We start from the raw sequence: 107,060 nt of genomic DNA on the forward strand, positions 1-107,060 counted from the left end.
GTCAACTCCTCGCGGGGTATCATCTTCGCGGACGAGGACGCTGGCGAGCACTTCGACAAGGCGGCGGGGCGGGCGGCGAAGCGACTCAAAAAGCAGTTGAACCGGTATCGGTAGGCCGAGCTCTCGAACGACGGGCCGGCGTTCTCAGAGTCGGTGCGTCTCGTCGTCGGTGTCCGGCGGGGTGATGTCCTCCGCCCCCGGTTCTCCGGGTTGCCGCTCCCGTCCTCCGCCGACCTCCGCCACGCACTCGACGCAGAGACCGCTCTCGCGGTTCCAGTGTTCGGTACAGACGAGGGCGCCGCAGCGGTCGCAGTCGTGGGTCGCCTCGGCGGCCTCACAGATCTGGCACAGGCCACTGACGCTCATGCTCGACGGTACGGCGGCGAGCGGTATCAGTGTGGGGGCGGCGAGAGGCTTAACACCCGCCCGCACGTAGCGAAATCGTGCACAGGTCGCGCCTCCTGCTCGGAATCGCCGCCGTCTTCGCCGGAATCACGGTTTCGATGGCGACTCTGGGCTTCGTGTACAATCCGTTTCTCGTCGTCTTCGCGGTCCCGTTCGGCATCACGGCGGCCATCCTCTGGTACCACGCGACGGGGCGCCTCGCCGAGAAGATAGAGCGGGAGGCGGCGTACCGAGACGCGAACGGCGAATTCGGCCCGAATCCCGGCGCGGCGCGCGAGCGCGCGCGCCGCCGGACGCGCCAGCGAACGCGACGACGAGCGGACGCCCGCGCCCGCACGCAAGCCACGGTCGGCGGCCCGTCCGGTCCGAGTACGGCGGAGGCGTACCGAATCCTCGAACTCTCTCCCGACGCGGACGCCGACGCGGTTCGGCGGGCGTACCGCAAGAAGGTTAAGAGCGTCCACCCCGACCGGGAAGACGGAAACGAAGAGGCGTTCAAGCGGGTCAACCGGGCGTACGAGCGACTGCAGAACGACCGCTGACGGGGGTCAGCGGTCTGATTATCACGCGCGGTATTTACGGGCGAATTTATAACAGTCGGATCACAACAAACATCTTACTTCACCATGCCGACGTTATCGACGCCGGTCACCGACGCCCGAGTGAACCGAAACACCGAATTTCGGAACCCCTTCGAACAGTCCTACCGAAAAGGTGTTTATAGTTGAAATCTGACACCGACGCGCCGACGTGGTTGGTCGCCGTCCTCCTCTGCTCGCTCGCCGTCGCGCCGCTCGCCTCCGTCGGCGTCGTCGACGCGAAGCGAGCCAACTTCGAAGACGCGACCGTCGGCGACGAGCGCGGCGACGTTATCGAGGTCACCGTCCGCGCGAACGAACGGGCGACCGTGAACCTCGGCTCTCCGAACGACGGGTTCTGGGCGCAGGTGACCGTGCCGAAAGGGAAAACGACGCTCGCCATCAACACCTATCGGGCGGACGATCCGAACGAGTCCGTCACGCTGGTCGAGGGCGGTATGAAGGGGAAACCCGAGGTCAGGATTCCGTCGGAATCCGGTCCGCTCGAACCCGGAACGTACGACATGAACGTCACGGTCGAAATCGGCGGCGAGAGCGTCACGCAGGACATCGGGTCGTTCGCGGTGAAAGAGCGCGAAACGGGCGACGCGGAGACGTTAGTCCTCCCGGCCGGCACCGACGTTTCGGCGTTCGAGTCCCCCGCCGACCTGCGGAAGGCGGCGTCGGAGACGGAGAACGGGACGATAGCGAAGGGCGACAAGTTCGTGCTCGCGCTGAACGCCTCCGGCCTCGGCGGATTCATCGAGCGGGCGAATCTCGGCGGCGGTGCGGAGAACGTCACCGTCACCTTCCACGAGTCGAACTACGAGCGAAATACCCGGCCGAACGAGTTCGACGGCGACGATGCGACGCGGTTTTGGGACGAAGAAAACGACGAGCTCTATCTCGTTCTGAACACTTCGGACCCGGAGTACGGCGTCGAAGTCGGAGACGAGTACGAGGTCACGTTCGAAATCGGGGAGGACAATCCGATGGTCGCCGAATCCGAGACGGCGACGACGAGGTTCACCGTCGTCGAACGTCGGGTCGAACTCGACTACACGGGCGACGTGCTGGTCGTGGAGAACGAGACGACCGTCGGCGGGACCACGACCCTCGCGCCGGGGACGACGATAAACGTCACCGCGTTCGACGAGGGGGCGAAACCGTTCTACTGGCCGAAGACCGCGACGGTCACGGCGAATCGAACGTTCGCCGCGACGTTCGACTTCGGCGGCGTCGAACCGGGGACGGAGTTCACGCTCGAACTGCGCGACCAAGGGATGACGGTCAGGGGCGTCGTCGCTGGCGCGCCGCAGCGGACGACCGTTCCGACGACGACGGCGACGCCCACCACCCCCACGACGACGACCGCGGTGAACACGACGACCGAGACGACCGCGACCGCGACGACTTCGACGCCCACGCCGGTTCCGACCGACCGACCCATCACCGCGCAGACGGTCTCGAAGGGTGGTCTTCCGGGCTTCGACGCGTTCGCCGCGCTCGTCGCGCTCGCGGCGGCGGCGCTCCTCGCCGTCAGGCGCGGATGACCATGTGTCCGATAGTTTTTATACGATGACTGAGGAAACCAGCACAAACCGAGCGTCACCCCGCAGATCATGATACGTCAGATGGAGCAGTCGAAGTTCGCCCGGTTCGTCGCCGCCCTGTGGCAGAAACAGGGGTGGCAGACGCAGGTGACGACGAAGTCGGGAAAGTCGTTCGTCGCGCTCCAGCGCGGAGGCGCGGAGGGTCTCATCTGGGCGAGACCGGGGGCCGGCGAGGGCGTCAGCGGGAAGGCGCTCCAGCAGTTCGTCATGCTCTGCAAGCAGTACGGGGTAGACGACGGTGCCGTCGTCACGCCGGGGATGTTCACCGACGACGCGCGGAAGATCGCCGAGGGGGCCGGCGTGCAACTCGTCGACGGCGAGAAACTGCGCACCATCGTCGAGGCGCGCGAACTCCACGACCTCGTCGACCGGTACGCCGCCGACGGCGAGGACGACGAGGACGAATCCGACGACGCGGAGGACGGCGGACTTTCGCTTCCGATTCCCGCGTCCGTCCCGCCGAAGGCGGTCGCCGGCGTCGTCGTCGCGGTCCTCGCCGTCGTACTGGCGGTCGTCGTCGCGCCGACCATTCTCGGAACCGGAAGCAAGGTCGAAGAGAGCGACTGGAACGTCACGGCGGCGTCCACGACCCCCGACAACGTCACCCGCGCGCTCGACGTTCGGTGGAACGCTGAACGGGTGAGCGAGATCGACCCCGAATCCGACGACGCGGGCGTGTATCGCCCGCGGGAGGGCGAGCGGTTCCTCCTCGTCTCGATGAACGTCACGAACGCGGGAGCCGATTCGGTCGGCCTGCGACAGCGTGACTTCGTCCTTCGCTCGAACGGAACGCTCCGCGGACACCAACCGCTCGTCAACGCGAGCGGGTTCAATTCGACCGTCTTGGAGGAGGGGGAGTCGGTGACCGTCTGGACGGTCTTCTCCGTCGACGCCGACGCGACGAACGCGACCATCGCGGTGAGCGAGGCGGCGAGACACGGCGGCCTCCGCGTTCGCTTCGTCCGCGACGAATCGCTGCCCGCCGACCCGTAATCGACGCCGTGGACGCCGCCTCGATTCGCCGCGAACCGGCCCGCAACGCGGGCAAATCTTTTGCCCCGTCGGCCCCAATCCGTGCTCATGAGCGCTGACCGCGCCGCCTTGCAGCGTGCTCTCGATCGGGGAGAGCACGAGGGCGGCAGCGTGGAGTTCAAGGAACGACTGACGAGGGAGATCCACCTCGCCGAAGGGCGAATGGAGAGTCTCGCCGCGCAACTCCGGCACCGCGTCCTCTCCGGGGACGGCGAGGCGACGTACGTCGTCGGCGTCACCGACGACGGCGGACTGGCGGGCATCAGCCCCGACGTTTTCTCCGAAACGATGGACGTACTCTCGCTCCTCGCTGAGGAGGCCGGCGCACACATCGAGGACGTTCAAACGTGGGGTATCGACGACAAGAACGCGCACACCCGAGCGACGACGCGGGACGGAAGCGGCGGACTCGTCGGCGTCGCCACCATCCGCGAGGGCGCGGTTCTCGACACCGACAGCGAGCACATCGTCGTCGGCACGGCGGGTCACGTCGACCACGGGAAGAGCACGCTCATCGGCAGTCTCGTCACCGGGCAGTCGGACGACGGCGAGGGCGGCACGCGAGGCTACCTCGACGTCCAACCGCACGAGATTCAGCGCGGTCTCAGCGCCGACCTCTCGTACGCCGTCTACGGCTTCGACGACGACGGCTCGGTTCACATGGACAACCCCCACCGTAAGTCCGACCGCGCGCGCGTGGTCGAAGAGAGCGACCGACTCGTCTCGTTCGTGGACACCGTCGGCCACGAACCGTGGCTCCGCACCACGATTCGCGGTCTCGTCGGGCAGAAACTCGACTACGGTCTGCTGACCGTCGCCGCGGACGACGGGCCGACGAAGACCACGCGCGAGCACCTCGGCATCCTGCTGGCGACCGAACTCCCCACCATCGTCGCCATCACCAAAATAGACATCGTGGACGACGACCGGGCGAAGGAGGTCGAGCGCGAAGTCGAACGACTGCTCCGCGACGTCGGCAAGACTCCCCTCCGGGTCGAACGCCACGGCGTCGACGCAGCCATCGAGGAGGTGAGCGAGGACGTGGTTCCCATCCTGCTGACCAGCGCGGTCACGATGGACGGTCTGGACGCCTTGGACGCCATGTTCGAGCAACTGCCGAAGACGACCGCCGACAGCGGCGAGTTCCGGATGTACATCGACCGCACCTACAGCGTGACCGGCGTCGGCGCGGTGGCGAGCGGCACCATCAACTCCGGGTCGGTCGAGGCGGGCGACGAACTCCTCCTCGGCCCGATGCCGGACGGCGGTTTCCGGCGAGTGGAAGTGCGCTCCATCGAGATGCACTACCACCGCGTCGACGAGGCGAAGGCGGGCCGCATCGTCGGCATCGCGTTGAAGGGCGTCCGGGAAGCGGAGATCGAGCGGGGGATGGTGCTGCTCCCGGGGGACACCGACCCGACGCCGGTCCGCGAGTTCGAGGCCGAGGTGATGGTGTTGAACCACCCGACGCGAATCGGGACCGGCTACGAACCCGTCGTCCACCTCGAAACGATCAGCGAGACCGCCGTCTTCGAACCCGAAGGGGGCCACCTCCTACCCGGCGACAAGGGAACCACGGCGGTTCGGTTCAAGTTCCGACCCTACCTCGTGGAGGAGGGTCAGCGGTTCGTCTTCCGCGAGGGCCAGAGCAAGGGCGTCGGAACCGTGACGGACGTGACGCCGGTCGGGTAGGTTTATTATTCCGCCACCCCGACGGTGGCGCATGCCGAGAGCGCGGTTCGACGTGACGACGGTCATGAAGGCGTTCGTCTCCCTCCTGCTTTTAGTCGGTCTCTGGGTGGCGTACTCGCACCTTCGGTCGGGCGACGTGGACGAGTTCGTCGCGTTCTTGCCGGCGCTCTACATCTTCGTACTGCTCACCGTGGGCGTGTTTCGGGACGCGACCCGCGAACGCTGGTATCAGGTGGCGCTCTGGGTGGGGGTGACCGTCTGGGGCGGCGTCGAGTATCTTCTCGGCGGTGGTTGGTGGGAACTCGCGCTCGTCGCCGTCGGGCTGCTGATGCTCGCTAGCGTCGGCTACGAACGGCTGCAAACGCGGGAGTAAGCGGAGGAGGGGCGGCGCCTTCACGCGTCGAACCGGAGCGGTCCCGGCTCGATGCGTACCCCTACGCTCGCCGCCACGGACGGCCGCCGAGCGGGTGAAGCGTCTCGAAGGAGAAATCCGGCGCGGGGTCGGGGGTCACGCTCGGGTCGGCGGGAACCCATACCGCGCCGACTCCCGCCGCCTTCGCGCCGGGGACGTCCGTCTCCAGCGAGTTGCCGACGTGCACGGCGCGTTCCGGCGAGGAGTCGAGTTCGGAAAGCGCCCGCTCGAAGGGCTCCGGACTCGGTTTCGCGGGCGCGTCGTGACCCGCGAACACGACCGCGTCGGCGTACTCTTCGATTCCGAGGGCGGCCATCTTCGTCCGTTGCATCGCGGGCGAACCGTTCGTGACGATTCCGAGCGCGTGGGAACCCGCGAGCGTTTCGAGGATTTCGGCCGCACCCGGCAGGTATCGTACCCTCGAGTGGTCCCGTATTTCGGCGAACGCGTCCGCGACCGCGCGTCCGGTCTCCGCGTCGTGGCCCGCATCGTCCGCTAAGGCCGCGAAGCAGTTGGCGCGCTGTTCGTCCACGCCGACACCCGATTCGAGGAACTCGTCGTAGCGGGCGTGGTAGTCCGGAAGTTCGAAGAACGGCTCGATTCCCGTCCGGTCGAACGACGCCGACAGCACGTCCCGCGAATCCTGGTCGTACTCCAGAAGCGTGCCGTCCAGATCGAAGAGAACGGTGTCGACGGTCACTGCGTCGAACTGCACGCTACGAGGATAAAAAACGGGATGGTGTCCGTAGGTTTATGTACGAAACCGGGACCGCTTCGGTTCGATGGTCGCTCTCACCCTGCTCAGGTCCGCCGATACCCCTCGTCGGTGCGCTCCGCCAGCCCGAACAGCACCGCCCAGTCCAGCAGGTTCTCGACGCGCTCGCGCCACACGTCCTCAACCCTGCTCGGGTCCTTGTGGCGCTCCCACGTCGGAATCTCCCCCCGGAACTCCTCGAACGCCGCCTCCGTCGAGAGCGGGTCGGAATCGTCCAATCGGTCGAGCACGGCGGAGACGCCGTACACCCGCGTCTCGAACGCGTCGGCCAGTTCGTCACGGTCGACGTCGCGGCGCACGCGGACGAACCCCGACTGAGTTTCCTCCGCCAGCCCGAGCGCCCGGAGGAAGGTGAGCCACGTCCGCGCCACGTCGCGGCTCGGGAAGTCGAGTCGCTCCATCAGTCGGGCGCAACAGTCGTCCTCCGTGCCGGGCACCAGCGGAACGGCGCGCTGGGCGTCGGCGAGGAGCGCGAGGTCGTCCGGCGCTTCGGGAACGAGTTTGAACTTCACAGGTCGAAACTATCCGCGAGCAGGTCGTGGTTCGTCTCCCCGAGGACGTGCGTCGGGCCGTTCACCACGTCCACGGTCACCTGCGCCGGCGCGAAGACGCTCTCGGGTATCTCCTCGAGCTCCCAGTCGGCGTCGTCGAAGAACGTCTCGAACGGCGTGCCGTACTCGTCGCTCGCGGTCGAGGGAAGCTCGTCGAATCGATCGAACTCCTCGCGGACGGTGAGGTGAACCCGTCCGCCGTAGGCGAGCGCGTCGTTCGTCCGCCCGATGGCGGTCGCCTCGTCGTAGCTGACCGGGGCGACCGGGGCGGACCCCGTCGCGGTGAGGACGTCGAGCGGGTCGTATCCGAGTTCGGAGAGACGGAAGACGGCGAGTTCGGCGGCGCGCGAGGCGACGGTCACGCTCCCGGCGACGCTCCCCGTGGCGAACGTCGGGAGGTAGACCGCGTTCGGTTCGACGCCGGCGAGGTCGGCGACGTGTTCGGCGACCGCCTCGTTCGGAAGCGCGTCGGACTCCACGGCGAGGACGGCGAACTCGAAGGCGTCCGTGTAGCCGACGCGCTGGAACTCGCCCTCCTCGGCGACCAGCGCGCGCGCTGGCCCGCTCCCGAGACCCTCGAAGCCCTCGACGCCGAGTTCCCAGCCCGCTTTCTGCGAACACAGCAGGGCTATCGCGGGGTGGTCGGTCGAGAGTTCGACGGCGGGAAACGGAGCGCCCGCGACGTCGTCCATCCGGGTCTGCACCGTCGCCAACCCGGCGGTCTGGAGTTCCGCGAGGAGGAGTCCGGCCTCCGTCCCGCCCTCGGCTTCGATTCCGAAGTCGAGGACGGTCGCCTCGTTGTCCAGTTCGTACGCGGCGACGTTCAGTTCGTCCGCGAAGTCGATGGCCTCGTCCACGAGTTCGAGGGCCATCCTGTTGAGACTCTCCATACGTCCGGGTTGGTCGTCGTCCGGTAAACAGTTCCGGGTTACTGGTCGCGTTTCGCTTCCCGACCGAGGGCGTCCTCGACCGCTTTCACCTTCTCGTCGGCGCTCTGGTCGCGCGTGCGCTTGTCGTCTATCTTGAGGAACGTGCTCACGCGGTCGCCGTCCACGGCCTCGTGGGCGGCCCGCGCGGCGGCGAAGAGTTCGGCCGCGGAGTCGGCTTCGACGACCGTCCCCATCGGGTTCGTCTCGTACGAAACGTCGAAGTCGTCGAGCGCTTCGACCGCTTTCGCCACTTCGCTCGCCATGCTGCCTTCGGTGACCGGTGCGACGGACAGGAGTGCGATGACGGTCATACGCGACCCATCGGCGTCCTCCTACCTCAGCGTGTGGGTTCCACCTCGGCCGAAACCGTAGCGTCCGGTAGCAGTTTCACCGCTGATAATCGCGTCTAAAGATATAAGTCGGGACGATGTCGAAATTCGGACAGATATGAAAGAGTACATTTGTACCGAATCTCGAACGTCCGGCCATCGATTCGGAGGACGCGGAAAGCGCGCCCTCCGAACGATGTTGGTGGTCTCGTGTGCCGCGCTCGTCATCCTCGGCACGGTCGCACCCGCGCTGGCGGTGTCGGCGGGCGCGCCGCGGTCCGCGAACGAAACGGTATCCGCTCCGACCGTTCTCTCTACGCACTCCACCGCGCTGGGGACGGTATCGTCGAGGAAATCGATATCGACCGATGGACGATCCGCGGCGAACTCTGCGACGACCAATCGAACGGTGGTCGCGAACGTCACGCTCGTCACGGGCCAGACGGTTCGGGTCGTCGAAGGCGACGAACGAACCGTCTACCGGGTCGACGCCGACGTTCCGATGCACCGCATCTCCGCGCCCGACGGGACGTACATCTATCCGGACGGCGTGAACTTCTCGAAGTTCGACCCGGCGCTGTTCAACGTCGAACTCCTGGTCGCGCAGAATCTCACGGACGGCGAGACGGACTCGATTCCGGTCATCGCCAGCGTTCGGGAGAATCGCCGGGGGTACGGAACGTCTGCCAATCCTGCCGAGACCCTCGAATCGGTCGGCAGTGTATCAGTGACGAACTCGTTCGATAGCGTCGATGCTGCGTCCGCTTCCGTTTCGAAAGCGAAGTCGGCACGGGCGTACGAGCAACTTGCCCGGAACAACGATATCGAGTCGGTCGTCCTCGACGTGAAAGTGCGACCGGCGCTCGCCGAAACGGATAACGTCGTAAACGCGACCGGCGCCCGTCGACGCTACGGCGTAAGCGGAAAGAACGTCACGGTTGCGGTGCTGGACACGGGAATCAACCAATCACATCCCGACCTCCGAGGTTCCGTCATCGAGGAGAAAGATTTCACCGGTCGGAACATCACGTACGATACGGACGGCCACGGAACGCACGTCGCTGGTATCATCGCCGGCGACGGAACCGCTAGCGGTGGAGACTACGTCGGAATGGCACCTAACGCCAGCCTCATCGACGCGCGCGTCTGTAACGACTACTGCTCGTACTCCGATATGATAGATGCGATGGAGTACTCCGTGGACAACGGAGCCGACGTCGTCAGCGTCAGCATCGGCGGTACCGCGTACGCTTCCCGCTCGAACGACGTTATGGCGGACGCGGTGGCGTACGCCGAAACTCACGACGTTACCGTCGTCATCGCCGCGGGTAATTCCGGGAACGACTATTCGAATCCGTACTTCACCGTCGAAAGCCCCGGTATCCACGACCACGCGATAACCGTGGGTGCGAGCGACAAGGACGGGAACGTCGCGCACTTCTCCTCCCGCGGCCCGACGCCGGTCGGTATGTACGTGAAACCCGACGTGGTCGCGCCCGGTGTTTCCGTAACGAGCGCGAATTCGTCCTCGGACGGCTACGTTAAGAAGAGCGGCACCAGCATGGCAACCCCGGTCGTCAGCGGTACCGCGGCGTTGCTGCTCGAAGCCCACCCGAACTGGTCGTCGACCCGCGTGAAGAACGTCCTGAGTTCGACGGCCGACCCACTCGGCTCGTACGACGTGTACACGCAAGGTGCGGGTCGAATCGACGCTGGCGAAGCCATCGGGAGCACCGTCGAAATCGCACCCGGAACCACCGACTTCGGAATCGTCGGCGAACGAGACGTTTCGAAGGTCATCTCTATCACGAACCTCGGCAACACCACCGAGACGCTGAACATCACCGCGACCGCGAAGCGGGTGAACGGTTCGACGGTCGGAAACGTTCGGCTGAATCGGAGTAGCGTGTCGGTGGCACCGAACGCCAGCGAACGGATCGAGTTGACCGTGGACGGGAACAACTCGTTCGGGGCGTACTCCGGTCGTCTCTCGTTCGACGACGGTGAGTACACCGCGATCTTCGGTTTCGTGAAAGGTTACGAAATCACGGTGGACAAGAACGGCGTCAACGGTACGTCGACCGAGAACGACAGCGTCCGGGTTCTCGGCAGTGACGGACAGCGAGTTACCGACAGCATCCAAACCGTTTCGGGCGGCACCACGTCTCACTACGTGTTCGAGAACGGAACGTATCGCGTCGTTTCGACGGGTATCAACGAACGGAACGGGCAGCCGGTCGTCGTCACCGAGACGTTCTCGGTCTCCGGTGACACGACCGTGACGGTCGACGAAAGCGACACGGTCGAACTCTCGCTCGATACGAGTGCGACCGAGCAAAAACACGGCGAACTGGCGGTTCGAAGCGTGGAACTCAACTACGAAATTCTCGCGCTGCGGGATACCGCCAGCGGAAGTGTCTCGGTTCCGTCCCCCGCGACCGACTCGGTCCGAGTCACCGAGAGCGACGAATTAGACGTCTCTCTCGAGCACGTTCTGGCGCCGAAATCGGACGGTAGCGGTGACGATTCCTTCGACGTGCCCGTCGTCTACCACGTCTTCAATCGGCAGTGGGGTACCACCGGCGGGCGCACGTTCGAGGTGAACCCCGACGAACTCGCCTCGCGGAACGTGACGTACGCGCGGAGTTCGCGCTCGCGAACCTACGACGTCTCCATGTCCGCGACCGATTGGTTGTTCGACACCGCCACGGACACCGCCACCACCGGCGGCATCGGCGACCGTCGTCACCAGATCCTCTACCTAACTCCTGACGTCCCGCTGTATCATCTCGACGCAAAATCCGACTCCGCTGCGACCGATACGTGGATGTTGGACGGCTACTACCCCACCTACGGGTCGGACGTCGACCTGCCGCTCACCCTCAATCGCCATCCGTTCGTCGGCGCCGTATCGGCGGACTTCCGGTACGTCCCCGAAACTCGGAAGACGTACGTCGACGTGGCGACGCTTTCCCAAGCCCGAGTGTATCACGGGCTGTGGGACTACTCCGACGACACCCCCGACACGGTTCGAATCACGCAAAACGGAACGGTTCTGCGCGAGGTCAACGTCACGGACGCGCGCTGGTCGGACTCGTCCGTCGAAATCGATTCGGATTCGAGCCTCGAAGTGCGGGTGATCGGTCGCAACGGAGCGGCTCCGCTTTCGACGAAAACGGTGACGACCGTCAACCAGTCCTATCGTCCGAGCGGTGACGGCACCGCTCCCGAAATCAACGTCAACGTACCCAAACTCGACGAGAACAACACGATTTCCGACGAGACGGTCACCGTCGACGTGTTCCTCTGGGAGTCGAACCCCGCCACCGTCGACGCGTGGTTGACGACGAACGATACCGACAGCACGCCGTTCGAAGGTACTGCATCGGATGATTGGCGGAGTGCGTCCGTTCGACAGGTTGGGTCGAACGAGTACTTCTCGAGGTACGAAGCGACGATTCCGGTCGAAGACTACAACGGAACCGCAAGCATCGCACTCCGCGCGACCGATGAGAACGGAAACCGCGTCGAGATGACGACGTTCAACGCCTTCCGCGTCGATACGAAACCGCCGGAAATCGACGTCACCGCGCTCGGCGAATCGGAGACGCCGACCGCCGCCCCCGGCGGACGAACCGTCGCCACGAACAAAACGCTCACCGTCAACGCGACGGTCGACGGAACCCCCGGCGACGCCGCCGACGTCGAATTCGTTCTCTCGGCGGCGTTCGCGAACTTCCGAACGGAGTTTCCCGCCACCACGACCGACGGTCGGAAGTGGACCAGCGCGATGAACCTCTCGGCGCTCCCCGACGACGGAAACTACACGCTCGTCGCCCGGGCGACCGACAGCGTCGGCAACGAAAATCGGACGGTGGCGAACGCCACCGTCGTCCTCGATAGAACGTCGCCCGAACTCGGCGCGACGCTTCGTCGGGTGAATGCGACGCACGGGCGCGTGACGGTGCGCGCGAGCGAACCGCTCTCGTCCGCGCCGACCGCGAACGTGACCGGCCCGAACGGGTCGGAGTTGCCCGGCTTGACGAAGAACGCGACCGCAAACGGAAGCGTCTGGGAAGCGACCTTCGACGCCTCCGAGGACGGTCGATACGACGTGTCCGTAACGGGCGCAGATCGAGTCGGCAACGTCGGCGACGCGACCGCCTCGGCCAACTTCTCGACGGTGAGCACGGTGAACGAGACAGTCACGGTGAAACTGGAGAAGTCAGGAATCTTCGTCCGATTCGACACGGACGAGGAGGTGAACGACACGTTCGTGACGCTCACCGAGAGTCGCTCCGAACTCGCGCCGCTGTCGTCGAACCTTGCGGGGCTGTCGTTTCTGAACGGACAACTCGACGCGGAGTTGACGCGGAACCTCACGAATGCCACCATCGGAATCCCGGTCGAGGAACTGCGCTTGCCGAAGGGGGTCGAGAAACGACAGGTGAAAGTGAACTATTACGACGAGTCCGTCGGGAGATGGGAAGTGCAGGATACGGATATCCGAACCGTGACGCTAGCCGACGACTCCCCGAAGGAATACCTGCTGGCGAACGTCACCCACTTTTCGACGTACGGTGCGCTGATCAACGACACCGACGCGCCCGTGGTTACGGCGGTCGAGCCGACCGAAACGCTCGATTCCGGAACGCGTAACGCGACGGTTCGATTCAAGTACGAAGACGCGGTCACCGGCGTCGACGTCGGTACCGTCTCGCTGTCGTTCGACGGAGCGCCAGTCGCCGAGAGCCCGAACGCGACCGTCACGAGCGAGTACGTCACCTATCGAGCGACGAACCTCACGACGGGAACGCACACCGCCGAGCTCCGGGTTACGGACAACGCCGGCAACGTCCGGCGGGAAACTCTCACCGTCGAAGTCGGAAACTCGAGTGAGTCCGGCGGTAGCGGTGGTGGCGGTGGCGGTGGCTTCCCGACCGCGAGCGTCAACGTCGCGCCCGGGCCGAACGGCGTGGCCATCGACATCCTCGGCGGCGTCGAGGGGCAGACCGCGTGGGCCGACCTCTCCGACCTCGAAGCGGGGGGCGTGACGTTCGAGCGGTACGGCGTCGAGTTCGAGCGCGGCGCGAGCGCGGCCGTCACCGTCGACGCCCGAACGACGCCGCCGACGGGAACGTCGGAACTCGACGGCGCGCTCGGCTACTTCGGCGTGGACGAGCGGTACGTGATGGATTCGGCCGTCGACACGGCGCGACTCCGCGCGACGGTCTCGAAGGACGCGCTCCCCGCCGGTGCGACCGCGGCCGACGTGCGGGTGTACCACTACCGCGACGGCGAGTGGCGTCCCGTCTGGACGAAACGCGACGGACGCACGGTCACCGGCATCGCGCCGCGCGTCGCGCCGATGGCCGTCGGCGTCGAGTCCGGCGCGGACGTCTCGGTCGCGGCCGCGACGCTCAGCGCGGAGGCGGTCGCTCCCGGCGAACAGGTCACGGTGCGCGCGACGGTCGAGAACGCCGGGGATTCGCCGGGCGAGCTCGAGGTCGCGCTGGCGGTCGACGGCGAGACGGTCGAGAGGAAGACCGTCCGCGTCGCCCCCGGGAAGTCGAAACGCGTCGCGTTCACCCGGACGTTCGCCGAGGCGGGTTCCTACGACGTGAGCGTCAACGGCGTGTCCGCTGGGAGCGTCCGCGTCTCGCGGGCCGCCGGAACGACCGCCGACGGTGGCTCCGGCGAAGACGGCGACACGAGGAACGGGAACGGCCAACCCGGATTCGGCGCGCTCGCCGCGCTCGTCGCGCTCGCCTGTATCGCGCTCTCCCGGCGGCGCTGACCGCGACCGACTCGCGCACGTGCTGATAGCTCTTTAGAAATCGATCATCGCATCTCTGGTCGCCGCGCGAGAATTCAAAAGAAAGCACAACCGCTCACGAATCGACGTCCGAGAGAAGTGCGCTGGCTGGGATTTGAACCCAGGTTGTGACCATGGCAAGGTCACGTGATACCACTACACTACCAGCGCCCTGTTGCACTCTTTCGTTTTACCGACTGGAGTATAAGGCTTCCGGAACGGGGTAACTTCGTGTGGAAATCACTCGCGTACTTCTCTTGATTTCGAGGGTAAGAGGCGCGTGACGTAGTCACACGCCCGAATCGGAAGCGGCACCCTTTTAAGCGTCAACGAGAAAAGTCCGTCACAGTCTAGTGATGAGGCGCCGAAGCGTCACGGTATGACCGTCAGCATACTCGTGCCGTCGTCCCTCGTCCGGGAAGCCGAAGACAAACGCGAGGCAACTCGCAAGATCGGCTACGTCGCCCGCGCGGCGACCGTGTTCCGGGCGGACCGCTTGGTCGTCTTCCCCGACGCGGAAGGCGAACGCAAGTGGGGCGGCGGATTCGTCGAAACCGTACTGAAGTACGCCGCGACGCCGCCCTACCTTCGAAAGGAGGTATTCGGCAAGCGGGACGAGTTGGAGTATGCGGGCGTCCTACCGCCGCTCCGCGCCGTATCACGGACCGGCTCCGAATCTGAGGGTTCGGGGTCGTTAAGACAGGGAATCGTGACCGAGGTCGGACCTGAAGGGCGCGTTCGGGTCAATTGCGGACTGCAACACCCGATCTCCCTCGTCGTACCGTCGAACATGACGGTCGGCGAGGGGGAGCGCGTTACCGTCAGGATCTCTTCGAGAAGACCGGTTCGTGCGAAGCTGGTGGACGACCCCGTACCGGGGCTCACAGTGAGGCGCATGAACCTTTCGGCGGCGCTCGACCGCGACGACGCTGGCGTCCGAATCGCCACGTCGCGCTTCGGAGAACCGCTCTCCGTGGGGCGGCTCGACGAACTCGTCGCGCGAACCGACCGCGATGGTATGACCGTCGCGTTCGGCTCGCCCGGTCGAGGCCTGCCGGAGATGTTCGGGATAGACCCCGAGCGTCTACCTGCGGTCGAATCCGGCGCTCCCAGCCGGTTCGACCTCTGGCTCAATACGGTTCCGAACCAGGGCAGCGAGGTCGTGCGAACGGAAGAAGCGATGTTCGCCTCCCTCGCGTGCCTGACCCTCAACAGCGAGTGATACGATGCCAGAAACAAGCAGACCACGCAGAGGTTCGCTGGGCTTCGGCCCCCGCAAGCGCGCGACCAGCGAGGTGCCGCGCTTCAATTCGTGGCCCGAGAGCGACGGACAGCCGTCGCTCCAAGGCTTCGCGGGTTACAAGGCGGGAATGACCCACGTGGTGATGGTCAACGACGAGGCGAACTCCCCCCGCGAAGGGATGGAAGAGACCGTGCCGGTCACCATCGTCGAGACGCCCCCGATGCGGGCCGTCGCGCTTCGCGCGTACGAAGACACCCCCTACGGGAAGAAGCCGCTGACCGAAGTGTGGGGTTCGGAGTTCCACGAGGAACTCGACCGCACGCTCAACGTGCCGGAGAACCACGACGCCGACGCCGCGGAGGAGGAACTCCGCGACGCCATCGAGGCGGGCGACGTGGCCGACCTCCGGGTCATCACCCACACCGTCCCCAGCGACCTGAAGAACGTACCGAAGAAACGACCGGACGTCATGGAAACGCGCATCGGCGGCGGTTCCCTCGGGGACCGCGCCGACTTCGCGCTCGAACTGCTCGGCGAGGGCGGCGAACACGATATGACAGACGTGTTCCGCGCCGGCGAGTACCTCGACATCGGTGGCGTCACGAAAGGAAAAGGAACGCAGGGTCCCGTCAAGCGGTGGGGCGTCCAGAAGCGGAAGGGCAAACACGCCCGCCAAGGCTGGCGACGCCGCATCGGTAACCTCGGCCCGTGGAATCCGTCGCGCGTGCGCTCGACGGTTCCCCAACTGGGCCAGACGGGGTACCACCAGCGCACCGAACTCAACAAGCGCCTCATCTCCCTCGGCGACGGCGACGAAGCGTCCGTCGACGGCGGCTTCGTCAACTACGGCGAGGTCGACGGACCGTACGCGCTCGTCAAGGGTTCGGTGCCGGGACCGAACAAGCGCCTCGTGCGCTTCCGCCCTGCGATTCGACCGACCGACCAACCGCGCCTCGACCCCGAGGTGCGCTACGTAAGCACGGAGTCTAACCAGGGATAACCCATGCAGGCAACAGTACGTGACCTGAACGGCGACGACGCCGGCACGCTCGACCTTCCGGAGGTCTTCGAGACGACCGTCCGGACGGACCTCATCAAGCGCGCCGTGGTCGCCGCGCAGGCGAACCGGAAACAGGACTACGGTACCGACCCCTACGCCGGGATGCGTACGTCCGCCGAGTCGCCGGGAAGTGGCCGCGGTATGGCCCACATCCCGCGAACGAACGGTCGGGGCGCTCGCGTCCCCAGTACCGTCGGCGGTCGCGTCGCACACCCGCCGAAGACGGAGAAAGACCGCTCGCGCTCGATCAACAAGAAAGAGCGCAAGAAAGCGGTTCGAAGCGCCATCGCGGCGACGGCCGACGCCGAACTCGTCGCGGAGCGCGGACACCGATTCGACGACGACGCGGAGCTTCCGCTCGTCGTCAGCGACGACTTCGAAGACCTCGTGAAGACGAAAGAGGTCGTCTCCTTCCTCGAAGCGGTCGGCATCGACGCCGACATCGAACGCGCGGAGGAGAACAAGACGATTCGCGCCGGTCGCGGGACGACCCGAGGCCGCAAGTACAAGACGCCGAAGTCGATCCTGTTCGTCACCAGCGAGGAGCCGTCCCGCGCGGCGCGCAACCTCGCCGGTGCGGACGTCGCGACGGCGCAGGAGGTCAACGCGGAGGACCTCGCGCCCGGTACGCACCCGGGTCGACTGACCGTCTGGACCGAGAGCGCGATAGAGGAGGTGGCCGACCGATGAGCGTCATCGAGTACCCGTGGGTCACTGAGAAGGCGATGAACGATATGGACTTCGACAACAAGCTCCAGTTCATCGTCTCGCTCGACGCCACGAAGCCGGAGATCCGCGACGAGATCGAGGAGCGCTACGAGGTCACCATCGACAGCATCAACACCCAAGTGACGATGAACGGGAACAAGAAGGCGATCGTCGCGCTGTCCGACGAGGACGACGCGCAGGACGTCGCCTCCCGAATCGGGGTGTTCTAACAATGGGACGCAGGATTCAAGGCCAGCGACGAGGTCGCGGCGCGCCGACGTTCCGCGCTCCGTCGCACCGATACAAAGCCGAACTGAGCCACAAGCGAGCCGAGGACGGGGACGTCGTCACCGGGACGGTCGTGGGTATCGAACACGACCCCGCCCGGAGCGCCCCCGTCGCGGCAATCGAGTTCGAGGACGGCGACCAGCGCCTCGTCCTCGCCCCCGAGGGCGTCGGCGTCGGCGAGGAGATTCAGGTCGGCGTCTCCGCCGAGATAAAGCCGGGCAACACGCTCCCGCTCGCCGAGATTCCGGAAGGGATCCCGGTGTGCAACGTCGAGCGCCAACCCGGCGACGGCGGGAAGTTCGCCCGCGCCTCCGGCGTGAGCGCGAACCTCATCACGCACGACCGAGAGGCCGCGGTCGTCGAACTCCCGAGCGGCGAGATAAAACGACTCTCGCCCCAGTGCCGCGCCACCATCGGCGTCGTCGCCGGCGGCGGCCGCACGGAGAAACCGATGGTCAAGGCCGGCAACAAGTACCACAAGATGAAAGCGCGCGGCACCAAGTGGCCGAACGTGCGTGGCGTGGCGATGAACGCCGTCGACCACCCGTTCGGCGGCGGTGGCCGCCAACACCCCGGCCGACCGAAGAGCGTTTCGCGGGACGCCCCGCCGGGACGCAAGGTCGGGGACATCTCGTCCCGACGAACGGGACGAGGAGGTAACAAATGAGCGACAGCGACTACCGAACCGGACGCGAGGGTGAGTTCACCTATCGCGGCTACGACCTGGACGAACTGCAGGACATGAGCCTGGAGGAAGTCGCGGAACTGCTCCCCGCACGAAAGCGGCGAACCATCCTTCGCGGGTTGTCCGTCGAGCAGGAGAAACTGCTCGAGAAGGCCCGGAACGCGACCGAGGAAGACTCGGCGAACAGTCCGATTCGGACGCACCTGCGCGACATGCCGGTGCTCCCGTCGTTCGTCGGGAAGACCTTCGCGGTTTACAACGGCAGCGAGTTCGAGCGCGTGCGGATCGAGCCGGAGATGCTGGGTCACTATCTCGGCGAGTTCCAGCTGACCCGCAACTCCGTCGAACACGGACAGGCGGGCATCGGCGCGACCCGCTCCTCGAAGTTCGTGCCACTCAAATAAACCATGGGAATCAGTTACAGCGTCGATGCCGACCCGGACACCACGGCGAAAGCGATGCTCCGGGAGCGGCACATGAGCCACAAGCACAGCAAGGCGATCGCCCGAGAGATAAAGGGCAAGACCGCCGGGGACGCGAAGGCGTACCTCCAGCAGGTCCTGAACGAGGAGCGGTCGGTGCCGTTTAAGCAGCACAACAGCGGCGTCGGCCATCGCTCGGACATCGACGGCTGGGACGCGGGGCGCTACCCCGAGAAGGCGAGCGAGGCGTTCATCGACCTGCTCGACAACGTCGTCGCCAACGCGGACGCCCAAGGCTTCGACGGCGAGTCGATGGAGATCGTGCACGTCGCCGCCCACAAGGTCGGCGAGGTGCAGGGTCGAAAGCCCCGCGCGTTCGGCCGCGCGACCGCCTGGAACACGCCCGAAGTCGACGTGGAGATCATCGTCGAGGAGGTCGAAGAGTAATGGCTGACGAACACCAGTTCATCCAAGACGGCCTCCAGCGGTCCCAGATAGACGAGTTCTTCGCGTCCGAACTCGGACGCGCGGGCTACGGCGGCATGGAAGTCGCCAAGACGCCGATGGGGACGCAGATCGTCCTCAAGGCCGAGAAGCCCGGGATGGTCATCGGAAAGGGCGGGAAGAACATCCGGAAGATCACCCGAGAACTCGGCGAGCGATTCGACTTGGACGACCCCCAGATCGACGTTCAGGAGGTCGACGAACCGGACCTGAACGCCCGAATCGTCGCCGACCGACTCGCCAACGCGCTCGAGCGCGGTTGGTACTTCCGGAAGGCGGGTCACACGACCATCGACCGCATCATGGACTCCGGCGCGCTCGGCGCCGAGATCGTCCTCTCCGGAAAGGTCACGGGCGCGCGCTCGCGCGTGGAGAAGTTCAACCGCGGCTACATCAAGCACAACGGTGAACCCGCACAGGAGATCGTCGACCGCGGTCAGGGCGTCGCCGTGATGAAACTCGGCACCATCGGCGTGGACGTGAAGATCATCCCGCCGGGAGCCAACCTGCCCGACGACTTCCGCATCGAGGAGGGTGCGGAGCCCGAAGACCTCGTGCCGGACGCCGTCGAGGCCAACGAGGCGGCGGACCTCATCGAAGAACCGGACGAGGAGGAACTCGAAGAACTCCGCGCCGACGAAGACGAGGAATCGCCGGAACCCGGCGAGGAAGAAATCGAAGAGGAAGTCGTCGAGGAAGTGCTCGACGAGGAGTCCGAAGCCGAGGCCGAGGCGTCCGAAGAGTCCGTCGAGGAGGAACTCGACGAACTCGAAGAGGAGGTCGAGGCGGAAGCCGAGGAACTGCTCGACGAGATGGAGAGCGAGGAAGCGGAGAGCGAGGAAGCGCAAGAGGAGGGTGAGGAGTAATGGCCATCCTCCACACCGCGGAGATTCGCGACATGACCCCCGCTGAGCGAGACGCCGAACTCGAAGACCTCGAGACGGAACTGCTCAACTCGAAGGCCGTGCAGGCCGCGGGTGGTGCGCCCGAGAACCCCGGACGCATCAAGGAACTCCGCCGCACCATCGCTCGCATCAAGACGATTCAGCAGGAAGAAGGCGACTTCGACGAGGAGTAACGATGCCGCTAACGCCCGAGACGCTCACGAAACACGAACTCGTCGGCCTGCGCGTGCGGGTCGCCTCGGCGACGAACCCCGACCTCGAAGCCATCGAGGGTCGGGTCGTCTCCGAGACGATGCGGACGCTTACCGTCGAGTCCGAGTCTCGGGCGAGACAGGTGCCCAAGCGCGGCGCGACGTTCGAATTCGCGCTCACAGATGAAGCCGCCGACGCCCGCAAGGGGTCGGGGACCGCGTCCGAACGCGGGTCGGAAACTGCCGGAGAGCGCTCCGGTCAGTCTGATTCGTGCGAGGGCGCGGCCTACGTTACGGTGGATGGGGAGACGCTGCTCTCACGTCCCGCACTGCGCACCGAAACTGGAGGTAACTCGAAATGGCGTTAGGATTGAACGTATCAGAACCGGAGGAAACCTGCTCCGACGAGAACTGTCCGTTCCACGGCTCGCTGGCCGTTCGCGGACAGGTGATCGAAGGGGAGGTCGCCTCCACCGACATGGACAAAACCGTCGTCGTCGAGCGAGAGTACGACGTTACAGTGCCGAAATACGATCGGCAGATGAAACGTCGCTCCCGCGTTCCGGCCCACGCGCCGGAGTGCCTGGCTCTCGAAGTCGGCGACACGGTTCGTATCGCAGAAACCCGACCGCTCTCGAAGACGAAATCGCACGTCGTCGTCGAGACGTTCGCGACCGATCGCGACGTAGCGTCGGGCGAGACAGAACACGCCTCGCCTTCCGGCGAGGAGACCACCGGCGACGTAACCGAGGGCGCATCGGACGACCGAGCGCCCGAGGGAGGTGACGACTGATGGAAGCGCTGAAAGCCGACGTCACGCAGGGCGTCGAGAAAGGCTCCCTGCTGACGTGCGCCGACAACACCGGCGCGCGCCAGCTGAAAGTCATCAGCGTCTCCAACTACCACGGCACGAAGAACCGCCATCCCAAGGCGGGAATCGGTGACAAGATAACGGTGTCCGTCACGAAAGGGACGCCCGAGATGCGCCGACAGGTGCTGGAGGCCGTCATCATCCGACAGCGCAAGTCCATCCGTCGTCCGGACGGCACGCGCGTCAAGTTCGAAGACAACGCGGCCGTCATCATCGACGACGTGGAGGAGCCGCGAGGGACGGAGATCAAAGGTCCCATCGCGCAGGAAGTCGCCGAGCGGTTCGGAAGTATCGCGAGCACGGCTACGATGATAGTATGACTCGACAACCACGCAAACAGCGAAATCAGACCGAGCGCGCCCCGCTGCACGAGCGGCACGAGCAGGTCAAAGCGACGCTGTCCGACGACCTCCGCGAGGAGTACGGACGGCGGAGCGTCCGCGTCAACGCGGGCGACACGGTCGAGGTCATGCGCGGCGACTTCGCCGGCGAGGAGGGCGAGGTGCTCGACGTGGACCTGAAGAACGCGGTCATCCACGTCGAGGACATCACCCTCGAGAAAGCCGACGGCGAGGAAGTGCCGCGGGCGCTCGACGCGAGCAACGTTCGCGTGACCGACCTCGACCTCGAAGACGATCGCCGCGAGGCGCGTCTGGAAGGTGATACCGAATGAGCAACCATCAGAAACGACTCTCCGTTCCGAACTCATGGCCGGTCGAGCGCAAGACCGCCACGTTCACCGTGAAGGCCGGCGCCGGCCCGCACGGTCGCGACGGCGTTCCGCTGCTCATCCTGCTGCGGGACGTGCTGGGCTACGCCGACTCGAAGAAGGAAGCCCGCTACGCGCTCAACCAGGGCTCCGTTCTCGTGAACGGGGAGGCGGTGAGAGACGAACAGCGACCCATCGGGATGTTCGACATCCTCGCGTTCACGGAACGCGAAGAGTACTACCGCGTCTTCCCCGACGAAGGCGGCCGACTCGCGCTGACCCGCATCGACGCGGACGCGGCGGACGGCCGACTGGCGAAGATAGAGGACAAGACGCAGGTTCCCGGCGGCGAAACGCAGCTCAATCTCCACGACGGCAGCAACCTCCGCGTGGGCGACGGCGGCGACTACAACACGAAAGACTCCATCGTCGTCAGCAACGACGACAAGGAGATCGTCGCTCACTTCCCCTACGAGGAGGGTTGTCTCGTCACCGCGGTCCGCGGTCAGCACGCGGGCGAGATCGGCGAAATCGCCGACGTCAAGGTGACGCCCGGCAGCGGGTCGAACAGCGTCGTGGTCGAGGGCGAGGACGGCTCCTTCGAGACGGTCGAGGAGTACGTCGTCGTCATCGACGAGAACTTCGTGGGTGGTGAGGACGAATGAGCGAAGCCGAGTTCCACCAGATGCGCGAGCCGCGAGTGGAGAAGGTCGTCGTCCACATGGGCGTCGGCGAAGGCGGCCGCGAACTCGCCAACGCCGAGGACATCCTCGAAGACGTGACCGAACAGCAGAGCGTCCGCACGCTGGCGAAGTCCACGCTACCGGATTTCGGCATCCGACAGGGCGACCCCATCGGCGCGAAAGTGACGCTCCGCAACGAGGAGGCGCACGAGTTCCTCGAGACGGCGCTCCCGCTGGCCGACCTCTCGACGACGCAGTTCGACGAGACGGGGAACTTCAGCTTCGGCGTCGAGGAACACACCGAGTTCCCGGGCCAGGAGTACGACCCGAACGTCGGAATCTACGGACTCGACGTAACCGTCAATCTCGTCCGACCGGGGTACCGCGTCGCCAAGCGCGACAAGGTGACCCGCCAGATTCCGTCGAACCACCGGCTGACGCCCGAGGACGCCATCGCGTTCCTCGAGGCCAACTTCGACGTCGAGGTGAACGAATGAGCGAGAGCGAAAACGACGCGACCGGCGAGCAGACGGCCAAGCGCACGGGACAACTCGAATCGTGCCAGCGCTGCGGTCGAAAGCAGGGTCTGGTCGGCAAGTACGACATCAACCTGTGTCGCCAGTGCTTCCGCGAAATCGCACGCGACATGGGATTCAAGAAGTACCGATAACAATGGCAGGAAACGACCCCCTCAGCAACGCACTCTCCGGCGTGAACAACGCCGAGAGCGTCGGTCATCTGTCCCACACGGTAGAGCCCGCCTCGAACGAGATCGGCAGCGTGCTCGAGGTCTTCTACGACCACGGGTACATCGACGGCTTCGAGTTCGTCGAAGACGGTAAAGCCGGTCTGTTCGAGGTCGAACTGAAAGGCGCGATAAACGAGTGTGGCGCGGTCAAGCCCCGCTACTCGGCGGGCAAGGACGATTTCGAGAAGTGGGAGAAGCGGTTCCTCCCCGCCCGGGACTACGGGGCGCTCGTCGTCACGACCAGCCACGGCGTCATGAGCCACTACGAGGCCCGCGAACAGGGCGTCGGTGGCCAAGTCATCGCGTACGTCTACTAGAACAATGCCACGAGTAGAAATCGAAATTCCGGACGAGGTGACCGCCGACGTGGACCATCTCGATCTGACCATCGATGGACCGGAAGGAACCGTCACGCGACGGCTCTGGTACCCGGACATCGACGTCAGCGTCGAGGACGGTACGGTCGTCATCGAGAGCGATGCCAACGACGCCAAAACGAAGGCGACGATGGGCACGTTCGAGAGCCACGTACGAAACATGGTACACGGCGTGACCGAGGAGTGGGAGTACAAGATGGAAGTCTTCTACTCTCACTTCCCGATGCAGGTGCGCTCCGAAGGCGAGGAAATCGTCATCGAGAACTTCCTCGGCGAGAAAGCGCCCCGTCGGACGCGAGTCCACGGGGACACCACCGTTCAGGTGGACAACGAGGAGCTCTTCCTGCGCGGCCCGAGCATCGAAGACGTGGGCCAGACCGCCGCGGACATCGAACAACTGACTCGCGTGCAAGGAAAAGACACGCGAGTGTTCCAGGACGGCGTCTACATCACGGAGAAGCCGTCCACGGGAGGTGCCTGATAGATGGCAGACGAACCCGAACAGATCGAAGACATCAGCGGTGTCGGCGACAGCAAGGCCGAGTCGCTTCGAGAGGCCGGCTACGAGTCCGTCGAGGACGTCAAAGCCGCCAGCCAGAGCGACCTCTCCGAAGTCGAAGGAATCGGCAACGCGCTCGCCGCCCGCATCAAAGCGGACGTGGGCGGTCTCGAAGTCGAAGAGGAGACGGAAGCCGAAATCGAAGAGGAAGAGCCGGAAGAAGAAGAGGAGCCGGAAGAGGAAGTCGAGACCGAACTGCGCCCCCGCGGACTGACGGAGAAGACGCCCGACCTCGACGAGAAGGAGGGACGACTGCTCCGCCAGCGCAAGCGCGAGGGGAAACCGCAGTTCAACCGGCAGGATTACCACAAGAAAAAGCGGACGCCCGAATCGTGGCGGAAGCCCCGCGGCAACCTCAGTAAGCAGCGCCGCGGCATCAAGGGGAAAGGCGACATGGTCGAGTCCGGCTACCGGACGCCCAAGGCCGTGCGCGGCAAGCATCCGAGCGGCTTCGACGAGGTTCGCGTCCACAACGTGGACGACCTCGAAGGTGTCGACGGCGACACCGAAGCGGTTCGCATCGCCTCGAAAGTCGGCGCTCGCAAGCGCGAGCGCATCGAGGAGTCCGCCGAAGAAGCGGGCATCCGCGTTCTCAACCCGACGTACGTCGAAGTGGAGGTAGAAGAATGAGCGACCTGAGTGCACAGAAGCGACTCGCCGCCGACGTGCTCGACGTCGGGAAGAACCGCGTCTGGTTCGACCCCGACGCGCAGGGTGCCATCGCGGACGCGATCACCCGCGAGGACATCCGCGAACTCGTCGACGACGGGTCGATTCGAGCGAAAGACGCAAAGAGCAACTCCCGCGGCCGCGCCCGCGAGCGCAAATCGAAGCGCGCCTACGGGCACCGTTCCGGTGCCGGCACCCGCAAGGGGAAGAAGGGCGGCCGCAAGGACTCGAAAGAGGAGTGGACGAACCGGATTCGCGCGCAGCGACGCAAACTGCGCGAACTCCGCGCCGACGGCGAAATCACGCAGACGCAGTACCGCGACCTGTATGATAAGGCAAAAGGCGGGGAGTTCCGTAGCGTGCAATACCTGCTGAACTACATCGAGAACAACTACTAACAATGGCAACTGGACCACGATACAAGGTGCCGATGCGCCGCCGCCGAGAGGTCCGGACTGACTACCATCAGAGGTTGCGCCTGCTGAAATCAGGCAAGCCGCGTCTGGTCGCTCGCAAGAGCAATCAGCACGTCAGGGCGCAGCTGGTCACGATGGGTCCCGACGGCGATAACACGGTTGCGAGCGCCTTCTCCGGCGACCTGGCGGAGTACGGCTGGGAGGCCCCGACGGGCAACCTCCCCAGCGCGTACCTCACCGGGTACCTGCTCGGTAAGCGCGCGCTCGAAGCCGACTACGACGAGGCGGTGCTCGACATCGGCCTCAACACGGCGACACCCGGCAGCAAAGCGTTCGCAGTACAGGAAGGAGCGATAGACGCCGGCCTCGATATCCCCCACAACGAGAGCGTGATGGCGGACTGGTCGCGCAACCGCGGCGAGCACATCGCCGAGTACGCGGAACAGCGCGACGAACCGCTGTACGGCGGGGATTTCGACGCCACCGAACTACCCGAGCACTTCGACGAAGTGCTCTCGAACCTCCAGGAGGACGAATAACATGAGCAATTCCAACGGCTGGCAACCCCAGACCCGTCTCGGCCGCAAGGTCGTCGAAGGCGACATCGAGACGATGGAGGAGGCGCTGAACTCCGGGCTCCCGCTGAAGGAGCCGGAACTCGTCGATCAGCTCCTCCCCGGCCTCGAAGACGAAGTGCTGGACATCAACATGGTCCAGCGCATGACCGACTCCGGTCGGCGGGTGAAGTTCCGCTGCGTCTGCGCCATCGGCAACCGCGACGGTTTCGTCGGCTACGCCGAAGGCCGAGACGACCAGGTCGGCGGTGCCATCCAGAAGGCTATCGAGATAGCGAAGCTGAACATCATCGACGTACCCCGCGGCGCGGGGTCGTGGGAGGACCGCAGCGACCGACCGCACTCGCTCACCCACCGGACGACCGGGAAGGCGGGCAGCGTCGAGGTCGAACTCATCCCGGCGCCCGCCGGACTGGGTCTCGCCGCGACCGACACCGTTCGAAAGATACTCGAACTCGCGGGCGTCGAGAACGCGTGGACGAAGAGCCACGGTAACACGCGGACGACGCTCAACCTCGCCAAGGCGACGTACAACGCGCTGGAGAACGCGTCGCAGGCGCGGGGGCCGCGCGCTCGCCCCGACGAGGAACCGCCGGAGGTGGCCGACTGATGAAGGCAGTCGTCCAGCTTCGCGGCGAGGTCAACATGCACCAGGGCGTTCGGGACACCCTCGGGATGCTCAACATCCACAGGGTGAACCACTGCGCGCTGGTCCCGGAGACGGAGACCTACCGCGGCATGATAACCAAGGTCAACGACTTCGTCGCCCACGGCGAACCCGACCGGGAGGTTCTGGAGACGCTCCTCTCGAAGCGCGCCGAACCGCTCGAAGGCTCGGACGACGTGGACGACGAGTGGGTAGCAGAGAACACCGATTACTCCGACATCGCCGACCTCGCAGGGGCGCTGCTCGACGAGGAGACGACGCTCCGCGAGCAGGGGCTCACCCCCGTCCTCCGACTCCACCCGCCGCGCGGCGGCCACGAGGGCATCAAGCACCCCACGAAAGAGGGCGGCCAACTCGGAAAACACACGACAGAGGAGATAAACAAGCTCCTCAAGTCGATGCGATAACCATGACGAACAAGAAACGACGCCAACGCGGCTCGCGCACGCACGGCGGCGGGACGCACAAGAACCGCCGCGGTGCCGGTAACCGCGGCGGACGCGGACGCGCAGGCCGCGCGAAACACGAGTTCCACAACTACGAACCGCTCGGAAAGCACGGGTTCTCCCGACCCGAAGACGCGAAGGAGACGGTGAGCACCGTCTCCGTGCAGAAGCTCGACGAAGACGCCCCGCTGTTCGCGGCGGACGGCGTCGCCGAGGAGACCGACGGCGGCTACCGAATCGACGCCCGCGACGTCGTCGACGACGGCTGGGACGCCGACGCAGTTAAGGTGCTCGGCGGCGGTCAAGTTCGCAACAGCCTCGAAGTCACCGCGGACGCCTTCTCGGCGAGCGCGGTCGAACTCATCGAGGAAGCGGACGGCGACGCCGTCCTGAGCGAGCGGGCCGAGGCCGAAGACGCCGAACCCGCCGAATCAGAGGAAGAACCAGAGGACTAACGCATGGGATGGAAGGAGGCCGCTGAACCAGTCCTGACGCGAATGCCGGCCGTCCAGCGCCCCGAGGGGCACGTCCCCTTCAAGCGCAAGCTAGGGTGGACGGCGGGCGTCCTCGTGCTGTATTTCTTCTTGACGAACGTCACCCTGTACGGGGTTGACACGAGCACCGACCTCTTCGGTCAGTTCCGCTCGCTGCTCGCCGGTCAGCAGGGTTCGGTCTTGCACCTCGGCATCGGTCCCATCGTCACCGCGAGCATCGTTCTTCAACTGCTCGGCGGCGCTGACCTGCTGGGGCTGGACACCGACGACCCGCGCGACCAGGTGCTCTATCAGGGCCTCCAGAAGCTGTTGGTCATCGTGATGATCTGCCTGACGGGCCTGCCGATGGTGTTCGTCGGCGGGTTCTTCAAACCGGAGGGTGCGCTCGTCCAGAGCCTCGGCTCCGCGATGGCCGTCAAGTGGCTCATCTTCGGCCAGATATTCGTCGGCGCCGCCCTCGTCCTGTTCATGGACGAAATCGTGAGCAAGTGGGGCGTCGGCAGCGGTATCGGGCTGTTCATCGTCGCCGGCGTCAGCCAGCAGCTCATCGGCGGCCTGTTCTCGCCCCCGGGACTCGGCAACCAGACGGGGTTCGTCCCGTTCTGGATCTCCGTGCTCATCGGGAACGCGCAGGGCGTCCCGTCGCTGTTGACCGGAGAGGGCGTTCGGATGGTACTGCTCGGAACGAACACCGGAACCGGCCTCATCGCGCTCGCCACGACGCTGTTGATCTTCGGCATCGTCGTGTACGCGGAGAGCGTGCGCGTCGAGATTCCGCTCAGTCACGCGCGAGTGAAGGGCGCTCGCGGTCGCTTCCCAGTGAAGCTCATCTACGCGAGCGTTCTGCCGATGATCCTCGTCCGCGCCCTGCAAGCGAACATCCAGTTCATCGGGCGCATCCTGTACGGCCAACTCGGGAACAGCATGCCCGCGTGGCTCGGCACCTACAGCAACGGACAGGCCACGGGCGGGCTGTTCTACTACTTCGCACCCATCCAGTCGACGACCGACTGGATGTGGTGGACCGCCGGTTCCGCCGCCGCCCAAGAGCCGTGGCAGGTGTTGCTCCGCGTCGCCATCGACCTGACGTTCATGGTCATCGGCGGCGCCATCTTCGCCATCTTCTGGGTCGAGACGACGGACATGGGTCCGGAGGCGACGGCGAAGCAGATTCAGAACTCCGGGATGCAGATCCCCGGATTCCGTCAGAACACGGGCGTCATCGAGAAGGTGATGGAGCGGTACATCCCGCAGGTCACCGTCATCGGCGGCGCGCTGGTCGGCCTGCTCGCCGTCATGGCGAACATGCTCGGCACCATCGGCGGCGTCTCCGGAACGGGACTGCTGCTGACGGTCTCCATCACCTACAAGCTCTACGAGGAGATCGCCGAAGAGCAGTTGATGGAGATGCACCCGATGATGCGCGAGATGTTCGGCGGCTGACGTAGGATTTCTCCACTTTTTTGTCTCGACAATCAGAGAGTCGACCAGCCGCTGCGATAACGGATACCGCCCGTCGAACGTCGGGACGGCGAACGCCGAACCCTTCGCGATGCGCGGGCGAGACGTTCGCCGGGTGCGCTAACCGGCTCTGCGCGCTTCACTCGGTGACCGTCGACCGCTCGTAGAGTTCGTTTCGGGTCCCGTAGCGGTCGTGGAGACGCTCCGTCACCATCCCCGACGTTCGCGGCGGGTTTGCCGTCTCAGAGGAAGCTCCGGACGGGAATTCGCAACGTCTGACCGGAATCGGGGGACGCTACTTTACGGCGAAAAAGCGTCAGTAGCTCGTAAGACGGGACTGATTAAGCCGGCTCCGCGCGACTTCGCAGTACTCTTCCTCGACCTCGAACCCGACGTAGTTACGGCTCAGATTATTCGCCGCAACCAACGTCGAACCGCTTCCGGCGAACGGGTCGAGAACGGTCATCCCCTCGTTACTGCTGGCCGTAACGAGGCGTTCCATCAGCGCGAGCGGTTTCTGCGTCGGGTGGTCCCTCTCTTCCCCGTAGAAGTCGATATCGTCCCAGACGTTCGTCAGCCCCATCTCGGTGTTGAACGTGTGCCGGACGTCCTCGTGGGGGACGTCGAAACCGAAAATCTCCTGCAGGATTTCCCACTTGTCCTTCGGCGGGACCTTCCCCATGACGTTGTCACCAGCGTAAATGGACCAGAGGCCGCCGCCGCCGGTCTCCGCCCCGAGTCGCTCGTTGATATCGTGCGAACTCAGACCCTCGTTCTCGTTCATCAGATTGAGGACCCTCTTTACAATCGGCCGCGCGTCGTACACCGAGAAGAGAATCATCTCCGTCGTGTTGGGGAACAGCCGATAATCCTTCGTCGCGCGTCCGCTGACGGCCTGCATCCCCTTATCGACGACGAGCTGCTGTCGAACGTTGAAGTCGTTCTCCTCGATATCGGGGACGACGTGGGCTAACGTGCGGAAGTATCCGAACAGGTAGAACGACCCGCTGATTTTCGACACGCGAGAGATCTGTTCGATCCACTCCCGACACCAGTCGACGTACTCGTCCTTGGTCCGCCACTCGTAGTCCCACGACTGATTGATGGTTTTGTAGTACGGCGGATCCGCGACGACCAAGTCGATGCAGTTGTCGGGGAGTTCCTTCAGGCCCTCGATGCAGTCTTCGTTGTGTACGCGATTTAAAAGAGAGTTCGGCACCTCGTTCGTCTCGATCAGCGAAACCGGGTCTTCCATTAGTGGACGTTCTATCGCTCACGCATGATTTACTTCACTGTTTAGCCTCTGCTCGTCCCTTCGCCGAGTATCGTTCGACGCTCGTCTTCGCATCGCCCATCTACAGTAAAATCCCGGGAATCATATATTTTTCTAACATCAACATGGGATGCATAAATAAGTATTTAAATCTGGTCTCCACAGACTCTAACTGCGATGATGCTTACGTCCCCCACGGATTTTGACATCCTCGACGCCCTCTCCGACGGCAAACGGAACAACGCCGTCAACCTCGCCCACGTCCTCGACAAGAATCGAGCGTACATCAACACGAGGCTACCGATTCTCACCGATTACGGTCTCCTCGAACGCGTCGGTCCGGCTTCGAACAGCGGTCTGTACGTCATAACCGACAAGGGTCGGGTCGTCGCTGAACATCGGTCGGACTACCGGTCCGCGGATGTGGACTTCGACGCATTGGTCAGACGGGAGCTTCGAGGAGACGAAGAGCGCCCCGACTGAGACGGCATCTCTCTCCTCGGTTCTGCTTCCGTAGGACATCGTCCTGACTGCAAACGTCTTGTGTGGGTATTACAACACCAATAACAGACGAAGGTGGCATATGATCTCATCGGGGCCGTTCCTCGAAAAACTCGTTACTCCTACCAGAGGTGCTCAATAACCGTCTGAACGGTATGTGGTGATATGCAGAGATTGAGCGCATCGGCTGAGAAATAACCGCGCGACTCTTCACTTCGAGAACATCTTCCGAAGGCTCATCGGCGTCGAACTGTAGAGCGACATCGAAGCGCCACTCAAGTATCGAAGCCGAACAGGTCGAGAAAACGGATAGTGGGTTACAACTGTCCCCGACCGGACTGCTGGCCCATCTGCGACTGTTGACTCGTCGACTGCTGTCCTCCCATCTGTTGGCCCATCGACTGCTGGCCGCCCTGCCAGCCGATGGAATCGAGCATCTGGGTCGTCGAGTTGACGGCTCGTTGCAGGTCGGAGACGACCGGCGTGAGCATCGGCTGCTGTTGGGCGGCCTGCTGAAGCTGCTGGATGTCGTCCTGCGCCACTTCGACGAACGTCTGGGCCAGGTACGGACCGTGGCGGGAATCCCGGACGATGAGCTTCTCGTTCAACTCCGCTATCTCGGCGAGGTCTTCGAGCGCCCGCGGAATCTCCGTCTCGCCCGGTATCTGCCCGTGAATCTGCTCGGCCGCCCACTCGCACGACTTCTTCAGGCGGCTGAAGTCGTGGAGCGCCGTCCGCATGTCGTTCGGGAGCATCTCGTCGTACGCGAGTATCTGTTGCTGACCGGACTGCTGCCCCGTCGACTGTCCGCCCATCGACTCCTGCATCGACCGTTGGCCCATTTGCTGACCGCCGCCCTGCTGTCCGCCCATCTGCTGTCCGCCCATCTGCTGACCGCCCATCTGCTGACCGCCCGCCTGATGGCCGAACTGTCGGCCCTGCGACTCGCCCGTCCGTTGGTGGTGACCGTGCTGTTGGTACTGTTGCGGTTGTTGGTACTGTCGTGCCATTGTGTAACCCCCACCGACCAGATTACGGTGAGTTCCATAGGTGTGGTGGCCTCCCGATTTCAGGGTCGAATTTAGGCGAAGACGCGTCGATTTATACGCGCCCGTACCGTCGTCTCACCTATGAACCGGGAACGGGGCTTCTTGGTGTTCCTGATCGCCGTCTTCGGCCTGTTGGCTGCCCTGCTCGTCAGACCGTTTCTCCAGTACGTGTTGGCGGCGATCCTGCTGGGATACATCCTCCACCCGCTCCAGCGACGACTCGCTCCCCGCGTCGGCTCGCGCGTCTCCGCGCTCTCGCTCGTGGTGGTGGCCACTCTCGTCGTGTTCATCCCGGTCGTCAGCCTCCTCACCATGGCCGTCCAGCAGGCCATCTCCCTCCTCCGAGCCGTCGCCCGGGGGGACTCCCGACTGCTGGAACTGTTCTCCCTCGTCGAGCGGTACACCGGCGTCTCCATCGAGGGGCGAAGTTTGCGCGAGTTCATCCCGACCAACCTCACGTCGGGGCTGCTGGAGAACGCCCTGACCGTGTTCGGGAGCATCTCCGACGCGCTCCTCGGCGTCACGGTGCTGGCGTTTCTCCTCTACTACCTCCTCGTGGACGGGGCGGCGTTCGTCCGCTGGCTTCGACGCATCACCCCGCTCGCGGAGGGCGTGCAGGACGAACTGTACGCCGAGATGGACCGGGTGATGTGGGGCGTGCTCGTCGGCAACGTGTTGGTCGCCCTCGTGCAGGGCGTGCTGACCGGCATCGGCCTCTTCGTCGCGGGCGTTCCGGGCGTGGTGTTCTGGACTGTCGTGACGATCCTCCTCTCGTTGCTTCCGATAATCGGCGCCTCCGTCGTCTGGCTCCCGGCATCGGTGTACTTGCTCGTCGCCGACCGCCCGGTCGCGGCGGCGTTCCTGTTCGCCTACGGCACGCTGGTCATCAGCCTCTCGGACAACTACCTCCGCCCCGTCGTCAGCGGTCACGAGGCGCGATTGAATCCGGGGCTGCTCGTCGTCGGCATCTTCGGCGGCGTCTACGCGTTCGGAATCATGGGGCTGTTCTTCGGTCCCGTCGTCCTCGGAATCCTCCGGGCGCTCCTGACCGTGTACGCCCGCGAACATCCGACCGAGCCGTCGACGTGAGGGCGTGCCCCGTCACCGAACGCGGGTCGTCCGTCGGCCGAGCGAGTTGTTTTCGAGGACGTTTCCCGACGACGACTGCGACACGACGATATCCCGCCGGTTCTCCGCGCCGCGGTTGCCGACGACGCGGTTCTCGTCGCTCGATATGAGCAGGATGCCCGCGTCGCTGCTGCCGACGATCCGGTTGCGGAGGACGGCGTTTCGGTCGCTCGACCGCAGGCGGACGCCGACGGCGTTCTCGCGCGCGACGTTCTCCGCTATCGTGTTGTTCCGCGCGCCGTCGGCGAGGTAGACGCCGTAGAAGCGGTTCGAGACTCGGTTGTCCCGTACCCGGTTGTCGTCGGCACCGGAGAGCCAGATTCCCGCGATTCGGTTCCCGGTCGCCTCGCCGCCGCGCACCACGTTCCCGTTCGCGCCGAACAGGGCGACGCCGAACTGGTTGCCCCGGGCGACGGTGCCGACGACCCGGTTCCCGCTGGCTTCGACCAGTTGGACGCCGACCAAGGCGTTCTCGGTCGCCGTGGTGTTTCGAAGGGTGTTGTTCTCGCTCGCCCCGACGAGGAAGACGCCCGCCACCGCGTTCGACCGGGCGACGTTGTCCGCGACCGTCCCCCCGCGAACCGACACGAGCGAGAGGCCGACGCGGTTGCGCGTCGTCGTCGTGTTCCGAACCGTCGCGTTTCGGACGCCCGCGAACCGAATTCCGTCGTCCCAGTCGCTCGCCGCGACGTTCCGTACGGTGACGTTCGAGCCGCCAGTGACGAGCACGCCCGCGGAGCCGAACGCGCCGACGCCGTCGATTCGGTGCCCTCGACCGTCGAGTACCACGTCGTTCGCCGTGATGCGAACGCAGCGACTCACCGTCGTGTTCGTCACGTCGTCCGTGAGCGCGTAGCGACCGGGGCTGGAAATCTCCCGGCACGAATCGACCGTCGTTTGGCTCGCCGCGACGCCGGGGTTCGTCCCGGCTTTCGGGGTCGCCTCCGAGACGAACGCGCTCGTTCCTCCCGCGAACGTGACCGCCACCGCGAACAGTACCGCGAGTACAGTACGCATGATTCGCGTTCACGCTCCCCGCTGTTCGTTATTCGCTCGCCGAAAGCGAGCAACCGCCCGTTTCCGCTCGGTTACGGTCGCAACCGACGGAGAACGGGGATTTCGGCGACCTTCTCGTCCGGTAAGTCGTCCCATCGAATCCCTGACGGCCGGGCGAACTCGGTGTCCGTCCGAACGACGCGCTCCGGCGTCACGACGATGTCCATCGGCACGTCGTGCGCCTCGACCCGAACGTCGTCGTCCACGACCTGCAACTCGTGGACCGTGGTGACGACGGTCGTCGAGTCGTCCACCCCGCCGAGTTCCCGGAGGACGGCGTACTCGAGGTCGCTGTACCCTTCTCCCTTCCCGACCCGCGCACCGTCTTCCGTGACCGCGACGCTCCCGGAGACGACGAGATCGACGCGAGGCACCTCGTCCGGACCGACGGGGTCGGCGTGCTCGTCCATCTTCGAGACCGTGGCGGCGGCGTCGGTGTCGGCGATCTCCGCCGGGTCGAGTTTCGCGAAGGGCTTCTCGTCCCCGAGTCGCGGTCGGGCCATGTAGACGACCTTCCCCTCGCGGAGCGCGCGCCGCCGCACCGGCAACTGGGGCGCGTCCGGGTTGGCCTTCACCGCGTCGGCGTCGCTCCACTCCGGCAAGTCGGCGAGTCGCTCCGCCGACTCCGAAGCGCCCGCGAAGTTCGGGATTCGACCGTGAGGCGGGAACGGAAACCGGGCGACGCCCTCGTCTTCCAATCGCGTCCAGATTCGCTCGCGGAGGTCGTCTTTGTCCATACCGGCAGTGGTGCGCCGTCGAACAAAAAGCGCGGGTGTCGTCTCGGCCCCGTTTCGCCGTCCGTATCGGATCCGGACGTTTTCGCACGCCCGGAGCGGCGACGGAGCGACGCTCCTCGGCGTCGCCACAACGACTTTGCCGCTCCTTCCCGTCCTGCGCGTGATGGCCAAGTACGTCTCTCTCATCAAACTCCGCGGGCCGGTGCAGAACGTCCAGAAGATGGCGGCGGTGTGGGGCGACCTCGACATCGACGTTCGGGAGTACGGCGCCGAACTCGAACAGAGCTACGCGATACTCGGCGAGTACGACTTCATGGTCGTCATGGACGCGCCCGACCGGGACACCGCCTTCCGCGCCTCGCTCGCCATCGAGAACCAGGGGTTCGACTCCCAGACGATGGAGATAATCCCCGTCGAGGAGTTCGCGGAACTCGTGGAGGACTGACCCGCGAACCGCCCGGCGGAAGCCTCAACTCCGTTCCGCACCAAGGCCGACCGTGATTCGACTGCGGGACGGAGTCCACATCGACGCCGGCCGGACCGTCGTCGCCGACGCGCGGAGCGCGGTCGGCGACGTGAACTTCGTGAGCCACGCCCACGCCGACCACACCTTTCGGACGACGCCGAGGACGGTGCTCTGTTCCGCCGAGACCGCGGCGCTCGTGCGGGCGCGGACGGGCGCGAAGTTCGAGTCCACCGAGTCGGTGCCCGGCATCGACCTCCTGCCCGCGGGCCACGTCGTCGGGTCGCGGGCCGCGCTGATAGACGCCGACCGGCGGTACCTCTACACCGGCGACTTCTCGACGCGGGACCGCCTCTTCCTCGACGGATTCTCCCCCGTCCCCGCCGACGTGCTGGTGATGGAGACGACCTACGGCGACCCCCGGTACCGCTTCCCGCCGCAGGCCGAATTGGAGGCCGAAATCTGCGACTGGCTGGCCGACCGCGACGACCCGCTCTTCCTGTTCGGCTACTCGCTCGGCCGCGCGCAGAAACTCCAGCACCTCGCCCGCCGGGCGACGAACCGACCGGTCGTCGTCGCCGATTCGATTCGGGAGGTGAACGAGGCCATCGAGGCGGTGAGTGACGTCTCGTTCGACGCGGAACCGTTCGAGGCCGACGCGCTCTCGGGCGACGAGATCGTCGTCCTCCCCTCCAATCTCGCGCGCCGGGAGTGGGTGACCGACCTCGTCTCCCGCGTCGGCGGCGTGAAGGTCGGCTTCTCCGGGTGGGCGGTCACCGACTCTTACCGCTACCGCGGCGGCTACGACGCGACGTTCCCGCTCTCCGACCACTGCGACTTCGACGAACTCGTCTCGGTGGTCGAGGCGGTGAACCCCGACACCGTCTACACCCACCACGGGTTCGCCGAGGAGTTCGCCGCGCACCTCCAGAAATCGGGGTACGACGCCCGACCCCTGAAACGGGACCAGACGTCGCTCTCGGAGTTCGCGTGACGGGCGGTCGTTCGGCCAGCGAACGAAGCACCGGGAAGCGGTACGGCGACCGGGCGCGGGAAGACTCGACCGCTTCGAGCGCCGAGTTCGCGCTCCGAGTACGCGCGGCGCGACGGTACCGTTGCGGTGCGTTCCCGCCGAAAGGGACGAAACCGTCCGAGTACCTCGAACGTAGCGACCGGGAAATCGGCTCTTAATCCCCGGCAGGCGGTCGATAACAAAGCCCCCATCCGGCGTTTCGCCGTGTCGTGTTCGGTCTTCGCCGCCTGCTCGCTCGCGGGCTCGTCGTCGCGCTCGTCGCCAGCGTCTGTCTCGTCACGATGACGGGCGTCTGGCCGCCGGCCTACACCGTCATCAGCGGGAGCATGGCCCCGAACGTCGAACGCGCGGACGTGGTCGTCGTGATGGACGAACACCGCGTCACGCCGCCGGGAAGCCGCGCGGGCGTCGTCTCCGCGCAGGTCGCGCGCGAGCGAGGCTACCGGTCGCTCGGCGGGTCGGGCGACGTGCTCGTCTTCCAACCGAACGGCGACGAGTCCGCGATTCCCATCCTCCACCGCGCGCGGTTCTGGGTCGAGGCGGGCGAGAACTGGTACGACGAGGCCGACCCCGCCTACGTCGGCAGGGCGGACGACTGCGCGGAACTCGACAACTGCCCCGCCCCGCACGCCGGATTCATCACGAAAGGCGACGCGAACGATTACTACGACCAGGCGGCCGGACTGTCGCGGCCGGTTCGCCCGGCGTGGATAATCGGCGTCGCCGTCGTCCGCATCCCCGACCTCGGAACCGTCTCCGCGCGCTTCGACGATCACTCCCGGAGGAGCGCGACGCTGAGCAGCGTTCCGCCGCCGCAGACCGTCGACTCGCGGGTGAGCGCGTACAGCACGCCGTCGCGGTCGGTTTCGACCTCCTGTAGCACCTCGTACGTCGCCGGGTCGTACAGCGTCCCGACGCGGTCGCCCGCCTCGACGCGGTCGCCGAGTTCGTGCCCCGACTCGACGACGAACAGTCCCGAGTCGGTCGCGTCGACCCGGCCGAGGTGGTTGCGCGCCAGCGCGGGGTCCCCGTTGTCGACGGGGGTTTCCGCGAGCGCGCCGAGGTGACGGCAGACGTTCAACAGTCCCTCCAGTCCCGTCTCCACCGCGTCCTCGACGACTTCCTTGTTGTGCGCGAGTTCGGGGGTGATGGAGGGAATCCCCTCGCGCGTGGCGGCGACGCGGAACTTCCCGCCGAAGTTCCGCTCCTCCCACTCCGCGGAGGCGTCGTCGCCCGCCTCCTCGGAGAGCAGGAGGTCGGTGCCGAACGCCTCCGCGAGTTCGCGCGAGGCGCGGTCGCCCTCCATGAACACGACGTGGGTGAGCATGTCCGGACTGCCCGTGTGGAGGTCGACGATGGCGTCCGCGTCGCTCGCGTACTCCCAGAGGGTGGCGGCCATGCGCTCGTGGAGCGTCCCCTCGTCGTCCCCGGGCCAGACGCGGTTCATGTTCGGATTGACGCTGTCGATCCGTTCGGGCGTGGTGTAGGACACGCGGTCGAAGGTGAGCGGGTCGGCCACCGGAACCGCGACGATTCGCCCCGCGAGCGCCGCGGGGTCTATCTCCTCGTGGAACCGCCGGAGCACCTCGGTTCCGTTTATCTCGCGTCCGTGCTGGGCGGCCTGCACGTACAGCGTCGGCCCGTTTTCCTCGCCTTCGTAGGTGTGAACCGTCGTCTCGAGTGCGACACCCGAGGGAAGTCGTGCCAGCGTCACCCGCTCCGCGGTGTGCCCTGCCATGGGTGGGTGACGGTACGGAAAGGTGTTGAACGTATCGCACTGCACGTAACGACCCGATTCCGTTGAAGCATCGCCCGTCGAAGAAAGGTAATCCCCGCGACGGAGGGATATTCGCCGCGGCCGCCGAACGTCACCGCGACGCTTCTTCCTCCTCTCCGTCCCAGTAATCCACGGCGTCGTCGAGTCGATAGTAGCCGTGGAGGGTTCGGCCGTCGCGTCCGCCCGGCGGCGACCCGACGAACACGCCGAACTTCTCCGAGTCGGGGTAGACGCTCACGTCCGGTTCGTCCATCGTCGAAACGGCCAGGTAGGTGAGCGGTTCGTCGGAGTCGTTGACGACCCGATGCGCCCCGCTCTCGTCGGCGGGGAGGGCGACGTAGTCGCCTTCGGCCAGCGATAGCGTCTCCCCGGCGAGTCGCAGCGCGCCCGCGCCCGAGAGGACGAACAGCGCCTCCTCGTTCCCGGCGTGATAGTGGTACGGCCACGACCGTTTCCCCGGCGGAATCTCGTACAGACTGCACCCGAGTCGGTCGCCGCCGGCGGCGTCCCCCAACCGCTTGCGTCTGAACGACGTCTCTCCTTCCTCCGATGCGCTCCAGTCGACGGCATCCGCGTTCACTTTCGCCACGTCTGAGGTGACGAACTCGGCCACCATAACACTGCGCGAGGTTCGCGGAGTCCCGCCGCGCGCGAGACCCGTCGCGATTTCTGTCTCGACCCCGTTCGGCGCTGATCTCGGAGGGCTAACTACATACCCAGAGCGATTATGCGGACCGGCCCTGTCGATAGTGTCCTATGGTACCCACCGAGAAAAAAGAGCGCGAACACTACTACCCGGGACGCGGGCAGTCGTTGAGCACGGCGATTCTAGAGGCCATCGAGGACCAGAAAGGCGAGGACTTGACCGAAGCCGATTTTCGACTGTACGACGACATCGACCCGGACGCCCTCGATAATCTCTTTCGGAACGACGCCAACGCCGACACCACCGTCGAATTCAACACGGACGACGTGACCGTCACGCTCCGGGGCGACGGAGGAGTTGAGATTCGGGTGGTTCCCCGCGATACCGACGCTTGAGGACGTACCCCCCGTCGACCGCAGCGGGTTTCGACGAGCGCAACGAACCTTTTTACGTGATGGGGAGACCACCGTCGACCGATGTATTCGCGCGAACACTTCGTCATCGGCGCGGCGGTGTCCGGATTGCTCCTCGTCCCCCTCTCGGATCGGTTTTCCACCCCGCTGCTCGCCGTCCTGTTCACCTACGGCGTCCTGCTGAGCGTCTTCGTCGACCTGGACCACTTCGTCCTCACGCGCTTTCGAACCGGCGACTGGCACCACCTCCGCGCCTGCCTCGCCGACCCGCCCGCCGCCTTCGGCGACCAGGACTGGGTGTTCGAGGACATCGACGACATGGAACACGAGCGCATCCTCTCGCACGTCCTCCTCGGCGGTCTGCTGGTCGGCGGACTGGCGGTTCTCTCGCCGGCCGTCGCGGTCTTCACCGCCGTCGTCCTCTACTTTCACGTTCTCGCGGACCTGCTTCGGGATAACGGGTTCGCGTGAACCGAGAGCGCCGCCGAGGGAAACGGAATCTCGACCGCGTTCCCGCCTTCTGCGCCGATGCTCCCGACCGCCCTCCCTGCCGACAAAGAGAAATAATCATACCCGAGGAATGGCAAACGCCGACAGAAGAATCTCATGCGAATTATCATCGTCGGCGCAGGTGAGGTCGGGTCGTCCATCGCCGGGAGTCTCGCCGACACACACGAGGTGGTCGTCGTCGACCAGGACGGTGAGCGCGTGGACTCGCTCACCTACTCGCACGACGTGTTGGCGCTCGAAGGCGACGGCACGTCGCTCGCCACGTTGCGCGAGGCGGGCATCGAGGAGGCCGACATGATAATCGCCAGCACCGACGACGACGAGACGAACCTCGTCGTCTGCGGGACGGCGAAGACCGTGGACGACCCGTTCACCATCGCCCGGGTGAAGAAGGTGGACTACCTCGACACGTGGGAGCACACCGAGCAGGGCGCGTTCGGCGTCGATTTCATGGTCTGTACGAACCTCCTCACCGCGATGGACATCGTGCGCGTCATCGGCCTGCCCGCCGCCCGCGACGTCGACCCGTTCGCCGGTGGCGAAGTGCAGATGGCGGAGTTCGAAGTGCGAGAGGAGAGCCCCGTGGCGGACCAGACGGTTCGGCAGGCGGACAGATTCGATTCGCTCACCTTCGCGGCCATCATCCGGAACGGCGACGTCGCCATCCCGCGCGGGGAGACGGTGATTCGGGCCAACGATAAGGTCGTCGTCATCGGCAGTCCGGAGAGCGTCCAGCAGTTCGCACTCGAAGTCGCGCCCGACGAGACGCCGAGCGCGGACAAGGAACTCGTCATCATCGGCGGGAGCGAGATCGGCTTTCACACCGCCCGACTGCTCGAAACCCGCGACCTGCGCCCCAGACTCATCGAGCGAGACCACACTCGCGCTCGGGAACTCGCCGAAGACCTCCCGAAGACCGTCGTCATGGCGAGCGACGCGACCGACGCCGAGTTCCTCGCCCGCGAACACGTGGACGAGGCGGACGTGGTCGTCGCGGCCCTGGAGAACGACGAGAAGAACCTGCTCGTCTCGGTGCTCGCGAAGCAACTCGGCGCGGAACGCGCCATCGCCATCGTCGAGAACGCCGAGTACGTCTCGCTGTTCGAGACGGTCGGCATCGACGTGGCGGTCAACCCGCGCGAGGTGACCGCCGAGGAGATAACGCGCTTCACCCGCGAGGAGCGCGCCGAGAACATCGCGCTCATCGAGAACGACCGCGCCGAAGTGCTGGAGATCGAGATCGACGCCGACAGCGTCCTCGCCGACCGCCCCATCCGCGAGGGCGTCGCCGACCTCCCGTCGGGCGTCGTCATCGGCGCGATAACGCGGGACGGCGAGTTCGTCGTCCCGCGCGGCGACACGGTGGTGAAAGAGCGCGACCACGTCGTCGTGTTCGTCGACACGGACGTACTGTCGGAAGTGAGCGCCGCGCTATGAATCTCCGCGTCGAGTGGCGGGCGAGCGTGAGCCTCGTCGGAACGGTCGTCAAGTGGCTCTCGGTGCCGCTCCTCTTCCCGCTCCTCGTCGGCCTCTACTACGGCGAAGGGATCGTCACGTTCGTCGTCACCATCGGCATCGCCCTCGCCGTCGGCTGGTCGCTCGAACGCATCGACCCCGACCCCGACCTCGGCGCGCGCGAGGGCTTCCTGATGGTCGCGCTGACGTGGTTAGCGGTGTCCGTCGTCGGCGCCCTTCCGTACGTCATCGCCGGAAACGATATCCTGCTCGTCGAGGAGCTTCCCTTCCTCGTTCTCCAGTCGGGTCCGTCGACGCTCGCTCACCCCGTGAACGCGCTGTTCGAAAGCATGAGCGGGTTCACGACGACCGGGGCGACCGTGATGGGCGACATCTCGTTCGATCGGCACACCCACGCGCTGCTGATGTGGCGGCAGTTGACCCAGTGGCTCGGCGGGATGGGCATCGTCGTCCTCGCGGTCGCCATCCTCCCGGAACTGTCGGTCGGCGGCGCGCAACTGATGGACGCGGAAGCGCCGGGACCGGGCATCCAGAAGCTCACGCCGCGAATCGCGGAGACGGCGCGGGCGCTCTGGAAGGCGTACCTCGGCATCACCGCGCTGGAGATACTCCTGCTGTACGGGCTCCACCTCGCCGGTCTCGCCCCCGAGATGACGTTCTACAACGCCGTCGCCCACGGGTTCTCGACGATGGCGACCGGCGGATTCTCCCCGGAGGCTCGGAGCATCGAGGCGTTCTCGGCGGCGGTGCAGTGGCTCATCATCCCCTTCATGGTCGCGGCGGGGACGAACTTCGCGCTGTTCTGGCACGTCCTGAACGGCGAGCCGCGCCGTCTCGTCCGCGACGCGGAGTTCCGCTTCTACGTCGGCGTGCTGGCCGTCCTCTCGGCGGTTCTGACCGCGCTGGTCTACACCCACGAAGGGTTGGTCTTCGTCCCCGGCGGTCCGGCGATCGCCGGAAATTTAGAATCGTCCGTCCGTCACGCCACGTTCCAACTCGTCTCCATCGTCACGACTACCGGGTACGCGAGCATGGACTTCAACACGTGGAACAGCTCCGCCCAGTACCTCCTGCTCGCGGCGATGCTCATCGGCGGGAGCGCGGGTTCGACCGGCGGTGCCGTCAAAATCGTTCGCTGGCTGGTCATCCTGAAATCGTTCCGCCGGGAGCTGTTCACGACGGTCCACCCCGAGGCGATTCGACCCCTCCGACTCGGCGGTCGCGCGCTCGACGAACGCGCGGTTCGGGGTATCTACGCGTTCACCCTCCTCTATATCGTCATCTTCCTCGTCGGCGCGCTCCTCCTCTTTCTCGACGCCGAACGCCCGGGCGGGCCGAATCTCAACACCCTGGAAGCGTTGAGCGCGGTCGCCGCCACGCTCGGCAACGTCGGTCCGGGGTTCGAACTCGTCGGCCCGATGAACAGCTACATCCGGTTTTCGGACACGTCGAAGCTGTTCATGGTCGTGCTGATGTGGATCGGCCGCCTCGAAATCCTGCCCGTGCTGGTGCTGTTGTCGCCCGCCTACTGGCGGTCGTAGGGCACCACCGTTTTCACGGTTGCCGGCGTATCGCGGTCGATGATCGGCGCGTACACCACCGTCATCACCAGCGCCGGAACCGCCGAGGACGTCGCCGAGCGGATTCGAGAGCTTCCGAACGTGACGGAGGCGCACGTCGTGGCCGGGGAGTTCGACGTCATCGCCGAAATCGAAGCCGACGACGTGTACGACGTGCAGAAGACGGTTTCGTCCGGAATCGGTTCGCTGGAGGGCGTCGGCCGAGCCCGGACGTACGTCCGGTTGGATTGAGCGGCGTTCGGTTCGACGACCCGCCGGACGACCGCTCTCGGAGCGACCGCTTTCGCGCCTTCTCGGCGAGCAGGACGGAACACCCCGCGCCGTTCACGAGGGCGGACGGGGAGAGCGTCGGGAGGTCTGCTCGGGGGAAGCCGAGCGCCGAGAACTCCGTCGGGTGACGTACCACCCGGCGCTCGACGACTGCGAAAATCGCGACCTCGTCTCACACTTCGACGGCCCAGAGGGTGAACGTCTCCGGGCATTCGTACGCCTCGCGGAACGCTCGCTCGACGAACTGCGCGATGCGGTTCGCGTCCGCCTTCGCGCTGATTCGTACGTTCGTTCCCTCGGCTTCCTCGGGACTGTGCAGTTCCTCGACCTTGAACGCCGGAAACTCCCGGAGGAGCGCCTTCAACCGTTCGAGTTCCTCGTCGGTGCAGTCGGCGTTGATGGTGTTATCGCCGAACTGTATCCACGGCGGAACCTCCTCTCGCTCCGCTTCCGCCGCCGCCTCGGGATCGAATCCGGCTTGGAGCGTGCAGAACGCGCTGCCCCGGGTACGGTGTGCGGCGATGGCGTCCGCGACGAGTTTCCGGCGCTCTTTCGGCGCGTCGGCGCTGAAACGACTCATAGCCGGACGTTCGGCGGCCGCCGACAAAAAAGGCTGTTCCGAGCGACGGCGAAGCCGTTTCTTTAATTCTTTATGCGAGGCCGATGGAGGTGTGGACATGAGCCAGAACGTTCTCATTCTGGGTGCGCCGGGCGCCGGCAAAGGAACTCAGAGCGCGCGAATCGCCGAGGAGTTCGACGTCGAGCACGTCACCACCGGCGACGCGCTCCGTGCGAACAAGCACATGGAGACGGAGCACGGCACCCCCGCGAGTTTCATGGACGAGGGCGAACTCGTGCCCGACCCCGTCGTGAACGAGATCGTGCGGGCCGCGCTCTCCGAGGCCGACGGGTTCGTTCTCGACGGCTACCCGCGCAACCTCTCGCAGGCGGAGTACCTCGACGACATCACCGACCTCGACGTGGTGCTCTACCTCGACGTGGACGAGGACGAACTGGTAAATCGACTCACCGGACGGCGCCTCGACCCCGAGACCGGCGACATCTACCACGTCGAGTACAACCCGCCGGAGTCCGAGGAGGTCGAGGAGCGCCTCGTCCAGCGCGAGGACGACACCGAGGAGACGGTTCGCGAGCGACTCCGCGTCTACCGCGAGAACACGCGACCCGTCATCGACCACTACGAGGAGCGCGGCGACCTCGTGCGAATCGACGGCGAGCAGACCCCGGACGAGGTGTGGGAGGACATCCGCGAGACCATCGAGAACGAAGCGTAACTCCGACTCACTCCAGCGACGGTTCTTTTTCTCCCGACCCGACCGACTCCGTTTCGATGAGCGCGTCGAGTCGCCGCTCGAACTCGGCGTCGTCTATCTGACCGCTGGCGTACCGCTTTCGCAGGGTTTCCACGGCGTCGAGTTCCTCCGATTCGTCCGCGCGTTCGTCCGACGCGTCCCGCCGAGTCATCGCCCACGCCACGAACGCGAGGACGACGCCCGCGACGAGGGCCTCCGGTGCTAAAGCCCCGGTAATCGCGACGAGGGGGACGAGGAAGACCAGAATCGCGCCCAGCGAGACGGTTCGCCAGAAGTCGTCTTCCGGGAGCAGTCGGTTGAAGCTACCACTCATGTCATCCGATTCACGAAAAAGCGATAAAAACGTTGTCGTGGGAACGACGAGGAAAACGCGCGAACCGGACGGCGCTGGGACGCTCCCGGCGAGGAACCGAACGCCGAGGGAGCGGCGTCCTCGTCGACCGGGCGTTCACGGCGCTCGGGAGACGCGTTCTCGGTTCGCCTCCCCGTCAATGGAGACGGCGGAGTCCGATTAGCAGTCCTCCTCCTCGTCGGACTCCTTCGAGTCGTCCTCTTCGTCGGTTCCGTCGTCGTTCGTTCCGTCGTTCGTCGGGCCGAAGTCGTACGGCGTGTCCGTATCGCTCTGGACTTCCCTGACGAGTTTTCCGTCGTAGTAGACTTTGAGCGTCACCGAACCGTCCTCGCTGGTGTTGAACGTCTTGAATCCGAACCCGGCCGTTCCGGACTCGCCTTCGCTCGTCTCGTACCTGTACGTGAGGTTCTCCGTCTCTCCGTACCCGTCGTTTCGGACGAGGAACCCCGCGAGGTCGTCCTCCGTATCGACGCCGATGGAGACGACGGTGATGTGAACCTTGCAGTTTCCGGGTAGTTTGGCGTTCACGTCTCCGTCGCAGACGGACTCGGATTCGTTCACCGAGTTCGACGCGGCGACGGCGTCGTCCGTCACCGCCGAGGGAGCGTCTCGATTGGTCTGAACGCCGGAGACGCCCCCGGCGAACGCGACGGTGCTAGCTACGAGGGCTAGCGCTACCAGTACGACCGATATCGTTCCGAATCTACGCGTTGATTTCATGGTGTCTTCTCCGTGGTGGTCGAAGTCCGCGTTGGCGGTCCGAACCGCGGACGTTCCGCGGTCGAACTCGTTGCGGTATTGAACTCTTCAGAACGGATTGTATTAACTAACCATCGGCTAAAAAGACAACTCGGAAACAGTTATCGAAAACGAGATTTCGTTCGAACGTCGAACGAATGCCCCGTTCGGCGCTTCTCGACCGATTCGCACGTCCGCGCCGGCGAGCGTCCCCGAGGTCGCGCCGCCCGCCGCCATCTCGTCGTGTCGATGGCGAAGGTTGATTAACGGCGGATTCCAAACGCGTGATAATGGCACGGACAGCGCAGAAGGTGGAATCGCTCATCGCCGAAGACCCGGCGATGGCCGACGCCCTGTCGGTCGTGTACGAGCGCACCGACGCGGGGTCGAACGAGGTCGAGTGGGGCGACGTGAGCGACGAACTCACCAGCGGCCAGTGGGGTCGGCTCATAGAAAAGGGAATCCTCGTGGACGGCGACCGCGGCTTCGAACTCGCGGACGCCGACGCGGTCGAGAGCGCGCTCGACGATTCGGACGGAAGCGGCGCGTCCGCCGCGTCCGCCGCGTCCTCCGCCGATATCGACGAGATGGAGTCCACGACGTGGTCCAAGTGGGACAAACTCGCGGCGGTGGCGAGCATCGGCCTGTTCGCGGGGTACTCGCTGAAGTCGGTTCGGGCCGTCGTCGGCGGGGCGGTCGACGTGTTCATGGGTCCCGTCGAGGCGGCGCTCCCCTTCTACGTCGTCATCATGATTCTCGCCATGCTGACGGGGCTCTACTCGACGCTCCTCCAGGACAACCTGATGAACATGGAGAAGATGGGCGCGTACCAGCAGCGGATGAAGGACATCCAGCAGCGCCAGAAGGAAGCGAAGGAGAAGGGCGACGAGCAGGCGATGCAGCGCATCCGCGAGGAGCAGATGGAGGCGATGGGCGACCAGGCGGGCATGTTCAAGGAGCAGTTCCGCCCGATGGTGTGGACGATGTTCCTCACCATCCCGGTCTTCCTCTGGATGTACTGGCGAATCGGGGGCCAAACGCCGGCCGTCGTCCCCCAAAAGATCATCCTCCCGATAGCGGGCGGTCCCTTCGATTGGCAAAAAGGCATCCTCGGCCCGATGCAGGCGTGGATCATCTGGTACTTCCTCTGCTCGATGGCGTTCACGCAGCTCATCCGGAAGGCGCTGAACATCCAGACGACGCCGACGTAACAAAACCTCTTTCTTCGTCCTCGTTCGAGAGGAGATATGCTACTGACAGTCTCCGGCCCGCCGGGGAGCGGGAAGAGCACGACCGCCGAGGGACTCGCGAACGCGTTCGGATTGGAGCACGTGAGCGGCGGCGACATCTTCCGCGAACTCGCCGCGGAGCGCGACCTGACGCCGCTGGAGTTCAACAAACTCGCCGAGGAGGACGAGGGGATCGACCGCGATCTCGACAGGCGACTCCGCGAAATCGCCGTCGAACGCGACGACCTCGTGCTCGAATCCCGCCTCGCTGGCTGGCTCGCGGGTGAACACGCCGACTTTCGCATCTGGCTCGACGCCCCGCTCGACGTGCGCGCCGCCAGAATCGCCGACCGCGAGGGGAAATCCGTCGAGCAGGCCGGAACCGAAACCCGCGCTCGCGCCGGCAGCGAGGCCCAGCGCTACCGGGAGTACTACGGCATCGACATCGGCGACCTCACCATCTACGACCTCACGATAAACACCGCGCGGTGGAGCACCGATGGCATCATCGACATGCTGACGACCGCCATCGAGGACTACGACCCCGAGGCGGACGAGGGGAAACAGCCCATCACCGACGTTTCCTACGACTTCTGATGTCCCTGCGTGGCCCACCGGACGACCGCTCGCCCGCCGAACTCCTCGAATTCGGCGTCGTCAACCTCGACAAACCCCCCGGCCCGTCGGCCCATCAGGTCGCTGCGTGGGTGCGCGACCTCTGCGACGTCGAGCGGGCGGCGCACGCCGGCACGCTCGACCCCAAGGTCACGGGCTGCCTCCCCGTCCTCACGGGTACGGCGACCCGGTTCTCGCAGGTCTTCCTGGAAGGGTCGAAGGAGTACGTCTCCGTGCTCGAACTGCACGACGAACCGCCCGCGGACGTCGACGCGATAGCCGCCGAGTTCGAGGGACCGCTGTACCAGAAGCCGCCCAGAAAGAGCGCCGTCTCGCGCCGACTTCGCGTGCGCGAGATCTACGAGTTGGACGTGCTGGAGGTGCGCGACAGGCGGGCGCTCCTCCGGATTCGGTGCGAGAGCGGCACCTACGTCAGGAAGCTCTGTCACGACCTCGGACTCGCGCTCGGGACGGGCGCGCACATGGGGCACCTGCGCAGAACCGCGACCGACCCGTTCGACGACGCCGACCTCGTGACCCTCCACGACCTCTCGGACGCGCTCGGTCGGTGGCGCGAGGAGGGGAGGGACGACTGGTTGCGCGAGACCGTTCTGCCGGCCGAGCGCGCGCTGACGCACCTTCCGAGCGTGACCGTCGCGCCGAGCGCGGCGGCGGAAGTGGCGCAGGGCGCGCAGGTGTACGCGCCCGGCGTCATCGACGCGGACGACGCGGAGAACGACCAACTCGTCGCCTGCTTCACGCCGAACGGTGCGGCGGTCTGTCTCGGCAGGATGGTCGGCGACCCCGATGCGGAGACGGGCGAAGTCGTCGAGTTGGAGCGCGTGCTGGTCTAGCCCTCGAAGTCCAGCACGTCGAACTCGTGGCCCCACTCGTTGCGAATCGTCGCCACGCTTCCGACCGAAATCTCCTCCGGCCCGTGGACGACCTCGTACCCGTGGTCCGAGAAGTACTCCACCGTCTCCCGCACGCTCTCCACGAGGTAGTGGACGAGTCCTTGCGGCACGTTCATCTCGGCCGAGAGGACGATTTCCGCGACGCCCTCCTCGTGGTCGTCCATTCGAAACCCGGCTTGGTCGGGTCGTTCCCACAGTTTTTCGAGGCCGAGCACGGTCTCGTAGTGCGCTTTGGCGTCGGGAAAGTCGGCTTCCGGAACGGTGTACAGCACGCAGTCGATTCGCCGGAGCGTCGGTGGGCTCATCCGGTATCGTCGACGTTCGACCGCCATCATCGCTTCGTTTCGCCTCCTGCCGGTTCGCGCGGGTTTTTAGCGCCCGCGGAACTCTCCCCCGGTATGCAACTCGGCACCGCGGAATCGAAGCCCGGCGAACTCGTCACCGGGTGGCTGGACGTTACCGACCTCCCGACCGGCACCCCCGAGCGACTGCCGGTGCTCCTCGCCGAAGGGGACGAAGACGGCCCGACGCTCTGGATAACGGCGTCGATTCACGGCAACGAGGTGACCGCCCTCGCCGCGGCGCAGGACGTGATGAAGGAGAACCTCGAATCGCGGATTCGGGGCACCGTCGTCTGTCTCCCGAACCTCAACCCGGCGGGTCTCCGCCGGACGGACCGGGCGTCGTACTACCACGGCGACGACCCGAACCGCTACTTCCCCGACCTCGACGCCGAGGGGTCGCGCCCGCCCCGCGTGCAGGAACTCATCGACGGGCGAATCTACGACGCCTTCGCGGAGTCGGCTGACGCGCTGGTCGACCTCCACACCGCGCAGGTCGGCTCGATTCCGTTCGCCATCCGGGACCGGGTGCTCTACGGCGAGAAGCGGAGCGAGGACGAGGCCCGCGAACTCGCGGACGAACTCGAACGACTCGTCGACGCCTACGACTTCCCGGTCGTCAACGAGTACGCCGCCGACGAGTACGTCGAAGAGAACCTCCAGCGTTCGACCGCGGGCGCGGCGCTGAACAACGCGGGAATTCCCGCCTTCACGGTCGAACTCGGCGGCTTCGAGGTGGTGGAGGAGGACACCCGAGCGAAGGGGGTGACGGGGCTGTTGAACGTCATGCGCGAACTCGACATGCTCCCGGGCGACCCCGAACCGACCGGACTCGAAGCGCCCGTGGAGTTCCCGGTCAAGCGCGCGGTCCACCCGCACACCGACGCGCCGGGAATCGTTCGCCACCGCGTCGAGGCGGGGGACGCCTTCGAGGCGGGCGACGCCATCGCGGACATCGTGACGCCCCACGGCGAGCGCAAGGCGACGGTCGAGAGCGAACACGACGGCTACGTCGTCGGACGGTATCACGGCGTCGCGGCGTACGAGAACGACCCCCTCGCCAGTCTGGCGGTCCGGGACGACGGCGACCTCGTCGTCCCGCGCGAACGGGAGTGAAACGAAGGGCTTAACTCGGGGACTCGCCTCTCTCGAAACGCGCGGGACCGTGGGGTAGTGGTATCCTCTGCGGATGGGGTCCGTAGGACCCGAGTTCGACTCTCGGCGGTCCCATTCTTCGATCGGAGTACGAACGGTGAGCGCCGCGCTGCGGCGCTCCTCCGACCGAGCGACGGAAACGAGTACTGCCAAGGGTCGGTCGTCCTCCCGAGAGGGCTGTTCAGCGCGAACCCACGCGTTAGCCGCGGAATTCCTCGGCGGTGTCGCACTCACCACCTCGCCGGCTACATTCGATCGCTCCGCTCAGTTTGTGGATGAACCAACAAAATCCAAATATACTTGCCACGGGAGAGTAGACACTTCCCCATGAGCCGGACCGTCGCCATCGCGCACTATCCGGAGGGCGCGGGTCACGCGACTCGGATGCTCGCAGTGGCACAGGCACTGGAAGGGCCGGAAATCGATATCGTCATCGCGGGGGGTGGGCCGGGGTCGCAGTTCATCGAGTACAACGGATACGAGGTGTACCGTCCGGCGACGGTCGACTACATCGGCGACTATCAGGGCGGGTCGCTGTTCGACGTGGTGACGCGAAGCGTTCCCAACAGCGCGAAGCGGGTCTTCGATCTCGCCCGCTGGCTTCGCCGGAAAGACCCCGACGCCCTCGTCACGGACGACATGTTCGCGGCGATGGCGGCGCAGTGCACCGGCACGCCGCTGTACGTGCTCACGCACAACGCCGCCACCTACTACGACGCCGCCGTCGAGCAGGGGTTCACGTGGCTCCTCAACCGCTACCAGCTCTCCGTCGCCCGGGCGTTCCTCTTCCCGGCCGTCTGGCCCCCGGACCGAGGCGACCCGCCGGGCGTCGTCCACATCCCCCCCGTCGCGCTCGAACCGAACGGCGAAACCGCGCCGGACGACGTGGGCGTCCTCGTCGTCCCGAGCACCTACTCGACGAACTTCGCTGAACTCGCGCGGGCGCTTCGGAACGAAGGGCACGCCGTCACGCTCGTCGGTGGCGACGACTGGGAGTGCGCCTCGTCGCTCCTCCCGTGGATTCGGGCCGCCGACGCGGTGGTCTGTTCGGGCTACTCGACCGTGATGGAGGCCGCGGTGGCCGGAACGCCCTGCATCGTCTACCCCTTCACGGACGAACAGCACGGCGTTTCGCGCGTCATCGAGCGTCGCGGCCTTCGCGGCTTTCAGGTCGAACACTCGATTCCGCACGTCGCGCGCGCGGTGCGCCACCCGCCGAACCCTCCGAGCTACGAGAACGGTGCGAAGCGGGCGGCGGAGGTCGTGATGGACACGTTGCAGGGGTAACGTACCGTCCTCGCGCGACACACCGCGGTAATTTGCCACTGCCGAAACCCCCTTTCTTCCCCTCCACTGACGTGTAGGCATGGCACGGGTGACGGTCGGAGCGCGCCTCCACTTCGGCTTCCAGAACCTCTCGCTCGCCCGCGAGCGACTGTACGGCGGTCTGGGGGTCGCGCTGGAGTCGCCGACCGTCTCGGTCGAGGCCCGCTCCGCCGACGAGGTTCGGTGCGACGACCCGCGCGCCGACCGGTACGCCCGCCGGGCGACCGACCTCCTCGGGATCGCCGGGGCGGACGTTCGCGTCCGCGACGCGCTCCCCGGACACGTCGGACTCGGAAGCGGGACGCAACTCGCGCTGGCGGTGCTGGCCGCGGTCGCGCGCGCGCACGACCGCCCCGCGAACGTTCGGGAGAACGCGCCCGCGCTCGACAGGGGCGGACGGAGCGGCGTCGGCGTCTCGACGTTCGAAGGCGGCGGGTTCGTCGTGGACGCGGGCCACCCCACGGAGCGGTTCACGACCGCTCGCCCCGCCCGCGGCGAGTGGCTCGTTCCGCCCGTGGTGGCCCGTCACGACGTCCCGGACGACTGGCGGTTCGTCGTCGTCCTCCCCGACGCGGAGTCGGGGCGGAGCGGCGACGACGAGGACGCGAGCATGCGTTCCGTGGTCGAGCGCGCCGACCCCGCCATCGCGGACGAGGTTTCGGCGACGCTCCTCCGGCGGGCGCTCCCGGCCGTCGCGGGCGACGACCCCGAGACGTTCGGGAGCGCGGTCGCGGAGATCGGCCGCCTCAACGGCGCGTGGTACGCCGACGAGCAGGGCGGCGTCTACCGGCCGCCGGTCGGCGAACTGGTGACGGCGATGGAGGCGTCCCCGTCCGTCTTCGGCGCGGGCCAGTCCTCGTGGGGTCCCGCGGTGTACGGCGTGACGACCCGAGGGCGAGCGGACGCGGCGGTCGAAGCGGCGGAGGCGGCCCTCGACGCGGCGGGCGTCGGCGGCGACGTGCGGGTCGCACGGCCCCGTAACCGCGGCGCGAGCGTAAACTGTAAGACGCGTGACTGAGAGAGGGTCGCATGAACCGAGTCCCGTTCGGCGTCTCGCAGTTCGACTCGCTCATCGGCGGCGGGTCGCCCCCCGGAAGCGTCGTCCTACTGGCGGGCGACGCAGGGGCGGGGGCGCGCGAGTTCGCGTACACCAGCGCCACGATGAACGCCCTCGGACACGTCGACCCCGACCTGTTCGAACTCCACTACGGGTCGGTCGACTCCAGCGCGTCGCTCCCGGACGAGATTCACTACGTCTCTTTCACCGCCGGCGAACCGGAGATCCGCGAGGAGATAACCCACACCATCGATGAGGAACTGGTGGACGCCGGCGTGCGGTCGATAGCGTTCGAAGACCTCTCGTCCGAGTACTTCGGACTGAGTCCGATTCCGCGCGATTGGTACGTCGAAAAGCGTCGCACCATCGCCGACCTCGGACGGAGCCACGGCCGTCGGGGCGTCCTCGAAGCCCTCGGCGAGTACCTCACCGACAACGCGACCGACGGCCTCGTCGTCGTCGACTCGCTCACCGACCTCATCTCGCTGCCCGACGAGCAGGTGGACTGGGACGAGGTGACCATGCTCGTCAAGGGGATGAAGAAGGCCTCGCGGGCGTGGGGCGGCCTCATCCTCGTGCTGGTCGACCGCGAGTGCCTCACGGACACGCAGGTGGGGGGCCTGATGGGTGCGACCGACGGCACCATCCGCTTCGAGTGGGAGCAGGGGGGCAACGAACGCTCCCGCACCATGTTCGTCCGGGAGTTCCGGGGCGTCCTCTCGCGCATCGAAGCGGAGGACATCATCCAGTTCGAGACCGAGATTCGGGACGACGGGTTGGACATCAGCAACGTCCGCAAGATTCGATAGCTCGAAACCGCACGTCGTTCTTCTCGGCGGTCGTCGACGGTCGTCGGCGCGTTATTCGTCGCCCGGTCTACCCGTCCAATCGCGTCGGCGCGTGAACGCGAAACTCCATCCGCGGACAGTACCGAACCCGCGGTTCCGCGTCCGGGGCCGACAGTCCGACCGCCTCGAACAGCGACGACGCCAACACCTCTCCGTCCGCTTCGTAGAGGTACCACGGGTCGTGCGCGACCCGAGCCGTGAGCATCCCGGCCTGCGGAACGAACAGGCGGTACCGCTCCGAGAGGAAGTGCGAGAGCGACCCCGACTTCGGCGTCGTCGCCGACCCGGTCGGTCGGTAGGTCGCCTCGAACTCGGCGGGTGGCCCGCCGGAGTCGACGCGCCGACTGCGAACGCGGCGGGGGTCTCCCGAGTCGACGGCGACGTTCGCGCGGTAGTACGGGAGTCGGTAGAGCGTCCGCGCGAGGCGGGTCGCCAGTCGACTGGTGGTGTCGAGACTGAGGAAGTAGACGCCCGGCGTGCGGCCGAGTCGAACGTAGGTTCGGAAGTTGACCTGCGGAAAGGTCGCTCCGAACCGCGCCGGCACCCCCGGCGGTCGGGCGTCCTCGACGGTCGACGCGAGGGCGCTGACCCACGCCCGCCCGTCGTGGGTGTCGAGCGCCAGCGAATCGGGGACGGCGGTTCGGAGGTCGCGGCTGTCGACTCGCCAGTGGGCGAACAGACAGTCCCGCCACGTGAACTGGAGCGCGCGCATCGGACCACGACCGCGTTACTCGTGACCAGTTCGCCGCCGGAAAACAGCCTTCCGGCCGAGAAGCGACGGGCTTATTAACATAAGATTTTGAGTTAATAACCATGCCACGGTTTTCTCGACTGGGACTCGCCGGATTCGCCGCGCTCGTCGTCCTCTCGGGCCTGGCGATGTCCGCGGGCCTCGACAAGGTTCTCACCGTCGGGTGGGTGGCGTTCGGCGCGATGGCGGGGGCCGCCGCGCTCGGCGCGCGAGGGGGTGAGGCCGCGCACGCGAAAAAGCTCGTCTGGGCGTTCGGCCTCGCCAGCGGCGCGATGATAACCAGCGCCGCCGTCTTCATCGTTCCCGACGCCATCGGACACCACCCGAAGTTCGGCGGGTTCGGCATCGCGCTCGGCGTTCTCACCGGATTCGGCGCGCACACCGTCGGCCACCGGGCGACCCACCTCGACGTTCCGTTCGACCACGCCGCCGTCGAACTGACCGCCCACTCGTTCGCGGCGGGGGCCATCATCGGCCTCGTTTACGGGAACTTGCCCGACCTTGGACTGCTACTCGGCCTCGCCATCGTCTCGCACAAGGGACCCGCGGGCTACGTCGCGGCCCACCGACTCGAACGCGCGGGGAAACCGGCTTCCGTCCTCCTCCTGCCCGCCGCGGGCGTGGGCATCGCCGCCACGCTCTCGGCGCTCCTCCAACTCCCCTCCAACGACGCCGTGAACGGCCTCGTCTTCGGATTCGCCGCGGGCGTCTTCCTCCACGTGGCGATGGACTTCCTCCCCCGGTGCGAACTCGGCGGCGAGGTGTACGAGGTGGCGCAGTTGAGCGACGACGCCCACCAGCTCCTCGACGAACTTCGCGTCCACGCGGTCGCCAGCACCGCCCTCGGCGCGCTGGTCGTCTTCGTCGGGTGGGCGACCGTCGCCGGTTCGTGACGCTCCCCCGTCGCCGTTCGGCACAAGGACTATCCGCGCACTGACGGTAGCCATCCGCATGTCGACGCTGATGGACACCTACATCGAGAACCGGGAGCGCGTTCAACCGAACCACGCGAACAACTACGAGACCGCCCACGGCGGCATCGTGATGAAGTGGATGGACGAAATCGGCGCGATGTCGGCGATGCGCTTCGCGGGCGAAACCTGCGTCACCGCCAGCGTCGACCAGATGGACTTCCACCGCCCGATTCCGGTCGGCGACACGACGGTCATCCGGTCGTACGTCTACGACGCCGGGAAGACGAGCGTGAAGGTGCGGCTCCGAGCGTTCCGCGAGGAGCCTCGAACCGGGGAGCGAGAACAGACCACCGAATCGTACTTCGTCTTCGTCGCGGTGGGCGACGACGGGAAGCCGACGCGGGTGCCCGAACTGAGCGTCGAAACCGAGCGCGGGCGGGAACTCCGCGAGGACGCCCTCGCCGGCGAGGATTAGAGTTCGCGCTCCGAGTCCGGGTTCGACAGTTCCCAGAGGTACTCGGGCAGGAAGGCGTCCAAGTTATCGATGACCTTGCGCTCGCTGACGTTCATCCCCTCGCAGTGTTCCCACGCCGAGTCGCGAACGTCGACGCGAATCTCGCCGCCCTCGCGGCGGACGGAGAGCGGGTAGACCGAACAGCGCGCCGGTTTCCAGTCGTGTTCGGCGTGGAGTTCGCAGAGGCCGTCCTCGCGCAGGAAGTGACAGGCCCGCCCGTCCTCGGCGGCGTGCTCGTGGTCCTTCTCCTCGCGCCGGACGAAATCCTCGCCGCGGAACCGCGTCGTCGCATCGTCGAGATTCGCTCGGTCGCCGAGTTCGAAGAACTCCCGGTCGTACAGCAGGACGCCGTGGTGACAGCACCACGTGCAGCTATCGACGCACTCGAACGTGAGGTCGGGGTCGAACTCCACGACCGCCTCGCGGTTCGGATGCACCTCGACGCGAACCGGCGTGTCGGTACTCACGGTCGCTCCTCGGTCGCGCGCGCGGAAAGATTACTCGATTCTTCGTCCGGCTTTCGAACCGTCGCGCACCGCGGGGCGACCGCGGCGGTCACAAAGTACAATAACGACCCTAGCAAGTTCCCGATGGGGGAAGTTATCACATGTCAATGAGAACCACGTCTTCACCGGCCTCCGAGACCTCGAAGACCGGCGCGAACCGAGGGGCGCGGATGGCCTCCGCGGCCCTCGGCGGGACGCTCCTGACGCTCGGCCTCAAGCGACGCTCGCTCGGCGGGACGGCGCTGGCGCTCGTCGGCGGCTGGCTGTTCTACCGAGGCGTCGGCGGGCGCGGCCGTCCGCTCCGAGCGCTCGGAACGAGCGCCACCGACCGCGACCGACCCGAAGTCGGAGCGCCCGCCGACGCGACGGAGGTGGAGCGCTCCATCACCGTCGGCCGACCCGCGGACGAACTGTTCGACCTCTGGCGCGACCCGGAGCGGTTGGCGCGCGTCATGGGACACTTCGCGGAGGTCTCCTCGTCGGGCGAGGACGCGCAACACTGGACGCTGCGCGGTTCGCTCGGGCGGAACGTGGCGTGGGACTCTCGGATCGTCGAGGAGCGTCCCGGCGAGTTCCTGCGCTGGGAATCGGTCGAGGGCGCGGCGATACCTAACGAAGGGTCGGTGCGCTTTCGCTCGGCCCCGGACGACCGCGGGACGGAGGTGACGCTCAGATTCCGCTTCGACCCGCCGGGCGGCGCGCTCGGCGACGCGGCGATGAAGCGCCTGGGCGTCGTCCCCGACACGATTACGAGGAAGGCGCTCCGCCGCTTCAAGAGCCTCGCCGAGACCGGGGAGATTCCGACGCTCGAACGCAACCCGTCCGCCCGCGGGAGCGGTGATAGGGTATGAGGGCGCTCTGCTGGGAGGGGGTCAACGACCTCCGCGTGGAGGACGTGCCCGACCCCGAGATAGTCAACCCGCGCGACGTCGTCCTGCGGGTGACGATGTCCACGACCTGCGGCTCCGACCTCCACTTCATCGACGGCTACCTCCCGACGATGCGCGAGGGGGACGTCATCGGCCACGAGTTCATGGGCGAGGTCGCGGAGGTCGGACGCAAGGTGGAGACGGTGGAGGAGGGCGACCGCGTGGTCGTCCCGTCGTTCGTCGGGTGCGGTAACTGCGGGTTCTGTCGGGACGACCTCTGGTCGCTCTGCGACAACACGAACCCGAACGCGGAGCTTCAGGAGCCGGTGCTCGGATATCCGACCGCCGGAATCTACGGCTACACGCACGCCTTCGGCGGCTACGCGGGGGCGCACGCCGAGTACGTTCGCGTCCCCCACGCCGACGAGAACTGCTTTACCGTCCCCGACGAACTGAGCGACGAGCAGGCGCTGTTCGCCTCCGACGCGTGGCCGACCGGCTACATGGGAGCCGACTTCTGCGACATCCAACCCGGGGACACCGTCGCCGTCTGGGGCTGCGGCGGGGTGGGGCTCATGGCCCAACAGAGCGCCTCCCTCGTGGGTGCCGAGCGCGTCATCGGCATCGACCGCTTCCCCGAGCGGTTGCGGATGGCGAGGGAGGAGGCCGGTTCCGAGACGATCGACTACACCGAGGTCGACGGCGTCGTCGACGAACTCAAGGCGCTGACCGGCGGTCGCGGTCCCGACGCCTGCATCGATGCGGTGGGGATGGAGGCCCACGGAACCGGCATCGCCCACGCCTACGACCGCGCGAAGCAGTCGCTGCGCCTGCACACCGACCGGGGCGAGGCGCTGCGCCAAGCGATCGTCGCCTGCCGGAAGGGCGGCACGCTGTCGATACTGGGCGTCTACGGCGTGATGGACAAGTTCCCGCTCGGCGTCATCATGAACAAGGGCATCACCGTGCGCACCGCCCAACAGCACGGACAGCGGTACGTCCCGCAACTGCTGGAGCACGCCGCGGAAGGCGAGATGGACCCGTCGTACCTGGCGACGCACCGGTTCTCGCTCGAGGACGCGCCGCGCGGCTACGACCTGTTCAAGCACAAGGAGGACGACTGCGTCAGGGCGGTGTTCACGCCCTGACGAAGGCGACCCGCCGTTTCGAAGTCCCCGTCCGGCGTCCGACGTGGTTCACCCGACGCCGCTTTCGTTCCCGGGCCCGGTTCGAATCCGGATGCCGGGAATCTGATTCGCCTCCACGCCGACCAACTCGCTCGGACACCGGACGACGTTCCCGATGACGAACGTCGTCCCGAGTTCGACCGGCGTCTCGCGGCGCTCGACGTACAGTTCGCGGCGGACGAGCTTCTGGGCGCGAACCGTCGGGTTCGTGCCGAAGAAGCCCGCGGTGTCCTCGTTTCGCCACTCGACGATGATGCCTTGGTACACGTCCACGTTCTCCGGCGGCCACGGGTCGCCGAACCCGCACCGACCCACGGGCGGTACGTTCGGGTCGCGCGCGTCCGACCGCTCGGTGACGAGCACGATTCGGTTCAGGTACGCGTCCGACAGTTTGGGCGTGTCCCGGAACACCATTCGTCGGTTCGTCCGGTTCAGTCGCTGTGCGGTTCCGCTCCCGGCGATGCCGGCGAGTCCGACCGAACTTCCCGCCAGTCGGAGAAATCGACGTCTGTCGAGTCCTGTCATCGTTTCCCCCCGAATCACGGACGACGCGAACGTCCGTAATCTTTGTTGCGGAGGACTCAGCCGGTGTTCTTCATTCCGGCGGCGACCCCGGTCACCGTCAGTCGGAGGGCGCGTCGTTCGGTCTCGGTGAGGTGCGTCTGCCGGAGCAGGTGCACCTGGAGGAGGTTGAGGGGGTCGACGTACGGATTGCGGCGCGAGAGGCTCTCGCGGAGCCACTCGCGGTCGAGGAGGTCGCTTCGTCCCGTGATGTCGGTGACGAGTTCGACGCACCGGTCGTACTCCGCCCGCAGTCGGGGGAAGAACTCCTCGCGCAGGTCGGCGGACGCCAGCGTCGAGTACTCCGCCGCGATTTCGAGGTCGGTTCGGGCGAGCGACGTCGCCGCGTTGTCCAGCGTCGTCCGGAAGAAGGACCACTCGTCGTACATCTCTCGCAGGGTATCGATATCACCGCCGTCCTCCAGGTACGCGTCGAGTCCCGCGGCGAGGGCGTACCACCCCGGCAGGATGCAGCGCGACTGCGTCCACGAGAACACCCACGGGATGGCGCGGAGGTCCTCGACGCTCCGCTCGCCCGACCGCGACGCGGGCCGGGAGCCGAGGTTGAGGTCTTCGATGACCCGAATCGGCGTCGTCTCCTCGAAGTACCCGACGAACCCCTCGGTTTCGAGTAAGTCGCGGTACTCGTCGCGGGCGGCGTCCGCGGCGGCGTCCATCGCCGCGGTCCATTCGTCGGGGACGGTTTCGTTACCCGCCCGGAGCGCGTTGTACCGAGCGCGAATCTGGGCGTCCAACATCTGCTCGACGTTGCGCTCCGCGATGGCGGGGTTGGCGTACTTCTCGGCGATCGCCTCGCCCTGCTCGGTGAACTTCACCTGCCCCGAGACGGATTCGCGGGGGAGCGCGAGGAGGGCTTCGTTCATCGGGCCGCCGCCCCGCGATATCGACCCGCCCCGCCCGTGGAACAGTCTGAGGGTCACGTCGTAATCGTCCGCGATGTCGGCGAGGCGCTTCTGATTGCGGTAGAGGCTCCAGTTCGCGGCGAGAAAGCCGTTCTCCTTGTTCGAATCGGAGTAGCCGAGCATTATCTCCTGCGTTCCCCCGCGAGCGTCGAGGGCGGCGGCGTAGGCGTCGTTCTCGAACAGCGTCCCGACGATGCGCCGAGCGCCGGAGAGGGCGTACTCGGTTTCGAGCAGCGGAACCACGTCCAGTCCGCAGTACCCCGGCAACTCCGCGATGCCGGCCTGGTCGGCGAGGAACAGCACTTCGAGGACGTGACTCGGCTCCTCCGTCATGCTGATGCAGTAGGTGTCGATGGCCTCCCGTCCGTACTCCCGCTGCCAGTCCGCGGTCTCCGAAAAGAGCGTCAGCACCCGTCCCGCGGCGTCCGAGAGGCCGGACGGGTCGAGGTCGATGAGCCGTTCGTCCTGCAGAATCGCCTCGGTGAGCAGTTCGACGCGCTCGTCCTCGTCCATCGACTCGTAGTCGATGCCCTCGCGCTCCAGCGCCTCGGCGATGGCTCGGGTGTGGTTCTCCTGATGGTCGCGCAAATCGAGCGCCGCGAGCGTGAACCCGAACGTCTCGACGCGCCGCCGGAGCGGTTCGACCTCCGTCTCGACCACGCTCTCCGCGCCGTTCGCTCTGAGGCTGTCCACGATGACGTCCACGTCGGCCAGCAGTTCGTCGGCGTCCTCGTAGCCGCCGGGCCGCACGCTCCCGACGCGGTCGATTCGCTCGCGCATCAGGGCGAGTTTCTGGCGGTAGGGCTCGTCGGGGTAGCGGTCGGTCGCCCGCTCGGCGATGGTCGGAAATCGCTCCCGGTCGGAGTCGAGGCTCGATTCGAACCGGTCGCTCGTCTCGACCCGGTCGCCGTCCTGACTGAGGACGCCCGAGAGTCGCTTCAGTTCGTCGCGGTAGCGCGCCAGCACGCTCTCGCGCTGGTGCTCGAGCGTCTCCGCCGTGACCTCGGGCGTGACGAACGGGTTGCCGTCGCGGTCGCTCCCGGCCCACGACCGGAACGCGAACAGTTCCGGAACGTCGGTGTCGAACTCCTGGCCGACGGTCCGTTCGAGTTCGTCGTACACTTCGCCGACGATGTCGAAGAGGACGTTCTCCAGGTACCAGAGGACGTTCCGCGCCTCGTCCGCCACCTCGGGGCGTCGTTTTCTCACCTGTCGCGTCTCCCAGAGGTTCGTTATCTCGCTCTCCAGTCGTCGCTCGATTCGCTCGCGTTCGCGGTCGGTGAGGCGGTGTTCGTCCAGTTCTTCGAGCAGGAACGCGACCGAGCGGAGCTTCGCCTTTACCGTCTTTCGGCGGGCCTCGGTCGGGTGCGCGGTGAACGTCGGGACGACGTTCACATCCTCCAGCACGCGCTCGACGGTCTCGGAGTCGGCGTCCTCCTCCGCGAGCGTCTCGGCGGTGGTGCGGAGGCTGTCCTCCAGCGTTCCGGCCTGCGTCCCCTCGCGGATGGCCCGCACGCGCTGGCGCTCCTCGGCGAGGTTGATGAGTTCGAAGTAGGTGGCGAACGCGCGGGCGACGTGGCCCGTGCGTTCCGGCGAGAGGTGGGCGATTTCGTTCCGGAGCGCGTCTCTGGAGGCGGCGTCACCGCGCCGGTAATCGATGGCCCCCGTCCGCAAGGTTTCGACCGTATCGAACGCCTCGGCCGATGCTTGCCGGGAGAGCACGTCGCCCAACAGGGCGGCGAGTTCGCGTACGTCCTGTCGCACGTCTCTGGCATGCAATCGCATACCGGGTAGTAGTCGTCACTGTACGTAAAACGTCGGTCCGAGGGGAAAACTGCGACGTTCCGGTAATTCCACAACGGAGACCGTTCGGCGCGCGGAGGGAGTAGCGTTAACTGGACGGAACCGAATGGTCGAATCGGATGTCGAACCTCCTTCTGTGTCCCGAGTGCGGGTGGACAGGGACGACAAACGACGCCGACGGAAGCCACGTCTGTCCGGCCTGCGATTCCGACATCGAGGGCTGAGACGCCGACTCCGATTCGCTTTCTATCGACGACGCTTCGACGGTTCGATTTCAGTTGTACTCGCGCCAGCGGTAGCCGCACTCCTTGCACTTGAAGAATCGCGTCGGCGGTTCGTCGGCGGAGGCGGTCTGCTTGATGGTGTACCACGCTTCGTCGTGGCCGCACTTGTCGCAGGTCACGTCCTTCGCGGTGGGCTTGCCCTCGAAGTCCGCGCCCTCCTCGGTTTCGATGACCTCCGAGTCCCCCTGCTCCTCCGTGGAGACGAACCGCTTCGCGCGCTCCTCGTCCTTCGCGGTCGTCGCCCCGCAGTCGTCGTTCGCACAGACCATCTTCGATCCCATGGACTTCATCATGGAACCGCAGTCGTCGCAAAATTGCATACCTCGAGTAGCGCCCAGAGCCTCAAAAGCGCCACGAGTTTTCGACGGCGCGGCCCGCCGAGTGCTCACGGTAACGCGTGGAGCAGGTCTTCCTGACCCATGTACACCAGCCCCGCGACCGCCGCGTTGAACAGGAGCGCCCCGACCGTCGTGTAGGCGACGAACTTGCGGAGGCGCATCTCGGAGAATCCCGCGGGAATCGAGATGACCGAGCGCAGGACGGGGAGGAAGCGACCCCAGAGCACGGAGTGTTCGCCCCACCGTCTGAACCACCGACGCGCGCGGTCGGTTTCGCGCTCCGAGACGCGGACGTAGCGCCCGTAGCGGTCGAGCGCCTCGTGGCCCTCGTGGCCGACGTAGTACGGGACGAGCGCGCCGACCGTCGTTCCCGCCGTCGCCGCGAGCACGAACAGCGCGAATCCGGCCGGCCCGCGCACGAGCAGCGCCGCCGCCGAGGGGAGGACGAGTTCGCTCGGCAGGAACGGGAACAGCATCGAGGACTCCAGAAACGCGAACAGGAACACCGCGACGAAGCCGTACTGCGCGACCAACGAGAGGACCGTCTCGGTGAGACCGCTCATCCGTCGAGCGGGTCGACCTCGTCCACGACCATCGGGCAGTCGGCCACGCGGAACCGTTCGGCGTCGACCACCGCCACGATGTCGGTTCCGTCGTGCGTGCAGCGGAGCGCCGGCGGGTCGCCCACGTGCGGGCAGCCGTGGCAGGTGCTCTTCGGGATGGTTCGCACGTCGCGGTCGTCCTCGCTCCCCGCGCGGGGGGCGGCCACGACCAGTTCGCCGCCGTCCTCGGCCAGCAGGTCGTCCCACAGGGCGTCGACGTCGATATCGCCGACGCGCTCCTCGGTGAAGGCGTCGTCGAACGTCTCCGTGTCGCGACCTCGGCGCGCCTCGACTTCCGCGGCGAGGTCGGCCAGCGGTTCGTCTCGTCCGTGTGCTCCGTCTCCTCTCTCGGTCATTCGTCGACTACCTCGTCTAAGGCGTCGTCCGCGACCGGGTCGAGCGTTTCGCCTTCCAATGCAGGCGGGTCCCCGACGACGAGGGTGTGCGAGCCGAAGAAGTCGCGCTTCGGTTCGACGTCGCTGAACGTCGCGCCGCAGTGCGGACACGACGGCTCCGCGAGGAGCGCGACGGTGACGCTCGTCCCGCACTCGCCGCACTCGGCGCTCCTCACCCCGTGGCGGTTGGCGGCGCGGGCGAGCGACGCGGTCGCCGCCCGCTTCGCGTCCCGCGCGGCGAGGGTGCGCGTCTGGTCGCGGACGGACACCAGCGCCCGCGCGAGCACGTCGAGTCCGTCTTCCAGTTCGTCCGTCGTCTCGGTGAGGTACTCGAGCACCGATTCGTAGTTCTCGAACCCTGCGCTCGTCCGCTCGCGGTTCTCCGCCACGCGCTCGGCGAGCGCGTCGATCTCCCTCGCGGCGCGCTCGACCGCCTCCAACTCCGCCCGCAAATCGGGGTGGTCGTGGTCGGCCGGCGCTTTCTCGTCCGTCTCCAGTTTTATCTGAACGACGCGCTCTCGCACGTCGGTCAGCTTCTCCGCGAACTCGTCGCGCACGTCGGCGAGTTCCTCGTCGAGCGCGTCGTCCTCGTCGATGGCGCGGTGGGCGGCGAGCAGTTCGGAGAGCAGTCGCTGGCGGGACAGACCGAGTTCGTCGGCTCTCTCGTCCAGCCACCGGTTCACCGCCTGCGGGAGTTCCGGTGCGTGCGTTCGCTCCGTATCTTCGCTCGCCATCCGAATGTACGCCCACTTCTCACAGGGCTGACTTAACATTTCGGCTCCAAACGGACGCGGTGCTCGTCGCGGACGACCGGCCGACGCGGAGGCGAACCTCACTCCTTCGTCGCCTCTCGCCACCGTTTCAACCCGACGACGTCCCCGTCTATCCCCGTCGCCTCCGTCGCGGCCCAGACGAACAGTCCGGCCACGTCCTCCGGGTCGCGTCCCTCCCCGCCCGTCATCTCCGTGGCGACCGTGCCGGGGTCGACGCCCGCGACCGTCCGGTCGAGTTCCGCCGAAAAGCCGCGCACCAGCGCCTCGGCTCCGGCCTTCGACACCGCGTAGGAACCGTAACCCGCCTTCGCCTGATGGCCGACCCCGCCGGTCGTCACCAGCACTCGCCCGTCCTCCGCGAGGTGCGGGACGGCCTCACGAACCGTGGCGTACACCCCGCGACAGTTGGTTCTGAACGTGTCGTCGAAGGCGGCGTACGACTCGGCCGCGAGCGGCGTCCGGCCGGGCGCGCCGTGGTAGACGCCCGCGTTCGCCACCACCGCGTCGATGCCGTCGTCGGACCGGGCGGCGGTCTCCATCAGTCGCTCCACGTCGAACTCGTCGCGCACGTCGGTCCGCAGTCCCGTCGCGTCCCCGCCCGCCGACTCGATGTCCGCGACGGTCGCTTCGACCGCGTCCGCGTCGCGCCCGCAGAGGACCACGCTCGCGCCTTCGTCCGCGAACGCGCGTGCGACCTGCTCCCCGATTCCTCGCGTGCCGCCCGTGACGACGACCGTCGATTCGTCCATGCCGGGAGCAAGGGGCGGGTGCGTAAAACCGGTTTCCGTACCGACCGCCGCCGCGGTTAACCGCGTGCGACCCGAGGTAGAACCGTGTATCGTCCGGGCCACTACGGGGTCGCGCTCGCGCTCTACTCGCCGATCAGCTTCCTGCTGGTCGCGGGGGGACTCGCCGACCGCGCGCTCGTCGGCGGAATCGCCCTCCTCGCGATGACGATGCTCCCCGACCTCGACTCGAAGACGGAACGAGTGCGCCACCGAGGGCCGACGCACTCGCTCGCCTTCGCGGCGGCCGTCGGCCTCGTCGCCGGGGTCGTCGGCGGACTCCTCGCGGGGCCGTGGTTCGCCGGATTCGGGGCGTCGATGGGGTTGCTCGCCGTCGTCGCCCACCTCGTCGCGGACGTGCTCACTCCGATGGGAATCAGGCCGTTCTGGCCCGTCTCGGACAGACACTACACGCTCGACCTGACGCTCTCGAGCGATTCGGCGGCGAACTATCTCCTGTTCGTCGGCGGTTCGGTACTCTGCGGGGGTGCGTGGTTCCTCGGGGGACTCTACTGAGCCTTCGCGTCGCTCGGGTCGGCCGCGCCGTTCCCTCGCGCTCGCTCGTCGTCTTCGGCCGCGTACCGGAGGTAGCGCTCGAACTGGCGCGGAACGGTGTTCAACTCGACGATCCCCGTCTCCCGGTCGTAGTCCACCAGTCGCGCCTGTTCGAGTTTCGGAAGGTGCGTGTGGTCCAGCGAGACGGCGATTCGACCCTGCCGATCCGCGTCCACCCCCATCTCGGTCGCCACCGCCCCGGCGAGGTCGTCGACGTCGACCGGTTCCGACCGCTCGCGGAGGACGTACAGCGCCTTTCGCCGACGAGGGGAGACGAGTACGTCGAAGATCTCGTCGAGCGAGAGCACGTCACTTCGCTCGTCAGACGTTCTACTCATGCTCTGGTAATATAATATAAATTGGCGGCGAATAAAGCTAGCTATATTAATTCTCATACTTCTAGGAGAAATATACTTGTTCGCGCAGATGTCGGTCGAGAAACGCCGTCTCGTACCCCACCGCGTCCGCTAACGCGCCGTCGTACACCTCGAAGTGACCGATCGGCAGTTCGACGTACGTCGCGTCGGCGCGCTCCGCGGCCTTCTCGACGGACGCCGCGGGGAGGATGTCGTCGTCCCGCCCCGCCAGAAAGAGCATCGGACAGGTCACCTCCTCGACGACCGATAGCGGGCGGTAGAACGGGATGTCGAGGAAGGCGCGCGCCGGAACCTCGTTCTCCCACGTCGGCGGGTCCGGGACGATGCGCTCCATCCCGGCTTTCGCGCCCGGCGCGTTCATCACGGCGAACTCGTCCGGGTCGCCGACGACCGGCACGGTGTAGGGACTTCGAAATGTGTACTTCCGGACGAGGTCGCGCACCCCCGCTATCGTCCCCTTCAACACCTTTTTGACGCCCGCTTCGCGGGTTACCGCCCGCCCGTCCACGAAGGGAATCTGCGCGACGACGGCGGCGATGCGGTGGTCGTTCGCCGCCGCCTCGATGACGTGTCCGCCGCTGTACGACGTGCCCCAGAGCGCTATCTTCCGGCGGTCGACGGCGTCGAGTCCCCGGACGTGGTCGATGGCGGCTTCCCAGTCCGCGACGTGCCGCGAGGGTTTCACGAGATTCCGCGGCTCGCCGTCGCTGTCGCCGAAGTTCCGGTAATCGAACAGGAAGACTGCGAACCCGCGGGCGACGAACCGCTCGGCGACGGCCGGCAGGCCGAAGGTTCGCTCCCCGGCGAACCCGTGCGCCATCAGGACGACCGGCGGATTCGCGACGCCCTCCGGCGAGTACAGCCACCCGGCACACCGCGTCCCGTCGCTCTCGAAATCCGCGTCGTTTTTCGCGTAGCGCAGGCGTGACAGTTCGCGTGCCCCAGTGTTCGTCATCGGGTTTCACAACGGCGACGAACGACATAAAGCTCGGTTCGCCGACTCGACGGTTCGCCGATTCCCGCTCGCCGGTTTCCGAGCGAACGCGCCCGACAGACGCCGGATTTTTGTCCTCGCGATTCCTCTCCCAGCGTAACCCCGATATGGTGGAAGAGCTGTTCGTCAAGTTGGTCGGGCGAAATCGCGTCGTGTGGGGCTTGGCCGGCGGTATCATCATCGCGGCGCTCAACACGTTCGGCGCGCTCCTCGTCCTCCTCTGGAACGACCCCTCCGAGCGCGCGCTCGATTCCGCGCTGGGATTCGCCGCCGGCGTGATGCTCTCCGCGAGTTTCACCAGCCTCATCCTCCCCGGTATCGAAGCCGGCGGCGTCATCCCGGTCGTCGTCGGACTCTCCCTCGGCGTCCTCGCGTTGGATCAGGCCGACCAGTGGGTGCCGCACGTCCACGTCGTCGTCACCGGCGACGTCCGCGAGAACGGTTCGACCGACCCGCGAACCGCCTCCGTGCTCCTCTTCATCGTCGCCATCACCCTCCACAACATGCCGGAAGGACTCGCGGTGGGCGTCGGCTTCGGGGCGGGCAACCTCGCCGACGCGCTCGCGCTGACGCTCGCCATCGGCATCCAGAACGTCCCGGAGGGGCTGGCCGTCTCCATCGCCGCGCGCAACGCCGGGTTCGGGTCGCTCTTCTACGCCGCGGTCGCGGGCATCCGGGCCGGACTGGTCGAGATTCCGCTCGCCGTATTCGGCGCGTTCGCCGTCCAGGCGGCGATGCCCCTCCTCCCGTACGCGATGGGATTCGCGGCGGGCGGCATGCTGTTCGTCATCAGCGACGAAATTGTCCCCGAGACTCACGCCCGCGGAAACGAGCGCGCGGCGACCCTCGGGATGATGCTCGGCGTCGTCGTGATGCTCTACCTCGACGTGGCGCTGGCGTGAGTTCCGAAAATCCATCGACCGAGGGCGACTCCGCCGAGCGACCGCGATGCTCCGCGGTCTCCGTCGCCCGTTCCGAGGCGACCGTATTTGATATAGCGTTATTCGATTCATCACACCCTTCGGCCGCCCTTTTCGAATCGAGGTACCGAGGGCTACGAAGCCGAGGAGCACCTTCTGAAGGGTTCGACGGCCGAGAAAAAACGGCGCGGGATCGACTACTTCAGACCGCGCGCGGCGAGTTGGTAGGCGAGCACCGTCCGCATCCCATCGACGAGAGACTCGATATCGACGCTCTCCGTTCGCTCCTCCCGGTTCGTGACCGCGTCGTACCGCCGGTGCCACTCGGCGATGAAGCGGTCTTCGATGTCGTTCTCCTCGATGGTGGTCGTCACCCGCGCGATGGCGTCTTCGTCGTCCGGGTCGAGGTCGTCCGACGAGACGAAACCGTTCTCCAGCGCGTAGACGACCGGTCCGGCGGTGTAGTCGCCTTCCCGCAGTTCGCGCTCCCACGTCGTCGTCCAGTTACCGATTCGCGCCATCCGTTGCAGTTCCCAGATGACCGAGCGAAGCGCGGCGAGGTCGGCGGCGTCGAACGCCGGGGAGTACATCAGGTCGATGTCCGCGTAGGGGAACATGAGCATGTTGTGGGGGTCGTAGTGCTCGATTCCGGCAATGTTCGCCATTTCGACGTGGTCGTTCACGACGCAGGAGTAATCGATGGCGGTGAGCGTCTGCCGGAGGTCGCAGTCGAAGATGTCCTTGTACTCGTCGCGTCTCGGCGCGTCTTCGATGCCGCGCTCGAAGGCGCCCCAGACCCGCTGGATGAACCGCAGTTGGTCGGCGTCGACGCCGTCTCGGTCGAGATTCACCGTCTCGGAGCGGTACGGAATTTGGCACGCCTCCTCGAACGTCTCCCGGTCGTGTCCCACTTCCGCGAGGTCGTCCAAGAGCGTCACGAACATCGTGAGGATGGTCTTCTGCGCTCGAACCGTCTCGGCGTGCTCCGACGACACGCACGACAGGGTGAACGAGGGGAAAAGCGTGTATATCCACTGCCAGAGAAAGCGATCGCGATCGCCGACGACGTCGTCGTACTCGTCCGCCAACTCGTCGACGGGTTCGGGAAGTATCGTCGCCGCAACCTGCGAGAAGTGATCTGGGGGCATCGGGAGCTCGTCCAGTGACAGCCGGCGGGCCATTCTTCTGCCCTTTCGTAGTGTATCGATAATGAAAACGCTTCTGCTACATTTACTTCCTGACGACTGGAAAGATATTTACTATCGGTGACCATATCCTCTTAGAACGGAGGGCGAATCGAGACACATGGGGAGCACCGACTTGGAGATTTACAAAGCGGCGTTTCGGGCGACGAAGAACCCGGCCATCATCGCCGACACCAACTTCGTCGTTCGCGACGTCAACGAAGCTTGCGTCGATTTCACCGACTACCGTCGGGACGAACTCGTCGGCGACACGCCGCTCAAACTGTTCAATCAGGCGGACGTGTACGAAGAGATGATATCGGTGCTCGCGCGCGGCGAACCGTGGGTCGGCGGATTCGAGACGACGACGAAGGACGGACGACTCATCCACGGCCGCGGGTCGTGCGTTCCGATGTACGTCGAAGATTCCCTGTGGGGGTACGCGGGCTTTTTCACGGACCTCACCGAACGCCGCCAGCACGAACAGAGCCTTCGAATTCTGAACCGCGTCCTCCGCCACAACCTGCGAAACGACGCGAACGTCGTCCTCGGCCACATCGATATCGTCGCCGAGGAACTGGACGACGACGCCGTCCAGCGGTCGCTTTCGACCGCCCGTCGGCGCGTCCGCTCCATCGTCAAGTACGCCGAGACCGCCCGCAATTTGGACGAACTCCTCTCCGAGCGAACGACGTCGTCGCTGTTTCCCGTCCGAATCGACGACGTCCTCTCCCGGGAACTCCGCTCCGTCCGCGAACGCTACCCCGACGCGGAGTTCGTCGCCGAGTTCGCCGCCGACCCCGCGTTCGTCGCCGCCGACGACGCAGTCGGCGTCGCGCTCGAAGCCGTGTTCGCGAACGCCGTCGAGCACAACGATTCGGCGGTTCCCCGCGCGAACGTCCGCCTCGAAACCGAGGGGTCGCACGCGACGGTGGCGGTGGAAGACAACGGTCCCGGCGTTCCCGAGGGCGAACGCGACCTCGTCTTCGGCCGGGAGGAGGTCAGCCCCCTCCACCACGGGCAGGGACTCGACCTCTTTTTCGTCGACCACCTGATGGAGAAGTACGGCGGCGGCGTTTGGGTCGAAGACGGCGACGACGGCGCGCTGTTCAAACTGCGGTTCCGAACCGCGGACCCGGCGGACGACGGAGACGAGTGACCTGACCGGCGTTTCGACGCGACGGACCTCGTTCGACACGCACTTCTTTCTCGCCCGCGCCCTCCGTCACGTGCCCCGAGAGTACGACAAACTCGTCCGCGACCGAATCCCCGACATCGTCGAAGCGAACGGCGAGCGTCCGGTGACGCACGTCGCCGAGGGCGAGGAGTACGACCGACGACTCGCCGAGAAACTGGACGAGGAAGTCGCCGAGTTCCGCGACTCCGGCGACCCGGAGGAACTGGCCGACGTGTTGGAAGTCGTCTACGCGCTCGCCGCCCGCGCGGGCGTCTCGCGCGACGAACTCGAACGACTCCGAACCGAGAAAGTCGACGAGCGCGGCGGATTCGAGGACGGCGTCGTGCTGGAACGCGTCGAGTGAAAAACGGCCTGCGACTGCAACCCCGGCGGGAATACGCCTCCGCGAAGAATCGCCGATATGCCGATAACGACGTACGCGCTCGTCGTCCGCGAGAACGAGAACCGCGAGGGAATCACCGCGGAGGTCCGCGAGGACGAAACCATCGAGGAGTCGGCGAGGATTTCCTACGACGATTACGGCCTGACCGCGGAGCGCGAGGAGACGTCGGACGAGCGGCGCACCGAGTTCGCCGCCGACGTGACGACGCTCCGAATCCAGACCGAGCGGGACGGCGAGGGCTTCCAGTTCCGCGTGCTCGGGGACGGCGAGACGCTCGTCGAACAGCGCGTGACCGACGACGAGTGGAACGTGACGGCGAAGTAATCCTCGACCCTGTCCCGCGACCGTCACACGGAGAGTCGGACGACGTCCTCTCGAACGTCGGCCACGAACTGGCGCTGTAGCTCGTGGGTCGACTGGTGGACGACCCCGTCCCACCGCAGTTCGTCGAGCGTGCCGGGGTCGGCGTCTGGACCGACTTCGACGTACAGCGACCCGTTTCGCACCTCGTCCACGACGCCGACTTCGGTCCCGTCGGCGGCGACGACGCGCTTTCCGACCTGTTCGTCCGTGAAGTTCGAGTCCGGTTTCATCGTCGACCGTACGCGCTCGACCGCCGAGTTCGTTCCGGCCGGGAAACCGGAAGCGCTACTGTCGTCCATCGAGCACGTTTCGAAGATGAGTTACGACGCAGTGTTGTTCGATAACGACGGCGTGCTCGTGGAACCCGCCGCCTCCTCCACGCTGCGCGAGGCCGTGCTGACCGCGTTCGCCGAATTCGACGCGGAACCCGACGCGGACCACGTCGACGCCCTCTGTCGCAGCGTGACCCCCGACGACTTGGACCGGGTGTGCGCCGCCCACGACCTCGACCCGGCCGAGTTCTGGGAGGTGCGCGACGGCGCCGCCTCGGAAGCCCAACTGCGCGAACTCCGCGCGGGGCGAACGACGACCTACGACGACGTGGGCGCGCTCGAACGATTCGAGCGTCCGCTGGGAATCGTGAGCTCCAACCAGCACGCGACCATCGAGTTCATGCTCGACCACTTCGACCTCGGTCGCCACTTCGAGACGTACTACGGCAGACCGCCGACCATCGAGGCCGTCCGTCAGAAGAAGCCCGAACCGTACTTCCTCGAACGCGCGCTGGCGGACCTGGGGGTCGAAGACGCCCTGTTCGTCGGCGACAGCGAGAGCGACGTGCTGGCCGCCGTCAACGCCGGTCTCGACTCGGCGTTCATCCGTCGGCCGCACCGCGCGGACTACGCCCTCTCCGTCGACCCGACCTACGAAATCGAGGGCTTGCCCGAGATTCTCCCGCTCGTGGAGTAGCGTCACCCGCCGCGACGCGTCTCCGCACTTCCGCCCCGGGTCATCCGTCGGTGATGAACGGGGCCAACATCGGCATTCGACCGACGATGGTCGAGATGCGAATCACGTACGAGGTGAGTACCGCGAGCGGGGCGAGCGCGGCGGTCGAATCGGAGAGGGAGTCGACGTGTTCGTTCCTGATTCGGTAGGCGGCGTGAATCTGCCACGCGCTCTGATAGAACAGCATCGCGACGAGGAAGTCGAACCGACCGAACTTCGATTGCGCGAGCGTCGACGCCTCCCCGCACGAACTCTCCGCTCCTCGGGGACTCCGGTCGAGAAGGAGAACGCTCGTCTCTCTCCGCCGGTCGAGAACGCTCCCGGCGACCGAAACGAGGGTTATCTTCCGAACGACGAACCGTCCGCGTCCTCGGCGCTCGCACCGCCGTTTTTCACCTTCGTCGCGGACATGCAGTCCAGACAGCCGAACACTTCGTCGTCGTTGTTGCCGAAGACGCGGGCGAACTCCTGCGTGACGAACGCGCCGCAGTTTCGACAGCGATACTCGTTGGGGTGGGTGGTCTCCCCCGTCGGTTGCATCGATTCGCTCATGATTGTAACCCTAGATGTCGTTCATTCGCTGTCGGGATTTGCTCCCGCACTGGGTGCACTTCGTGACGCGATACGGCTCCCGCGAGTACTCCGCGTTCTCTGCGTCGTCGCTCTCCGTGATGAGTTCGACCGTCACGTGATGCTGCGTCTTCGCGGTGCAGTTCTCGCACTGTTCGACCGTCTCCTTGAGGTCTGGCTGAGCGGTTGACATGGTGACGCTGGTGGGTCGAATCGGTTGGCTCGCTATACTATCGCGGGTCGGGATGACGCTACTAAATAGCAAACGCGCCTCGTCAATCGTCGTTGTACCTGCGTGGGCAAGCCGCTCTTTAGTGACGCCTTTCGACCGACAAATTTCGGAGCACCGTCTGGCGTCCGATTCGCCGGTCGAAAACCGACCGTCGCCCGACGACTCCCTTCGCTCAGTCCTCTCGCCTCGCGCCCTCGCGGGCGTCCGTCGGTTCGCCGACGGTCGAGCGAATCAGCGTCTCGGTTCCGCGCCGGAGTCGTTCGGAGACCGCTTGATGGCTGACCCCCAGTCGCTCCGCCAGCTCCTCGGCGGACGTCTCCCGGGGAATCGAGTAGTAACCCGCGTCGATTGCGGCGAGCAGCGTTTCTCGTTGCACGGCGGTGAGGCCGTACCCGTCCCCGCGCTCCCCGTCCGCGCCGTAGAGGCAGGAGAGGTCGAACGTCAGGTCGCGTTCGCGGCAAAAGGCCGCGTACTCCTGGACGCTCTCGCGGTTCGGAAACCGCATCTGAACGTGCCAGCCGTCGCCCGACCGCTCCGCGGACATGAAGACCGCGCCCAACTCGGCCCAGTTCCGGTAGGTCACGTGCTCCTCGCCGCGTTCGGAGAGCGCCACCCGATAGAGGTTGACTCCGTCTATCTCGGCCAGCACCGTCCAGTCGGCGACGGTCTGGTCGGCGTCGAGTCCGGCTTCGAAGGCGGCGAAGTCGTCGCCGCTCGTCCGAAACGTCATCGTCGTGGCGGTCGACGGCGTCTCCGTCTGTTGTACCACCGAGGCGGTCAGGTCGGGCACGTCACGCAACGCTCGGCGGAGAATCGGCGTTTCCAGTCGGAAGGTGGCCACGACCGACATTCGATTCCACTTTCGGGCGGCATCGGTTTAAGACAACCGGCTCCCGTAATCGCCCGGAGCACGGTTACTATCGCCGCGGTTCTCGGATACGAAAAGGGACTCGCCGAAGCGCCGCGGACCCCTCCCGAACTCGGACGACCCCGTCCGCGACCACCGTCGGCCGGGAGCGATTTACCGGTTCGAACAGAGGAGAGACGCATGGACGACTCCTCGAGCGATTCGACGACCGACCGGTCGACCGAGAACGCCTTCTTCGCGGGGAAGCCGTGGCACGACGCGGTCGCGTACGGCGCGACGGGCGACGGCGCGAGCGACGACGCTCCGGCGCTCCAGAGCGCCGTGGACGCGGCCGCGGACGGCGGAGGAACCGTCTACCTCCCGCCCGGCACCTACCGCGTCGAATCGCCCGTGACGCTTCGTTCCGGCGTCCGGTTCCGCGGCGAGGGGATGGGCGCGACGACGCTCGTGGCGGACGGCGACGACTACGCGGCGCTCGAAGGGTTCGGAACCGCGGACGACCCCCTGACCGACCTCTCGGTCGAGTCGATGGCCATCGACTGCTCGGCCCTCGGCGACGGGGAGACGTACTCGACCGGCGAGAAGTGCATCTACTTCCAGAACGTGAAACGGTGTCGCATCGTCGCCGTCTACGCCTACGGCGCGCCCGCGACCGGCATCGGGACGGATTTCATGGTCGACAGCCTCGTCCACGGCTGCATCGCCGAGCGAAACGGGCGGCTCTGGTCGCCCGGCGACATCGGGGCGAACGGCATCGGAATCGGGGCGGGGCGCTTCTCGGCGGAGACGGTCACGGTCTCCGACTGCCACGCCGCGGACAACGGGAACAACGGCGTGATGTTCGAAGCCCAAGGTCCCGACGAGGAGAACGTCCACGCCGGGTTCATGACCGCGGTCGGGTGTACCGCGCGGGGGAACCGCATCGGCTTCCGCGACTCGGCGGACCGGGCCGTGAAGTTCCTCGGCTGTTCGACGACCGAGAACGACGAGCACGGATTCGTCGTGAGCGACAAGGACGACACGTCGCCGCCCGCGACCGAACACCGCATCGCCGACTGCCACGCGGTCGACAACGGGGAGCACGGCGTCGCGGTGCTCGACGGCGCGGGTCCCGTCCTCGACGTGGCGGACTGTCAAATCTCGGGGAACGACGGCTGCGGCGTCTTCGTCGCCGAACCCGTGGACGGGGCGGTGTCGGTGTCCGACTCCGCCGTGTTCGAGAACGCCCGGTCGGGGGTTCGATTCGAGAACGGGGGCGACCACCTGCGGGTCGCCGGCTGTTCCGCGTTCCGAAACGGTCGCGGCGGGGACGCCGCTGGAATCCGACTCGCCGGCGGGGCGGGAACGTACCGATACGCGACGCTCTCGGACAACGACTGTTACGACGACCGAGACGAACCGACGCAGCGGATCGGCATCGACATCGAGGGCGAACACGAGGGGACGAAGGTGGTCGGCAACACCCTCGCCGGAAACGCCGAGGCGGCGCTTCGGTTCGAGGGACGTCCAGAACTGCTCCGGGACAACGTCGGGTACCGAACCGAAAACGGCGGTCGGGAGGCGGTGGCCGACGGCGAGGAGATTCGCCACGGCCTCGCGGATCGACCGACCGCCGTCACGCTACAATCCGAGTCGAAAACTCGGGCGTTCCCCGGCGAAATCGACGATGAGACGGTCGAGATCCGACTGGTGGCACCCGACGACGAGCCGGTCGAGTCGACGGAAACCGTGCACTGGGAGGCGCGGATTCGCTGACCGGCTCGGAATCGCGACGCCTTCGGGCGGTCCCGGAGCGACCGATCCGCGCTCGCCCCGACGGTTCACCGACCCGGTCCGCGATACTTCGACACCGTCGCCGCCAACTCCTTGTTCTTCAGCAGCGCGAACCCGGCGAGGATGACGAAGAAGCCGACGAGCACCGTTGCGGAAACCGGTTCCCGAAGGAGGGCGCGGCCGACGACGAGGGCGACGACGGGATTCACGTACGTCACGAGATTGGCTTCGAGCGCCCCCGCCCGCTCGAGGAGCGTGAAGTAACCGAGGAACGCGACGGCACCGGCGAGCACGCCGAGGTAGGCGACCGTGGCGACGGCGGCCGGTTCGAACTCGACCGCCGACGGCGATTCGCCGAGCGCCACGGCGACGGCCAGTTGAATCGACGCGCCCACCAGCATCGACCACCCGGTGAGCGCGGGCACGGCGACGGTGGGACGACTGCGACGGACGAGAACGGTTCCGAGCGTCACGACCACCGTGGCGAGCAGTATCAGGAGCCGGCCGACCGACGTTCGGTCGAGCAGGCTCGCGGGAGTCGGGTCGACGACGATCGTCACGCCCACGAACCCCACGACGACGCCGAGGAATCCGCGGGCGGACAACCGTTCGTCGGGGAGCAGCACCCACCCCAGAAGGGCGGTGAGGATGGGGGAGAGGCTGACGATGACAGCGGCGATGCCGCCGGTCGTGAACTGCTGGCCGAGGAACGTGAAGCCGGTTCCACCGATGAACAGCACTCCCCCGGCGGCGATCGCCGTTCGATCTCCCCGCGTGCGGGGTCGCCACCGGTCCGTCGCGAGGAGCGCGTAGGCGAGCAACACGGCCGCGGAGACGTAGTATCGCGCAGCGGCGAACAACAGCGGCGGGAGGAACGCCAGACCGACCTCGATGGCCGGAAACGCGGTTCCGAACAGGACGGTAACGAGGAGGAACAACGCCACGGTCGGCACGCGAGGAGAGTCCGTGTCCATTCGGCTGTTCCCGTACACGCGAGCGGCCGCCTTGATTGCGACGGCCGGGGCCGAATCGGTGGTGCCCACAGACATTCGGCGCTGGAGCTACAACGTGGACGTATGGGTTACACGTGGCAGTACTACGACCTCGTCCTGTTCGGTATCGCCGCTAGCATGACCCTCGGAGTCGGCGTCGGCCTCCTGACCGCCGTTTCCTTACCGCTGGCCGTCATCGCCGGGGGGGTCCTCGCCAGCGCCGTCATCGGACACGGGCTGTTCGTGAACGGGCCCGTCGACGAACCCCGCGACCTGGCGGACGAGGTCGACGCGCTGAACTGAGTCGGTGCGCGGGACCGGAAAAGCGGTCGAACGACGGACTTGAAACGCCACAGGAATTTTGGTCGGCAGACCCGTAGTTGCCCCCGATGAATCCCATCCATCGAGCGATGGAGTACTACCCCTACGTTTTCCATCCCATCACGGTGCTCGGCGTCGGTATCATCGTCCTCATCCACCACGAGTGGCGACTGCAGAACGCCGATACGTCGGCGCTGTGGCGTCGAATCGCGGCGTTTCTCGGTTCGGGGGTGTGCTCGCTCGTCCCGACTGCGGCGTACATGCTCGTCACCGGAACCGGGCCGATGGAGACCATGGAGGGGAACGCGTGGCAAGTGGACGCGCTGGTGGCGAGCGGCGTCCTCATCTCCGCCGGCGTGACGTGGTACCTCTGGCGACGATTCGAGTGGGGAGCGCTCGTGCCGGGCGCGATGCAGGCGCTCGCCGCCGTGACGGTACCGTACATGGCGCTCTCGCCGTTCTGGAACGTCTCCGGACACGTCATCATCGCGCTGATGCCCACGCTCTATCTCACGCTCGTGGCCCGAAAGTTCTGGCCGTCGCTCGCGATTCCCGTGGTGATGGTTCCGAACCGCATCATCCTCGACGCCCACACGTGGGCGCAGACGATAGGCGGATTCGTCATCGCCGCCGTCATCGTGGTCGGTCTCTACCGGTCGCGGACCGCCGGTTCGTCGCGCGCCGAATCGGCCGCCGCCTGAGTCGTCGGGCCGTTTCCTTTTCGGGCCCGCGGCGCTAGTTCTTCCAGAGTGGTTCCAATGAGTCCGACGTTCGAATCCGAGTTCGAAGACGTACTCGCCGCGGTGCCGGAGGAACAGTTCGACCGTTCGCGCTTCGTCCCGTCGGTCGGCCCGCTCGACGCGGACGTGATGCTGGTCGGCGAAGCCCCGGGCGAGCAGGAGGTCGAACACGAGGAACCGTTCGTCGGAAGCGCGGGCGGACGGTTGAACAGCGCGCTCGAATCCATCGGCGTCGGTCGCCGCGACCTCTACATCACCAACCTCGTTAAGGTTCGCCCGCCGGAGAACCGCGACCCGCGCCGGGCCGAGATAGACGCGTGGTGGCCGGTGCTGGAAGCCGAGATCGAGCGGGTGGACCCCACCGTCATCGTCACGCTCGGGAGTTTCGCCACCCGCGAACTGCTCGACACCGACGAGAACATCTCGGACGTCCACGGCGAGACGTTCGAACTCGCCGACCACGACGTCGTTCCGACGTACCACCCGGCGGCGACCTTCTACGACGAGAGCAAGAAGGGGGAGATGGAGGACGATTTGAAGTCGGTGTTCGGCCGGGTGTAGGCGCGCTCCTCGACTCGACCGCCACCCGTCGAACGCCCGCGTGACGGACGGCACCGACGTGCGAAGGGTGCCGCCCGTTCTCCGTCGGCCGAAGGCGTGCGGTTCGAGGCGACGACCGACCGGAACCGCTGGTAACGAAGGAACGCGTACCGCGAAAGGCGAGAACGGTACCGGCCCGTCTCCGGCCCACCTCACCGACCGGGATTTTCTTCCGCCACGTCGTCCAACGCGAACGAACTCCCCCCCTCGGTCGCTTCCCCCTTCGCTCTAATCCCGCCCCCGTCACTCGTCGCGGAGGCGTTCGACTCGGCCCCGTCCTTGATTACGTTCGGCGTCGATTCGTTTGCGGGGACAAAAATGACACTAGAAGAGAACAAAGAACTCGTTCGACGCGACACCGAGGAGGTCTGGGGGGACGAAAACGTCGAGTTGATCGACGAGATATACGACGAGGACTTCGTCCTCCACGACCCGTCGTCGCCGGACGAGACGGGCGGTCGAGACGAGTACAAGGAGTACGTTGAGACGTATCGTACCGCCTTTCCCGACGCCGAGTACGCGGTCGAGGAGATGGTCGCCGAGGGCGACTCCGTGGCGCTCCGGTACACCGCGCGCGGCACCCACGAAGGCGAACTCGCGGGCATCGAACCGACGGGCGAACGAGTCACGGTGTCGGGGATGGAGCTGTACCGCGTGGCGAACGGGAAGATAGCCGAGATGTGGACGAACTACGACGCGCTCGGCGTCTTCCAGCAACTCGGCGTCGTGCCGCCGCTCGACGAACTCGCGCGGGAATCGGGGGGCGACTGACCGGACCACCTACACGGAGACCAACGCCGTGATTCACGTTTCGCTTCGTCCCGCACCACTCGGAAACGATTAAGTACGCCGTCGCGGTACGAACCGGTAGGATGGCGCTGTAACGGACTCCTCTCGTTCTCGCCCGCTCCGCGCCGAGCACGCCACTCGCCGTGGGTCGAGCGCCCGCTCTCCGTATCGCTTCTACGCGCCGCGTAGTCCCAACGGTACACGAAACTACACCGATGCCAACAGACGACGAATCGAAATCAGACGTCGACATCTATCCGATGCCGATGTTCGCACAGTTCGCGGTGACCGACCTCGACGCTTCGACCGACTGGTACCGAAGCGTCGCCGGCTTCCGAGAAGTTGCGCCGCTTCCGGGTCTCTCCCACCTCCGCTACCGCCGGTACGCGGACGTGATGCTCGTCCCCGCCGAAGCGGACGCGGACGAGCGCGGGCGGGGTCCGTCCCTGCATATCAACGTCGAAGGCGAAACCGTGTCGGACGTCTTCGAACGTGCGACGGAAAACGACGCAACCGTCGTGCGAGAACCCGCCGAAACGCCGTGGAACACGCGGGAAGTCGCGCTGGCCGACCCGGACGGGTACCGAATCGTCTTCACCGAACCGGTCGATACCGAACTCGACTTCGAGACGGTGATCGACCGACTCGATTCGAAGTAACCCGCCGACTCCTTTTCCCGCCGACTCCTTTTCCCGCCGAGCGAGTTCTCTCGCGCCGACGGAGAGCGATTCAGCGTCGTCCGTCGTCGGCGCGAAGGAGGTGGAGGTCGCCGAACTCGTGCCAGCGGAGGCGGTGGCGGACGGCGGCGTCGTAGGCGGCTCTGACGGTCGATTCGCCGCCGACGGCGTACAGCATCGCGAGGTGGGTCGTCCCGGGGTCGTGCAGCCCCGTGAGGAGCGCGTCGACCGACCGAGCGCCCGTCTCCGGGCTGACCACGCGCCGGGTGAAACCGTCGACGGGACGCGTCGTCCCGTCCGGTTCGGTTGCGGTTTCGAGCGCGCGAACGACGGTGGTTCCGACCGCGACCACGCGGCCGCCCCGGGCGCGCGTCTCGGTCACGACGCGCGCGGTTTCCGGGTCGACGGCGACCGGTTCCGGCGTGACCGCGTCGCGCCAGTCGGGAACGTCGTCGGCGTCGAGGCTCGAAAGCCCGGTGTGGAGGGTGACGGTCGCGAACCCCACGCCGGCGTCGGCGAGTCGGTCGCGGACGCGGGCGGTGAGCGCCCGTCCCGCGGAGGGCATCTCGCTGCTGCCCGGAACCGACGCGATGGGCGTCCGATAGGCGTCGAGCGGGAACTCGTCGGCGACGTAGCCGTACCGAACCGGACGACCGTGAGCGGCCATCACGTCGTACGGGTCGGCGTCGAACCGGACGAACAGGAAGCGGTCGATGGCGGGGTGGCGGGCGACGACGCGGGCGGTCGCCGCGCCGACGCGAACCTCGTCGCCGGGAGCGAGGCCGATCGGCCCCGGGTCGGCGCGGCTTCGGCGCGGTTCGGCGAGCCAGACGCGGTCGCCGTAATCGGTGGCGAGGTTGAGGACGAACGCGCCGGGCGGCCCGGTCGCGGGGAGGCTCGCCGGGAGGGTGTCGGAGTCGTTGGCGACGACGAGGTCGCCGTCGTCCAGGAACTCCGCGACGTCGGTGAACGCCGCGACGCGGTGGTCGTCCCCGTCGGAGACGAGGAGGTCGACGTCGTCGCGGCGACAGTCGAAGCACCGAACTTCCGGAGGGACGGCGGCCGCGAGGTCGGCGGGACGGTGGAATCCGAGGTCGACGTCGGCGGCGACGGAGGCGGGCATCAGACCGCCTCCGTTTCGAGCCAGTCGTCGCCCTGCGCGCGTAATCGGCGACCCCTGACCGTCTCCGGGGAGCGCCCGAACAGCCACGCCCAGAACGGAACGGTCACGTCGGGGGTCGGGCGGTCGCCGATGTCCTCGCCGGGAAAGGCGCGCTGGTGCATGTCGGTCCGCATGTCGCCGGGGTCGACGCTCACGGGATGGAGGTCGTCGCGCTCGACCGCGAGGACGCGGGTGATGTGGTCGAGCGCGGCCTTGCTCGAACCGTAGGCTCCCCACCCCGGGTACGCTTCCACGGCGGCGTCGCTGGAGACGTTGACGACGAGGGCGTCCGGAGCGAGGCGGTGGTCGAGCGCCCGGACGAGCGCGACCGGAGCGACGACGTTAGTGTCGAGGACGCGGCGGAAATCGTCGGGGTCGAGCGCGTCCACCTTCGGGAGGGGACTCGGCCCGAGCGCGGAGGCGTTGTTGACCAGCGCGGTGACGGGCGCGAGTTCGGCGGCGGCGTCGGCGATGCGTCGCCGACCGTCTGCGTCCGTAACGTCGGCGGCGACGGCGATAACGCGACCGTTCCCGGGTAGCGAGTCGGCGGTCGATTCGAGGGCTTCGCGGCCGCGGGCGACGAGGACGAGGTCGTGGCCCGCGCCGGAGAGGTAGTCGGCGACGGTCGCGCCGAGGCCGCGGGAGGCCCCGGTGACGACCGCCGTCGGTGTCGTGTCGGTCATCGCTCGACTAGAGGTCGGGCGTGACGATAAATGTCAGCTGAAATAAATTTGTGTTGGCGGGAGAACGGGAATCGATTCCGGTACGCCCGGTGTCAGTTCGCGCCGAAATCTCCGTCGGCGTCAGTAGACGGCGTCTTTGATGTCCGAGTCGAGGTCGTCGAACGTGTCGAGGTGAACCCGTCGCTCGGTTCGCAGTTCGGACAACCGGCGCTCGTGGTCGGTGACGTGGTCGGCCACGGCGAACTCCTCGACGTTCATACCGGGCACCGAACTGGGCACCGTGAGTCCGGTCGCCTCGTCGTCGGTCCACTCGACGGTGCCGCGGGCGATCTCGCGGAGGATGGTCACCGACTCCTGGACGCCGATGTCCTTCGACTCGTCGCCGAGGTGGCCCGTGTTGAGGACGAAACAGTCCACCCCGAGGTCGTCGATGAGGTCGCGGAACCGGTTTCCTTCCTCGCCTTTCGACCCGACGATGAAGGGGTTCGTGCCGACGACGCGGATGGACTCGCCGGCCTTCGAGGGGTCGCCGGCGCTGGTCTGGATGGACTCGCCGAGCATGAACGCCGCGGCGGCTTCCTCGGCGGAGAGTTTGGCGACCGGCGGCATCGTCGGGTTGCGGGTGATGAAGAACACCTGGTCGATTCCGCCGAGGTCGATGTCGTCGCCCGCCGACGAGAGGCGGTCGCGGAGGATGATAGCCCGACCGTTGGAGGTGTATCGGTCGCTGTCGAAGTCCACGGTTCCGTCGTCGGTCACGTCGACGTTTTCGATCACCGCGGACTCGTGGGTCACGGCGTCGTACATCGCCGGCTGTTCCTCGGCGTCCAACCCGATGGTCTTGACGAACAGCCCGTTCCCCTCGCTCCCGGCGACCGTTCCGTCGGGCAGTAGGGCGCACACGTCGTCTTGGAGCATCGTCGCCTCCTCGCCCGCGTCCTCGTCGAGCCAGAGACCGTGGGCGGTCAGCGTCGATTTCCCGGTGGCGGAGAGGCCGAGGAACGCCTGTCCGACGTTCCGGGGTTCGCCGTCGGCGTCGCGGAGCGCGACGCGCTTGCTTCCGGCGTGGAGGCCGAGTCCCCCCTTGCGCTTGGCGTGGAACATGAACAGCCGGAGGAACGACTTCTTGGCTTCGCCGGTGTAGTCGCTCCCCAGCACCGCGGTTACGCCCTCCTCGGGGAGGACGCGGATGGCGATTTCGTCCCAGTCGGGGACCTGAACCGTGACGAAATCCGGTTCGGCCTCCCCCTCGACGGGTTCGAACAGTTTCGCCCAACCGAGGGCGATGCGACCGTAGCGCTTGGGGACGTACAATCGGCAGCGGTAGGAGTGCTCCGCGTGGCGGCCCATCCGGCGGTCAACGCAGACCATCTCGTGTTCTCGTGCGTACTCGGTCGCGTCCTCGACGTGCGCGTAATCGCTCGGACCGAACGCCTCGTCCACCGCGTTCTTGGTCCTGTCGGCGTTGCGCGAGCGCTGGTCGCTGACGTACGACGGGGACCCGAACTCCGTCGTGGTCTCCAGTTCTCTCGAGAACTCGCGGAGTTGGTCTAACGAGGGGTTGTAGATGATGTTGTCCGCCTCGACGGGATTCGGCAGCGCCGTCGTCGGCGTTTGGACTGACTGCCCAGGGTCTGACATCGTGCTTGGAAGGGATACGCGCGGACGTATAATTATGCACGGTTTATGGCGGCTTAGCGGTGTCATAACACGATTCTCGGCGGAATAGGGATTCGAAACCGAGTAAATAATCTCCGTTGAACGCGGCTAGTCGGCTTCCGGCGAGCGCGCGGCGCGCTCGACCGCGTGCTACCGTCGCCTCCTCACCACGACCGTGTTCGCCGCGAGGTCTCCGAGGCGCTGGCCTCGTTCGGTGAGGCGGATGCTGAGGACGCCGCAGGCGTACCCAACCGGAAGCCAATCCACGAAGCGGAGCGCGGTTCGAATCGCGGCGGCCCGGTAGGTGCATCGAGTTCCGTCGGCCTCGACGACGACGATGCCGACGGCCGCCTTGCCGACGGTGCTCCCCCGACTCCCTTCGAACGCGACGTGATACAGCAGTCCGACGACCGTTCCGAGGAGTCCGAACGCCAGCGCTCGCTCCCCGAGCGAACGCTCCGACCGACTCACCGCGACGAACACCCCACCGCCGACGAAGAGGAGGTCCACGAGGTACGCGGCCGCCCGTCGTTCGACTCCCGCCGCTTCGAGTTCGCGGTGCGTTCCGACCGAATCCATTCGAATCCGTCTCCCGTCGAAGCTACTCGCCGCGCGCAACCTATCCGTTTCGGCGGCCCGCCGCCCGACTTTTCTACCCCGCGAACGAAACGCCACGGCAGAGGGTGTTCCACGATGGAGTTCATCACCGCGCAGGGCGCCGAGATACCCGCGCTCGGGTTCGGTACCGCTCGGTTCGACTCGAACGACGTGTGCCGGCGGGCGGTCGAGGTGGCGCTCGAAACGGGGTACCGCCACATCGACACCGCCCAGATGTACGGCACCGAGGGGGCGGTCGGGTCCGCAGTCGCCGCCGCCGAGGTCGACCGCGACGAGGTCTTCGTCACCACGAAGCTCAACGACGACAATCGAAGCCGCGACCGGATGCTCGATTCGACGAAGCGAAGTCTGGAGGAACTACGGATGGACACCGTCGACCTGCTGTTGATTCACTCCCCGAACGAAACCGTCCCGGTCGAGGAGACCATCGGCGCGATGAACGAACTGCAGGACGACGGCGCGGTTCGACACGTCGGCGTGAGCAACTTCTCGGTCGACCAGCTACGCCGGGCGCGGGACGCCTCCGAGACGCCCGTCGTCACGAATCAGGTCGAGTATCACCCCCACCGCGGGCAGGGGGACCTCCTCGAGTTCTGTATCGACGAGAACGTCATGCTGACGGCGTACAGCCCGCTCGACATCGGGAGCGTGATGGAGGATACGGCGCTCGTCGAAATCGGAAACCGCCACGGGAAGACCGCACCCCAAGTCGCGATACGGTGGCTCCTCCAACAGGAGATGGTCTCCGCGATTCCGAAGGCGGCCGAACACGAACACGTCCGGGAGAACTTCAACGTGTTCGACTTCGAACTCTCGGACGACGAGATGCGGCGGATATTCGAGGGGGCGGGCGGTTTGAGCGACGGACTGCGCGAGCGTCTGGGGTTGTGACGGAGCTATCGCTCTCGAAGAATCGGTGTTCTGAAAGAAATAACGTCACGCCGTGTCGCCTCGCGGCGACGGTGTGAAACTCTCGTTAGTCGCGGACGACGTTCGTCGCGCGCGGCCCCTTCGGAGCCTGTTCGATATCGAATTCGATCTCAGTACCTTCCGTAAGATCCTCACCGCCAACGTCCTCCATGTGGAAGAAAACGTCATCGTCTGCATCCTCGGTGGAAATGAAACCGTAGCCGCCAGTGTCGTTGAAGAAGTCAACTTTACCGTTTGCCATTACGATTAAACAGAGATCCAGTACACGGTTAAGTGTTTGCATTCGTCCTCGAAAATCAGTTCTGATTTGACGATTGTTCTGTTTCCAGTTGTGATGGTGGTCATCCGACCACGTACTGTGGGTTTTATCGAGATGCGGTGCTCGATTCGTCACAAGGACCGCGGACTTCCGTGGTATCCACACATCTCCGGAAAATATAGCTCGAATTCGCTGGCAATCGGCCTCGGCACTCGAACCAGTGAATATTACCGACTTACAAAAATTTCTATATCAGAATTAGTTCCGGCTTTAGAAGCGAAGTACTGTGTATTGATTCTTACGACGATTCTTCTGAACGGTATTCGCAGATACCCTCCAGAGGACAGCTCTCGCAACTCGGATTACTCGCCGTACAAACCTCAGCGCCGAAATCGATGAGCGCGTGAATGTAATCGCTGCTTCGTCCCGAGGGAAGCAGTTCTTCGGCTAATTCCCAGTTCTCGCTTGCCTCTGGTTTATCATCGTAGTCGAGACCGAAAACGCGAGAGAGTATTCGAGCTACATTCGTATCGACGGCGGCGACATCCTTCTCGAACGCATGGGCCAGAACTGAAGTCGCAGTATATTCTCCGACGCCTTGGAGTTCGAGCAGTTCAGACCGAGTATCCGGGACAGAACTATCGTAGTTCTCTACGAGCTGTTCAGACGCCTCTCGGAAGTATCGAGTGCGCTTCCGTAGTCCGAGCGATTCGATATCGTCTGCAAGTTCCTCTTGAGGAGTATCGAGTATCGATTCCGGTGTCGGATACTTCTGGACGAAATCCCCGTAGACATTCAGCACTTGACCTGCAGAGGTCTGCTGGAGCATGAGTTCAGCGACGAGCACATTGAATGGTGTAGCAGCATCTGCACGCCAAGGGAGGTCGTGGCGTCCGTTTTCTTCGTACCAGGTCAGCAGATTTTCGACGAAGAAAGTGGCCTGATTCGGTGAAGGCATAGATACCTCTGGCCCTGCTTTCCCATTTAGAGATTAGGACACCGATATCACTCCTCAAAAGGATACCAATCACAGTTGTAAGGCGAATCTTTGCCTTGTCCTCCAACTGAGAACGTAACAAAGACGCCAAAATCGTACTCTAATTCATCTACATAAGCCGTGAGCTTCTCACGGTCGTACTCGCCCGAACTCCCCGATTTCTTTGCTTCTATCACTAGAAGATTCTCATAGTGTTCTCCCCGCTTGTGAACAATGACATCCGGATAGACCGTCTTAGCATCAAGATCCGGATGCTCAATCCTCTGAGTGTCCTTCTTTGTAGCCTGTCTCGTATTCGTCTCGTAATCGGTTCGACGCTTGCTTTGAGAGGCGAATGACGCCCTTGTTGAATCGCCGGATGGCGATGTAGATGTATAGCAGGAGGAAATACGGCCAGAGAAACAGCCCGATGACGGCGTAGATGACGAGTTTGAGGAACCTATACTCTATCGGGCCGATATGGATGCCACCTATCTGGATGCAGCGCGATTCGCCTTGCTGGTCGCTGTCTGAATCAGTCATCGTATTCTCCCTGTCAAAGCCGTCGCTGCTAGAACTAGCAGCGGCAGTAGGACCTATTCAGAGAGACGGCCCGAATAAATATAAAATTACTTACTTATTCTCCGAATCCTGTAGCTGGATGTCCTCGGCCACATAGTATTCAGCGTACAGTCTCAGTACCTCTGACTGATTCCACAGGATGAATGATAGTTGGCATTTGGTAGATCATCAGATGCGTTAGTGGTTGAATGGCGTTACTCTGCGTGCCATCTGTAGCCAATTGAACGAGAGAACAATCAGCTAGACTCTAGCAGAGAGCAAATCTGCTCGTTTATTCTGCCGTGGACGCGGTCAATATATTTACTGAAACCTTCAGCTGTGGTCGGGACAGGGAATTCAGCCAGAGTAAGAGGGTACTCGTCGACGACAGAGTACTCCGTCTCGACTTCACCTCTCTGTTCGGGGTAAATTAGAATGCCTGGAACATCGTGAGCAAACTGATACGATACCATTTGATAGAAGTCTGAATTCGGAGGGCGGCCAAGCTTCCACTTTGCATCACCAACGAGCAAAATCTGCTCGTCTGAATCCCGAATCAGAATATCAGGCCGAATTGAAACTGTGTGCTTTCCATCGGTGACTAAATTGCGAGTCGTCACTTGAGACGCTACTCTCAATCCCTCACGCTCTTCAACTGCCTCCGAAACAGCCCGGTCGACAGCGCGCTCAAATATTTGATTCATATCGATGAGAAGCGCAAACGAGTTCTGCTTCCCTGTCATGAACTCCCGAACGTAGATACTACGGAGAACAAGCTTTGTAAGACGAAGCAAATCAGCATAGTATTCGTTCAGACGAGTGAGTTCAACGCGCTCTAGTGTTGCAGGCTGAATCGGTGTCAGTGTAACTCGTTGACGAAGCAGATGCCGGTGCTTGAGTAGAGATTGCTTCAGAGTTCGATCACGGACGAATCGAGTCAATACGGAGGTCGCAAAGAGAACCGACCGATTCGGGAGAGTATCATAGGTCAGTTCTTCATACGAGCATTCAAATTGGGTCGGGGCAACACCCTGTTTCTGAATTTGCTTCTGTACATTTAGTCGTCCTCGTAGGTGCTTTTCGCTGTCTTCGACCCGGCGATAATCTCGGTGTAGTCCCTGCCGGATGACGTTCTCGAGTTCAGCTTCATAGAGTGCCGCAAGCGCCTCGATAAACGTCCGCCCCGCAGAGATCGATGTCTCGCGCTCAATCGTCACGGACTCGACGCCGTGGGCATATCGCAAGAAGTGGAGCAGGTTCGTCCGGCCCGCTTTCGGGCGAATCTGTATCGTCGGGCCATCCGGTAGCGAGACTATCCCTACGTGTTGCGTCGCTTGAAGTACGGCATTTCCGTCCTGGTCAAATGAAACCCTCAGACGCTCTCCATCGCTGTTCACTTCGGTTTGGAGCATTCGGTGCGCCGAATCACTCAGGTCAAGCGGGTCCGTTTCCTCGTACTCTCGCAGCGTAATGTCGACACTTTCCCCATCTTCGGCGTCGAGCAAAGGGAAGGAAGCAGACTGGGCCATTGATCTACTATCCCTCTCTGTTCGCGCTCGTGAGGGCACCCGACTGAACCTCTGAGCGGATATCAACCAGACGCTTATTGTCGAACCCTGGATGTCGCCAATAGTCCGGCCCGGTCACTTTCCCGCTGTGTTCCGACGCCTGTTCAAGAACGGCCTGAGCTAATCCGGAGAACGAATACTCTTCATCATTGAACAACCACCGAACGCCGTTGCTCTGCCCCGTTTTCCCAGTAATCTCACACCGCCAGAATGCCTCTGACGGGTCGTATGGCCGGTCAGATCCTTCTGGCACTTTCTCCTCATCAAAGACCAGCTCATCGCCTGCCTGGAGTACGCTCTCCTCTAATAGAAGATTCAGCGTGTAGACGGTGTCCGCGCCTTCATCAGTATCGCCGTTAACCTCCGGCTCTACCAAGCTGATATCGACGAAGCTAGCCAGTGCCCGGCGGAGGTCATCCCTCGTGAAGTCCGCAATTTCCTCGGTATCCCAGTGAAACAGTCGACCCCCACTTGCTTGGAAGAGTTCCTCCCGTATTCGTTCAAACTGCCCGAAGTAGTACTCCTCGAGAAGCGGAAGAATCTCGAATTTCCACGCATCGACGATGTCGGCCGCTTCGTCGAGATTCATCAGATACGAATGGCCAATCTGCTTTCCCTTCCCCAGATCAGGAGTATCGACGATGGTTTCGTTTAGCTCTCGAACCGCTAAGATCGAGAGAGTCACCAAGCTCCGATACGGATCCGAACTGGTTCGCGCTACATCCTGAATCTCATTCAGTCCCTCGAAGCCGTGGTGATCGATTAGGACGGAGTAGTTCGGCGGGAACGCTAAGAACCGGAATCGCCGTCGAAGGGCCGCATCAACCAAAGCAATCGAGCGGTCCGCCGTATTCATCGTCCCGATGACGTAGAGGTTTGGAGGCACCGTGAACGATTCCCGGGAGTGAGCAAGCGTGATCTCTACCTCATTAGGTTGGTCGAGGCGTTTGTCGCTTTCGAGCAGCGTGATAGTCTCGCCGAAGATTTGTGCGAGGTTCCCGCGATTAATCTCGTCGACGATCAATACGAAGCGCCGCGCCTCATCGAGGTCATCGTTCTGTTTGGCGTGCTGGTACGCGGTTTCGGCACGCCGGCAGATCCGCTTGAAGACGCCGTCCTCGATTCGATACTCAACCGCCCCATCGTCGGCCTCAGCGGTTAATCCCTCGATGAAATCCTCGTACGAGAAAGAAGGATGGAAGGTGACGGTTTCGAGTTGCTCCATCGTCGGGGTATACTCCGACTGCTGGTTGAGCCACCAGCGGGCGAACTGGCGAGCAGTGTACGTTTTCCCGGTTCCCGGCGGTCCGTAGAAGACAAGTTGCTGAGCCTGCTTCAATTGGCGCTCGATCGTGCCCGTTTCAGCCGGGCGGCGATCTGGAGGCGTGAGTTCATCGCCGCCGTCTCCTTTGTGTCGTCCCTGTAGCAGCGCCCCAAACTTCACGTGGTTCATGTTCGGGTTGATGCCAGTCTCGCTCTGGAGATCGCGGAGTAACGCGACGAACAGTACCTGCCCCTCGTCCAGACTCGACTTTTGAATCGTCGCCGACCCAATTGTCTCCGCTAATTCCTCGAGTCTCTGTGTATTGTCTCTGTAAACCTGGACGATCTGCTCGCACTTGACCGCATCTGGGGCGTCAACGATGCCACCGATTAAGTCACTCCGACGAAGCGCCTCGGTCCAATCGCGGACGATAGTTTCGGCTATCTTCTCTCCCAACCAGTTTTCAGCTCCGGATGTCTGGCTGACTCGTGCTTTGATGTCCTTCGTCGCATCGGTGATTCCCTCGTAGGGGTCGGCTGGTGAGATAGAACCGCCGCCGTCGAACCGGTATCCCCGTTCCTCCAGTAGTTCCGCGAGATACGGGGATTCTTCGGCGAGAATTTCTACGAGCTCATCCGGACATCGAGTGAAGTAGTGGCCCTGATTGAGCGATAACCGCTTATCGTAGAAGATCTTCTCACTGCCCTCGCGAATCTGGCGTAGCCGCTCCTGGTACTCCGGCTTTTCGAGGAGGTCATCGTAGACGTGTATCTGGGGTTCGATACCCTCATACTCTCTGAGCCACCGTAGGTATCCCCCCTGCTCTTGCTGTTCGTCGGTCCATCGATCATCCGGAGGTCCCTCAAAACTCTCGTTTAGCTCCGAGTCGATTACCGAGACACTGGCGAATTGATGTTGATCCTGGAGGAGGTGGATGACAATATCTCCAACCTCGGCCTCACGCATCGTCTCGTATCGCTTCCTTCCTCCCTGGTCCCGGCTGGGGGACATGAGCGCCTTCCCCAGCTTGTATTCGCCTTTCTGTTTGTAGGGACGATTTTGTGTCTGCGTCTTCTCGATCCAGACTGTCGGATTCGTGTTGACCGGTTCGTTCATCCGATAGCGACCGTTTCCGAGGAATTCTATCTCGCCGTCGTCCCTCAGCTCTTGGAGTGTTCGCCGGGTAGATGCTTCCCAGGTATTATTTTCCGGAAACTTTTCTCGGAGCGTCGATTCGGAGAAGTCGAGAAGATCCTGTAAGCCGAATTCCTGCGTGTTATTCTCTTTGCAGAAGCGCGTAATTTCGGCGCGGATCGTGTCACGCCACTCAGACATATCTCTATCACCTCAATGAGACCTTATGAATATGGTGACTACCTCCTGTATCGGTGCTATAGATATTTTGGAGATTGAACCAATCCGTAGAGCTGCTGCCAAAGACCACTACTCAGCGTATAGTATGATAAGTGCTGACCGAAACCAGAGTGTAGATGATGACTGATATTCGAAGTAGAAATGGATGCGTTAGCGCCTGAGTCCCGTTATGCTCGGTAACACTATAGAGGATATCAGCAGATACGGAGCTCTCGCTTAGATCTTATGGGGGTCGAATTCCTTGAATTTCTCTTCGATTGTCTTGATGATTTCTTCCTTGCTGCGCTGCTCATCAAGGCTCTGGGAGATGTGCTCTACAACAACTTGTTTGTCGATGACGTCAGCGTTCTTTCTCTCTAATTCATAATCCTCCGGTTCACGGTCGAACTTTGGGTCAACAACCAGATTGTACAAGAGTTGTTCCCACCGTCCCTTGTCGAGCCTGATTTTCCGGTCAATAGCATGGGTACTACGGAGCAGTAGCAGCGCCGCTAAGGCTTCTAGTTCCATGAAGAGAACCCGGAATTCGTCTAAATCCGACCGTCCTAATTCATCAAGGAAATCATGGATTTTGCTCTCACTATACTCTGGTGAGATGAATACGACTGCTCGCTGAGAAATCCCATGCTGGTACGAGATGTCCTCCGCGATTTCCAGATATTTTCTATACTGAGCATCGTCCGCCTCTGTGATTTTCGGATAAGCTCGTGTCTTACTGCTTACACTCTTAGAGTCGAGGATTAGGAGTGGGTCGTTCGAGCCGTCCCGGTCGAAAATAAACCCGAAGCCATCGGGAATTCGATTCCCCCGGTCGGCCATACCCAACGAATTGAGCGGGAAGTTCATCAGTTGCGAGAAGGCCAGCGTACTGAGTTGTTCCATACGCTCACGCTCGGCTTTGCTCCCCTCAATTTTCTCGTAGTTGATCAGCTCGCTAACGACGAATTGAGGATTATCGTGGATTTTCTGAACGAGATCTTCTGGAACTTCCTCATTCTCTGGGAGATAATCTGCCTCGACAGAATTCCGAATGTCGACGAGAGACGTGAATTTTGAGACCTTCCGTTTCACGTTCGGCGGTTGTACGACCATCGAAAGACCCCCAAACCGGTCGATAAATCGCTTAATCCCATCCCGACAGTCGTTAGTAAAGGTCATAATGCAGATGTTCCGGTGTCCGCTAAGATACTGCCCAAGATTCTGTAAAAGGGTATCGCGGTAGTCGCCGGGAACAACAACGAACGTCGTCTCCGAATCTTCGACCACAGCAAGGCCACCGTCGCGTTCAGCTTGACCCTCGATAGCGACTTCACTCAGTAGTTCCTCAATCGCTCGTGAGGTATCTATATCGAAGTAGAAGCGCTTCGACTCGTCGTATGGGTTGATGTGACCCTTAGGACAAACGAATTGTGGAGGGTCCGAGTCAGCAACATTCACTTTCTCAGTGCATTCCCCCTCGGGGCAGACTATTGAGTTGTTCTCATGTTTAGCAACAAACTCATTCCCATCCAGTTCATCCGGTAGCTGGTCTGCTGAAAACTGCTCGTTGAACCGAAACCTGAGGCTCTCGTGAACGGGGTTGGTCGTCATACTGACGCCCCGTCCTTACGAAGCAGGGAGGTGATTACCTGCTCCTCGTCCTTACTGATACTCCCCATGATGGATATTTTGGAGCCGCTGACGTGGATTTCTCGGTCGCCCAAACGAAGAGTATACTCTCTCTGTTGGCTCTTCTGGTTGAATTCCTCAAGCCTCTCTTCCAGGTTATGAGGCCCTAAGAAATCCGAAATAGGGTCATCAGTCTCAATCTCAATTCGAGTGGGGTTCCCCTCTACATTGACGTTCTCGAGTACGATTGCTGTTTGTTCTACGGAATCTAGGTCGTCGAGAATATTGGCGTATTGCTCTTTCTTCCCGTCGTTAAGCAGGTCAGTATCCTCGAGCGCCTCCTTCTGGTCCTCAATCCGCGAGGCGACGAAGTCTTGTGGTGTACTATCCTCGAAATCTGTCGGGTCAGCAAACTCGACGTCCTCCCCGAAATCAGCGTCCTCGAATAGGGTCTCTATAGCGATTCGAGTCAGATTCTCCTCTGACCGTGAGATATCGTAGTCGTACTCCTTCCGGCCATAGTCGATATACAGATATTCCGTAGTTAGCGGCCAGTACTTGATAATCTCAGTCTCCATCTCGCCATCCGCTTCGTACTTCCAATCCTCCTGCTCTCGAAACCGGAACTGACGATAACGGCTGGCCTTGGCTTCGGCGTCAAACCGAATCATAAGGTCCGTATCTTCGATTATATCTACACCCTTGAATTTGACCTTATGCTTCCGTCGTTCATTTATCTCTGGCAGTTCCTGTTCGTACTGCGCCCTAAGCTCTTCCTTGACGTCGTCCGTCAGGTCCTCAAAGGAACGCTCGCCGGAGATTTGCTTCCGTTTGTACGTCCGCTTCGTCTTGAAGGTCTTCAGCGCCTTGATAATCTCCAGCTTGTCACGCCAATCCCAGTCAATTAAATAGAGAATGAGAGACTGCTTCTCGTCCATCTCCCGGTCCGAAATATCCGTCATGCGTTCCGTATCCAACGCACGGATTCCCTCGATAATCGTAGACGACCCGATACCGAACAGCTCGGCGGTGTACTCGTGGAAGGTTTCTAATGCACCGTCTTCAAGAAGAATTTCACAGTCTGAGGGGATGTTCGTGCCGGGTATGCTTGTAGACTCAATTTCAGCCAGTCGGTTTACTTGCGGTCGAGAAAGGTTCCGCGAATAGTACTCAACGATTTCCTCGTCGTCGCGGAAATGCTGATAGATATCAGGATTCATCCCTCCTGCTGACATTATGTTAGGAGTGATTAACCGAGCGACAAATACTTTACCCTAAAGTAGAAGTACGGTCCCTATCTAAGTAGAATTCAGTACGTTGAGTTCGGCATCTACAGATTGGGCGTTTGGATGTCGTAGTAGTTCAGTACGAAATATATCCCCAGAAGTAAGCCAACAAACGCACCGAAAAAGTGCGTGACGTCGTCGGCTCCAGCCATCATGCCGAGAATTGCGGCTGCCTCTCTTGCCTTTGCGAGACCGAAGAAGACTGGAGCAAGGTGAAGTATTCGCCGGTCAATCGCGCCATTGTATGCCATTTCCAAAGGCCGGCTAATTGAGTGAACAAGCAGCCAAGTGGTGAGTCCGTAGGTTACACCGCTTGCACCGATAGCACCCGTGAAGCCGAGCGAAAGCGGGGCCCAAGCTGCAAGGTATCCGACTCCTAGATAGAAGGTGTAGAGGAAGTTTCGATTATATTCATACTCTAGATAAGCTCCTGCAATGAGCAGGACACCAAGATTGTCGGTTAGATGGCCGGGTCCTTGGTGTATGAATGGGCCAACTGTTGCCGCAAGAATAATTTTAGCTTCTCTAGAAAGAGAATCTAACAATAGTTGTGCTGAGGAATAGTCTAAAAGGTTAGCTGTGAGGACCTCTACTTGGAAGATTGCGACCAGCAGCGTGGTTAGGGTAATCGTCGCTACAATCTGATTCCGGAATCGACTGGCAATACCGATGAATTCGATAGATGAAGGTAGTACGGTGTTCTAAAAGTAGGATGCTACTTTTGGCCGGTTTCCAGACATTCTATATAATAGAGAGGAAACCGGTAGACATATAAAATAATAGTCATCCGATGGAGGTCGGATTTTCTAACCGTTCGAGCTCAGCACTCACGTTATGCGCTGCTGTCTGAATTCTACTGTTCCAGGATGAGCGAGAGAAATGAAGAGTCGGTAATAGTTCGGCCTCGGCACTCATAGGGTTCCTCACAACCGGCCGCCACGCCGGTTCGGAACGCGCTTCTCGTCATCGGCCACCGGAGCCTACACATCCGAGCACAAAAACTCCTTCACTCGCTACGGCGATTCCTCGGGCGTATCGTGTCGTTCGAGCGCCAGCGTCTCCGGGTCGAGGGTGTAGTAGGACTCCCACACCGGCGCGAGGCTCACCACGCGGGTCTCTCCGAACGTCCCTTCGACGTGCCGGTGGTAGTGACCGACGAGGCAGAGCGTCGGTTCGAGTTCGGTCAGCAGTTCGTCCACCGGATTACTGCCGACGGCGCGGCCGCCGATTCGAACGACGCCGTGCGGCGCTTCGTGCGTCAGGAACACGTCCACGCCCGACAGGTTCGCGGCGCGCTCGACGTCCTCGCGGACGAAGTGGCGGCGGCGGTCGCCCGCGAGTTCGCTCCGCGGGCGGTCGTACTGCGTCGGCGCGTAGTTGCCCGAGAGCCCGGCGATGCGCAGCCCCTCCAGTTCGACCGCGGTGCCGGCGAGCAGTTCGGGGCGGGAGGCGGTGAGCGCGCTGTCGCCGCGCCTGAGCGCGTCGATGACGTCGAAGTCCTCGTTGTTACCCGCGACGAACCACGTCGGCGTCGGCACGTCGTAGTGCAGGAGGTCGCCGACCTGTAGCGCCGCTTCTTCTCCCCTCGCTTCGGCGTCGCGGTAGGCCGCGAAGAGGGCGCGCCGGTTGTCGGGGTCGTCCGCGTGGGCGTCTCCGAGGACGAGCACGCGGCGGACTTTGCGACCGCGAGCCTTGAATTCGGCGGCCGGCGCGGGGCGGACGATTCGCGTCGACCGAGGCGCGCCGCCCGACGAGGTGGAACACGAGATGAGCGACGTCTACGAGTGGGACGCCGAGAATCCGGAGGCGTTCCGCCTCCAACCCTCCGCCGTCGAGGAGGTGACCGACGAGACGGTTCGGCTGGTCGAACCGACGACGGCGGACGCGTCGGAACGGTAAGTCCCGATGCGGCGCGCGAACCGCACCGGAATCCCTTTTCCCGCGGCCATCATTCCTCCGCCCGTGACTGACGTACTCCCCGCCGAAGCGGAAGCGTTGCTCGCCGAGGAATCGGTCATCGCGCACCTCGCGACGTGCACCGACGAGCGACCGCACGTCGCCCCGGTCTGGTACCACTACGACGACGGAACGGTGTCGGTGCTCACGACCGGGCGGAAGCTGGCGAACATCCGGAGGAACCCCCGCGTCGCCCTCTCGATTCAGAAGGACACCGACGGGCGCGCGGAGTGGATGGTCACGATGCAGGGGACGGCGACCGTGGTCGAGGACGAAGCGCAAAAGCGGGAGGCCACCGCTCGCATCAATCCGCGGTACGGCGCTCCGGAGAGCGCGTATTCGGAGAACACGCTCGTCCGGATAGAAATCGGTTCGGCGTCGTTCACCCGGTACTGACGCGGCGATTAGGTTACACCACGACCGTACTGTTCGCGCCGACGCTTTTCCCTCCGCGCGTCGTACGGCCACCGTGCCGACCGACGTCTCCGGGTGGCTGGCGGAGACGGCCCGAAACGCTCGCGGCGATCGACGAGGAGCGCTGTTGAAGGCGGGGCAGACGGTCTACAACGGACTCTGGTACACGGTGTCCTCCCGGCGACCGCTCGGAACGAACGTCTTCGAGCGGGCGTTCGTCGAGACGGACACCCGCGAACGACTCCGCGATATGGGCTACCGCTGATCGGATTCGATTCGGTCGCGCGCCGCCGCGACCACCAGCGGAAGCGTGATCGTCGCGTCGGCGTAGACGCTCGCGTTCCGCGCCGCTTTCTCCAGTTTCCCCCACGAGCGCGCCTCGTCCAGCGTCGCTCCCGAGAGCCCACCCGTCTCCGGCGGGTCCATCGTCAACTGGACGCCGTAATCGTAGGCCGAGGGCGAGACGAGCATCGTCTGGAGGACGTAGTTCTTGGGCACGCCGCCGCCGACGACCATCGCGCCGGACTTCTCGGCCTCGAACGCGATGTCGGTGAGGTGGGTCATATCCCGCAGGGCGTCCAGCGTGAAATCGGAGGTCTGGGAGTACATCCACGCCTGCAGTCCCAACACCGAATCCTGCACGGCGGGGCAGTAGACGGGAACGTCGTTCTCGTAGGCCGCCGCCGCGATTCCGGCGTCCTCCTCGACTCCCTCTCGGTCGTTCACCTCGCTGTTGGCGCGTCCGAGTTCCTCGGTCATGCGTTGGATGCTCACCGTCTCCTCGATGTTGGGGAAGACCTCAGAGCGCAGGTGGGACTCGAACAGCGCGAAGTGTTCCTGCGGCAGATAGACGTTGTATATCCTGTCCACCTCCTCGTCGCGCAGCTGCTCGTCGTGCTCGCGCATCGACTTGCCGTGCTGTTCGTCCCTTCCGTGGTGGTGCTTGCCCCCGATGGCTTCGATGGCGTCGTGGGTGAGGTTCGCGCCCGTCGTCACCAGCGCGTCGATGTGGCCGTCGCGGATGAGGTCGGCGACGATTCGGCGCATCCCCGTCGGCACCATCGCGCCCGCGAGGCCGAAGAAGTTGGTCACGTCGTCGCCCAGCATCTCGGCGTAGATGTCCACCGCCTCGTGCAGGTTCGCCGCGCCCACGCCCGCGGAGCCGTACTCGTCGGCCAACTCGCCGACGGTCATGCCGGCCCGCACTTCCGCGTGGGCGATGGGGTCGTGGTGGAACTCCTCGCGGTGGACGCGGTGCTCGTCCGCCTCGTCGCCGTCTTCGCGGTCGCCGTCCTCGTCGCGGTGGTTCATACTCGTCCTGTGAGAGCCACCGACTTGAGCGCCGCGATTACTCGACGGTGATGTGGCCGTCGCGCCGGACGTCGACATCGTAGCCGTGGTAGGAGAACGCGATTCTCTCCGGCCGGGAGCCACCCGTCAGCAACGAATCGAGCGCCTCGGGGTCGAGCACGTGGTACAGGGGAGGGTCGAGTTGCAGCGCGGGGACGCCTTCCACGGCGGCCACGGCTTCGACGACGGCCTCCGAGGGCCGTCGTCCGTCTTCGAAGTCGGTGGTGAACGGCTCTTCGTCGTCGGTGGTCATCGTATGGGTCACGTCGATGCTACCGGCGCTACTGGTTGAACGGTTCGGGTTGAGACGTTCGTGTATTTAAGTCCCGTGAGTGTGAATGTCACTCACTCCGTCTCGTACAGCGTACTTTCGAGGAACGAGTTGAGTCCGCGTCGATAGCGCGCCGACAGCGCTTGCGGCGAGATGCCGAGACCCCGAGCGACCTCCGCGAGCGTCGTTCGACGCGGCGTTTCGAAGAATCCCGCTTGGTGCATCGTGACCAGCGCCTCGTGTTGTTCGGGCGTGATGTCGTACTGGCGCTCGCGCATCTCCCGCACGGAGTAGACGCGCATGACTTCGAACGGGATTCCGAACGCCGAAAGCTCCTCGCGCAACCGACGTGCGGCGGTCTGGTCGATGAATCGGAACTGAAACTGCCAACCGTCCGCCGACCCGCTGGCTTCGAGCAGCGCGGTCGGTTCGTTCACGATGATGTCCTGTAACCCCTCCTCGTCGCGGTTCCAGACCATCCGACAGAGCAGCGCATCGTCCGTGTCGTCGAGCACGATGATGGAGTCGACCGCCGGTTCCTCCTCGTCGGTCACGGCGACGTCGTCCGCGCTCACGTTCCGCACCCAGAAGAACGGAAGCAAGCCGTCGCTGGTGGGGACGAGTTGTTCGAGTTCGACGTGCGCGTCCGGGTGGCGCTCGATGAGTTCTCCGAGCGGGAACGCATCGGCGGGCACCTCGATTTCGACGATGAAACTCATTGAGTACGTCACAGTCTACGAACGTCACCTTCTGCGTTCCGTTACCTACCAGACGCGATACAGCATCAGAAACTGTGTTGCCGACTGCCGCGAGGGCGCGCGTGGCGCGGGGTCGGGCGCCAGCGGCGCTTCGATTAGCCGCAACCCGAGGGTTCGGCTATCGGGGCCGGTCGGCGGCGGCCCGTGTCCTGCGAGACCGGGACGTGACCCGGTTGTCCCGGCGGTCCTCTCGAACCGTTGAAACCCGCAGGACACGTCCCACTCCTCGTCGTCCCCCCTTTTAATACCTCCTCTTTGGACGAAATCGTATGACGATTCCGGAAAAATCAGCGACGGTGACGGAGTAGTTACAGCCCCGTCGGTGCGGCGATGAACGTCGTCTCGAGCCCCCACTCCTCGGCGAGCGATCGGAGCGACCGCACGCCGAACGTCTCCGTCGCGTAGTGGCCCGCGAGGAAGACGTCGATTTCCGCCTCGCGCGCCTCGTGGTAGACCTTCTGTTTGCCTTCGCCCGTTATCAGCGCGTCCGCGCCGACGGCCACCGCCTCGTCCAGCCAGTCCGCCCCGCTTCCGGTGACGATGGCCACGTCTTCGACGGTCTCCGGGCCGAAATCGAGCACACGAACTCCTCGGCCGCCGGTGTCCAGTTCCCCCGCCAGCAGGTCGTGAACTTCCTCGACCGAGAACGAGCCTCGCCCCCGCTGGCCGACGTGCTCCGGTCCCATCCGGCCGAACGGTTCCCGCGAATCGAGGCCGAGCAGGTCCGCGATTCCCGCCGCGTTGCCGAGTTCGGGGTGCGAGTCCAGCGGGAGGTGGGAGACGTACAGCGCCACGTCGTTCTCGACGAGGGGTGCGATTCGGCGGTACTGACGTCCCGTCACGCGCTCGATGCCGCCCCACGAGAGGCCGTGGTGGACGACGAGCGCGTCCGCGTCCCGGTCCGCCGCCTCCTCGATGGTCCGTTCCGCGGCGTCCACGGCGAAGGCGACGCGCTCCACGTCGCGGTCGTCGGGGCCGACCTGAAGCCCGTTCGCGCTGGCGTCCACGTCCGCGAAGTCGTCGGTTCGCAGTCGGTCGTCGTATCGCTCGGCGAGTTCGGCGAGGTTCATACCCCATCGTCGTGGGGCGGACGGCTTGTATTCTCGGCTTTCCTCTCGGCCGCTGGACCCGGGACGCTCGGTTCGCGGTGATTCCGCGACGTCCGCCCCTCGTCTCCGCCATCACCGTTAAATCGCTTCGGTGACTACCTTCGCTCCCCCGTTCGGGGGACGAGCGGTAATCGAGGTGTCACGTCATGGGTAAGTTCCGTAAGGCGATGTTCGCGTGGCGACGCCTGCCACGACGGTTCAGGCGACGTATCGTGAGTAAACTACGGCGCAAGCTCTGATGCGGCCCCGCGCCGCTCGATTTTCCGGCGGGACGACGATTCCGCGATAGCTTCGACTCGGGCGGAACTCCGCGACTTCGACGAGTTCCGCGAATCCGAACGCGAAGCCCGGAACGCCGTCTGCTCGCGCAGTCACCGTTCGGAAAAGAACGCTCGACTCCCCTCGGCCGCTTTTTCGCCGCGGTTCTACTCGCTTCCGGCGTGCGCGAAGACGAACTCCCGGAGGAGTTTCCCGCCCAGCGAGGCGGCCTGCCCGTCGTCTCGGTCGTTGACCTCGACGACGTCGAATCCGACGACCTCGCCGGTTTCGGCCACGTCCCGAACCACGTCGCGTACCTCGCGGGGCGAGAGACCGAAGGGTTCCATGGTTCCGGTGCCGGGCGCGAAGCCGGGGTCCGCGGCGTCGACGTCCACGCTGAGGTACGCGGTCCCGTCGAAGTCGGGTTCCCAGTCGGCCACGTCCTCGGGCGGCACGACGGTCACGTCGGCCTCGGCGGCGCGCTCCCACTCCTCCTCGCTGCCGGTTCGCGCGCCGAGGACGACCGCTTCGTCGGCGACGTCGAGGGCGTGTCGGGTGACGGTCGCGTGGCTCAGGGGGTTACCGTCGTACGCCTCGCGCAGGTCGAGGTGGGCGTCGAGGCAGACGAAGACGTCCGGTTCCGCGGCCCGCACGCCCGCCAGTGAGACGGTGTGCTCCCCGCCGAGCACGAGGGGGAGGGCGTCGTCCCAGACGACGTCGGTCAGGACGCCTTCGAGGTAGTCGAGGTACTCCTCGGCGTCGTCCCACGCGCGGACGTCGCCGTGGTCGTGCACTGCGAGGTCGGAAAAGAACCGCCCGGTGCGGCGGTCGTAGTCGTCGAACGTCCGGGCGAAACGCCGGATGCGTTCGGGACCGAACCGCGTTCCGGGTTGAAACGTGGTGGACGCGTCGAGCGGCGCGCCCACCACCACGAAGTCCGCTTTCTCGCGGTCGGAGGACGCGCCGGGGAACATTTAGCGGACGATTTTGCGCTGGTCTTCCATCTGGAGGTACTCTATCTCGTCGTCGGGCGAGATATCCATCTCCTCGGGCGTCTGGATGGTGATGGTCTCGTACGTGTCGAGGTCCATGACCTGCGCGACGGTGTCGCTCTCGACGGAGACGACCTGCCCCTGTTTGCGGTTGATGATGGGCACCCAGATTTTCGCGTCGACCGGCTGGCTCAGGCTGCGCTTCTTCCCGTCGAACACGCCCTTGCCCTCGATTCGGGCCTTGGCGCTGCCGTGTTTGCCCGGCTTCGCCGTGCTGTAGGAGTTGATGACGCACGCGGCGTCGTCCATCATGACGTAGTTTCCTTCTTTGAGTTCGCGGACTTCCTTTTGCTCTTTCGCCATACCGCGGATTTGAGTTCGCGCCGGTATAAACCGTTTGGAAACGCCGCGCTACGGAGTACGAAAGGACGAATAGAGAACCGTGCAAGCGCCGCGATTAGAACCCGGACGGGAGACGTTTTCCGCGACTCGTACGACCGTGGCTGGCTTCCACCAGTTTCACGAACGCCGTTTTCACGTCGTCCGTTACTTGGTCTTCGCGACCGTCCGTATCGACGGTTTGTGAGTCGCTTCGGTTCTCCGTCGGAGCGTTGACCTCGGTACCGTGTTACCGGCAGCTCGGTTTTTGCTCCGCGCCTCCGTCTATATCGACGGAGGTCGTCCGGTCGGTTCTCGCGGTTCCCGCAACGACTGAACGTAGGTCATGGATAATGATGGATGTTTCTCAGGGGTCCCGACACGTCAGGCGGTGGCGGAGAGCGCGCGAGAGCTATTACCGCTCCGAACGAATCGGCAACCATGCCGGAACACCCGCTCAAACAGCGGTTCGTTCTCGATACGTCCGTCTTTCTCACGGAGGAGATACGCGACGAGGACGAAGGGCTGGAATCGGCCGTCGACCGACTCCTCGACGCTATCGCCACGGCGAAACTCTCGCTCAACATCTCCTGTTACATCCCGCCTTCGGTTCACGACGAACTCACCGCCGTTCTTCGCGAGCGCGACGTGGCAGAACCCGTCCTCTCGAAACTCGAAACGTGGGTCATCAAGAAGAACCCCGCTCGCTTCGAGGTGATGATTCCGGCCGAACTCGTCTACCGGTTCATCGACGAGATGAGCGGTCGCGTCGACCGCGGCTTGCGCGTCTCCGAGAAGGCCGTCCGGGAAGCCTTCGACGACGGGGAGGCCGACGTCGGGTCGGTCATCGCCGACCTGCGAAGCGAGTACCGGTCGACGCTCCGCCGGGGCGTCCTCGATTCCCGCGAGGACTTCGACCTGCTCATCCTCGCACGCGAACTGGACGCGGGCGTCGTCACCGAGGACACGGGAATCGTCAACTGGGCCGAGGACTTCGGCCTGCGCTACCTCCGCGGACGCGACTTCCCCGCCCTCCTCGAAGCGTACATCGAGGCCAGCCGAGACGCGTGAATCGGCGTTTTCGGGGTTCCTCCGTCCTCGTCACGTCTCCGACAACACCGGTTCGGTCGTCTCACTCCCGCCGATCGAGGAACGCCGACACCCGCGATAGTCCCGCTTCCAGTTCGTCCGCCGGAAGCCCGAACCCGATTCTGAAGTACCGGTCGTAGCCGAACAGGTTCCCCGGCGCGAGCACGACGCTCTCCTCCTCGACGACGCCGCGACAGAACGCCTCGCCGTCCTCGAACGAGTCGGGAATCCGGACGAACCCGTTCACGCCGACCGGGTCGTACCAGTCGAGACCGTGCGATTCGACGAACTCCCCCACCCGATTTCGGTTGCGCTCCGCGAGGTCGCGGTTCTCGGCCAGTATCTCCCCCTCCTGTTCGCCCAACGCTTGCCGGGCGACGTGCTGGCCGACGATGCCGGGCGAGATGGTCGTGTAGTCCTTCCACTCCCACGCGCCCTCCACGACCTCCTCCGCCCCGACCAGCCAGCCGAACCGCAACCCCGCGAGACCGTAGGCTTTCGTCAAACTCGTCGTGCTGATGCCGCGGTCGCCCATGCCGGCCACCGGCGGCAGGGGGTCGTCCGCGAGCAACCGATAGACCTCGTCGCAGAGCAGGTAGGCCCCGGCGTCCTCCGCGAGGTCGTAGAGAGCCTCGACCTTCTCCCGCGGGTGGTACCGTCCGGTCGGGTTGTTGGGGTTGTTCAACACGACGACACGCGTGTCGTCCCGAATCGCGTCCGCCACCGCGTCCACGTTCAGTTCCCACTCCGGCGGTTCGAGCCACACGCGGCTCACCTCCCCCATCGCCTCCGGGACGGCGTGAAGCGCCTGGTAGGTGGGCGTGACGACCACCGAGTGCCCCCCGTCCCCGAGCAGGGAGCAGAACGTCAGAAAGTTCGCCTCCTGCGTTCCGCAGGTGAAGAGCACCTCGTCGGCGCTCCGGTCGTAGCGCTCGCCCACCTCGGCGCGGAACTCCGGGTCGCCGTTCGTCGGAATGACGTAGTCCAGTTTCCCCGGGTCGAGGTCGAAGCGGTCGGCGTCCAGGCTCCTGATGCCGCTCTCTGCGAGCATGATGTCCGCCTCGTGTTCGTACTCGGCGAACCAGCGTTCGAGGCCGAAGGGTTCGATGTGCATCGTCGGGGGGTTCGTCGTGAGACGCGAAAAGCTACCGGATGGCGACTCGCGGCGGGCGCAGGCTCGGACTGACAGCCTCTTGAAGATAACGATAAATCGTCTAAAATCCATCTAGACGTATGTTCCGAACCGTCCTCTTCCCGACCGACGGCAGCGAGCAGACCGAGGCGGCGCTGGAGACGGCGCTCGACGTGGCTAGCCAGTACGGGGCGACGCTTCACGCGCTGTACGTCGTCAACACGGCCGGTATCGCCACGGGCGACCCGGACTCTCGGCGACGGATCGTCGAGACGTTCGAGAACCGCAGCGACGAGGCGGTCGAGGCGGTCGCGGAGGCCGCCGCCCAAGCGGGCGTCGACTGCACCACGGCGGTCGCCCGCGGCGCGCCTGCCGACGAGATTCTAGACTACGCCGAGGACGAGGGTATCGACCTCGTCGTGATGGGGACCCACGGCAGAACCGGTCTCGGGCGATTCCTCCTCGGCAGCGTCGCCGAGCGCGTCGCGAGACACTCGACGACGCCCGTCATGCTGGTTCGAAGCGGCGCGAACGAGCAGCGAGCGTAAGAGGACGCAAAAGCGCGGAGAGCCGACGGGTTCAGTCGTCGGTCGATTCCTGCTGGATGAGTCCGGAGCCGAGCCACGCCGCCAGCGCGAAGACGATGTAGATCGCGCGTTCGCTCCGAGCGCCTTCGAGGAACACCTGGAGCGCGATGCCGATGCCGAGCGCCGGAATCGTCAGCATGAGCGTTCGGAAGATGCGCTCCCGGCCCGTCTCCATCGGGAGCGGCCACACCTTGCCGAAGGCGATGCCGAGCCAGACTCCGGCGAAGACGACCGCGACGATGACGACCAGGTCGCCGGGCGTCGGGAACGCGAGTTCCCACGCGTAGTGCGCCGCGACGTAGAACGCGAACAGGAACACCGAGATGCCGAGCGTCCTGCGAATCGACAGCAGTGCGAGTGCTTTCGGCTCGGGCGCGGGCATCGATGCGGATATCATTCGGGTCATTGATAAAAAGGGCGTCGAATCCTCAGTCGTCGGTTTCGGAGGCGTGGTCCGCTTCGGCCGCCGACCCCTTCACGTAGACCGGCGACTCGGCGGAGCCTCGCGGCAGGCGAATCTCCTCGACCATGTCCTCTATCTCGTCCGGCGGCGGCGGCGTGAACCGCGACACCGTGAACGCGACGGCGAAGTTCAGTATCGAACCGACGAGCCCGATACCCTGCGCTTCGATGCCGAAGAACGTTCCCATCAGCGGCTCTTCGAGGCCGAGCACGACGTGGGCTCGCATCATCACGACCATGATGAGCGTGAACACCAGGCCGACGACCAGCCCCGAGACGGCACCCTCCTTGTTCATCCGATGGTCGAAGATGCCCAACAGGATGACCGGGAACAGGCTCGCGGCGGCCAGTCCGAAGGCGATGGCGACGACCTCCGCGACGAATCCCGGCGGGTAGATGCCGAACAGCGCGGCGACCGCCGCGGCCACGAGGATGACGACGCGCGCCACGATGAGTCGCTCGCGCTCGCTGGCGTCCTCCCGGAGGATGCGGTAGTAGATGTCGTGCGATACGGCGCTGGACATGGCGATGAGCAGCCCGTCCGCGGTCGAAATCGCGGCGGCCAGTCCGCCCGCGGCGACCAGCGCGATGACGATCGGCGATAGTTGTGCGACCTCGGGCGTCGAGAGAACGATGATGTCCGGGTCGAGCACCACTTCGCTCGCCTGCGCGGTGAGGCTCTGGGACATCTGGATGACGCCGTCCCCGTTCTTGTCGGTGATGGTGAGCAGGCCGGTCTCGGACCACCGCTGCACCCACGGGATGCTCTGGGCCTCCGCGATGGAGCGCCCGTCGAGCGTTCGAATCAGGTTGAACTTGGCGAAGATGGCCAACACCGGCGCGCTGAGGTAGAGGATGGCGATGAACAGCAGCGCCCATCCGACCGACTTGCGCGCGTCGGACGCCTTCGGAACCGTGTAGAAGCGCATGATGACGTGGGGGAGACCCGCCGTCCCGATCATCAGCGTGAGCGTGATGGTGAACACCTGTAACATCGTGTAGTTCTCGAACGGCACGATGTAGCGCCCCATCTGGATGTCCGACTGTAGCTGCGAGAGTTGGACGGCGATGTCGTCGGTGACGAGCGCCATCTGCGGGAGCGGGTTCCCCGTGAGCGTGACCGAGATGGCCACGGTCACGATGATGTAGGCGATGATGAGGACGACGTACTGGAGCGCCTGCGTCCACGTGATAGCCTTCATCCCGCCGAGGAATCCGACGAGCGCGACGACCCCGAGCGCGACGATGATGCCGGTCGCGATGTCGACGCCGAGGAAGCGCGAGAGGACGATGCCGACCCCGCGCATCTGCCCCGCGACGTAGGTCAGCGAGACGAAGACGGTGGCGAGGGCGGCGACCCCGCGCGCGGTGTTCGAGTAGTAGCGGTCGCCGATGAAGTCGGGGATGGTGTACTGGCCGTACTTTCGGAGGTACGGCGCGATGAGCAGCGCGAGCACGACGTACCCGCCGGTCCAGCCCATCAGGTACACCGCCCCGTCGTAGCCGAGCACCGCGATGAGTCCGGCCATCGAGATGAACGACGCGGCGGACATCCAGTCGGCCGCCACCGCCGCCCCGTTGGCGACCGGCGGAATGGACCGACCGGCCACGTAGAACTCCGACACCTCCGTCACGTGGGTGTAGATTGCGATGGCGAAGTACAGCACCAGCGTACCGATTATCAGTATCCACGTCCACTGGTTGACGTTCAGTCCCGCTTGGAGCGGGGTGAAAAGTGAGCCTAGCATCTCAGTCCTCCACTCCGTACTCTCGGTCCAGCTTGTTCATCCGCCAGATGTAGATGAAGATGAGCAGGACGAACGTGATTATCGCGCCCTGCTGGGCGAACCAGAACGAGACCGGTATCTCGCCGATGTACACGTTCGACAGCGGTTCCGCGAGCAGAATCGCCGCGACGAACGAGACGAGGAACCAGATGGTCATCAGTACCGCGATGAGCCTGACGTTCCTTCGCCAGTACTCCCTCGCCTTCGCTCGGCTGAGGGGTTGCTCTTCGGGTATCTCTTCTCGACGTTCCGTCTCCGTGACTGTTGGATTCGTATCACTCATGTTAACCCATGACTCGTTCCGACCATTATCTATGATTATATTAAAATTATCGCCGTTTTCTGACCAGAAAGAGAGTCCGTATTTAAGCGGAGGAAGTCCCACGGAGCGGATACAGAGCAAAATAGACGTGTTTAACGAAGTGACTGTCGTCTCCGCCGTCGTCGGCTACTCGCGGCCGCGCCGCTGGCGCATCTCGTGGCGGGTGAACTGCGGCGTCGCCCGGATGCCGCGGCGCTTGCGGAACGACTGGTAGAGCAGTCCGACGAGCGCCAGCGAGACGACCGCGGCGACGATGGCGCCGCGAAACGCTTCGGTGGCGTAGAGGAACGCGGTCGAGAACAGCGTCACCGAGAGCACCATCCCGTAGACGAGTCGCTTCGCCAGCAGGTCGACCACGTCGTTGCCGTCCTCGATGTCGGCCCGGACGTAGAAGTCGTCCCGGTCGACGCGGTCCAACGCCCGCTCCAGTTTCGGCGGCGTTCGGGCGAGCGACCGAGCCGACGCTTGCAGTTGGTCGCCGGTCTCGGAGAGGTACTGTTTGATGGACTCCTCGCGGTACCCCTGTTCGGTGAGGTACTCCGTCGCCACGGCGATGAAGTCGAACTCGGGGTCGAGCGTGACGCAGACGCCCTCCACGACGGTCGCCACCCGCAGGACGAGCGCGAGGTTCGAGGGGAGGCGGAGCGGGAACTCGTAGATCGTGTCTTCGACCTGCGAGACGATCTGCTGGACGCGGTACGTCTCGATGTCCTCCCCGCGGGCGTCCGCGATGGCGAGTTCCATCACCTTCCCCATCGTCGCGCGGTCGGCCTCGGGGCTGAGGGTGCCCATCTCGATGAGGGCGTCCAGAATACCGTCGATGTCCTGATTCGCCACCGCGATGTAGAAGTCCACTATCTTGCGCTGGATGAACTCGTCCACTCGGCCGCTCATCCCGAAGTCGTAGAAGACGATGGTGCCGTCGTCCTCGACCGCGAGGTTGCCGGGATGGGGGTCGGCGTGGAACACCCCGTCTTCGATTATCATCTGGAGGTAGGCGCGCTGGAGCATCTCGGCCAGTTCGTGACGATCGATCCCTCGTTCGTCCAGGTCGGCCACCCGGTTTATCTTCGTCCCGTCGATGTACTCCATCGTGAGCACGCGCGGGCCGGAGTGGCTGTCGACGACCTGCGGAATCTCGACGTTCTCGTCGCCGTCGAAGTTCGACCGAATCTCGGCGAGCATCGACGCCTCCCGGTCGTAGTCCATCTCCTGTCGAATCGTGCGGGCGAACTCGTCGGCGAGATTTTCGAGCGAGAAGGCCCGCGCTTGTCCGATGAACCGCATGAGCACGGGGAGCGACCACCGGATGACCCGCAGGTCGGCCGCCACCAACTCCTCGATGTTCGGTCGGCGAACCTTCACCGCCACCCGCTCGCCGTCGATTCGGGCGGCGTACACCTGTCCGAGGCTCGCCCCGCTTATCGCCTCGGTGTCGAACTCGTCGAAGTTCGTTCGCACCGGGCCGAGTTCGGCTTCGACGACCTTCTCCGCCTCCTCCCACGGGGCCGGCGGCACCTCGTCCTGCAGTTTCGACAGTTCGTCCACGTACTCCGGCGGGAGGATGTCGGGTCGGGTCGAGAGCAGCTGCCCGAGTTTGATGAACGTCGGCCCGAGCGTCAGCAGCGATTCGAGGAGCGTGTCGGCCCGCTCGACTCGCATCTCGGCGGACACCCGCCGGGACGGTCCGAACAGGAGGAATCGGCGTCGGTCGCGCGCGTAGCTCAGCAGGAGCGGGAGGAACTGCCACGCCACGACGAAGAACCGGCGGTACGCGCGGAGATATGCCAGAGTGACCACCCCGGCTAGCGGCCTTCGATGGGTATCGATTGCTCCGGGGCCGACGACTGCTTCGGGAGCGTGATT

General features: G+C 64.8%; 133 protein-coding genes and 2 tRNA genes (2 of these 135 only partly in view). 75 read left to right on the forward strand and 60 right to left on the reverse strand.

All coding sequences use genetic code 11. The annotated features are described in order from the left end of the window. On the forward strand, positions 1-114 hold the final stretch of the coding sequence (gene pyrF / locus LIX00_RS13465) for an orotidine-5'-phosphate decarboxylase (RefSeq protein ID WP_227353702.1). 684 nt of this gene lie to the left of the window's left edge; 114 of the gene's 798 nt are visible here — the last part of the coding sequence; the start codon falls outside the window, past its left edge; its stop codon occupies positions 112-114. Between the two features lie 30 nt (positions 115-144). On the opposite strand, the gene LIX00_RS13470 is transcribed toward pyrF, so the two are convergent. Continuing rightward, positions 145-366: a hypothetical protein gene (locus LIX00_RS13470; protein WP_227353703.1), complete on the reverse strand. Its 222-nt coding sequence runs from the start codon at positions 364-366 to the stop codon at positions 145-147. Positions 367-443: 77 nt separating this feature from the next. Between LIX00_RS13470 and LIX00_RS13475 the strand changes: the two genes are divergently transcribed. The 5 genes from LIX00_RS13475 (at position 444) to LIX00_RS13495 (ending at position 5,693) form a co-directional block, all read left to right on the forward strand. After that, entirely contained in the window at positions 444-947 is a 504-nt protein-coding gene (locus LIX00_RS13475; protein WP_227353704.1) for a J domain-containing protein, read from the forward strand. Between the two features lie 182 nt (positions 948-1,129). Then, positions 1,130-2,536 (forward strand): BGTF surface domain-containing protein, encoded by a 1,407-nt coding sequence (locus LIX00_RS13480; protein ID WP_227353705.1) that lies wholly within the window; start codon positions 1,130-1,132, stop codon positions 2,534-2,536. Between the two features lie 69 nt (positions 2,537-2,605). Continuing rightward, positions 2,606-3,589 (forward strand): restriction endonuclease, encoded by a 984-nt coding sequence (locus LIX00_RS13485; RefSeq protein ID WP_227353706.1) that lies wholly within the window; start codon positions 2,606-2,608, stop codon positions 3,587-3,589. Between the two features lie 87 nt (positions 3,590-3,676). Further along, positions 3,677-5,320, forward strand: coding sequence for a GTPBP1 family GTP-binding protein (locus LIX00_RS13490; protein WP_227353707.1), 1,644 nt, complete (start codon positions 3,677-3,679; stop codon positions 5,318-5,320). Positions 5,321-5,351: 31 nt separating this feature from the next. After that, a complete protein-coding gene (locus tag LIX00_RS13495) occupies positions 5,352-5,693 on the forward strand; it encodes a hypothetical protein (protein ID WP_227353708.1) in 342 nt (113 codons plus the stop codon). 61 nt (positions 5,694-5,754) lie between these two features. Here LIX00_RS13495 and LIX00_RS13500 read toward each other — a convergent pair whose 3' ends face one another. From LIX00_RS13500 to LIX00_RS13515, 4 genes are all read right to left on the reverse strand, one after another. After that, positions 5,755-6,432 carry an HAD family hydrolase gene (locus LIX00_RS13500; protein ID WP_227353709.1) on the reverse strand — a complete coding sequence of 226 codons (678 nt, stop codon included), beginning with the start codon at positions 6,430-6,432 and terminating at the stop codon, positions 5,755-5,757. 101 nt (positions 6,433-6,533) lie between these two features. Beyond that, positions 6,534-7,019 (reverse strand): double winged helix-containing putative transcriptional regulator, encoded by a 486-nt coding sequence (locus tag LIX00_RS13505; protein WP_227353710.1) that lies wholly within the window; start codon positions 7,017-7,019, stop codon positions 6,534-6,536. Next, the gene (gene mch / locus LIX00_RS13510; RefSeq protein WP_227353711.1) at positions 7,016-7,948 is read right to left on the reverse strand and encodes a methenyltetrahydromethanopterin cyclohydrolase; all 933 of its coding nucleotides are present in this window, start codon (positions 7,946-7,948) and stop codon (positions 7,016-7,018) included. The genes LIX00_RS13505 and mch overlap by 4 nt, the downstream gene beginning before the upstream one ends. 38 nt (positions 7,949-7,986) lie before the next feature. Continuing rightward, positions 7,987-8,298 (reverse strand): MTH1187 family thiamine-binding protein, encoded by a 312-nt coding sequence (locus tag LIX00_RS13515; RefSeq protein WP_227353712.1) that lies wholly within the window; start codon positions 8,296-8,298, stop codon positions 7,987-7,989. A gap of 136 nt (positions 8,299-8,434) precedes the next feature. Here LIX00_RS13515 and LIX00_RS13520 point away from each other — a divergent pair, with 136 nt between their 5' ends. After that, positions 8,435-14,113 carry a S8 family serine peptidase gene (locus tag LIX00_RS13520; RefSeq protein WP_227353713.1) on the forward strand — a complete coding sequence of 1,893 codons (5,679 nt, stop codon included), beginning with the start codon at positions 8,435-8,437 and terminating at the stop codon, positions 14,111-14,113. Positions 14,114-14,231: 118 nt separating this feature from the next. Here the strand turns inward: LIX00_RS13520 and LIX00_RS13525 are convergent. Further along, positions 14,232-14,302: transfer RNA gene (locus LIX00_RS13525), tRNA-Gly, on the reverse strand. Positions 14,303-14,510: 208 nt separating this feature from the next. On the opposite strand from LIX00_RS13525, the gene LIX00_RS13530 reads away from it, so the two are divergent. From LIX00_RS13530 to secY, 25 genes are read left to right on the forward strand one after another with little or no spacing between them, the layout of a single operon-like run. Continuing rightward, on the forward strand, positions 14,511-15,353 hold the full coding sequence (locus LIX00_RS13530) for a putative RNA uridine N3 methyltransferase (RefSeq protein WP_227353714.1): 843 nt from the start codon (positions 14,511-14,513) through the stop codon (positions 15,351-15,353). A 4-nt stretch (positions 15,354-15,357) separates the two neighbouring features. Next, positions 15,358-16,374: a 50S ribosomal protein L3 gene (locus LIX00_RS13535; protein WP_227353715.1), complete on the forward strand. Its 1,017-nt coding sequence runs from the start codon at positions 15,358-15,360 to the stop codon at positions 16,372-16,374. 3 nt (positions 16,375-16,377) lie between these two features. Continuing rightward, entirely contained in the window at positions 16,378-17,124 is a 747-nt protein-coding gene (rpl4p, locus tag LIX00_RS13540) for a 50S ribosomal protein L4 (RefSeq protein ID WP_227353716.1), read from the forward strand. Beyond that, positions 17,121-17,372 (forward strand): 50S ribosomal protein L23, encoded by a 252-nt coding sequence (locus tag LIX00_RS13545; protein ID WP_227353717.1) that lies wholly within the window; start codon positions 17,121-17,123, stop codon positions 17,370-17,372. Before rpl4p ends, LIX00_RS13545 begins: the two co-directional genes overlap by 4 nt. A gap of 2 nt (positions 17,373-17,374) precedes the next feature. Then, a complete protein-coding gene (locus LIX00_RS13550; RefSeq protein ID WP_227353718.1) occupies positions 17,375-18,097 on the forward strand; it encodes a 50S ribosomal protein L2 in 723 nt (240 codons plus the stop codon). Beyond that, positions 18,094-18,519 (forward strand): 30S ribosomal protein S19, encoded by a 426-nt coding sequence (locus tag LIX00_RS13555; protein ID WP_227353719.1) that lies wholly within the window; start codon positions 18,094-18,096, stop codon positions 18,517-18,519. The genes LIX00_RS13550 and LIX00_RS13555 overlap by 4 nt, the downstream gene beginning before the upstream one ends. A gap of 3 nt (positions 18,520-18,522) precedes the next feature. After that, positions 18,523-18,984 carry a 50S ribosomal protein L22 gene (locus tag LIX00_RS13560; RefSeq protein ID WP_227353720.1) on the forward strand — a complete coding sequence of 154 codons (462 nt, stop codon included), beginning with the start codon at positions 18,523-18,525 and terminating at the stop codon, positions 18,982-18,984. After that, positions 18,984-19,907 (forward strand): 30S ribosomal protein S3, encoded by a 924-nt coding sequence (locus tag LIX00_RS13565; RefSeq protein ID WP_227353721.1) that lies wholly within the window; start codon positions 18,984-18,986, stop codon positions 19,905-19,907. Before LIX00_RS13560 ends, LIX00_RS13565 begins: the two co-directional genes overlap by 1 nt. Beyond that, positions 19,907-20,119 carry a 50S ribosomal protein L29 gene (gene rpmC / locus LIX00_RS13570; RefSeq protein ID WP_227353722.1) on the forward strand — a complete coding sequence of 71 codons (213 nt, stop codon included), beginning with the start codon at positions 19,907-19,909 and terminating at the stop codon, positions 20,117-20,119. Before LIX00_RS13565 ends, rpmC begins: the two co-directional genes overlap by 1 nt. Before the next feature lie 2 nt (positions 20,120-20,121). Continuing rightward, complete coding sequence (locus LIX00_RS13575; RefSeq protein ID WP_227353723.1) at positions 20,122-20,505, forward strand: ribonuclease P protein component 1; 384 nt, start codon at positions 20,122-20,124, stop codon at positions 20,503-20,505. After that, positions 20,496-20,930, forward strand: a complete 435-nt coding sequence (locus LIX00_RS13580) for a 30S ribosomal protein S17 (protein WP_368410694.1) — start codon at positions 20,496-20,498, stop codon at positions 20,928-20,930. The genes LIX00_RS13575 and LIX00_RS13580 overlap by 10 nt, the downstream gene beginning before the upstream one ends. Further along, on the forward strand, positions 20,930-21,328 hold the full coding sequence (locus tag LIX00_RS13585) for a 50S ribosomal protein L14 (protein ID WP_227353724.1): 399 nt from the start codon (positions 20,930-20,932) through the stop codon (positions 21,326-21,328). The genes LIX00_RS13580 and LIX00_RS13585 overlap by 1 nt, the downstream gene beginning before the upstream one ends. Then, entirely contained in the window at positions 21,325-21,681 is a 357-nt protein-coding gene (gene rplX, locus LIX00_RS13590; protein ID WP_227353725.1) for a 50S ribosomal protein L24, read from the forward strand. The genes LIX00_RS13585 and rplX overlap by 4 nt, the downstream gene beginning before the upstream one ends. Then, positions 21,678-22,382 (forward strand): 30S ribosomal protein S4e, encoded by a 705-nt coding sequence (locus LIX00_RS13595; protein WP_227353726.1) that lies wholly within the window; start codon positions 21,678-21,680, stop codon positions 22,380-22,382. Before rplX ends, LIX00_RS13595 begins: the two co-directional genes overlap by 4 nt. Continuing rightward, positions 22,379-22,897 carry a 50S ribosomal protein L5 gene (locus tag LIX00_RS13600; RefSeq protein WP_227353727.1) on the forward strand — a complete coding sequence of 173 codons (519 nt, stop codon included), beginning with the start codon at positions 22,379-22,381 and terminating at the stop codon, positions 22,895-22,897. Before LIX00_RS13595 ends, LIX00_RS13600 begins: the two co-directional genes overlap by 4 nt. Beyond that, positions 22,894-23,070 (forward strand): 30S ribosomal protein S14, encoded by a 177-nt coding sequence (locus LIX00_RS13605; protein WP_227353728.1) that lies wholly within the window; start codon positions 22,894-22,896, stop codon positions 23,068-23,070. The genes LIX00_RS13600 and LIX00_RS13605 overlap by 4 nt, the downstream gene beginning before the upstream one ends. A 2-nt stretch (positions 23,071-23,072) precedes the next feature. After that, positions 23,073-23,465, forward strand: a complete 393-nt coding sequence (locus LIX00_RS13610) for a 30S ribosomal protein S8 (protein ID WP_227353729.1) — start codon at positions 23,073-23,075, stop codon at positions 23,463-23,465. 4 nt (positions 23,466-23,469) lie between these two features. Further along, positions 23,470-24,006: a 50S ribosomal protein L6 gene (locus LIX00_RS13615; RefSeq protein WP_227353730.1), complete on the forward strand. Its 537-nt coding sequence runs from the start codon at positions 23,470-23,472 to the stop codon at positions 24,004-24,006. A 3-nt stretch (positions 24,007-24,009) separates the two neighbouring features. Next, complete coding sequence (locus LIX00_RS13620) at positions 24,010-24,714, forward strand: 50S ribosomal protein L32e (RefSeq protein ID WP_227353731.1); 705 nt, start codon at positions 24,010-24,012, stop codon at positions 24,712-24,714. Beyond that, the gene (locus LIX00_RS13625; protein WP_227353732.1) at positions 24,711-25,151 is read left to right on the forward strand and encodes a 50S ribosomal protein L19e; all 441 of its coding nucleotides are present in this window, start codon (positions 24,711-24,713) and stop codon (positions 25,149-25,151) included. Before LIX00_RS13620 ends, LIX00_RS13625 begins: the two co-directional genes overlap by 4 nt. A gap of 2 nt (positions 25,152-25,153) precedes the next feature. Further along, on the forward strand, positions 25,154-25,708 hold the full coding sequence (locus LIX00_RS13630) for a 50S ribosomal protein L18 (protein WP_227353733.1): 555 nt from the start codon (positions 25,154-25,156) through the stop codon (positions 25,706-25,708). 1 nt (position 25,709) lies between these two features. Continuing rightward, entirely contained in the window at positions 25,710-26,354 is a 645-nt protein-coding gene (locus LIX00_RS13635; protein WP_227353734.1) for a 30S ribosomal protein S5, read from the forward strand. Then, positions 26,354-26,818: a 50S ribosomal protein L30 gene (rpmD, locus tag LIX00_RS13640; protein WP_227353735.1), complete on the forward strand. Its 465-nt coding sequence runs from the start codon at positions 26,354-26,356 to the stop codon at positions 26,816-26,818. Before LIX00_RS13635 ends, rpmD begins: the two co-directional genes overlap by 1 nt. 2 nt (positions 26,819-26,820) lie before the next feature. Continuing rightward, entirely contained in the window at positions 26,821-27,312 is a 492-nt protein-coding gene (locus tag LIX00_RS13645) for an uL15m family ribosomal protein (RefSeq protein ID WP_227353736.1), read from the forward strand. Between the two features lie 3 nt (positions 27,313-27,315). Next, the gene (secY, locus tag LIX00_RS13650; RefSeq protein WP_227353737.1) at positions 27,316-28,794 is read left to right on the forward strand and encodes a preprotein translocase subunit SecY; all 1,479 of its coding nucleotides are present in this window, start codon (positions 27,316-27,318) and stop codon (positions 28,792-28,794) included. Between the two features lie 334 nt (positions 28,795-29,128). Here secY and LIX00_RS13655 read toward each other — a convergent pair whose 3' ends face one another. Then, positions 29,129-30,067 carry a DNA-methyltransferase gene (locus tag LIX00_RS13655; RefSeq protein WP_227353738.1) on the reverse strand — a complete coding sequence of 313 codons (939 nt, stop codon included), beginning with the start codon at positions 30,065-30,067 and terminating at the stop codon, positions 29,129-29,131. 195 nt (positions 30,068-30,262) lie between these two features. Here LIX00_RS13655 and LIX00_RS13660 point away from each other — a divergent pair, with 195 nt between their 5' ends. Continuing rightward, positions 30,263-30,568: a helix-turn-helix domain-containing protein gene (locus tag LIX00_RS13660; RefSeq protein ID WP_227353739.1), complete on the forward strand. Its 306-nt coding sequence runs from the start codon at positions 30,263-30,265 to the stop codon at positions 30,566-30,568. 335 nt (positions 30,569-30,903) lie between these two features. On the opposite strand, the gene LIX00_RS13665 is transcribed toward LIX00_RS13660, so the two are convergent. Further along, positions 30,904-31,596 (reverse strand): hypothetical protein, encoded by a 693-nt coding sequence (locus LIX00_RS13665; RefSeq protein WP_227353740.1) that lies wholly within the window; start codon positions 31,594-31,596, stop codon positions 30,904-30,906. A 120-nt stretch (positions 31,597-31,716) separates the two neighbouring features. Between LIX00_RS13665 and LIX00_RS13670 the strand changes: the two genes are divergently transcribed. Then, entirely contained in the window at positions 31,717-32,724 is a 1,008-nt protein-coding gene (locus LIX00_RS13670) for an AI-2E family transporter (protein WP_227353741.1), read from the forward strand. 12 nt (positions 32,725-32,736) lie between these two features. Here LIX00_RS13670 and LIX00_RS13675 read toward each other — a convergent pair whose 3' ends face one another. Then, positions 32,737-33,780 carry a right-handed parallel beta-helix repeat-containing protein gene (locus LIX00_RS13675; protein ID WP_227353742.1) on the reverse strand — a complete coding sequence of 348 codons (1,044 nt, stop codon included), beginning with the start codon at positions 33,778-33,780 and terminating at the stop codon, positions 32,737-32,739. A gap of 71 nt (positions 33,781-33,851) precedes the next feature. Next, positions 33,852-34,556 carry a 5-formyltetrahydrofolate cyclo-ligase gene (locus LIX00_RS13680; RefSeq protein ID WP_227353743.1) on the reverse strand — a complete coding sequence of 235 codons (705 nt, stop codon included), beginning with the start codon at positions 34,554-34,556 and terminating at the stop codon, positions 33,852-33,854. A 163-nt stretch (positions 34,557-34,719) separates the two neighbouring features. On the opposite strand from LIX00_RS13680, the gene LIX00_RS13685 reads away from it, so the two are divergent. From LIX00_RS13685 to LIX00_RS13695, 3 genes are read left to right on the forward strand one after another with little or no spacing between them, the layout of a single operon-like run. After that, positions 34,720-35,001: a GYD domain-containing protein gene (locus LIX00_RS13685; RefSeq protein WP_227353744.1), complete on the forward strand. Its 282-nt coding sequence runs from the start codon at positions 34,720-34,722 to the stop codon at positions 34,999-35,001. A 52-nt stretch (positions 35,002-35,053) separates the two neighbouring features. Next, positions 35,054-36,013, forward strand: a complete 960-nt coding sequence (locus LIX00_RS13690) for an mRNA 3'-end processing factor (protein ID WP_227353745.1) — start codon at positions 35,054-35,056, stop codon at positions 36,011-36,013. Continuing rightward, positions 36,010-36,210: a hypothetical protein gene (locus tag LIX00_RS13695; RefSeq protein WP_227353746.1), complete on the forward strand. Its 201-nt coding sequence runs from the start codon at positions 36,010-36,012 to the stop codon at positions 36,208-36,210. The genes LIX00_RS13690 and LIX00_RS13695 overlap by 4 nt, the downstream gene beginning before the upstream one ends. A gap of 614 nt (positions 36,211-36,824) precedes the next feature. Here the strand turns inward: LIX00_RS13695 and LIX00_RS13700 are convergent. Continuing rightward, a complete protein-coding gene (locus tag LIX00_RS13700; protein WP_227353747.1) occupies positions 36,825-37,790 on the reverse strand; it encodes a succinylglutamate desuccinylase/aspartoacylase family protein in 966 nt (321 codons plus the stop codon). A gap of 130 nt (positions 37,791-37,920) precedes the next feature. Beyond that, positions 37,921-38,418, reverse strand: coding sequence for a cupin domain-containing protein (locus LIX00_RS13705; protein WP_368410695.1), 498 nt, complete (start codon positions 38,416-38,418; stop codon positions 37,921-37,923). Between the two features lie 167 nt (positions 38,419-38,585). On the opposite strand from LIX00_RS13705, the gene LIX00_RS13710 reads away from it, so the two are divergent. From LIX00_RS13710 to LIX00_RS13735, 6 genes are all read left to right on the forward strand, one after another. Next, positions 38,586-38,870, forward strand: a complete 285-nt coding sequence (locus LIX00_RS13710; protein ID WP_227353748.1) for a HalOD1 output domain-containing protein — start codon at positions 38,586-38,588, stop codon at positions 38,868-38,870. A gap of 81 nt (positions 38,871-38,951) precedes the next feature. After that, positions 38,952-39,359 (forward strand): hypothetical protein, encoded by a 408-nt coding sequence (locus tag LIX00_RS13715; protein ID WP_227353749.1) that lies wholly within the window; start codon positions 38,952-38,954, stop codon positions 39,357-39,359. A 135-nt stretch (positions 39,360-39,494) separates the two neighbouring features. Beyond that, the gene (trkA, locus tag LIX00_RS13720) at positions 39,495-40,835 is read left to right on the forward strand and encodes a Trk system potassium transporter TrkA (RefSeq protein WP_227353750.1); all 1,341 of its coding nucleotides are present in this window, start codon (positions 39,495-39,497) and stop codon (positions 40,833-40,835) included. After that, positions 40,832-42,415 carry a TrkH family potassium uptake protein gene (locus LIX00_RS13725; protein ID WP_227353751.1) on the forward strand — a complete coding sequence of 528 codons (1,584 nt, stop codon included), beginning with the start codon at positions 40,832-40,834 and terminating at the stop codon, positions 42,413-42,415. Before trkA ends, LIX00_RS13725 begins: the two co-directional genes overlap by 4 nt. Before the next feature lie 39 nt (positions 42,416-42,454). Then, a complete protein-coding gene (locus LIX00_RS13730; protein ID WP_227353752.1) occupies positions 42,455-42,685 on the forward strand; it encodes an Lrp/AsnC ligand binding domain-containing protein in 231 nt (76 codons plus the stop codon). Then, positions 42,682-42,852 carry a hypothetical protein gene (locus LIX00_RS13735; RefSeq protein ID WP_227353753.1) on the forward strand — a complete coding sequence of 57 codons (171 nt, stop codon included), beginning with the start codon at positions 42,682-42,684 and terminating at the stop codon, positions 42,850-42,852. The genes LIX00_RS13730 and LIX00_RS13735 overlap by 4 nt, the downstream gene beginning before the upstream one ends. Before the next feature lie 44 nt (positions 42,853-42,896). On the opposite strand, the gene LIX00_RS13740 is transcribed toward LIX00_RS13735, so the two are convergent. Next, a complete protein-coding gene (locus LIX00_RS13740; RefSeq protein ID WP_227353754.1) occupies positions 42,897-43,304 on the reverse strand; it encodes a DUF7975 family protein in 408 nt (135 codons plus the stop codon). Positions 43,305-43,401: 97 nt separating this feature from the next. On the opposite strand from LIX00_RS13740, the gene LIX00_RS13745 reads away from it, so the two are divergent. Then, positions 43,402-44,019, forward strand: a complete 618-nt coding sequence (locus tag LIX00_RS13745) for an adenylate kinase (protein ID WP_227353755.1) — start codon at positions 43,402-43,404, stop codon at positions 44,017-44,019. Positions 44,020-44,026: 7 nt separating this feature from the next. Here LIX00_RS13745 and LIX00_RS13750 read toward each other — a convergent pair whose 3' ends face one another. Continuing rightward, complete coding sequence (locus LIX00_RS13750) at positions 44,027-44,371, reverse strand: SHOCT domain-containing protein (RefSeq protein WP_227353756.1); 345 nt, start codon at positions 44,369-44,371, stop codon at positions 44,027-44,029. Between the two features lie 198 nt (positions 44,372-44,569). Then, on the reverse strand, positions 44,570-45,130 hold the full coding sequence (locus LIX00_RS13755; RefSeq protein ID WP_227353757.1) for a hypothetical protein: 561 nt from the start codon (positions 45,128-45,130) through the stop codon (positions 44,570-44,572). Positions 45,131-45,438: 308 nt separating this feature from the next. On the opposite strand from LIX00_RS13755, the gene LIX00_RS13760 reads away from it, so the two are divergent. Genes LIX00_RS13760 through LIX00_RS13770 form a run of 3 tightly spaced genes read left to right on the forward strand, consistent with a single transcriptional unit; the run spans position 45,439 to position 47,846 of the window. After that, on the forward strand, positions 45,439-46,359 hold the full coding sequence (locus LIX00_RS13760) for a DUF106 domain-containing protein (protein WP_227353758.1): 921 nt from the start codon (positions 45,439-45,441) through the stop codon (positions 46,357-46,359). 36 nt (positions 46,360-46,395) lie between these two features. Next, positions 46,396-46,974 carry a (d)CMP kinase gene (gene cmk, locus LIX00_RS13765; protein WP_227353759.1) on the forward strand — a complete coding sequence of 193 codons (579 nt, stop codon included), beginning with the start codon at positions 46,396-46,398 and terminating at the stop codon, positions 46,972-46,974. Beyond that, on the forward strand, positions 46,974-47,846 hold the full coding sequence (locus LIX00_RS13770) for an RNA-guided pseudouridylation complex pseudouridine synthase subunit Cbf5 (protein WP_227353760.1): 873 nt from the start codon (positions 46,974-46,976) through the stop codon (positions 47,844-47,846). Before cmk ends, LIX00_RS13770 begins: the two co-directional genes overlap by 1 nt. On the opposite strand, the gene LIX00_RS13775 is transcribed toward LIX00_RS13770, so the two are convergent. Beyond that, positions 47,843-48,211: a VOC family protein gene (locus tag LIX00_RS13775; RefSeq protein ID WP_227353761.1), complete on the reverse strand. Its 369-nt coding sequence runs from the start codon at positions 48,209-48,211 to the stop codon at positions 47,843-47,845. The genes LIX00_RS13770 and LIX00_RS13775 overlap by 4 nt on opposite strands. A gap of 93 nt (positions 48,212-48,304) precedes the next feature. Between LIX00_RS13775 and LIX00_RS13780 the strand changes: the two genes are divergently transcribed. From LIX00_RS13780 to LIX00_RS13800, 5 genes are all read left to right on the forward strand, one after another. Then, on the forward strand, positions 48,305-49,363 hold the full coding sequence (locus LIX00_RS13780) for a succinylglutamate desuccinylase/aspartoacylase family protein (protein ID WP_227353762.1): 1,059 nt from the start codon (positions 48,305-48,307) through the stop codon (positions 49,361-49,363). 43 nt (positions 49,364-49,406) lie between these two features. Further along, positions 49,407-49,477, forward strand: a tRNA-Pro gene (locus LIX00_RS13785). 252 nt (positions 49,478-49,729) lie between these two features. Beyond that, a complete protein-coding gene (locus LIX00_RS13790) occupies positions 49,730-50,689 on the forward strand; it encodes a glycosyltransferase (RefSeq protein WP_227353763.1) in 960 nt (319 codons plus the stop codon). Positions 50,690-50,768: 79 nt separating this feature from the next. Further along, positions 50,769-51,746 carry a beta-ribofuranosylaminobenzene 5'-phosphate synthase family protein gene (locus LIX00_RS13795; protein ID WP_227353764.1) on the forward strand — a complete coding sequence of 326 codons (978 nt, stop codon included), beginning with the start codon at positions 50,769-50,771 and terminating at the stop codon, positions 51,744-51,746. Positions 51,747-51,757: 11 nt separating this feature from the next. Then, positions 51,758-52,594 (forward strand): RAD55 family ATPase, encoded by an 837-nt coding sequence (locus tag LIX00_RS13800; protein WP_227353765.1) that lies wholly within the window; start codon positions 51,758-51,760, stop codon positions 52,592-52,594. Between the two features lie 67 nt (positions 52,595-52,661). Here LIX00_RS13800 and LIX00_RS13805 read toward each other — a convergent pair whose 3' ends face one another. Next, positions 52,662-53,345: a YqjF family protein gene (locus tag LIX00_RS13805; protein ID WP_227353766.1), complete on the reverse strand. Its 684-nt coding sequence runs from the start codon at positions 53,343-53,345 to the stop codon at positions 52,662-52,664. 101 nt (positions 53,346-53,446) lie between these two features. On the opposite strand from LIX00_RS13805, the gene LIX00_RS13810 reads away from it, so the two are divergent. Next, positions 53,447-54,277 carry a ZIP family metal transporter gene (locus LIX00_RS13810; RefSeq protein ID WP_227353767.1) on the forward strand — a complete coding sequence of 277 codons (831 nt, stop codon included), beginning with the start codon at positions 53,447-53,449 and terminating at the stop codon, positions 54,275-54,277. A 58-nt stretch (positions 54,278-54,335) separates the two neighbouring features. Continuing rightward, positions 54,336-54,773, forward strand: a complete 438-nt coding sequence (locus tag LIX00_RS13815) for an acyl-CoA thioesterase (protein ID WP_227353768.1) — start codon at positions 54,336-54,338, stop codon at positions 54,771-54,773. On the opposite strand, the gene LIX00_RS13820 is transcribed toward LIX00_RS13815, so the two are convergent. Beyond that, on the reverse strand, positions 54,770-55,279 hold the full coding sequence (locus tag LIX00_RS13820; RefSeq protein WP_227353769.1) for a YkgJ family cysteine cluster protein: 510 nt from the start codon (positions 55,277-55,279) through the stop codon (positions 54,770-54,772). The two genes, LIX00_RS13815 and LIX00_RS13820, sit on opposite strands and share 4 nt — an antisense overlap. Positions 55,280-55,419: 140 nt before the next feature. Between LIX00_RS13820 and LIX00_RS13825 the strand changes: the two genes are divergently transcribed. Beyond that, entirely contained in the window at positions 55,420-56,169 is a 750-nt protein-coding gene (locus LIX00_RS13825) for an SRPBCC family protein (RefSeq protein ID WP_227353770.1), read from the forward strand. Then, positions 56,166-57,335, forward strand: a complete 1,170-nt coding sequence (locus tag LIX00_RS13830; RefSeq protein ID WP_227353771.1) for a zinc-dependent alcohol dehydrogenase — start codon at positions 56,166-56,168, stop codon at positions 57,333-57,335. The genes LIX00_RS13825 and LIX00_RS13830 overlap by 4 nt, the downstream gene beginning before the upstream one ends. Positions 57,336-57,383: 48 nt before the next feature. Here LIX00_RS13830 and LIX00_RS13835 read toward each other — a convergent pair whose 3' ends face one another. Together LIX00_RS13835 and ppc are read right to left on the reverse strand one after the other, a co-directional pair. Next, positions 57,384-57,899 carry a hypothetical protein gene (locus LIX00_RS13835; RefSeq protein ID WP_227353772.1) on the reverse strand — a complete coding sequence of 172 codons (516 nt, stop codon included), beginning with the start codon at positions 57,897-57,899 and terminating at the stop codon, positions 57,384-57,386. Between the two features lie 56 nt (positions 57,900-57,955). Further along, positions 57,956-60,643 (reverse strand): phosphoenolpyruvate carboxylase, encoded by a 2,688-nt coding sequence (ppc, locus tag LIX00_RS13840; protein ID WP_227353773.1) that lies wholly within the window; start codon positions 60,641-60,643, stop codon positions 57,956-57,958. Positions 60,644-60,780: 137 nt separating this feature from the next. Between ppc and LIX00_RS26505 the strand changes: the two genes are divergently transcribed. Continuing rightward, positions 60,781-60,885 carry a transposase gene (locus tag LIX00_RS26505; RefSeq protein WP_227353774.1) on the forward strand — a complete coding sequence of 35 codons (105 nt, stop codon included), beginning with the start codon at positions 60,781-60,783 and terminating at the stop codon, positions 60,883-60,885. A gap of 50 nt (positions 60,886-60,935) precedes the next feature. Here LIX00_RS26505 and LIX00_RS13850 read toward each other — a convergent pair whose 3' ends face one another. The 5 genes from LIX00_RS13850 to LIX00_RS13870 form a co-directional block, all read right to left on the reverse strand. Continuing rightward, positions 60,936-61,265, reverse strand: coding sequence for a transcription factor S (locus LIX00_RS13850; RefSeq protein ID WP_227353775.1), 330 nt, complete (start codon positions 61,263-61,265; stop codon positions 60,936-60,938). A 65-nt stretch (positions 61,266-61,330) separates the two neighbouring features. Further along, positions 61,331-61,846, reverse strand: coding sequence for a DedA family protein (locus LIX00_RS13855; protein WP_227353776.1), 516 nt, complete (start codon positions 61,844-61,846; stop codon positions 61,331-61,333). Beyond that, positions 61,843-62,241 carry a DUF8135 domain-containing protein gene (locus LIX00_RS13860; protein ID WP_227353777.1) on the reverse strand — a complete coding sequence of 133 codons (399 nt, stop codon included), beginning with the start codon at positions 62,239-62,241 and terminating at the stop codon, positions 61,843-61,845. Before LIX00_RS13860 ends, LIX00_RS13855 begins: the two co-directional genes overlap by 4 nt. Beyond that, positions 62,238-63,014 carry a hypothetical protein gene (locus tag LIX00_RS13865; protein WP_227353778.1) on the reverse strand — a complete coding sequence of 259 codons (777 nt, stop codon included), beginning with the start codon at positions 63,012-63,014 and terminating at the stop codon, positions 62,238-62,240. The genes LIX00_RS13860 and LIX00_RS13865 overlap by 4 nt, the downstream gene beginning before the upstream one ends. Positions 63,015-63,112: 98 nt before the next feature. Then, entirely contained in the window at positions 63,113-63,802 is a 690-nt protein-coding gene (locus LIX00_RS13870) for an SDR family NAD(P)-dependent oxidoreductase (protein WP_227353779.1), read from the reverse strand. 84 nt (positions 63,803-63,886) lie between these two features. Here LIX00_RS13870 and LIX00_RS13875 point away from each other — a divergent pair, with 84 nt between their 5' ends. Beyond that, a complete protein-coding gene (locus LIX00_RS13875; RefSeq protein WP_227353780.1) occupies positions 63,887-64,354 on the forward strand; it encodes a metal-dependent hydrolase in 468 nt (155 codons plus the stop codon). Here the strand turns inward: LIX00_RS13875 and LIX00_RS13880 are convergent. Both LIX00_RS13880 and LIX00_RS13885 read right to left on the reverse strand, forming a co-directional pair. Next, positions 64,348-64,731, reverse strand: a complete 384-nt coding sequence (locus tag LIX00_RS13880; RefSeq protein ID WP_227353781.1) for a DUF7344 domain-containing protein — start codon at positions 64,729-64,731, stop codon at positions 64,348-64,350. The genes LIX00_RS13875 and LIX00_RS13880 overlap by 7 nt on opposite strands. A 61-nt stretch (positions 64,732-64,792) precedes the next feature. After that, positions 64,793-65,725 carry an alpha/beta hydrolase gene (locus tag LIX00_RS13885; protein WP_227353782.1) on the reverse strand — a complete coding sequence of 311 codons (933 nt, stop codon included), beginning with the start codon at positions 65,723-65,725 and terminating at the stop codon, positions 64,793-64,795. 146 nt (positions 65,726-65,871) lie between these two features. Between LIX00_RS13885 and LIX00_RS13890 the strand changes: the two genes are divergently transcribed. Next, a complete protein-coding gene (locus tag LIX00_RS13890) occupies positions 65,872-66,666 on the forward strand; it encodes a ZIP family metal transporter (protein ID WP_227353783.1) in 795 nt (264 codons plus the stop codon). 215 nt (positions 66,667-66,881) lie between these two features. Here LIX00_RS13890 and LIX00_RS13895 read toward each other — a convergent pair whose 3' ends face one another. Beyond that, positions 66,882-67,832, reverse strand: coding sequence for a hypothetical protein (locus LIX00_RS13895; protein ID WP_227353784.1), 951 nt, complete (start codon positions 67,830-67,832; stop codon positions 66,882-66,884). Between the two features lie 157 nt (positions 67,833-67,989). On the opposite strand from LIX00_RS13895, the gene LIX00_RS13900 reads away from it, so the two are divergent. The 3 genes from LIX00_RS13900 (at position 67,990) to LIX00_RS13910 (ending at position 69,772) form a co-directional block, all read left to right on the forward strand. Then, positions 67,990-69,027 (forward strand): PAS domain S-box protein, encoded by a 1,038-nt coding sequence (locus LIX00_RS13900; protein ID WP_227353785.1) that lies wholly within the window; start codon positions 67,990-67,992, stop codon positions 69,025-69,027. A gap of 70 nt (positions 69,028-69,097) precedes the next feature. Next, entirely contained in the window at positions 69,098-69,409 is a 312-nt protein-coding gene (locus LIX00_RS13905) for a nucleoside triphosphate pyrophosphohydrolase (RefSeq protein WP_227353786.1), read from the forward strand. Between the two features lie 57 nt (positions 69,410-69,466). Then, a complete protein-coding gene (locus tag LIX00_RS13910) occupies positions 69,467-69,772 on the forward strand; it encodes a hypothetical protein (protein ID WP_227353787.1) in 306 nt (101 codons plus the stop codon). A 23-nt stretch (positions 69,773-69,795) separates the two neighbouring features. On the opposite strand, the gene LIX00_RS13915 is transcribed toward LIX00_RS13910, so the two are convergent. Further along, on the reverse strand, positions 69,796-70,110 hold the full coding sequence (locus tag LIX00_RS13915) for a DUF8593 domain-containing protein (protein ID WP_227353788.1): 315 nt from the start codon (positions 70,108-70,110) through the stop codon (positions 69,796-69,798). Between the two features lie 16 nt (positions 70,111-70,126). Here LIX00_RS13915 and LIX00_RS13920 point away from each other — a divergent pair, with 16 nt between their 5' ends. Further along, on the forward strand, positions 70,127-70,780 hold the full coding sequence (locus tag LIX00_RS13920) for an HAD family hydrolase (RefSeq protein ID WP_227353789.1): 654 nt from the start codon (positions 70,127-70,129) through the stop codon (positions 70,778-70,780). A 40-nt stretch (positions 70,781-70,820) separates the two neighbouring features. Here LIX00_RS13920 and LIX00_RS26510 read toward each other — a convergent pair whose 3' ends face one another. From LIX00_RS26510 to LIX00_RS13940, 4 genes are all read right to left on the reverse strand, one after another. After that, positions 70,821-71,243, reverse strand: a complete 423-nt coding sequence (locus tag LIX00_RS26510; RefSeq protein WP_497007345.1) for a DUF7972 family membrane protein — start codon at positions 71,241-71,243, stop codon at positions 70,821-70,823. Beyond that, positions 71,159-71,371 carry a DUF7563 family protein gene (locus LIX00_RS13930; protein ID WP_227353791.1) on the reverse strand — a complete coding sequence of 71 codons (213 nt, stop codon included), beginning with the start codon at positions 71,369-71,371 and terminating at the stop codon, positions 71,159-71,161. Before LIX00_RS13930 ends, LIX00_RS26510 begins: the two co-directional genes overlap by 85 nt. Before the next feature lie 10 nt (positions 71,372-71,381). Next, on the reverse strand, positions 71,382-71,582 hold the full coding sequence (locus LIX00_RS13935) for a DUF7835 family putative zinc beta-ribbon protein (protein WP_227353792.1): 201 nt from the start codon (positions 71,580-71,582) through the stop codon (positions 71,382-71,384). A 211-nt stretch (positions 71,583-71,793) separates the two neighbouring features. Continuing rightward, positions 71,794-72,471: a helix-turn-helix domain-containing protein gene (locus LIX00_RS13940; RefSeq protein ID WP_227353793.1), complete on the reverse strand. Its 678-nt coding sequence runs from the start codon at positions 72,469-72,471 to the stop codon at positions 71,794-71,796. Positions 72,472-72,669: 198 nt separating this feature from the next. Between LIX00_RS13940 and LIX00_RS13950 the strand changes: the two genes are divergently transcribed. Continuing rightward, complete coding sequence (locus LIX00_RS13950) at positions 72,670-74,244, forward strand: right-handed parallel beta-helix repeat-containing protein (RefSeq protein ID WP_303659899.1); 1,575 nt, start codon at positions 72,670-72,672, stop codon at positions 74,242-74,244. A 65-nt stretch (positions 74,245-74,309) separates the two neighbouring features. Here the strand turns inward: LIX00_RS13950 and LIX00_RS13955 are convergent, their stop codons facing one another. Continuing rightward, positions 74,310-75,311, reverse strand: a complete 1,002-nt coding sequence (locus LIX00_RS13955; protein ID WP_227353794.1) for a DMT family transporter — start codon at positions 75,309-75,311, stop codon at positions 74,310-74,312. A 27-nt stretch (positions 75,312-75,338) separates the two neighbouring features. On the opposite strand from LIX00_RS13955, the gene LIX00_RS13960 reads away from it, so the two are divergent. From LIX00_RS13960 to LIX00_RS13980, 5 genes are all read left to right on the forward strand, one after another. Continuing rightward, positions 75,339-75,557 carry a DUF8015 family protein gene (locus tag LIX00_RS13960; protein ID WP_227353795.1) on the forward strand — a complete coding sequence of 73 codons (219 nt, stop codon included), beginning with the start codon at positions 75,339-75,341 and terminating at the stop codon, positions 75,555-75,557. An 86-nt stretch (positions 75,558-75,643) separates the two neighbouring features. Then, positions 75,644-76,276 (forward strand): phosphoesterase, encoded by a 633-nt coding sequence (locus LIX00_RS13965; protein ID WP_227353796.1) that lies wholly within the window; start codon positions 75,644-75,646, stop codon positions 76,274-76,276. 57 nt (positions 76,277-76,333) lie between these two features. Continuing rightward, entirely contained in the window at positions 76,334-76,876 is a 543-nt protein-coding gene (locus LIX00_RS13970; protein ID WP_227353797.1) for a uracil-DNA glycosylase, read from the forward strand. A 357-nt stretch (positions 76,877-77,233) separates the two neighbouring features. Further along, positions 77,234-77,686, forward strand: coding sequence for an ester cyclase (locus tag LIX00_RS13975; RefSeq protein ID WP_227353798.1), 453 nt, complete (start codon positions 77,234-77,236; stop codon positions 77,684-77,686). 233 nt (positions 77,687-77,919) lie between these two features. Continuing rightward, a complete protein-coding gene (locus LIX00_RS13980; RefSeq protein WP_227353799.1) occupies positions 77,920-78,363 on the forward strand; it encodes a VOC family protein in 444 nt (147 codons plus the stop codon). A gap of 70 nt (positions 78,364-78,433) precedes the next feature. Here the strand turns inward: LIX00_RS13980 and LIX00_RS13985 are convergent, their stop codons facing one another. The 4 genes from LIX00_RS13985 to LIX00_RS14000 all read right to left on the reverse strand — a co-directional run bounded on the left by LIX00_RS13985 (position 78,434) and on the right by LIX00_RS14000 (position 82,464). Beyond that, positions 78,434-79,504, reverse strand: a complete 1,071-nt coding sequence (locus tag LIX00_RS13985) for an S-adenosylmethionine:tRNA ribosyltransferase-isomerase (RefSeq protein WP_227353800.1) — start codon at positions 79,502-79,504, stop codon at positions 78,434-78,436. Beyond that, complete coding sequence (locus tag LIX00_RS13990; protein ID WP_227353801.1) at positions 79,504-80,226, reverse strand: SDR family NAD(P)-dependent oxidoreductase; 723 nt, start codon at positions 80,224-80,226, stop codon at positions 79,504-79,506. Before LIX00_RS13990 ends, LIX00_RS13985 begins: the two co-directional genes overlap by 1 nt. 120 nt (positions 80,227-80,346) lie before the next feature. Further along, entirely contained in the window at positions 80,347-81,867 is a 1,521-nt protein-coding gene (locus LIX00_RS13995) for a phosphoenolpyruvate carboxykinase (ATP) (protein WP_227353802.1), read from the reverse strand. A gap of 168 nt (positions 81,868-82,035) precedes the next feature. Then, the gene (locus LIX00_RS14000) at positions 82,036-82,464 is read right to left on the reverse strand and encodes an RDD family protein (RefSeq protein WP_227353803.1); all 429 of its coding nucleotides are present in this window, start codon (positions 82,462-82,464) and stop codon (positions 82,036-82,038) included. Positions 82,465-82,578: 114 nt separating this feature from the next. Between LIX00_RS14000 and LIX00_RS14005 the strand changes: the two genes are divergently transcribed. Beyond that, on the forward strand, positions 82,579-83,394 hold the full coding sequence (locus LIX00_RS14005; protein ID WP_227353804.1) for an aldo/keto reductase: 816 nt from the start codon (positions 82,579-82,581) through the stop codon (positions 83,392-83,394). 85 nt (positions 83,395-83,479) lie between these two features. On the opposite strand, the gene LIX00_RS14010 is transcribed toward LIX00_RS14005, so the two are convergent. The 9 genes from LIX00_RS14010 to LIX00_RS14050 all read right to left on the reverse strand — a co-directional run bounded on the left by LIX00_RS14010 (position 83,480) and on the right by LIX00_RS14050 (position 93,996). Beyond that, positions 83,480-83,674 carry a cold-shock protein gene (locus LIX00_RS14010; protein ID WP_227353805.1) on the reverse strand — a complete coding sequence of 65 codons (195 nt, stop codon included), beginning with the start codon at positions 83,672-83,674 and terminating at the stop codon, positions 83,480-83,482. 316 nt (positions 83,675-83,990) lie between these two features. Further along, a complete protein-coding gene (locus tag LIX00_RS14015; protein WP_227353806.1) occupies positions 83,991-84,650 on the reverse strand; it encodes an iron-sulfur binding domain-containing protein in 660 nt (219 codons plus the stop codon). Positions 84,651-84,944: 294 nt separating this feature from the next. Continuing rightward, on the reverse strand, positions 84,945-85,211 hold the full coding sequence (locus LIX00_RS14020; protein ID WP_227353807.1) for a hypothetical protein: 267 nt from the start codon (positions 85,209-85,211) through the stop codon (positions 84,945-84,947). A gap of 275 nt (positions 85,212-85,486) precedes the next feature. Continuing rightward, the gene (locus LIX00_RS14025) at positions 85,487-86,758 is read right to left on the reverse strand and encodes an McrC family protein (RefSeq protein ID WP_227353808.1); all 1,272 of its coding nucleotides are present in this window, start codon (positions 86,756-86,758) and stop codon (positions 85,487-85,489) included. Between the two features lie 7 nt (positions 86,759-86,765). Then, positions 86,766-89,396 (reverse strand): AAA family ATPase, encoded by a 2,631-nt coding sequence (locus tag LIX00_RS14030; protein WP_227353809.1) that lies wholly within the window; start codon positions 89,394-89,396, stop codon positions 86,766-86,768. 255 nt (positions 89,397-89,651) lie between these two features. Continuing rightward, entirely contained in the window at positions 89,652-91,025 is a 1,374-nt protein-coding gene (locus LIX00_RS14035) for a hypothetical protein (RefSeq protein ID WP_227353810.1), read from the reverse strand. After that, positions 91,022-92,278, reverse strand: coding sequence for a hypothetical protein (locus LIX00_RS14040; protein WP_227353811.1), 1,257 nt, complete (start codon positions 92,276-92,278; stop codon positions 91,022-91,024). Before LIX00_RS14040 ends, LIX00_RS14035 begins: the two co-directional genes overlap by 4 nt. 95 nt (positions 92,279-92,373) lie before the next feature. Then, on the reverse strand, positions 92,374-92,874 hold the full coding sequence (locus LIX00_RS14045; RefSeq protein ID WP_227353812.1) for a rhomboid family intramembrane serine protease: 501 nt from the start codon (positions 92,872-92,874) through the stop codon (positions 92,374-92,376). Positions 92,875-93,342: 468 nt separating this feature from the next. Continuing rightward, a complete protein-coding gene (locus LIX00_RS14050; RefSeq protein WP_227353813.1) occupies positions 93,343-93,996 on the reverse strand; it encodes a metallophosphoesterase family protein in 654 nt (217 codons plus the stop codon). Between the two features lie 25 nt (positions 93,997-94,021). On the opposite strand from LIX00_RS14050, the gene LIX00_RS14055 reads away from it, so the two are divergent. The 3 genes from LIX00_RS14055 (at position 94,022) to LIX00_RS14065 (ending at position 94,964) form a co-directional block, all read left to right on the forward strand. Next, complete coding sequence (locus LIX00_RS14055; protein ID WP_227353814.1) at positions 94,022-94,228, forward strand: hypothetical protein; 207 nt, start codon at positions 94,022-94,024, stop codon at positions 94,226-94,228. 63 nt (positions 94,229-94,291) lie between these two features. Then, positions 94,292-94,681: a pyridoxamine 5'-phosphate oxidase family protein gene (locus LIX00_RS14060; protein ID WP_227353815.1), complete on the forward strand. Its 390-nt coding sequence runs from the start codon at positions 94,292-94,294 to the stop codon at positions 94,679-94,681. A 73-nt stretch (positions 94,682-94,754) separates the two neighbouring features. Continuing rightward, positions 94,755-94,964, forward strand: coding sequence for a hypothetical protein (locus LIX00_RS14065; RefSeq protein ID WP_227353816.1), 210 nt, complete (start codon positions 94,755-94,757; stop codon positions 94,962-94,964). On the opposite strand, the gene LIX00_RS14070 is transcribed toward LIX00_RS14065, so the two are convergent. The 7 genes from LIX00_RS14070 to LIX00_RS14100 all read right to left on the reverse strand — a co-directional run bounded on the left by LIX00_RS14070 (position 94,955) and on the right by LIX00_RS14100 (position 99,800). Continuing rightward, complete coding sequence (locus LIX00_RS14070; RefSeq protein WP_227353817.1) at positions 94,955-96,010, reverse strand: deoxyhypusine synthase; 1,056 nt, start codon at positions 96,008-96,010, stop codon at positions 94,955-94,957. The two genes, LIX00_RS14065 and LIX00_RS14070, sit on opposite strands and share 10 nt — an antisense overlap. Before the next feature lie 37 nt (positions 96,011-96,047). Beyond that, positions 96,048-96,302, reverse strand: a complete 255-nt coding sequence (locus LIX00_RS14075; RefSeq protein ID WP_227353818.1) for a HalOD1 output domain-containing protein — start codon at positions 96,300-96,302, stop codon at positions 96,048-96,050. A gap of 92 nt (positions 96,303-96,394) precedes the next feature. After that, the gene (locus LIX00_RS14080) at positions 96,395-97,039 is read right to left on the reverse strand and encodes a bacterio-opsin activator domain-containing protein (protein WP_227353819.1); all 645 of its coding nucleotides are present in this window, start codon (positions 97,037-97,039) and stop codon (positions 96,395-96,397) included. A gap of 347 nt (positions 97,040-97,386) precedes the next feature. Continuing rightward, positions 97,387-98,148 (reverse strand): Nif3-like dinuclear metal center hexameric protein, encoded by a 762-nt coding sequence (locus LIX00_RS14085; protein WP_227353820.1) that lies wholly within the window; start codon positions 98,146-98,148, stop codon positions 97,387-97,389. Positions 98,149-98,385: 237 nt separating this feature from the next. Beyond that, positions 98,386-98,562: a hypothetical protein gene (locus LIX00_RS14090; RefSeq protein ID WP_227353821.1), complete on the reverse strand. Its 177-nt coding sequence runs from the start codon at positions 98,560-98,562 to the stop codon at positions 98,386-98,388. Between the two features lie 50 nt (positions 98,563-98,612). Then, complete coding sequence (speB, locus tag LIX00_RS14095) at positions 98,613-99,419, reverse strand: agmatinase (RefSeq protein ID WP_227353822.1); 807 nt, start codon at positions 99,417-99,419, stop codon at positions 98,613-98,615. Continuing rightward, complete coding sequence (locus tag LIX00_RS14100; RefSeq protein WP_227353823.1) at positions 99,420-99,800, reverse strand: translation initiation factor IF-5A; 381 nt, start codon at positions 99,798-99,800, stop codon at positions 99,420-99,422. A 456-nt stretch (positions 99,801-100,256) separates the two neighbouring features. Between LIX00_RS14100 and LIX00_RS14105 the strand changes: the two genes are divergently transcribed. Beyond that, entirely contained in the window at positions 100,257-100,886 is a 630-nt protein-coding gene (locus tag LIX00_RS14105) for an RNA ligase partner protein (protein WP_227353824.1), read from the forward strand. A 61-nt stretch (positions 100,887-100,947) separates the two neighbouring features. Here the strand turns inward: LIX00_RS14105 and LIX00_RS14110 are convergent, their stop codons facing one another. Then, entirely contained in the window at positions 100,948-102,018 is a 1,071-nt protein-coding gene (locus LIX00_RS14110) for an aminotransferase class I/II-fold pyridoxal phosphate-dependent enzyme (RefSeq protein WP_227353825.1), read from the reverse strand. Positions 102,019-102,137: 119 nt separating this feature from the next. Between LIX00_RS14110 and LIX00_RS14115 the strand changes: the two genes are divergently transcribed. Next, a complete protein-coding gene (locus LIX00_RS14115; protein ID WP_227353826.1) occupies positions 102,138-102,584 on the forward strand; it encodes a universal stress protein in 447 nt (148 codons plus the stop codon). 31 nt (positions 102,585-102,615) lie between these two features. On the opposite strand, the gene LIX00_RS14120 is transcribed toward LIX00_RS14115, so the two are convergent. The 5 genes from LIX00_RS14120 to LIX00_RS14140 form a co-directional block, all read right to left on the reverse strand. Beyond that, positions 102,616-103,005, reverse strand: coding sequence for a hypothetical protein (locus LIX00_RS14120; protein ID WP_227353827.1), 390 nt, complete (start codon positions 103,003-103,005; stop codon positions 102,616-102,618). Positions 103,006-103,051: 46 nt separating this feature from the next. After that, positions 103,052-104,833: a sodium:solute symporter family protein gene (locus tag LIX00_RS14125; protein ID WP_227353828.1), complete on the reverse strand. Its 1,782-nt coding sequence runs from the start codon at positions 104,831-104,833 to the stop codon at positions 103,052-103,054. Between the two features lies 1 nt (position 104,834). Further along, complete coding sequence (locus LIX00_RS14130; RefSeq protein WP_227353829.1) at positions 104,835-105,155, reverse strand: DUF4212 domain-containing protein; 321 nt, start codon at positions 105,153-105,155, stop codon at positions 104,835-104,837. A gap of 165 nt (positions 105,156-105,320) precedes the next feature. After that, the gene (locus tag LIX00_RS14135) at positions 105,321-106,994 is read right to left on the reverse strand and encodes an ABC1 kinase family protein (RefSeq protein WP_227353830.1); all 1,674 of its coding nucleotides are present in this window, start codon (positions 106,992-106,994) and stop codon (positions 105,321-105,323) included. Between the two features lie 5 nt (positions 106,995-106,999). Next, positions 107,000-107,060: the 3' end of an Hsp20/alpha crystallin family protein gene (locus LIX00_RS14140; protein ID WP_227353831.1), read on the reverse strand. It continues 296 nt past the right edge of the window; only the last 61 of its 357 coding nucleotides appear in the window; the start codon falls outside the window, past its right edge — the gene reads right to left on this strand; its stop codon occupies positions 107,000-107,002.

The organism is Haladaptatus salinisoli (assembly GCF_020614375.1).
Taxonomy (GTDB): Archaea; Halobacteriota; Halobacteria; order Halobacteriales; family Haladaptataceae; genus Haladaptatus; species Haladaptatus salinisoli.

Bases quoted from the DNA above. Each gene is read 5' to 3' on its own strand.
- LIX00_RS13470 (WP_227353703.1), bottom strand. From the start codon at position 366: ATGAGCGTCAGTGGCCTGTGCCAGATCTGTGAGGCCGCCGAGGCGACC.
- LIX00_RS13485 (WP_227353706.1), top strand. From the start codon at position 2,606: ATGATACGTCAGATGGAGCAGTCGAAGTTCGCCCGGTTCGTCGCCGCC.
- LIX00_RS13490 (WP_227353707.1), top strand. From the start codon at position 3,677: ATGAGCGCTGACCGCGCCGCCTTGCAGCGTGCTCTCGATCGGGGAGAG.
- LIX00_RS13495 (WP_227353708.1), top strand. From the start codon at position 5,352: ATGCCGAGAGCGCGGTTCGACGTGACGACGGTCATGAAGGCGTTCGTC.
- mch (WP_227353711.1), bottom strand. From the start codon at position 7,948: ATGGAGAGTCTCAACAGGATGGCCCTCGAACTCGTGGACGAGGCCATC.
- LIX00_RS13515 (WP_227353712.1), bottom strand. From the start codon at position 8,298: ATGACCGTCATCGCACTCCTGTCCGTCGCACCGGTCACCGAAGGCAGC.
- LIX00_RS13520 (WP_227353713.1), top strand. From the start codon at position 8,435: ATGAAAGAGTACATTTGTACCGAATCTCGAACGTCCGGCCATCGATTC.
- LIX00_RS13530 (WP_227353714.1), top strand. From the start codon at position 14,511: ATGACCGTCAGCATACTCGTGCCGTCGTCCCTCGTCCGGGAAGCCGAA.
- LIX00_RS13535 (WP_227353715.1), top strand. From the start codon at position 15,358: ATGCCAGAAACAAGCAGACCACGCAGAGGTTCGCTGGGCTTCGGCCCC.
- rpl4p (WP_227353716.1), top strand. From the start codon at position 16,378: ATGCAGGCAACAGTACGTGACCTGAACGGCGACGACGCCGGCACGCTC.
- LIX00_RS13545 (WP_227353717.1), top strand. From the start codon at position 17,121: ATGAGCGTCATCGAGTACCCGTGGGTCACTGAGAAGGCGATGAACGAT.
- LIX00_RS13550 (WP_227353718.1), top strand. From the start codon at position 17,375: ATGGGACGCAGGATTCAAGGCCAGCGACGAGGTCGCGGCGCGCCGACG.
- LIX00_RS13555 (WP_227353719.1), top strand. From the start codon at position 18,094: ATGAGCGACAGCGACTACCGAACCGGACGCGAGGGTGAGTTCACCTAT.
- LIX00_RS13560 (WP_227353720.1), top strand. From the start codon at position 18,523: ATGGGAATCAGTTACAGCGTCGATGCCGACCCGGACACCACGGCGAAA.
- LIX00_RS13565 (WP_227353721.1), top strand. From the start codon at position 18,984: ATGGCTGACGAACACCAGTTCATCCAAGACGGCCTCCAGCGGTCCCAG.
- rpmC (WP_227353722.1), top strand. From the start codon at position 19,907: ATGGCCATCCTCCACACCGCGGAGATTCGCGACATGACCCCCGCTGAG.
- LIX00_RS13575 (WP_227353723.1), top strand. From the start codon at position 20,122: ATGCCGCTAACGCCCGAGACGCTCACGAAACACGAACTCGTCGGCCTG.
- LIX00_RS13580 (WP_368410694.1), top strand. From the start codon at position 20,496: ATGGCGTTAGGATTGAACGTATCAGAACCGGAGGAAACCTGCTCCGAC.
- LIX00_RS13585 (WP_227353724.1), top strand. From the start codon at position 20,930: ATGGAAGCGCTGAAAGCCGACGTCACGCAGGGCGTCGAGAAAGGCTCC.
- rplX (WP_227353725.1), top strand. From the start codon at position 21,325: ATGACTCGACAACCACGCAAACAGCGAAATCAGACCGAGCGCGCCCCG.
- LIX00_RS13595 (WP_227353726.1), top strand. From the start codon at position 21,678: ATGAGCAACCATCAGAAACGACTCTCCGTTCCGAACTCATGGCCGGTC.
- LIX00_RS13600 (WP_227353727.1), top strand. From the start codon at position 22,379: ATGAGCGAAGCCGAGTTCCACCAGATGCGCGAGCCGCGAGTGGAGAAG.
- LIX00_RS13605 (WP_227353728.1), top strand. From the start codon at position 22,894: ATGAGCGAGAGCGAAAACGACGCGACCGGCGAGCAGACGGCCAAGCGC.
- LIX00_RS13610 (WP_227353729.1), top strand. From the start codon at position 23,073: ATGGCAGGAAACGACCCCCTCAGCAACGCACTCTCCGGCGTGAACAAC.
- LIX00_RS13615 (WP_227353730.1), top strand. From the start codon at position 23,470: ATGCCACGAGTAGAAATCGAAATTCCGGACGAGGTGACCGCCGACGTG.
- LIX00_RS13620 (WP_227353731.1), top strand. From the start codon at position 24,010: ATGGCAGACGAACCCGAACAGATCGAAGACATCAGCGGTGTCGGCGAC.
- LIX00_RS13625 (WP_227353732.1), top strand. From the start codon at position 24,711: ATGAGCGACCTGAGTGCACAGAAGCGACTCGCCGCCGACGTGCTCGAC.
- LIX00_RS13630 (WP_227353733.1), top strand. From the start codon at position 25,154: ATGGCAACTGGACCACGATACAAGGTGCCGATGCGCCGCCGCCGAGAG.
- LIX00_RS13635 (WP_227353734.1), top strand. From the start codon at position 25,710: ATGAGCAATTCCAACGGCTGGCAACCCCAGACCCGTCTCGGCCGCAAG.
- rpmD (WP_227353735.1), top strand. From the start codon at position 26,354: ATGAAGGCAGTCGTCCAGCTTCGCGGCGAGGTCAACATGCACCAGGGC.
- LIX00_RS13645 (WP_227353736.1), top strand. From the start codon at position 26,821: ATGACGAACAAGAAACGACGCCAACGCGGCTCGCGCACGCACGGCGGC.
- secY (WP_227353737.1), top strand. From the start codon at position 27,316: ATGGGATGGAAGGAGGCCGCTGAACCAGTCCTGACGCGAATGCCGGCC.
- LIX00_RS13655 (WP_227353738.1), bottom strand. From the start codon at position 30,067: ATGGAAGACCCGGTTTCGCTGATCGAGACGAACGAGGTGCCGAACTCT.
- LIX00_RS13660 (WP_227353739.1), top strand. From the start codon at position 30,263: ATGATGCTTACGTCCCCCACGGATTTTGACATCCTCGACGCCCTCTCC.
- LIX00_RS13665 (WP_227353740.1), bottom strand. From the start codon at position 31,596: ATGGCACGACAGTACCAACAACCGCAACAGTACCAACAGCACGGTCAC.
- LIX00_RS13670 (WP_227353741.1), top strand. From the start codon at position 31,717: ATGAACCGGGAACGGGGCTTCTTGGTGTTCCTGATCGCCGTCTTCGGC.
- LIX00_RS13675 (WP_227353742.1), bottom strand. From the start codon at position 33,780: ATGCGTACTGTACTCGCGGTACTGTTCGCGGTGGCGGTCACGTTCGCG.
- LIX00_RS13680 (WP_227353743.1), bottom strand. From the start codon at position 34,556: ATGGACAAAGACGACCTCCGCGAGCGAATCTGGACGCGATTGGAAGAC.
- LIX00_RS13685 (WP_227353744.1), top strand. From the start codon at position 34,720: ATGGCCAAGTACGTCTCTCTCATCAAACTCCGCGGGCCGGTGCAGAAC.
- LIX00_RS13700 (WP_227353747.1), bottom strand. From the start codon at position 37,790: ATGGCAGGGCACACCGCGGAGCGGGTGACGCTGGCACGACTTCCCTCG.
- LIX00_RS13710 (WP_227353748.1), top strand. From the start codon at position 38,586: ATGGTACCCACCGAGAAAAAAGAGCGCGAACACTACTACCCGGGACGC.
- LIX00_RS13715 (WP_227353749.1), top strand. From the start codon at position 38,952: ATGTATTCGCGCGAACACTTCGTCATCGGCGCGGCGGTGTCCGGATTG.
- trkA (WP_227353750.1), top strand. From the start codon at position 39,495: ATGCGAATTATCATCGTCGGCGCAGGTGAGGTCGGGTCGTCCATCGCC.
- LIX00_RS13725 (WP_227353751.1), top strand. From the start codon at position 40,832: ATGAATCTCCGCGTCGAGTGGCGGGCGAGCGTGAGCCTCGTCGGAACG.
- LIX00_RS13730 (WP_227353752.1), top strand. From the start codon at position 42,455: ATGATCGGCGCGTACACCACCGTCATCACCAGCGCCGGAACCGCCGAG.
- LIX00_RS13740 (WP_227353754.1), bottom strand. From the start codon at position 43,304: ATGAGTCGTTTCAGCGCCGACGCGCCGAAAGAGCGCCGGAAACTCGTC.
- LIX00_RS13745 (WP_227353755.1), top strand. From the start codon at position 43,402: ATGAGCCAGAACGTTCTCATTCTGGGTGCGCCGGGCGCCGGCAAAGGA.
- LIX00_RS13750 (WP_227353756.1), bottom strand. From the start codon at position 44,371: ATGAGTGGTAGCTTCAACCGACTGCTCCCGGAAGACGACTTCTGGCGA.
- LIX00_RS13755 (WP_227353757.1), bottom strand. From the start codon at position 45,130: ATGAAATCAACGCGTAGATTCGGAACGATATCGGTCGTACTGGTAGCG.
- LIX00_RS13760 (WP_227353758.1), top strand. From the start codon at position 45,439: ATGGCACGGACAGCGCAGAAGGTGGAATCGCTCATCGCCGAAGACCCG.
- cmk (WP_227353759.1), top strand. From the start codon at position 46,396: ATGCTACTGACAGTCTCCGGCCCGCCGGGGAGCGGGAAGAGCACGACC.
- LIX00_RS13770 (WP_227353760.1), top strand. From the start codon at position 46,974: ATGTCCCTGCGTGGCCCACCGGACGACCGCTCGCCCGCCGAACTCCTC.
- LIX00_RS13775 (WP_227353761.1), bottom strand. From the start codon at position 48,211: ATGAGCCCACCGACGCTCCGGCGAATCGACTGCGTGCTGTACACCGTT.
- LIX00_RS13780 (WP_227353762.1), top strand. From the start codon at position 48,305: ATGCAACTCGGCACCGCGGAATCGAAGCCCGGCGAACTCGTCACCGGG.
- LIX00_RS13790 (WP_227353763.1), top strand. From the start codon at position 49,730: ATGAGCCGGACCGTCGCCATCGCGCACTATCCGGAGGGCGCGGGTCAC.
- LIX00_RS13795 (WP_227353764.1), top strand. From the start codon at position 50,769: ATGGCACGGGTGACGGTCGGAGCGCGCCTCCACTTCGGCTTCCAGAAC.
- LIX00_RS13800 (WP_227353765.1), top strand. From the start codon at position 51,758: ATGAACCGAGTCCCGTTCGGCGTCTCGCAGTTCGACTCGCTCATCGGC.
- LIX00_RS13805 (WP_227353766.1), bottom strand. From the start codon at position 53,345: ATGCGCGCGCTCCAGTTCACGTGGCGGGACTGTCTGTTCGCCCACTGG.
- LIX00_RS13810 (WP_227353767.1), top strand. From the start codon at position 53,447: ATGCCACGGTTTTCTCGACTGGGACTCGCCGGATTCGCCGCGCTCGTC.
- LIX00_RS13815 (WP_227353768.1), top strand. From the start codon at position 54,336: ATGTCGACGCTGATGGACACCTACATCGAGAACCGGGAGCGCGTTCAA.
- LIX00_RS13825 (WP_227353770.1), top strand. From the start codon at position 55,420: ATGTCAATGAGAACCACGTCTTCACCGGCCTCCGAGACCTCGAAGACC.
- LIX00_RS13830 (WP_227353771.1), top strand. From the start codon at position 56,166: ATGAGGGCGCTCTGCTGGGAGGGGGTCAACGACCTCCGCGTGGAGGAC.
- LIX00_RS13835 (WP_227353772.1), bottom strand. From the start codon at position 57,899: ATGACAGGACTCGACAGACGTCGATTTCTCCGACTGGCGGGAAGTTCG.
- ppc (WP_227353773.1), bottom strand. From the start codon at position 60,643: ATGCGATTGCATGCCAGAGACGTGCGACAGGACGTACGCGAACTCGCC.
- LIX00_RS26505 (WP_227353774.1), top strand. From the start codon at position 60,781: ATGTCGAACCTCCTTCTGTGTCCCGAGTGCGGGTGGACAGGGACGACA.
- LIX00_RS13850 (WP_227353775.1), bottom strand. From the start codon at position 61,265: ATGCAATTTTGCGACGACTGCGGTTCCATGATGAAGTCCATGGGATCG.
- LIX00_RS13855 (WP_227353776.1), bottom strand. From the start codon at position 61,846: ATGAGCGGTCTCACCGAGACGGTCCTCTCGTTGGTCGCGCAGTACGGC.
- LIX00_RS13860 (WP_227353777.1), bottom strand. From the start codon at position 62,241: ATGACCGAGAGAGGAGACGGAGCACACGGACGAGACGAACCGCTGGCC.
- LIX00_RS13865 (WP_227353778.1), bottom strand. From the start codon at position 63,014: ATGGCGAGCGAAGATACGGAGCGAACGCACGCACCGGAACTCCCGCAG.
- LIX00_RS13870 (WP_227353779.1), bottom strand. From the start codon at position 63,802: ATGGACGAATCGACGGTCGTCGTCACGGGCGGCACGCGAGGAATCGGG.
- LIX00_RS13880 (WP_227353781.1), bottom strand. From the start codon at position 64,731: ATGAGTAGAACGTCTGACGAGCGAAGTGACGTGCTCTCGCTCGACGAG.
- LIX00_RS13885 (WP_227353782.1), bottom strand. From the start codon at position 65,725: ATGACGAACACTGGGGCACGCGAACTGTCACGCCTGCGCTACGCGAAA.
- LIX00_RS13890 (WP_227353783.1), top strand. From the start codon at position 65,872: ATGGTGGAAGAGCTGTTCGTCAAGTTGGTCGGGCGAAATCGCGTCGTG.
- LIX00_RS13895 (WP_227353784.1), bottom strand. From the start codon at position 67,832: ATGCCCCCAGATCACTTCTCGCAGGTTGCGGCGACGATACTTCCCGAA.
- LIX00_RS13900 (WP_227353785.1), top strand. From the start codon at position 67,990: ATGGGGAGCACCGACTTGGAGATTTACAAAGCGGCGTTTCGGGCGACG.
- LIX00_RS13910 (WP_227353787.1), top strand. From the start codon at position 69,467: ATGCCGATAACGACGTACGCGCTCGTCGTCCGCGAGAACGAGAACCGC.
- LIX00_RS13915 (WP_227353788.1), bottom strand. From the start codon at position 70,110: ATGGACGACAGTAGCGCTTCCGGTTTCCCGGCCGGAACGAACTCGGCG.
- LIX00_RS13920 (WP_227353789.1), top strand. From the start codon at position 70,127: ATGAGTTACGACGCAGTGTTGTTCGATAACGACGGCGTGCTCGTGGAA.
- LIX00_RS13930 (WP_227353791.1), bottom strand. From the start codon at position 71,371: ATGAGCGAATCGATGCAACCGACGGGGGAGACCACCCACCCCAACGAG.
- LIX00_RS13935 (WP_227353792.1), bottom strand. From the start codon at position 71,582: ATGTCAACCGCTCAGCCAGACCTCAAGGAGACGGTCGAACAGTGCGAG.
- LIX00_RS13940 (WP_227353793.1), bottom strand. From the start codon at position 72,471: ATGTCGGTCGTGGCCACCTTCCGACTGGAAACGCCGATTCTCCGCCGA.
- LIX00_RS13950 (WP_303659899.1), top strand. From the start codon at position 72,670: ATGGACGACTCCTCGAGCGATTCGACGACCGACCGGTCGACCGAGAAC.
- LIX00_RS13955 (WP_227353794.1), bottom strand. From the start codon at position 75,311: ATGTCTGTGGGCACCACCGATTCGGCCCCGGCCGTCGCAATCAAGGCG.
- LIX00_RS13960 (WP_227353795.1), top strand. From the start codon at position 75,339: ATGGGTTACACGTGGCAGTACTACGACCTCGTCCTGTTCGGTATCGCC.
- LIX00_RS13965 (WP_227353796.1), top strand. From the start codon at position 75,644: ATGAATCCCATCCATCGAGCGATGGAGTACTACCCCTACGTTTTCCAT.
- LIX00_RS13970 (WP_227353797.1), top strand. From the start codon at position 76,334: ATGAGTCCGACGTTCGAATCCGAGTTCGAAGACGTACTCGCCGCGGTG.
- LIX00_RS13975 (WP_227353798.1), top strand. From the start codon at position 77,234: ATGACACTAGAAGAGAACAAAGAACTCGTTCGACGCGACACCGAGGAG.
- LIX00_RS13980 (WP_227353799.1), top strand. From the start codon at position 77,920: ATGCCAACAGACGACGAATCGAAATCAGACGTCGACATCTATCCGATG.
- LIX00_RS13985 (WP_227353800.1), bottom strand. From the start codon at position 79,504: ATGCCCGCCTCCGTCGCCGCCGACGTCGACCTCGGATTCCACCGTCCC.
- LIX00_RS13990 (WP_227353801.1), bottom strand. From the start codon at position 80,226: ATGACCGACACGACACCGACGGCGGTCGTCACCGGGGCCTCCCGCGGC.
- LIX00_RS13995 (WP_227353802.1), bottom strand. From the start codon at position 81,867: ATGTCAGACCCTGGGCAGTCAGTCCAAACGCCGACGACGGCGCTGCCG.
- LIX00_RS14000 (WP_227353803.1), bottom strand. From the start codon at position 82,464: ATGGATTCGGTCGGAACGCACCGCGAACTCGAAGCGGCGGGAGTCGAA.
- LIX00_RS14005 (WP_227353804.1), top strand. From the start codon at position 82,579: ATGGAGTTCATCACCGCGCAGGGCGCCGAGATACCCGCGCTCGGGTTC.
- LIX00_RS14010 (WP_227353805.1), bottom strand. From the start codon at position 83,674: ATGGCAAACGGTAAAGTTGACTTCTTCAACGACACTGGCGGCTACGGT.
- LIX00_RS14015 (WP_227353806.1), bottom strand. From the start codon at position 84,650: ATGCCTTCACCGAATCAGGCCACTTTCTTCGTCGAAAATCTGCTGACC.
- LIX00_RS14020 (WP_227353807.1), bottom strand. From the start codon at position 85,211: ATGACTGATTCAGACAGCGACCAGCAAGGCGAATCGCGCTGCATCCAG.
- LIX00_RS14025 (WP_227353808.1), bottom strand. From the start codon at position 86,758: ATGGCCCAGTCTGCTTCCTTCCCTTTGCTCGACGCCGAAGATGGGGAA.
- LIX00_RS14030 (WP_227353809.1), bottom strand. From the start codon at position 89,396: ATGTCTGAGTGGCGTGACACGATCCGCGCCGAAATTACGCGCTTCTGC.
- LIX00_RS14035 (WP_227353810.1), bottom strand. From the start codon at position 91,025: ATGACGACCAACCCCGTTCACGAGAGCCTCAGGTTTCGGTTCAACGAG.
- LIX00_RS14040 (WP_227353811.1), bottom strand. From the start codon at position 92,278: ATGTCAGCAGGAGGGATGAATCCTGATATCTATCAGCATTTCCGCGAC.
- LIX00_RS14070 (WP_227353817.1), bottom strand. From the start codon at position 96,010: ATGAACCACCGCGACGAGGACGGCGACCGCGAAGACGGCGACGAGGCG.
- LIX00_RS14075 (WP_227353818.1), bottom strand. From the start codon at position 96,302: ATGACCACCGACGACGAAGAGCCGTTCACCACCGACTTCGAAGACGGA.
- LIX00_RS14080 (WP_227353819.1), bottom strand. From the start codon at position 97,039: ATGAGTTTCATCGTCGAAATCGAGGTGCCCGCCGATGCGTTCCCGCTC.
- LIX00_RS14085 (WP_227353820.1), bottom strand. From the start codon at position 98,148: ATGAACCTCGCCGAACTCGCCGAGCGATACGACGACCGACTGCGAACC.
- speB (WP_227353822.1), bottom strand. From the start codon at position 99,419: ATGTTCCCCGGCGCGTCCTCCGACCGCGAGAAAGCGGACTTCGTGGTG.
- LIX00_RS14100 (WP_227353823.1), bottom strand. From the start codon at position 99,800: ATGGCGAAAGAGCAAAAGGAAGTCCGCGAACTCAAAGAAGGAAACTAC.
- LIX00_RS14105 (WP_227353824.1), top strand. From the start codon at position 100,257: ATGCCGGAACACCCGCTCAAACAGCGGTTCGTTCTCGATACGTCCGTC.
- LIX00_RS14110 (WP_227353825.1), bottom strand. From the start codon at position 102,018: ATGCACATCGAACCCTTCGGCCTCGAACGCTGGTTCGCCGAGTACGAA.
- LIX00_RS14115 (WP_227353826.1), top strand. From the start codon at position 102,138: ATGTTCCGAACCGTCCTCTTCCCGACCGACGGCAGCGAGCAGACCGAG.
- LIX00_RS14120 (WP_227353827.1), bottom strand. From the start codon at position 103,005: ATGCCCGCGCCCGAGCCGAAAGCACTCGCACTGCTGTCGATTCGCAGG.
- LIX00_RS14125 (WP_227353828.1), bottom strand. From the start codon at position 104,833: ATGCTAGGCTCACTTTTCACCCCGCTCCAAGCGGGACTGAACGTCAAC.
- LIX00_RS14130 (WP_227353829.1), bottom strand. From the start codon at position 105,155: ATGAGTGATACGAATCCAACAGTCACGGAGACGGAACGTCGAGAAGAG.